Here is a 114019-nt window from a genome sequence, read left to right as displayed (position 1 = left end):
CTGGCGCTCGAGCTCTACAACGGCGACGGCGCCGTCCAGCTGCTCGACCACGACGAGGAGCTCGGCGCGTTGCTGCTGGAACGCCTCGACCAGCACTCGCTCGACGACGAGCCGATCGACCTGGCGGTCGGGGTGATCGGCGAGCTGCTGCGCCGCCACCGCGCGATCCAGGCCCCCGGTGAGATCCGGCGGTTCGCGAACACCCTCCGAAGCCATCCCGCGATCCCCGCGAAGCTGCTCGACGCCGCCCGCGAGGCCGGCACCCGGCCGATGGGCACGACGCTCGTCAACGAGGACCTGCACTACCAGAACGTGCTGCGCGGCGACCGCGAACCGTGGCTCGTGATCGACCCGAAGCCGCTGTCCGGTGATCCCGAGTACTGCATGATTCCGTTGCTGTGGAACAGGTTCGACGAACTGGACGGCCACCGGGGGCTCAACGACCGGTTCCTCGCGCTGTGCGACGCGGGCGAGCTGGACGTCGCGAAGGCGCGCGACTGGACGCTGCACCGGGCCGTCGCCAACTGGATCTGGTGTCTGGAAGAGGACATGGAGGACATCGCAGTGATCTGCGCCCACATCGCCGGGTGGGCGGCCCGCGCCTGATCTAGCCTGGTGATGTGGTGGCTGTGAACCGGGTTTTCATCGCTCAGCTGGCCGGACTTCCCGTCTTCGGCCCCGATGGTGAACCCATAGGCAAGGCCCGTGACGTCGTCATCAGCCTCCGCATCGACCGGCAACCGCCGCGCGTGCTCGGCATGGTCGTCGAACTGGTGACGCGGCGGCGGATCTTCGTGCCGATGCTGCGCGTCACCTCGATCGAGCCGAACGCCGTGACGCTCGCGACCGGATCGGTGAACCTGCGGCCGTTCCACCAGCGCGTCAACGAGGTGATGGTGATCGGCGAGCTGCTCGACGCCAAGATCACGGTCGAGGACGGCGCCACGGCCGTCGTCGTGGACGCCGCGATGGAGCTGACCCGCACCCGCGACTGGCGCATGGTCCGCGTCGCCGGCCGGGAGCGCACCGGCCGGTTCAGCCTCAAGGGCCCCGTGCAGGTGTGGCGGTGGGAGGACGTCACCGGCCTGAGCGTGAACGAGATCGCGGGCCAGCCCCAGGGCGCGCAGCAGCTCGTCGCGGTCTTCGAGGGCATGCGAGCGGCGGACGTGGCTCACTCACTGCACGAACTGCCGGCCAAGCGCCGCCACGAGGTCGCGGACGCGCTCGACGACGAACGGCTCGCGGACGTCATCGAGGAACTGTCCGAAGAGGACCAGAAGGACATCCTGTCGCACCTGGACGAGGAACGCGCCGCGGACATCCTGGAGGCGATGAACCCGGACGACGCGGCGGACCTGCTGAGCGAACTGTCCGAGGGCACCAAGGACCGCCTGCTGGAACTGATGGAACCCGAGGAGTCCGAACCGGTCCGGCGGCTGCTGGAGTACTCGTTCGACACGGCCGGTGGTCTGATGACACCCGAGCCGATCATCCTCACCCCGGACGCCACGATCGCGGAAGCGTTGGCACGAGTGCGAAATCCCGACCTCACGCCCGCGCTGGCGTCGATGGTCTTCGTCTGCCGCTCCCCCTCCGCGACACCGACCGGCCGCTACCTGGGCTGCGTGCACATCCAGCGGCTGCTGCGCGAACCACCGTTCGACCTCGTCGCCGGAGTGCTCGACACGGACCTGACGTACCTGTCGCCGAACGCCTCGCTGAGCGACGTTACGCGCTACTTCGCGACCTACAACCTGGTGTGCGCCCCGGTGCTGGACGAGACCGAGCACCTGCTCGGCGCCGTCACCGTGGACGACGTGCTGGACCACCTGCTGCCGGACAACTGGCGCGAGACGGGACTGAGCCATGCCTGAACTGCTGCCTCGGCGCAGACTCGACCAGCCGCGAGGGCCGCGGGGCTTCCGGTTCTCGATCGACCCGGACACCTTCGGCCAGTTGTCCGAACGACTCGCGCGCTTCCTCGGCACCGGCAAGTTCCTGTTCTGGCAGACGCTCATCGTGATCGCCTGGATCACGGTGAACCTCGTCGCCGTGTCCCTGCGGTGGGACCCGTACCCGTTCATCCTGCTGAACCTGGCGTTCTCGACGCAGGCCGCCTACGCCGCGCCGCTGATCCTGCTCGCGCAGAACCGGCAGGACGACCGGGACCGGGTGTCGCTGGAGGAGGACCGGACACGGGCCGCTCAGACGAAGGCGGACACCGAGTACCTGGCGCGGGAGCTGGCGGCGGTGCGGCTGGCCCTGGGTGAGGTGGCGACGCGTGACTTCATCCGGGGTGAGCTGGAGAAGCTGGTGAAGGAGCAGAACAACCTCAAGAAGGTCCGTCCTTGACCTTCCGGGACGTGGTCGCGCTGTGGCTGGTGAACGAGAAGACCGCTCACGACGTGGTGCTCGCCGCGTGTGACCTGCTGGTGGGCGACGTCGACAGCCATGCGGTCGGGCGGCTGGCCGCGTTGTCCCGCGGCGAGGCCGACATCGAGGTGCCGATCCTGCTCCCGGAGGCGTTGCGGGAACTCGGACTCGTCGCGCACGCCAGGGGTTCGGTCGCGGCGAAGGAGGAGGGCCTGCGGGCGATGGCGGTGCGCGTGGAGTCCGGCGACCTCACTCCTCGCGAGTTGGCCGCGTGGGCGCACCGGGTCTTCGGACACGAGCATGAGGGCGAACGTCTGTCAGAACTGGACGACGCCTACGACATCGGCGTCACGAGCGACACGGAAGTGGACGCCGAGGTGCTGGCGGAAGCGCGCCGGCTCACGGGCTGATCTGGCCGCTCGCGACCAGGTCGTCCAGGACCTCGTGGATCGCGGGAGCGGTCTCGGCGTGCTCGCGGTACTCGTCGCGGGTCACGTAGGTGAGTTCGGCGATCTCGCCCGCCGGCCGCGGTGTGCCTTGCAGGTCGGCCGTGAAGCAGGTCATGTCGACCATCGCGCCCTCCCCCTCGCCGTAGGCTGGAGCGACGTAGCGCTTGAGGACCTGGGGACGTCCGGCTTCGACGCCGAGCTCTTCGGAGACCTCGCGCCGCAGAGCCTCTTCGAGGGATTCGCCGGGCTCGATCTTGCCGCCGGGCAGGTAGAAGGCCTTCTTGTTGCGTGAGCGCACAACGAGGAGACGGCCAGCCTCGACGTGCACGAGTCCCACCACCGTGATCATGCGGTCACGGGAACACGTCGTCCGCGGCGAGGCGGTCGCACGTGCGGCCGAACGCTTCGAGCTCACCAGGGCCGAAGCTCTCCCCGAAGTGCTCGGCGACGCCGGCGAGGTGGGTTGCGGAGGCACTGCGGAGGCGTTCGGCGCCCAGCGGTGTGAGCACGGCCACGATGCCGCGTCCGTCACCGTCGGCGCGTTCCCGCCCGACGAGCCCAGCACGTTCCAAACGGTCCACCAGGCGGGTCACGCCAGACCGGGACAGCAGGACGGCATCGGCCAGTTCAGTCATGCGCATGCGCATGGAAGGCGTCTCGGCCAGTTGAACCAGCACGTCGTACGCCGCGAGCGATAGGCGCTGCTCAGCAATCAGTTCGGCCTCGAGGACCCTCGTGATCCGTGCATGCGCGCGGAGGAACGATCGCCACACCCCGAGCTCGACACGGGTGGGCAACCGGGAACTACCCGATTCCGGCACGGGCGTCGATGTTACGGACAGCGCCCTCTCCACTACGACCTGGCCCTGTACTGGAAAGTGACCGGCCGGTAGGACCGGCACGAACCGGACGTAGCATGGATCGGTGACCACCACACAGCCCCTCCCCACCATCGAGGACGTCCGCAAGGCGCTCGCCGGTGTGCAGGACCCCGAGATCCGCCGCCCGATCACCGAGATCGGCATGGTCAAGGACGTCGAGGTCGGCGCGGACGGTGTCGTCGTGGTCGGCATCTTCCTCACCGTCGCGGGCTGCCCGATGCGCGACAAGATCACCAAGGACGTCACCGCGGCCGTCACGGCTCTGGACGGTGTCTCGTCCGTGCGCGTCGACCTGGACGTGATGAGCGACGCCCAGCGCACCGAGCTCCGCAAAACGCTGCGCGGCGGCGCCGAGGAGCCGGTCATCCCGTTCGCCCAGCCGGGCTCGCTGACGCGCGTGTACTGCGTCGCGTCCGGCAAGGGCGGCGTCGGCAAGTCGTCCGTGACCGTGAACCTCGCCGTGGCGATGGCCGCGCGCGGGTTGTCGGTCGGCATCGTCGACGCGGACATCTACGGCCACTCGATCCCGCGCATGCTCGGCGTCGAAGGCCGCCCCACGCAGGTCGAGAAGATGATCATGCCGCCGCAGTCGCACGGCGTGAAGGTCATCTCGATCGGCATGTTCACGCCGGGCAACACCCCGGTCGTGTGGCGCGGGCCGATGCTGCACCGCGCGTTGCAGCAGTTCCTGGCCGACGTGTTCTGGGGCGACCTGGACGTGCTGCTGATCGACCTGCCGCCCGGCACCGGCGACATCGCGATCTCCGTCGCCCAGCTCGTGCCGAACGCCGAGATCCTCGTCGTGACGACACCGCAGCAGGCCGCCGCCGAGGTGGCCGAGCGCGCCGGGTCGATCGCCCTGCAGACCCGCCAGCGGGTGGCCGGGGTCATCGAGAACATGTCGTGGCTGGAGATGCCCGACGGTTCACGCATGGAGATCTTCGGAACCGGTGGCGGCGAGGCCGTCGCCGAGTCGCTGACCAAGGCCATCGGGTCCGATGTGCCGTTGCTCGGTCAGGTGCCGCTGGACCCGCGGTTGCGGGAGAACGGCGACTCCGGGACGCCGATCGTTCAGGCGGTGCCGGACTCGGCCGCTGCCAAGGTCCTGTCCGAGGTGGCGACGAAGCTCTCCGTCCGCTCCCGCGGCTTGGCCGGCCGCCTTCTGAACGTCTCCCCGGCTGGCCGCTGACCGCATTCGCCCGAACGCAAGCGGGGACCTCTCGACTCTCGAAAGGTCCCCGCTTGCGTTTCAGAACGAGCTCAGGTCGCGTCCGGGTCGTACGGCGGGCGCTCGCCCGGTGCGAGCGGGCGCTGTTCGGGCGTGGACGGGGTCGACGGTGTCGGGTAGCCGTTGGACTTCGTGGTGGGCTCGGGGTCCTCGAAGAGGTGCTTCGTGACCGCGCGCTTCGGGTCGAAGTTGCGCAGTTCGCGCAGGTCTTCGAGGGGCTTGCGGAGTGACTCGAACTCCGGGCCCATCTCCTGCTTCAGCTGTTCTCGCGCGCCGGTCGCGTACTCGCGGACCTGCCTCACCGTCTTGCCCAGCCAGGCCGCGGCCGAGGGCAGGCGTTCGGGGCCCAGGATGAAGAGACCCGCGATGACGATGATGAGGATCTCTACCCATCCGATGCTGTCGAACACGGGCCCCAGCCTACTTGTCAGTCGCTCTTGAGTGTCACGTCTAGTTTGAGCTCACGGCCCTGTCGTGCCAGCACGACCTGCACGGTTTCGCCGATCTCGTGCTCGCGGACCGCTACGACCAGTTCGGCCGCGTTGCGGACCATGCGGTTGCCCACCTTGGTGATGACGTCGCCCTCCTGGATGCCGGCGGCCGCCGCGGCACCTCCTGCGGGGACGTTCTGCACCTGGGCGCCTTCGGAGGTCTCGGCGGACACGGACTTCACGTTGATGTTCATGTCCGCGTGCTTGACCTGGCCGTTGCGGATCAGCTCCTGGCTGATCTTGCGGGCCTGGTTGCCGGAGATCGCGAAGCCGAGGCCGACGGAGCCGCCGGTCTCGGTGCGGATCGACGAGTTGATGCCGATCAGGGCGCCGCGCGAGTCGACCAGCGCGCCGCCCGAGTTGCCCGGGTTGATGGCGGCGTCGGTCTGGATCGCGTCGTAGGTGACCTGGGGGCCGCCGTTCTCGCCCGCTGCCGTGACCGGGCGGTGCAGCGCGGAGACGATGCCCTCGGTGACGGTGTTGGACAGCTGCAGCGGCGAGCCGATGGCGATGACGCTGTCGCCCACCTGGAGTTCGTCGGAGTTGCCGAACTGCAGGACGGTCGGGTTGGTGACCTCGACCTTGATGACGGCGAGGTCGGTCTTCGGGTCGCGGCCGACCACGCGGGCCTGGGCGCGGGTGCCGTCGGTGAAGACGGCGCTGAGCTTGGCCGAGGAGTCCTGCGCGGCCGGGGCGACGACGTGGTCGTTGGTCAGGATGTAGCCGCCGGCGTCGACGACGACGCCGGAGCCGACGCCCGCGACGTTCGCGCCCTTGAACTCGATCGAGACGACGCTGGGCGTCACGCGCTTGGCGATGTCCGAGATCGACCCCGCCGGGCGTTCCTTGCCCTCCGCCACCTCGGCCAGCGTGACCGTCGAGTCGGTCAGGGGGTTGCCCGCCCGGCCGATCAGCCAGCCGACGAGGCCACCGACGGCACCGAGCACGAGCGCGACCGTCAACAGCAGCGCCATGGCCGTCGGCTTCACGCGGCGGCCGAAGAGGAGTTCGGGAACGCTCAGCTGGGGGCCGGGCCCCGGCTTGCGCTCGGGTTCGCCCGGCGGGTCCTCACCGACGGCGGGCGGGCCGATCACGGCACCGGAGGCCGGGTCGCGCCACGGGTCACCGGCGGGCTTGTCGCCCCAGAACACCGGATCGATGTCCGGATCCGGGTCGGACGTGGGCTGTGGGGGCCGCTGCAACAGCTCCTGCGAGCCCTGGCGGCCGAACGCCGTCACGAGGGACTCGGGGGGCGGTGGCGCGGACTGGAGCTGGGACACGGGCACGTCACGCGAGGCGAAGGCCCCGCCGACACCGTCCGGGCGACCGAAAGCGGTGGCGTACGCGGGGTCGACCGGCGGCTGCACCAGGGGCCGTGGCCGGAGCCTGCGATGCGCTCCGTCGTCCACTCCGGAAACGGGTGTGGACGTCTGGCCGTTGGGCGACTGCTGGCTCATCTCTCCCCGAATTTTCCGCCGGGGTCTGCGTCGACGTCAGGCCCGGCTATCGCGGACTGGACTTCGACACAGGCCCAAGGAGTGCTGAACTACAGCGTGCCTGACGAACGGTGAAATGACTGTCAGGGGGTGGTCGCGAAGACCGCGCCGGCGTTCTGCGGCGCGGGCACCGCGGGGGCGGGCGCGTCGCTCTCCGGAGTGGTGAACGCGAGCGCGCTCAGCAACATGCCGCTGACGACGACTCCGGCACCCTGGCGGGCACGACGGCCGCTGAACCAGCCGTTGCTGCCCAGCGGTCTGGACGAACCCAGCACGGGCCCAGCACCGAACGCGGGCTTGTCCGTGCGCTGCACAGCGACGAACTGACCGTCTTCGGTGATCGCGAGCCCGTCCGGAGCGGACGGCAGTTCGACCTCCTGAGGGATCGCACCGAGCCTGTCCAGCAGCGACGCCGACGCCGTGGGCGCCGAAGCGGTGCGCACGGCCGCGCGCGCCTGCTGCTGTGTGAAGGTCTCGAATGCGCAGAAGCCACAGCGCTGAACATGCGCGGACGCGCGCTCGTGCGCGGTCGAGGACAGTTCCCCGTCCACGAACGCGACCACGGCATCCGGCAAGAGATGCTGCTCAGGCAGGCCCCAACCTCGGAGGTCGGTCATGCAGAGTCCTCCAGCAACGATTCTTGACGACGGCGTTCGAGCGCGACCTTCAGAGCCTGGCGGCCCCGATGGATCCTGCTCCTCACGGTACCCATCTTCACCCCGAGCGTGGCGCCGATCTCCTCGTAGGAGAGACCTTCGACGTCACAGAGCACGACCGCGGCACGGAACTCCGGCGGGAGCTCGTCCAGCGCGGCCTGCAGGTCGGGGTCGAGGTGGTTCTCGTCGTAGATTTCCTCAGGGGACAGGTCGTCACCCTCGAGGCGGTCGTTGTCCTCGGGCAGCGCCTCCATGCGCACGCGGCTGCGCCGACGAGCCATGTCGAGGAAGAGGTTGGTGGTGATGCGGTGCAGCCACCCCTCGAAGGTGCCCGGCTTGTACGACGCGAGAGAGCGGAAGACGCGGATGAACGTCTCCTGCGTGAGGTCCTCGGCGTCGTGCTGGTTGCCGGTCAGGCGGTACGCGAGCCGGTAGACCCTGTCCGCGTGCTCACGGACGATCGCGTCCCACGAGGGCGGCGTCCAGTCGGCCGTCTCGATGGGCGCGACGGCCTCCGGAGAACTCGACTGCGTGCGCATCAGGTGTTTCGGCACCTCCATGTGGGCCGCCCGGCGACCCTTATGCGGCTCAACGGGCGACGGGTCCGGCTTGTTCCCGACTAGAGCCTGGCTTCTTGCCTCTGTACCTTCTCCTGCTCCCTTTAAACGATCGTGAGAGTGGGCTGAGAGCACCCTGAGAATTTCGGTTCGGGCCACGTTCACCCGTTTTGGGCAGAGTTGGCACTAACCTGCTAGACCGTGACCACGGAATCGGCCCTGCGGGAGTACGTCGAGCAGTACCTCCCCGAGGACGACGTGCACCTGGCGGCAAGAGCACGCGGCCAGGAACTGGGCTGCGTGCCCATCGGCGCGGGCGGAGGCGCCGCCCTGCGGTTCCTCGCGACCGCACTCCAGGCCCGCGCGGTGGTCGAGATCGGCACCGGAGCGGGCACCAGCGGCCTGTACCTTCTGGCGGGCATGCCCCAATCCGGCATCCTGACCTCGATAGACGTGGCCTCCGAACACCAACGGGCAGCCCGGGAGGCCTACGCGGCGGCAGGCATCTCCCCGTCCCGCACCCGCCTGATCATGGGCAAGGCGCTGGACGTCCTCCCCCGCCTGACCGACGCGGCGTACGACCTCGTCTTCGTGGACGCCTACAAGCCCGAGTACCCGCAGTACCTGGCACACGGCGTGCGCATGCTGCGCCCGGGCGGCGTGATCGCGTTCGACAACGTCCTCTGGCACGGCGCCGTCGTGGACCACACGAAGCGGGACGACTCGACCCAGGCGATGCGGGACATCGCGCGCCTGGTGAAGGAGGACGACCGGCTCGTGCCCGTCATCCTCCCCCTGGGCGACGGCCTGCTCGTGGCGGCGCGGCGTCCATAAGAAAGCCGGTTGGCCCACCCGAGTGAAGCGGTAACAACGCTTCGCGGCTATTCGACATGCCCTCCGCAGGGTCGGGGACGGTCAATTCCCCGAAAGGGGCTCAGGTGAAACCAACAAGAGTTCTCGCCGCGCTCGCGGCTGCTTTGATACCGATCATCGGCGTCACCACGCCAGCACTGGCCGATGGCCCGTGCTGGGGAAACGGCGATGACATGGCCGGATCCACGTGCGGCAGGCAGACCTTCATCGTCGATCCGGGAATCGGCACCGAGCTGACCGCGCAGGACATCCGTCAATCCGAGTCCTACTACGTCGGACGCGGCTTCAACCGCAATTTCGTCTGGTACGCGCCCGTGGGGAACAGAGAATTCCACTCCGACGCGGAAGAATGGTCGCACTGCCTCGACAACATGGCGCAGGACGTGCTCTGCGCACCAGGCCGCGAGGACTACCACACCATCGGCCTCGCCTTCAGGGAGCGCCCGATCGTGCTGCACTCGCTGACCTACGGCGGCAGCTTCATCGCACTGCCCTGCGGCAACTTCTCCCGGGACAAGTCCGGCAAGCCCGTCCCGGTGATCAGCGGCCACAAGTACCACGACGCCAACCGCAACGACGTCCGCGACGCCGGTGAGCCCGGCATGGCAGGGTGGACGATGACCCTGCACCGCGACCGCTCCGACGCAGGTCAGGGCACCGGCGCTCTCGCCACGACCACCACCGACGGCAACGGCTACTACGAGTTCCGCCTCGACGGCCACCTGCCCGGCGACTACGCGCTGACCGAGGAGAGCCGCGGCGGCTGGACCCGCACCAGCGGCACCGAGAGGTACGGCATCCGCGTCAACCCGAACATCGGTGACGCGAGGTTCGACGGCCACGACTTCGGCAACGTCGAGACCACGGCCGACGCGGTGAAGGTCGCCTTCGACGTCGTCGACCCGCCCGCCGAGATGACCGCCGACACCGCACACACCCTGCGCGTCCGCGCGCTGCTGGAGAACCGCGGCCCCGCGCCGATCATCGACGTCCAGGACGCGATCTCCGCTTCCGGTCCGCCGGACTGCTCGTTCACCACCCCGCCGCCCGCGACCAGGCAGCTCGTGCTCGGCAGGCCGGTCGAGGTGGTCTTCGAGGTCGGCGTCACCTGCCTCGACCCGAGCTTCCACCCGTTGACGTTCCACAACGCGCTGACGGTCACCACCCCCGGCGTCACCGATCCGGACCCGGCGAGCAACCACCGGACCACGAGCGCCACGATCGCGGTGATCGACGAGGCGAACGTCGGCATCGACAGCACCCGGCTCGACTGCGTGACCCGCACCTACGTCCGCGACCAGTTCGAATGCACCGTCACCGCCGTCGCGGTCAACACGGGCGACCACGGCCCGGCGGACACCGACGTGCGGCTCGGACTCACCGGGCCGGCGGACTGCACTCTCACGCCGAACGGCCCGACGAGCCACGAGACCTCGCTGTTCGAGGATCCGGTCACCGTCTCGTCGAAGTGGGACGTGACCTGCGCGAACCGCAGCTACCACGACTTCACCGCGTCCTCGGAGGCCGTGCTCGACCACCTGCACGTCATCGACCCCGACGGCGCGAACAACAGCGGCACGGCGACCGACCGCGTCGAGGTGTTCGAGCGCACCGACCTCTCGGTGGCGGACCTGCGGCTGACCTGCACCGAACGCCAGTACCAGACTCAGGCGTTCGACTGCACGAGCACGGTCACCGTCGCGAACGCCGGCCCGGCCGACGCCGTGCACACGCTGACCACGGTCGCCTTCGGCGCTCCCGCGGACTGCACGGTCTCGCCGGACACCGGCCAGCAGCAGGCGCACGTCCTCGGTGCCGGTGCGTCCACGACGTTCACCAAGGACTGGACGGTGTCCTGCACGGATAACCGCAGGCACCTGCTGTCCACCAGCGCGGTGGTCATCGCCGACGAACCGCACCCCGAGGACACCGATCGCGCCAACGACGCCCGCTCGATCTCGTGGGTGCCGACGGACGTGAAGCCGCGCAGCTTCCCCAGCTCGATCAACGTGAAGAAGGAGGGCCTCGTCCCGGTGGCGGTCCTGTCGACGACGGAGTTCGACGCCGTCACGCGGGTCGACCAGACCAGCCTCACGTTCGGCGCCACCGGCCTGGAGCAGAGCCTCGTCCGATGCGGATCAGCCGGTGAGGACGTGAACGACGACGGACTGGCCGACCTGGTGTGCCAGTTCGACACCGCGAAGACGGGCCTCACCTGTGGCATGACGACGGCGACCCTGATGGGCCGCACGACCGACGGCCGCCGGTTCGAGGGTCAGGACGACGTCAAGCTGACCGGCTGCTGAGCCGGCACGACCGTTCGATCAGTAAGCCCTGACGCCCTTGCCGAGGACCGTGACGCCACTGGCGCTGACCGTGTAGCGCTCACGGTCCATCGGCGCGTCCACACCGATCAAAGCCCCATCGGGCACCACGACGTTCTTGTCCAAAATAGCCCGCCGGACCACGGCACCCTTGCCGATCCGAACCCCGGGCAACAACACGGACCCCTGCACGACAGACCCGACCTCAACGGTCACGTCGGACGAGATCACCGACCCGTGGATCTTCCCGGAGATGATCGACCCGGGCCCCACCATCGAGTCCTCAGCGGACCCGCCGGCGATGAACTTGGCAGGAGGCATGGGAGGAGTGGCAGTCCGGATGGGCCACAACTGGTTGTACAGGTTGAAGATCGGATGGACCGAAACCAAGTCCATGTGCGCGTCGTAGTAGGCGTCGATGGTCCCGACGTCCCGCCAGTACCCGCGATCCCGGTCGGTCGCGCCGGGCACCTCGTTGTCCTGGAAGTCGTAGACGTGCGCCTTCCCCCGGTCCACCAGCATGGGGATGATGTCGCCACCCATGTCGTGGTCCGAGTCGGGGTTCAACGCGTCCCCGCGCAGGGCGTCGAGCAACGCCTCGGTCGTGAAGACGTAGTTGCCCATCGAAGCGAAGGTCACCTCGGGGTCGTCCGGCACGTGCGGCGGCTCGGACGGCTTCTCCAGGAACCGGGTGATCTTCCCGGACGCGTCGGAGTCGATGCACCCGAAGGCCTTGGCCTCGTTGCGCGGCACGCGAATGCCGGCGACGGTCACGGCCGCGCCCGACTCGACGTGCTGCGAGATCATCTGGCCCGGGTCCATCCGGTACACGTGGTCGGCTCCGAAGATGACCACGTGGTCGGGCTTCTCGTCGTGGACGAGGTTCAGCGACTGGAAGATCGCGTCGGCCGAGCCCGTGTACCAGCGGGGGCCCAGGCGTTGCTGGGCCGGGACCGGTGTCACGTACTGACCGAGCACATTGGACAGGCGCCACGTCGTCGAGATGTGGCGGTCCAACGAGTGCGACTTGTACTGCGTCAGCACGCAGAGCTTCGCGAGCCCGGCGTTGACCAGGTTCGACAGCACGAAGTCGACCAGCCGGTAGTTGCCCCCGAAGGGCACAGCCGGTTTCGCGCGGTCGGCCGTCAGTGGCCACAGGCGCTTGCCTTCACCACCGGCAAGCACAATTCCGAGAACGTGCGGCTGCCCCTTCACGGTATGTGACCCTATCCGTGCGATCGTTCCCGAACCAGACGCAAAGCGGTTTGTCCCAACCGGTACCGCCGTGATCTACGGTGGGTGCGTGCGAGTAGCGCTGTTGACCCGGGAGTATCCGCCAGAGGTGTACGGCGGGGCTGGCGTGCACGTGGGATTCCTCGTGCCCCATCTCCGCGAACTCGTGGACGTCGACGTGCACTGCTTCGGTGCACCCCGATCGGACGCCACGGCCCACAACGCCCCGCACAGCCTGGAGCAGGCGAACGCGGCTCTCTCGACCCTCGCGGTCGACCTGGAGATGGCCTCCGCGATCTCCACGGCCACGCTGGTCCACTCGCACACCTGGTACGCCAACATGGGCGGCCACCTGGGCAAACTCCTGCACGGCATCCCGCACGTGGTGACGGCGCACTCGCTGGAACCGCGCCGGCCGTGGAAGGCCGAGCAGCTCGGCGGCGGGTACCGGATCTCGTCGTGGGCGGAGCGGACCGCCTACGAACACGCCGACGCGGTCATCGCCGTGAGCGAGGGCATGAGGACCGACGTGCTCGACGCGTACCCCGCTCTCGACCCGGCGAGGGTGCACGTCGTGCGCAACGGAATCGACAGCAACGCGTACCACCCGGTCACCGAAACGGACGCCCTGACGTCCCGTGGAATCGATCCCACCAAGCCGATCGTGGCGTTCGTGGGAAGGATCACCCGGCAAAAAGGTTTGAGCCACCTCGTGGCCGCCGCGCACCAGATCGACCCCGAAGCGCAGATCGTGCTGTGCGCCGGCGCACCGGACACTCCGGAGATCGCCGAGGAGATCAAGCAGGCGGTCAGCGAACTCTCGCGGACGCGGTCGGGTGTCTTCTGGATCCAGAAGATGCTGCAGCCGGCCGAGGTGCGCCAGATCCTGAGCCACGCGGCGGTGTTCGTGTGCCCGTCGGTCTACGAACCGCTGGGCATCGTGAACCTGGAGGCGATGGCGTGCGGCACCGCGGTCGTCGCGAGTGACGTCGGCGGCATCCCCGAGGTCGTCGTGCACGGCGAGACGGGCCTTCTCGTCCACTACGACGAGCATGATTTGTCGACATATCGACACCAGCTAGCGGAATCGATCAACGAACTGATCACAGACCCGGAGCGCGCGAAGCGCTTCGGTGCCGCCGGGCGCACACGGGCCGAGCAGGAGTTCTCGTGGTCCGCGATGGCGGAGCAAACCGTCGAGGTCTACCGCAGTGTGATTTGAGCCACACTCGACCGGGGCAACCCTGAAGAGTGAGCGCCGCCTTTAACCAGTAGTGACGTTTCGGTTTCAACTGGTGAGGGGCGCGAGGACTGTGCGTTGTGCGGTGCTGGGTCTGACGGTCCTCCTCGCAGTGACTGGATGTGCCACAGCTCCCGCCGCGCAACCGGGCGCGGTCCAGCTCACGATGGACGGCAAGAAGCTCGCCGGCGCCTCTGAACTGCAGGCGAACGCCGAGGCGCAGCTCGCCTACACGCTGGAGTACGGCTACGTGGCACGAGCGGGTGCCGCCGCGGTCACCTGCTGGTTCGCGAAGACGGGCCTGGAGTCCGAGGTGGACAAGCGGCTGTGGTGCGGACCGGTCCAGGTCCCCGGCACCGGCGCCACCACCGACTGGGTGCCCGTGCCGCTCAAGGAAGTCACCAAGACGGATGACGAGGTCCGTTACGAGGTGCAGTCGCCGCAGGTGCCCGAGAAGGGCAACCGCAGCACGCCGGGCGGGACGCTCGTGCGCACCGACGGCAAGGAGTTCGACCCGTCGAAGCAGCAGGACCTGACGGCCGGACGCGACTTCCTGGCCGTGCTGCCCGACGACGGCAAGCGCTCGAACCACGAGCTCGGGCTGGGCGACGCCGACATCAAGCTGCGCGACGACCTGCTCAGCACCGCCGTGACCGGCTGGGCGAACCCGGACATCTGGTTCACCTCGGAGGGCACGCTGCGCGCCGAGGCCGGGTCACGGCTGCGCGTGGTGAGGATGAAGGTCGACAAGCTCAACGAGACGGACAGCGGTTTCCACCGCACCAACTGGCAGGGGTTCGCCCCGCAGCCGTCCGAGCTCGCGCTGGAGGTCCCCGGCAAGCGCCAGGTCCTCCCGGCCGACCGGCTGCCGGCCACCGGCTCGGTCTTCGTCGTCTACACCGCGCCGGACCCGCAGGAGGGCGCCGAGCACCTCGCGCTCGGCACGCTCGGCGCCAAGTCGCTGGAACAGCGCGCCGAGGTCCCGTCCGGCAAGCGTTCCGACAACGCCCCTCAGGTGCTGCGGCGCACCGCCATCCCACCCCAGTTCGCGGAGCAGACGCAGAAGATCCGTTTCGGCGACCGCGAGCTCGGCATGAAGATCACCGGGATCAGGCTCGGCCGCCAGCGCCCGATCAAACTCGGGGAGAGCCAGTACGACGTGGCCACGATCTCCGCGCCGGACAAGGCGTTGCTGGAGGTGCGGGTCGAGGCGACCGGCGACCTGCCCGACACCGCGGGCGGCCTGTGGACCAAGGACCTGATCACCGTCACGCTGCCGGACGGCTCGGCCGCCCGGCAGGTCGGCGCGCGCTACGACGGCGGCCCGCTGCCGTTCGCGATCGTCGTCGAGATCCCGGCGGACACCCGCTCGGTCTCGGTCGGCATGGTCGACGGGCTGCTGGACCTGCCGCGTCTCGGCAAGACGACCATCGCGCCGGTCGACTCGCGCGCCACCCTCGCCCTGGAGTTCTGAGCTGGTGGTGTGTTCGCTAACCCTCACCGGTCCATTTCGTGTCCAGGCGGGTAGCTCGCGGTGCCGCCCCCACGCCTTCATATCGGGCATATGGGGGCGTGGGGGCGGTGCCGCGAGATGCCCCACTGGGCGCGGAATTGACCGGCGAGGATTGCGAACACACCACCAGCATCGCCGCTAGGGCCAGCCATCCCAGGAGCACCAGCACCAGTCCGCCCCAGCCCCACTCCTCGTACGCGGTGGCGCCGGACGTCCCGCCGACGCTGCTGCCCACGTAGAACCCGGCCAGGTACAGCCCGGACGCCTGGCCGCGGGCGTGTTCGGGAGCGCGCGCGGCGACCCAGCCGCTCGCCGTGGTGTGCGAGGCGAAGAACCCGGCGGTGACGATCGCCAGGCCGAGCGGGACCCACACCAGGCTCGCCAGGGCACCGAGAGCCAGCACGCCGATGCACAGCAGCAGCACCTTGCCGCGGCCGAACCGGTCGGCCAGCCTGCCCGCGAACGCCGCCGCGGTGCTGCCGAAGCCGTAGAAGAGGAACACCAGCGTCTCGAGCCACGCCGGGCCGGTGAGCTGGAAGCCCGCGACGTTGTAGAACGAGATGAACGCGCCCACGAGCAGCACGGCGACCGCGTACATCGACAGCAGCACCGGGTCCTTCAACGCGGCCTTCATGCCACTGGGCGCGCGCTTCGGCATCGCCTGGGCCCTGGGCAGGAAGAACACCACGATCAAAGCCGCGACCAGCCCGAACACACCGGCGAGCAGCACCGAGCCGCGCCACCCCAGCCAGTCGACGGTCATCCCGGTGACGAGCCGTCCCGACATGCCGCCCAGGCTGTTCCCGGCGATCATCGCGCCCATCGCGGCGCCGAGCTTCTTCTTGTCCAGCGCGTCCGCGAGGTAGGCCATCGACGCCGCGGGCACCCCGGCCGCCGCGATGCCCTGCAACACCCGCAGGCCCAGGAACACCTCGTAGTTCGGCGCGAACGGCAGCACGAGCCCGAGCAATGCCGCCACCAGCACGCTGACCACGATCACCGGGCGACGCCCCACCCGTTCGGACAGCATCGCGATCGGCACGACGACCACGGCCAGCGCGAGCGTCGCCGCGGAGAGGGCGAGCGACGCGCCGCCCGGCCCCAGCCCGTACTCGGCGGCGATCTGCGGCATGACCGGCTGCGGGGTGTACAGCAGCGCGAAGCACGCGAACCCCGAAGCGGCGATGGCCGCGGTCAACCTGTTCACCCGATCGACGCTAAGCCATACGTCCAATACGGAAATGCGCCAGAATCGATTCGTGGACGAATTGGAGCTGGCACCGAAGCTGGCGGTGCTGAAAGCGCTTGCCGCTGACGAGCACGTGACTCGCGTCGCAGAACGCCTCGGGCTCCCCCAGCCGACCGTCAGCCGCTGGATCGCCGAGCTCGGCGACCAACTCGGCGCGCCACTGCTCGTGAAGACCGGTCGCCGGGTCCGGCTGACCCGTCCCGGCCGGTTGCTGGCCGAGGCCGCGGCCCGGTCGATGGCCGCGCTGGAACCGGGTCTGCGCGAGGTGGAGGAGGAGCTCGACCCGGAGAAGGGCCGGGTCGTGCTGGGCTTCCTGCACATGCTCGGCCGCGCGATCGTGCCGGAGCTGGTCCGCGGCTATCGCGCCGAGCACCCGCACGTGCGGTTCGGCCTGGTCCAGAACGCCCGTCAGGCCGTGATCGACAAGCTCGTCAGCGGCGAGATCGACCTCGCGCTGGTCGCCCCGCCGCCGGTGGGCCCCGAGTTCGAGTCGGTGGTCGTGTTCGAGCAGCCCCTGATCGTCGTGGTGCCGGCGGGGCACCGGCTGGAGTCCAGGAGGTCCGTGCGGATCGGCGACCTGGAGGGCGAGGACCTGATCACGCTGGAGCACGGCTACGGCCTGCGCCAGATCACCGACGACATGTGCGCGGCCGCCGGGTTCACGCCCCGCTACGTCTTCGAGTGCCAGGAGATCGAGACGGTGCGCGGCCTGGTGGCGGCGGGCCTCGGCGTGGCACTGCTGACCCACGCCGAGTTCGCTCCGCCTCCCGGACTGCGCGAGCTACCGCTGACTCCGCGCACCGGCCGGATCTTCGGCCTGACGTGGCTGAGGGACCACCCGCTGCCGCCCGCCGTCCGCGCCTTCCGCGAACACGCGCTCAGGACTCACGGCGTCCAGCGCTGAGTGCCCGACCACGTCCGCAGGTACGACTCGGCGCCACCGAGCATGTCCTGGACCAGCTGGTCACCGCCGAGCTGACGGACCTTCTCGACCCAGTCCGGCAGGAGACCGATGTGCGCGCCGCCGTCGACGTTGATGTCCCAGACGCGCTCGCCGGTGCGCTGCCGGTCGACCAGCGGACCGTCCGGGTAGGTGCGGAACGGATAGGTCACGCCGGTCTGCGGTGCCGGGTGCGAGCCGACGCCGTTGTAGTCGGAGCCGAACCCGATGCCCACGTCGTACTTGCGCCGCAACGGTTCCGCGGCGGCCGCCTGCGCGACGTAGCCCTCAGGGCTGTTCTCGTAGCCCGCGATGAACCCGCCGAGCTGGTAGACCTTCTCGGTCCACTGGGCGTCCATCCAGCTGTGGCTGGAGACGATGCCGGGGTAGCGCGCCTGGGCGGCGAGGTCCAGCGTGCGACCGGCGGCCTTCACGCTCATGTGGTCGATCTCGATCATCATGTGCCGGCGCATCATGCCCTGCACCGCGTACTCGCCGAGCGACGTCAGGCCACGCACGTTGCACCGCTTCGCCGGGTCGTACGCGGGCGCGACGGCCGAAGCCGGGATCAGCGCGTTCGGGCCGACGGTGCCGATCGGGTTGTCCTGCTGCGGGCCCTTGCACTCCTCGGTCTTCCACCACTGGCCGGTGCGCAGGAACTGGCCCGCGTTGATCACGCCGCCCTGCGTGCCCGAGTCGAACCGGACGCCGCACAGCGCGTTGTCGAACTTGTGGCACAGGAACGCGCTGCGCACGCCGAGCGCGTACATCTCGTCGAGGCCCCGATCGATGTCACCCCTGTTGCACAACGGGATGTCGAGGAACGTCCGGCAGCCGAAGAGCTCGGAGGTCTCGATGCCGAGGATCACCGCGAGCTTGCCCTGGGTGATCACGTCGCGGGCCTGCTCGGCCGACGTGACGATGCGGAACCAGCCCTTGCCCGCGCCGCCGAACTGCCTGTCGATGAACGCCTGCAGCTCGTAGGTGCGCTGGGCCTGCAGCCGGACCGACTGCATCTCGTCGCAGGGCTTGTCCTTGAACGGGTGGATGACGCACAGCGTGGCGTTGCTCGTCAGGTCCTGGACCAGCACCCGCTGGCCGCCGCGCCACGCCCGTTCCAGCCAGGCGTAGTAGTTCTGCTGGTGCGAGACCGTCGTGTACGAGGGCCAGTGCTTGAACGTCGGCCAGCCCACCGGGTCGTGGCCGTCGAGGTCACCCGTCACGATCGCCTCGAAGATCGCGCCCAGACCCGCAGGGTGGTGCTCGGGGCAGTCCTTCAGCGCGTCCGCGATGCCCTGCTCGGAGAAGGGCTTGCCGCAGATCAGCTTGCCGCCGAAGCCCTCGTTGGTCATCAGGTGGTTGTGCGCGTCGACGAACCCGCGCACCCTGCCCTGCCCGTCGGTGCCCTTGAACGGCTCGCCGGTCACGTTGATCTGCGAGTCCACCGCCGGCCGCGCCACCGGTTCCCACCAGGGCGTGGCCGCGGTGGCAGGGGTCATGGCCGCTAGGACCAGCGAGACGGCGAGAGCCAGGCGGATTAACACGAGCGCTCCTCTACGACGATGTGAAGGCGCTCACATCATGCCGTGGAACGTCGCCGTCTCGTATGGGCAGATCGTAGGTTAACGCGAATATTTTTCAGCCAGCTCGACCAGCGTCCGCGCGCCGAAGCCGGTGGCTCCCGCGACGACCTCGTCGTAGACCTTCTCCGAGCGTGCCGGGCCCGCGATGTCGAGGTGCGCCCACGGCACGTCGCCCGTGAACTTCTGCAGGAACAGCGCCGCCGTGATGCCACCGGGGCCGGGCGGGCACTGCTTGTAGTCCGCGATCTCGCTGGCGACCGCGCTCACGTGCTCCTCCAGCAGCGGCATCCGCCACCACTTCTCGCCGACGCCGGCACCGGCCTCGACGACATCGGCCGCGAGCTCGTCGGACGAGCTGAACACCCCGCCCGTGCGCAGGCCGAGCGAGACCTTCATGGCACCGGTCAGCGTCGCCACGTCCACGACGAGGTCGGGCTTCAGGTTCTTCACCGCGTACGCCAGCGCGTCGGCCAGGACCATGCGGCCCTCGGCGTCGGTGTTCGACACCTCGGTGGTCGCGCCGCCGTAGTGGCGCACGACGTCGCCCGGCCGGTACGCCGACCCGCTCACGTGGTTCTCCGCGCACGGCACGAGCCCGGTGACCCTGATCGGCAGCTGCCTGCGCGCCACGGCCAGCAGCGCGGCGATCACCGCGCCACCGCCCGCCATGTCGGTGCGCATGAGGTGCATGCCGTCCGCGGGCTTCACCGAGATGCCGCCCGTGTCGAACGTGATGCCCTTGCCGACGAACACCAGGTGCGGGCCGGTGGTGCCGTACGTGAGCTCCAGGAACCGCGGCGGGCGGGCAGATCCGCCGCCGACCGCCAGCACGCCGCCGAAGCCCTGCTGTGCCAGCCACTTCTCGTCGCGCACGGTGGCGCTGAGCCCGTCGACCTTGTCCGCCAGCCTGGCGGCGGTCGTGGTGAGCCAGCGCGGGTCCTTGACGTTGGACGGCGTGTTGGCGAGGTCACGCGCCAGCGACGTCGCGGTGGCGAGGGCGTGGGCCTTCAGCGCGGCCGACGTCAGCACCTCCTCGAACCCGTCGTCGGCCGTGATCAGCCGCAACGAGCCGACTCGCTTCGGGGCTTCTTCGCCGGTGACCTTGAAGCGGTAGCCGCCGAGCGCCGCGCCCAGCACGAACGCGCGCACTTTGCTGGCGTCGAAGTCGGGAGTCAGCAGGACGTCCGCGGTCTTGGGCGCGTCCTCGCCGCTCAGCGCGCGCACGAGGCCGGCGCCTGCCGCGCGGTAGTCCGCGAGCGAGCCGGTACCGACACCGAGCGTCCAGGTCTCGTCGTGCCGCACCGCCTCGCCGGCCTTGCCGGTCAGGCCGGAGACGTCGATGCCGTCGCCGCCCGGCCCCAGCTCAGGTCCCGTGGCCGTGAGCACGACCGACGGAACGTTGCGGCGCGAGGTGGTGGCCACCTCGACGTCCACGAGCTTGGTTGGCACTGCCGGCACCGTCGACGCCACGGTTGGACCTCCCCTGTTGCATTAACGACCGTTCATTCTCACCTGGTGCGAGAACGAAGCGATGCCCCGGTCTCCACTGTGGAAACCGGGGCTCAACACTGCTTCCTCGCCGGGTGCCTCAGCCGGCGGCGGCCCTCAGCGCGTCGCCCAAGGCGCTGGCCTCGTCCGCCGACATCTCGACGACAAGGCGCCCACCACCCTCGAGCGGCACGCGCATGACGATGCCGCGTCCCTCCTTGGTGACCTCGAGGGGACCGTCGCCGGTCCGGGGCTTCATGGCCGCCATCGCGTGCTCCCTCCGTCAACATCTTCCCCGTCCGGCCAGGCCGGATCTGCTCCATTCTCCCCTATCGCGACTCAGGGGCGAAACCGAACCGATCTTTTGGCGAGTCCGGGTGACAGTTGTCGATCTTGACTTGTGCCTGATCAACACCTGTTTTCACGACAAGGCAACACTTTGGGCACCTCCGGTCGTGTCGGGCCGGTCCAGGCCTTCGGCCGGCGCCTTCGCGGCCGGACCGACACGACACGGCCTTGGTCGTGTCGTGACAGACTGGACCGGGTGCGAGCCCGTTCCGCGCTCTTCGACGTCTACGGCGGCCACCTGCGCGAGCGCGGTGGCGCCGCCACCATCGCCGCGCTCGTCCGGCTGCTCGAGCCCCTCGGTTTCGCCGCGCCGGCCGTCCGCACGGCCGTGTCCCGCACCGTCCGGCAGGGCTGGTTGCAGCCGTCCCGGTTGCCTGACGGGCCCGGATACGCCATGACACCTCGCGGGGAACGCAGGCTCGACGAGGCCGCCGCCCGCATCTACCGCACCGGGCCGTCCACGTGGGACGGTCGCTGGCACGTGGTGGTGCTGGAGGAGATGCCCGGCCGTGACTCGCGCGACCACCTGGCGTCGGAGCTGCAGCTGCTCGGTTACGGCGCGCTCGGCCCTGTGACGTGGATCGCGCCCCGGCCGTCGCCGGAGCTGGCCGACGTGCTGGCCGCCGAGGACGTCGCGGCACGAACTTTTCACGGTTCACACGACGGTGGGGACGCCGAGCTCGCGGCGAAGGCCTGGGACCTGGCAGAACTCGGCCGTGACTACGCCGCGTTCGTCGCGCACTGGCACGAGAAGGTGTCCGTTGTGGACGAAACGGACGACGCGGCGGCGTTCGCGGCCTCGCAGCAGCTGCTGCACGCGTGGCGGAAGTTCCTGTTCCGCGATCCCGGTCTTCCTGCTGAACTGTTGCCACCGGACTGGCCGGGGCACGCGGCAGCGTCGTTCTTCGACGAACAGACACTGCGGCTGGCACCGGGCACGAGTCGGTTCGTCGACGAGTGCCTGCGGCCGGTCCGCAACGTTTCCACTGCTTGATGGAGGTCCAGTGTCCGAGCTCCTCGTCGACGACGCCGATGGTGTGCGCACGCTCACGTTCAACCGCCCCGAGTCGTTCAACGCCTTCACCGTCACGCTGAAGGAGGCGTTCCTCGCCGCGCTGAAGGAGGCGGCGGCGGACGAGTCGGTGCGCGCGGTGGTGATCACGGGTGCGGGCAGGGCGTTCTGCGCGGGTCAGGACCTCAAGGAGCACATCGGCCTGCTGCAGGCCGGTGATCCGGCGCCGCTGCACACCGTCGAGAAGCACTACAACCCCATCGTGCGCGAGCTGATCGGCATGCCGAAGCCGGTGATCGCCGCGGTCAACGGCAGCGCGGCCGGCGCGGGCGCGTCGTTCGCCTACGCCGCGGACCTGCGCATCGCGGGCAAGTCCGCGAAGTTCCTGATGGCGTTCGCGAACGTCGGCCTGACGGCGGACTCCGGCGCGTCCTACACGCTGCCGCGGCTGATCGGCCACGGCCGCGCGATGGAGATGATGCTGCTCGCCCAGCCCGTCGGCGCCGAGGAGGCGCTGCGGGTCGGCATGGTCAACCAGGTCGTGCCGGACGAGGAACTGCTGTCGACCGCGCACCTGCTGGCCGCGAAGCTCGCCGCCGGGCCGACGACGGCCTACGCGAAGATCAAGGAAGCGCTGGCCGTGGCGGCGGACGGCACCCTGGAGGACGCGCTGGAGGCCGAGCGGCGCACCCAGGCCGACTGCGGCGCCACCGAGGACCACCGCGAGGCGGTCGACGCGTTCGTGAACAAGCGGGCCCCGAAGTTCATCGGCCGCTGACCGCCCTTGCGGTCGGCGCGTCTGCAAGTACCACCAACTCCAACCCTGGTGGTACTTGCAGACGCCATCAAGCAGAGGCGCGGAAGCAGGTCGCGATGTGGTCGTCGACCATGCCGGTCGCCTGCATCAGCGCGTAGCACGTGGTGGGGCCGAGGAACTTGAAGCCGCGCTTCTTCAGTTCCTTGGCCATCGCCTTGGACTCGTCCGTGATCGCCGGCACGTCCGCGAACGTGGCCGGCCGCACGTGGCCGGTGGGCGCGAACGACCACAGCAGCGCGTCCAGGTCGACGCCCTCCGAGACGATCACCCGCGCGTTGTGGATCGCGGCGTCGATCTTCAGCCGGTTCCGGACGATGCCCGCGTCGGCCATCAGCCGTTCGACGTCGGCGGGGCCGAACTCCGCGACCAGCACCGGGTCGAAGCCGCCGAACGCCGCGCGGAACGCCGGCCGCTTGCGCAGGATCGTGATCCACGACAGCCCGGACTGGAACGCCTCCAGCGACATCCGCTCGTAGAGCTCGGGCGTGCCGTGCAGCTCCACGCCCCACTCGGTGTCGTGGTACTCGGCGTAGTCCGGGGCCGAGTCGCCCCAGGGACAACGGGAGATCACCGGTACTCCTCCGCGAACCGGGCGAACCGTTGCAGCGAACGGCGCAGCATCAGCACGAAGAGCGGCTTCACCAACGGGTAGAAGAACGGCACGTCGAGGCGTTCCGTCCACACGAAACGGCTGCCGCGCACGGCGAACACGGCGGTTCCACGGACGATCTTGCCCAGGTGCAGCAGCTCGACGGCGTGCGGCGGGTCCCAGCGCGTGATCCGCATGCGGTCGCTGACGCCGAACGTCACGGCGTCGATCTCGCTGCCGACCGACTTCCCGTCACCCTCGACGACGGACACGCGCGTGCCGAACACCCACTCCGACTGACGTTCCCAGTCGGTCACGGCCCGGAAGATCGTGTCCGGCGGTGCCGCGACCTGGACGGTCAGCTCAAGCTCCGTGGTCACTGCTCTCCAGCTCCTCGAGCTCGCGCACGCGCGCCCGCAGCGTCTCGACCTCGGTCGCGAGCCGCTGCAACGCCCAGTCGACCTCGGTCATCTTGTAGCCGCGGAAGACCTGCTGGAACTTCAGCTCGCGGATGTCCTCCGCGGTGATGTCGTCGGACGGCAGCCGCGTGGGCGACGCACCGGGTGGCAGCGGCGCGAGCTCCTCGCCGCGCCCGAACACCAACGCCGCGAGCAGGAACACCACTGCCGCGACGGCGATCATCACGATCAGGTAGATCAGGGCGTTGGTCACGCGACGATCGTGGCACAGCTCAGGCAGCGGCGAGCGAGCAGACCGAGCCGAACGATCACGATCCAGGTGATCAGGCTCGCGATGGTCATCGGCAACGACTGCATGAGCCGTGACGCGTCGAAGTGCGCGGTGGCCAGGATGATCGAGAGATTGCCCAGCAGGACGGCGCCGACGGCCGCGAGCGCGATGGTCGCGCCGAGCCTGGCCAGCAGCTTCGTGTCGTACTTGCGGGCGAGAACCCGGCCGAGCACCAACGCCACCAGCGCCACACCGGACGCGATGCCGCTGGTCAGGTCGTTGGCCTTGGCGATGAACAGGTACCAGTCCGGCGGCATCGTGCCGAAGTCCCGCCACGGCCCGATGAGCAGCATCCGGCCGTACTCCCACGCCATGTGCATCAACGGCAGCACGATCGCCAGCCAGATGAGCGTGCGCGTGCCGTACGCGACGGCCAATTCCGCCTGGTACTCGTTCGCGATCTCGCGCACCGGGCCGAACTCCTCGACCGCGCGCTCCTGGGCCTCGCGCTCGCTGAGCCCGCGGTCCAGGTGCGCCTCGGTGGCGTCGGCGAGGCTGTCGCGGGTCTCCGTGAGCAACTCGCGGACCTGCTTCTTCGAGCCCCGCAACCGTGAGCCGAGCTCGGTCATGTACCGGTCGACCACGTCCACGTCCATCACGTCTGCGCCCACTTGCCCCCACCTCCCAGCACCCCGTCGATGACCGTCGTGAACTCGCGCCACGCGTCGCGTTCGGCGTTCAGCGCGCGCTGCCCCGCCTGCGTGAGCTTGTAGGTGCGGCGCTTGCGGCCGCCGACCGTGCTCCAGTCGCTGCTGACGTGCCCGGCCCGTTCGAGCCTGCGCAACGCCGGGTAGACGGTGCCCGTCGGGAGGTCCAGCGCACCCCCGCTGCCCTGCTGCAACGCTTCGATGATCGCGTAGCCGTGCAACTGCTTGCCGTCGAGCGTGGCCAGCAGCAACGCGTCGAGGTGGCCGCGTAGCGCGTCGGGCTTCATGCGTAGCGACTCTACCGATGTGCGCCCTGGAGATGGTCCCTGAAATCTTCGGTCAGGGTCAGCCCTGAGATCCCCCTGAGATGCGCTTTCGAGCCTTAATAAGTAGGCGCGCTACACATACCGTCCCCACTCATGAGCGCAGTAGACCTCGCCCGCCTCCAGTTCGCGACGACCACGTCGTTCCACTTCCTGTTCGTGCTGCTCACGCTGGGCCTCGTGACGCTGCTGGTGATCATGCAGACGAGGTTCACGATCACCGGCGCGCCCGTGCACGAGCGGATGACGCGGTTCTGGGGCCGGATCTACGTGATCAACTACGCGCTCGGGATCGTCACCGGCATCGTGATGGAGTTCCAGTTCGGGCTGAACTGGTCGGGGCTCGCGACCTACGCCGGTGACGTGTTCGGCGCGCCGCTCGCGATGGAGACGCTGATCGCGTTCTTCCTGGAGTCGACGTTCCTCGGCCTGTGGATCTTCGGCTGGGGCAAGCTCAATCGCTGGCTGCACTTGGCATTGCTGTACCTGACGGCGCTGACCGCGTTCGCGTCGGCGTTCTGGATCATGGCGGCGAACGGGTTCCTGCAGCACCCCGTCGGATACCGGATCGACGGGAACGTGTTGCGGCTGGACGACTTCGGCGCGTTGCTGACCAACCCGACCTTCACCTCGGCGCTGACGCACGTGGTGTTCGCGTCGATCACGGCCGGCGGTGTGTTCATGACCGGGGTCTCGGCGTACCACTTCATCAAGCGGACGCCCGAGGTCGACTTCTTCCGGCGCTCGCTGCGGATGGGCGTGATCACCACGGCGCTGGCCACTCCGGCGTTGATCGGTGCCGGGTTCGCCCAGTTCCCGGTGATCGCCCAGTACCAGCCGGACAAGACCGAGGCGGCGCCGTGGATCGGCGCGCCGCTCGGGTTCATGATCCTCATCGGGATGGGCCTGACGATGATCAGCTGGCTCACGCTGCCGCTGCTCATCAGGGACGCCGTGGTGCGGATGCGCTTTCCGTTGTACCTCATGGTGATCGGCATTCCGTTCCCCTTCGTCGCGGCCATCTTCGGCTGGATGTTCCGGGAGATCGGGCGGCAGCCGTGGCTCGTCTACGGCCTGTTGCGCAACGAGGACGCGGTGTCGCATGTGGACGCTTCGCGGATCCTGTTGTCGCTCATCGTGTTCACGTTCCTGTTCGTGGTGCTGGCCGTCACCGACTGGGCGTTGATCGCACGTGCGGTCCGTCGCGGTCCGGACGTGGCGCCTGCTCCTGTCTCGCCGATGGTGGTGACGCTTTGATGGAAACTCTCTGGCTGACCGTGCTCGGTGTTCTCACCGTCGGGTACTTCGCGCTCGCCGGGTTCGACTACGGCTCCGGGCTGCTGCTGCCCTTCCGAAACCGAGACGAGACGTCTCGTCTCGTCAACCCGTTCTTCCTCGGCAACGAGGTGTGGCTGGTCGCCGCGATCGGAGTCCTGTTCGCAGCGTTCCCACGCCTGGAAGGCGAACTTCTGTCCGGCGCGCACAGCACGTTCACGCTGGTCCTGGCCGGACTGGTGCTGTTCATGGCAGCCGTGCAGCTGCGGCTCTGGTGGTGGCTGGTGTTCACGGGCGCGCTGATGGTGTCGGTGGGCTGGGGGCTGTTCCTGGCGCACCTGCTGCACGCCTCGTGGCCGGTGGCGCTCGTCATGCCCGTGCTGTTCGCGGTGCACGGCTGGGTGTTCCAGACGCGGCGCTGGAAGCTGTTCCCCGTCACCGCGCTGCTCTGCGCGCTGCCGATCCCGCTGGCGTTCAGCTCGATCGACGTCACCGGACTCATGGCGCACAACGACACTCTCGGCCTGCTCGCGTGGGTCGCGATCCCGATCATCCCGCTGGTGGTGTTGGTGCAGTGGTCGATCGTCGCCATCTCCTCGCGCTGATCCCGATCCCGTTCCTGGTGCTGGCCCAGGCCGAGCTGCTGGCGTCGGTGCTGAGCGGTGGAACGGGACTTCTCCTGCTGTGCCTGGTCATCGGCGCAAGGGTGCTGGTGTGGTGGGTGCACCGCGAGTGGGCGCACCGGGCCGCCGAACGGACTCGGGCGCGGCTGCGGGAAGCGTTCCTGCGCTCGCCCGGCACCAAGGCCGGGGAGGCCGCCACGCTGGTCACGCGGGGCGTGCACGACGTGACGCCGTATGTCGTCGGGTATCTGCCGCAACAGGTTCTGGCGGTGGCCGTGCCGCTCGCGGTGGTGATCAGGCTGGCGTTCGCGGACCTCACCGCGGCTCTGACGATCCTCGTGACGCTGCCGTTGATCCCGGTCTTCGGTGCGCTGGTCGGTGCCCACACCCGTGAGCGGACGGCCCGCCAGTGGGATGCGCTGGCCACCCTCGGCGGGCACTTCCTCGACGTGGTCAAGGGAATCGGCACGCTGCGGGCGTTCGGGCGGGCCGAGGCGCAGTCCACGACCGTCCGCACGCTGGCCGCGCGGCACCTGACCGAGACGATGTCGGCGCTCAGGGTCGCGTTCCTGTCGGCGTTCGTGCTGGAACTCGTGGCGACGATGTCGGTCGCGCTCGTCGCCGTGCCGGTCGGCCTCAGGCTGCTCGCCGGCGGGGTGGCGCTGCACACCGCGCTCCTCGTGCTCTTCCTCGCACCGGAGGCGTTCCTGCCGCTCAGGGCCGCGGGAGCGCAGTACCACGCGAGCGCTCAGGGCCGGGAGGTCCTGGCCAAGGTGCCGGCGCACCGGAAGACCACTGGCCAGGCTCCGCCGGACCTCGCTCAGGCCGAGATCGTGTTCGAGGACGTGAGCGTCCGCAGCCTGAAGAACTTCTCGCTGCGCATCCGGCCCGGCGACCGCATCGCGCTGGTCGGTCCGAGCGGCGCGGGCAAGAGCACGATTCTCGGGCTGTTGCTGGGTTTCGTGCGGCCCGACCACGGTCGCGTGCTCGTCGGCGGCGTCGACCTGCGGGAGATCGACCACGGGAAGTGGCTGGCAGCGCTGTCCTGGGTGCCGCAACGCCCCACGCTCGTCCCGGCGGACCTCTCGTCCGGCGAGCAGCAGCGGGTCGCGCTGGCCCACGCCCTGGATCGGCGTCAGGCAGGGCTCTTCCTGCTCGACGAGCCGACCGCACACCTCGACGCGGAAACGGAGTTCCTTGTGCTGCAAGCAACCCGCGAGTTCACCCGAGGCCGGACCGCGGTGATCGTCGCGCACCGGCCCGCACTGCTCGGCGAGGTCGACAGGGTGGTGGAGGTGTGAAGCTCGCGATCGGAGTCGGCACACTCGCCGAACTCGCCGGCGTCGGTCTCACCGCGACCGCGACCTGGCTGATCATGCGCGCCGCCGAGCACCCGCCGATGCAGGCGCTGACCGTGGCGATCGTCGCGGTCCGCACGCTCGCGCTCGCCAAGGGCGCGCTGCGCTACCTGGAACGCCTGACCAGCCACAAGGCCGTGCTCAGCGAGGCCGTCGAACTGCGCGGCCGGGTCTACGACGACCTCGCGCACCGCAGGCACGTCCCGTCCGGCACGGCCCTGACCCGCATCGTCACGAACGTCGACCAGCAGCTCGACACCAGGCTCCGCGCCACTCTCCCGTGGATCACCGCGGCACTGACCGGTGCCGTCGTCGCGATCGCCTCGGGATTCTCGCTGCCACTGGTCGCCGGTCTGCTGATCAACCTCGCCCTGCTCCCCTGGCTCGCCGTCCGCACGCCGCGCGACCTCACCCCGTTGCGCGCCAGGCTGACCGAACAAACCACCGAACTGGTCCACAGCAAAGAAGAACTCATCGCCTACGGCCTGTTCGACGAAAGACTCCGCGCCGCCACCAGGACCGCGAAAGAACTGTCCCGCGAGGAACGCACGAGAGATCTGACCCCGCTGGCGATCGCCGTCCAGTTCGGCGCGGCACTGCTCATGCTCGCCCAGCACGAACCGGCCTGGCTGATCATGGCCGCCGTCGCCACGTTCGAGATCACCGTCCCGCTCGCGGCCCTCACCAAGCCCGTCCCGGAACCCACCGACGAGCCGGAACCGGCCCACGAGCCCGAAGCCCTCGAACTGACCGGCAGAACGGCGATCGTCGGCCCGAGCGGTTCGGGCAAGACGACGCTCCTCAACGCCGTCGCGCGGAAACTCGAACCGAGCAGGGGCGCGCTGGCCGACGCCCACGTCTTCCACACCACGGTCCGCACGAACGTCCTGCTGGCCAAACCCGATGCCACCCAGGAGGAACTCGACAGAGCAGCCGGGATCGCCGAGCTGGACCTCGACTGGGACCGGGTCGTCGGCGAACGCGGTGAGGAGATCTCGGGAGGCCAGCGACAGCGCCTGATCCTCACCAGGTCGGTGCTGGCGAACCCGGAGGTCCTGCTCCTGGACGAGCCCACCGAAGGCCTCGACCCGGAACAGGCCGACCGCGTGCTCGGCAAGGTCCTGGACGACTGCCAGGGCACCGCGCTGGTCGTCACCCACCGTGAGGAGCAGCTAGCCCTTTTCGATCACGTGCGTCATCGGGGGCCGATCGGCCACGAGCACGTCGGTCGAGTCGGGTAGCCACTCCCCGCCGACCTGGACGAACTGCGTCAGCGGACCGGATTCGGCCTCGACACCGCAGCGGGCCAGTGCCGTCCCCATGATCTGCGACGACATCGCGCCGAGCTGCAGCAACGACCGGTTCCGGTGCTTGCGCACGCCCAGGTTCACCTGGGCCAGCGCGGAAAGCCCGTGCATCCGGTGCACGTCGAGCAACAGCCCGATCTCCACGCCGTAGCCGGCCGCGAACGGCACGGACTCCAAAAAGGACCGGGTCGCCGCGTACTCACCACCGAGCGGCTGCACCACACCGGAGAGCTCGGGCCGCAACGTGTTCAGCAACGGCCGCGCCACCAGTTCGGTCACCCGTCCGCCGCCGGAGCTCTCCAGCCGCAACGGCCGCCGGTAGAACCCCTTCACCAGGTGCACGTCGCCGTCCAGCAGCAACGGCCCCAGCAACGCCGTGACGAACGCGGTCTCCGGGTCGACCAGGTCGGAGTCCAGGAAGACGATCAGGTCCCCGGTGGTCGCGGCCAGCGACCGCCACAGCACCTCGCCCTTGCCCGGCAACGGCGGAAGCCACGGCACGACGTCCTCGCGCAGCACGACCCGTGCCCCGGCGGCGGAGGCGACCTCCACCGTCCGGTCGGTCGAGCCGGAGTCCATCACGACGAGCTCGTCCACGAGCGTCCCGAGCAACGGCCGGACCACGGAGACCACGTCCCCGACGGTCTCCTCCTCGTTCAGCGCGGGCAGCACGACGGACACCGTCCGGCCGCGCTTCGACGCGACCAGCTCGGCCGGCGTCCAGGACGGCTGCTGCCAGGTGTGCGAGGCGAACCAGGCTTCGACGGAGGGCAGCATCAGGCGAGCGCCCGCATCGCCCTGGCCGGCGGACGGGTGCCCATCACGCTCGCGACCATCTCCACGACCTTCCTCGCCTGCCGTACGTCGGACGCACGAACGGCACGTGCTCCGGACATCGCAGCCACTGTGGCAGCCGCGAGCGTGAAGTCCTCGTCGCCGCCGGGGATCGTCACGACGTCCAACGTTTCGGACAGCGACGGCAGTGCCAGCTCGCCGTCGAACTCGACGACGTCAGCACCTGCCTCGACCGCCTCCTGCAGGGCGTCCGCGCTGGTCAGATGCGCAACGACCAGCACGCGGTCTTTCGGCAGCTCAGTGACGCGGAATCGGTTCACACCACCCAGCGTAGACAGTGAGCTGGCTCACAGCCCCTTGCTACTCATGAGTAGCCACCTGGTTTACTCCGCAGTAACAAACCCTGTGTGATCTACGTCATGGTCAAGGAGGACCAGAGTGCGACGATCACTTGTTTTAGTCCTGGTACTCCTTTCAACCCTGCTCGGTGCTCCGGCCGCCATCGCGGTGGTCCCCGGACACCAGATCTCGTACAGGTCGATCCCCGGCGTCGGTGGCACAGTTCTGAAGGCCCTCGTCGTCGAGCCGACCGGACAGGGCAGCGGCCCGTTCCCGTTGCTCGTCATGCCGTCCAGCTGGGCGGTTCCCAACATCGAGTACGTCGGCGCGGCCGCCAAGCTCGCCAAGCAGTCCGGGTACGTCGTGGTGAGCTACACCAGCCGCGGCTTCTGGGACTCCGGCGGCCAGATCGACGTCGCCGGGCCCGAGACCGTCGGTGACGTCAGCAAAGTCATCGACTGGGCGATCGCGAACGCGCACGCCGACGGCACCAAGGTCGGCGCGGCCGGGATCTCCTACGGTGCCGGGCAGTCCCTGCTGGCCGCGGCGAACGACCGGCGCATCAAGGCCGCGGCGGCGCTGAGCACGTGGACCGACCTGGCCCGCTCGCTCTACCCGAACAACACCGTCAACAAGCAGGCCGTCGAGGTCCTGCTCGCGGCGGGCAAGGTCACCGGACGTCCCGGACCCGTCCTCGTCGAAGCCGAGGACGCCTACCGCGACGGCAGGTTCTGGGAGGTCGTGCCGATCTCCGCCGAACGCTCGGCGGCGTCCAAGATCGCCCAGATCAACGCCAACGGCACCGCGGTCATGCTCGGCAACGCCTGGAACGACGGCATCTTCGCGCCGGGCCAGATCGCGGACTTCTACGGCGCCCTGACCGGCCCGAAGCGGCTCATGCTCTCTCCGGGCGACCACGCCACCGCCGAGCTGTTCGGCGCGGCGGGACTGCCCAACGAGATCTGGGAGTCGGTCGGCCGCTGGTTCGACCGCTACGTCAAGGGCACGGCCAACGGCATCGACGCCGAGCAGCCGGTGCAGCTCAAGCCCAACAACGGCGGCGAGTGGAAGAAGTTCGGCGCCTGGCCGAACGGCAACGCGGACACGGTGCAGCTCGACGGCAGGAAGATCGCCGCCGGCCGGGGCACCGTCGCCGACAGCGGCACGATCCTGCTCTCCGGTGCGCTGCAAGGGTTCCTGAACATCCCGACCGGGGTGTCGCTGCCGTTCGTCGACCGCAACGTCGCGGGCGTGTGGAGCGGGCCGCAGTACCCGAGGGGTGCGACGCTCGCCGGCACGCCGAAGCTCAAGCTCCAGGTCACACCGAGTGCGGAGACGACGACGTTGTTCGCGTACCTGTACGAGGTCGGGCCGCTGGGCCTCGGCGCGTTGATCACGCACAAGCCGATCAAGGTGACGGGTGCGGGCCGCACGCAGACGCTCGACGTGGAGCTGGAGCCGACGGTGTGGAACGTCGGCTGGGGCAACCGGACCGCACTGGTGATCGACACGGTGGACCCGCGTTATCTGACGGAATCGACGCGTGGCTCAACCGTCACCTTCGGACCGTCGAGCCTCACGGTTCCGAAGGCGTAAGAATGTCCGGGTGGACCTCACCCGGAAACAGGTGCTCCTCCACCGGATCCATCAGCACGAACTGGACCGGCGGATCAGCGACGCGACCGAGCTGGCGGTGTTCTCCCTGGGCGTCCAGGACAACACCTCCGGCTCGGCCCTGCTGAGTCTCGCCGCCCGGCTGGACGCACCGTCGACAGACGACTTCACCGTCACCTGGTCCGTGCGGGGCGCTCCTCACCTGCACCGGGCCGGCGAGCTGAAGGCGTTCGCCCGCGCGCTGTGGCCGTGGAGCGACGCCGACGCCCGCGCCCGCGCCGCACGTCCGAAGGTGGACGACATGCTGGCGTCGCTGCGGCACATCGCCACCGCGATGAGGTCGATCGTCACGAAGCCGATGACCAAGGGCGAGGTGAGCAAGGCGCTGACCCCGTTGGCTCCCAAGCAGACGATCGAACCGTGCCGGGGCTGCCAGACCGAGCACGTGAGCGACCCGATCTTCCGCCTCGGCGCGCTGCCCGCGGGTCTCCGGATCCTCCCGGAGGAGAAGACCGTGACGTTCGAACGCATCCACGGCTGGCCGGGCGTGCCGCGCAAGACCGCGGGCTTCGACGAGCTGGTGCACCGGTACCTGACGCTGCACGGCCCCGCCGGACCGTCCGAAGTGGCCGGTTACTTCGGCACGTCGACCCGCGAGGTCAAGAAGCGGTGGCCGAAGGAGGGCCTGGTCGAGGTGACCGTCGAGGGTGCGAAGGCGTGGCTGCCGGAGGACCTGGAGATCGCCGACGCCGAACCGCCGGAGATCAGGCTCCTGCCGCCGACCGACCCGTACCTCCAGGCGCGCGACCGGGACCTGCTGCTGCCGGACAAGGCCGCGCAGAAGGACATCTTCCGCATTCTCGGCCGGCGCGGGGCGATCCTGGTCGACGGCGAGATCGCGGGCTCCTGGCAGGGCAGGGTGGTGTCGGGCAAGCGGTTCGAGGTGACGGCAACGCCGTACCGCCCGCTGCCGGACCTCCTGCCGGAGACCCAGGTCCTGGCCCGGGCGAAGGGGCTAGACGACGCAAGCGTCAAGGGCGACTGACACGTCGTCCGTGACGATCAGCGACTTCAGCGCGGCGTGCGAGACGAAACCCTTGTCCCGCAACTCCGTCAGCCACTCGACGAGTCCCTTGTAGTGGTCGTCGACGTCGAGCAGCACGACGGGCTTGCCGTGCATGCCGAGCACGCCGGCCGTCCACACCTCGAAGAACTCCTCGGCGGTGCCGATGCCGCCCGGCAGCGTCAGGAACGCGTCCGCCTTGTCGTCCATCATCTTCTTGCGCTCGCGCATGGTGTCGACGACGTGCAGCTCGGTCGACTCGCGGTCGGCGATCTCCCTGGTGGCGAGGCCCTTCGGGATGACGCCGTAGGTGTGGGCGCCGCCGGCCCTGGCCTCCCGTGCCACCGCGCCCATCATCGACGTCTGCCCGCCGCCCCAGACGAGGTGCCAGCCGCGTGCCGCGATCTGGCGCCCGACCTCCGCGGCGAGGTCGACATAACTCCGGGGAACGGTGGCGAGGCTTCCGCAGTAAACAGCTACGTACATCGGTCTGAGATTTCCACTTCCGTGCTCGAAGGTGCCGGACGAGCTGGGCGGCGCGCACCTCGCGGCCGGGTGATGTGGCCGCGGCCCACCGCGCGGGGCAGCGGGCCGTGGCCTTGCTCGGCGCAGAACGTCAGTGCGAGTCCGCCCATGCCTTGTGCGCATCCTTGACCACGCGCACCGCGTCGTCGATGTCGTCGGTGAGGTGCAGCAGCGCGAGGTCCTTCTCGCCGACCTTGCCGCCCGGGAGCACCGAGCTCTGGATCCAGTCGTAAAGGCCCTGCCAGTACTCGGTTCCGAACAGCACGACCGGGAACTTCGTGACCTTCTTCGTCTGCACCAGGGTCAGCGCCTCGAACAGTTCGTCGAGCGTGCCGAAACCACCCGGCAGGCAGATGAACGCCTGCGAGTACTTGATGAACATCGTCTTGCGCACGAAGAAGTAGCGGAAGTTCACGCCGAGGTCGACCCACGGGTTGAGGCCCTGCTCGAACGGCAGCTCGATGCCGAGCCCGATCGAGAAACCACCGGCCTCCGAACACCCGCGGTTGACCGCCTCCATCGCGCCCGGACCGCCACCGGTGATCGCCGCGAACCCGGCCTCGGCCAGCGCCGCGCCCAGCTCGCGCCCGGTCTGGTACTCCGGGTGGTCACGGCCGGTGCGCGCGGATCCGAAGACCGTCACCGCACTCGGCACCTCGGCCAGCGCGCCGAAACCCTCGACGAACTCGGCCTGGATCCGCAGCACCCGCCACGGGTCGGTGTGCACCCAGTCCGAGGGGCCGCGGGAGTCGAGCAGGCGCTGGTCCGTGGTGGTGGTGCGGTCGTCCTTGCGGTCACGCCGCTCCACGACCGGGCCGCGACGCTTCTCCGAGGGGCGCTCATCGACGGCGCCGTTCTTCTTCTCTTCCGTCATCACTGAGATTCTAGTGATCAGTCCAGCAAAAACCGCTTAAGCACGGCGAAACACTCGGTGATCTGCCGGACCGGCACGTTCTCCTCCTGGGTGTGCGCCAGCGTCGGATCACCCGGCCCGAAGTTGACCGCGGGCATGCCCAGCGCCGCGAACCGCGCCACGTCCGTCCAGCCCAGCTTGGCCACCGGGGTGCCGCCGGCGGCCAGCACGAGTTCCTGTGCCGCAGGGGCGTTGAGACCCGGCAGCGCACCGGCCGCCTGGTCCGTGACGGTGACGTCGAAGCCCTCGAAGACCTCGCGGAGGTGCTGTTCGGCCTGTCCCACCGTGCGGTCCGGCGCGAACCGGTGGTTGACGGTGAGCACGGCCTCGTCCGGCACGACGTTGCCCGCGACGCCGCCGCTGATCTTCACGGCCTGCAGGCCCTCGTGGTAGTGGCAGCCGTCGATCTCCGGCTGGCGCGGCACGTAGGCCTCCAGCCTGCGCAGCGCCTCGCCCAGGCCGTGGATGGCGTTGCGGCCCATCCACGCCCTGGCGGTGTGGGCGCGCTTTCCGGACGTCCTGATCTCGATGCGCATCGTGCCCTGGCAGCCCGCCTCGACCGTGCCGCCGGACGGCTCGCACACGATCGCGAGATCGCCCAGCAGCCACTCCGGGAGGTCGCGCTGGATCCTGGTGAGCCCGTTGCGTTCGGCCTCGATCTCCTCGCAGTCGTAGAAGACGAACGTGAGGTCGTGGCGCGCGTTCCGGCTCAGGGCCGCGATCGCGAGCATGACCGCGTCGCCGCCCTTCATGTCGACGGTGCCGCAGCCGTGCAGGACGTCGCCCTCGCGGCGGCTCGGGAAGTTCTGGTTGATCGGCACGGTGTCCAGGTGCCCGGCGAGCACCACCCGGCGCTCCCGGCCGAGGTTCGTCCTGGCCAGCACGGAGTTCCCTGATCGGGTGATCTCCAGGTGGGGCGCGTGGAGTTCCAGCGACCGCTGCACGAGGTCCGCGATCTCCGCCTCCTCCCCGGACACGCTGCGAACATCCACGAGCGAGGTCGTCAGGTCGATCGGGTCGGCGAACAGATCAAGGGTGTCGGACACGCGGTTCACCCTACTCAGGCGGCTTGGGCGCTGGGCCGTTCAGCCGATACCGTGCTGTGCGTGATCAAGCGCACACTCCTGGTCATCTCCCTGCTGCTCACGACCACCGGCTGCGGCGAGGCTCCCGCCGCGTGCGACCGGCAGTGCGGCGAGATCCGGGCGTTGTTCACCGCGCCGTGCGGCTCGCAGCACAGCTTCACCCCGGCCGACTGCGCCGCGTGGGTGGACGACGTCAGCGCCATGACCCGGCAGCTCGACACGTCGCTGCGGGGCAAGCAGGTCCAGGAGGACGTCAGCGAGGTCCTGCCCCGGCTGATGACCGCCGTGGGCGACTTCGAGGCGCACCGGTGCGCGGAGGTGCGCGTCGACAACGTGTCCAGCACCGACGCGCGTCAGTCGAAGTGCAACGAGGCCCTCATCGCGACCCGCGGCGACCTGGGCTCGCTGTACTTCAGCGCGGAGGTTCCGGACTGATCTTCCGGCGGCCGGCCCTCCCCCGCCGGACGGTGGCCGGACCGGCCAGCGGACTAAGCTCGACACCTGTGAGCACCGCATACGGCATCGGCCTGGCCACTGTGACCCCGGACGGCACCGTCCTCGACACCTGGTACCCGTCCCCCACCCTCGGTGAGACGGCGGAGCTGGGCGTCGTCCGCGTGTCCTCCGCCGAGATCGCGGAGGTCCTGGGTGAGGCCGCCGCGAAGCTGCTCGGCGAGGACCTGGAACGCGGCGTCGAGGTCGTCGGCGTCAAGGTCGCCATCGACCTGGAAGCCGCCCCGGAGAACACCTACGACATCTGGCTGCGCCTGCACCTGCTCAGCCACCGCCTGATCAAGCCGCACGGCGCGAACCTCGACGGCATGTTCGGCCTGCTGACGAACGTCGTGTGGACGAACCACGGCCCGTGCGCGGTCGACGGCTTCGAGCAGACCCGCACCCGCCTTCGCGTGCGCGGCCCGGTGACGGTGTTCAGCATCGACAAGTTCCCGCGCATGGTCGACTACGTCGTCCCGTCCGGTGTCCGCATCGGCGACGCGGACCGGGTCCGCCTCGGCGCCCACCTCGCGTCCGGCACCACGGTCATGCACGAGGGCTTCGTGAACTTCAACGCCGGCACGCTCGGCAGCTCCATGGTCGAGGGCCGCATCTCCGGCGGCGTCGTGGTCGGCGACGGCTCGGACGTCGGTGGCGGCGCGTCGATCATGGGCACGCTGTCCGGCGGCGGCAAGCAGGTCATCAGCATCGGCGAGCGCTGCCTGCTCGGCGCGAACGCCGGTCTGGGCATCTCGCTCGGCGACGACTGCGTGATCGAGGCGGGCCTCTACGTCACCGCCGGCACGAAGGTGACGCTGCCCGACGGCGAGGTCGTCAAGGCGGTCACGTTGAGCGGACAATCGAACCTGCTGTTCATCCGGGACTCGGTGACCGGCGCGGTGAAGGTCAAGCCCCGGAAGGGCACCGGCGTCGAGCTCAACGCGGCGCTGCACGCCAACGACTGAGCGCAAGCGAAACTCGGTGTCTGGGGCCCGGTCTGCGCAGGCAGACTGGGCCCTTGCCGGCTCTAGGAGGTGCACGTGCTGAAACAGCGACTTGAGTTGAACGCTCGCGCCGCGATCGAGCGTGCCCTGGAGGGGGCGCAGTCCGAGGACTCCTTCGTGGAGTTCAAGACCCAGTGGCCGATCGACCACGGCAAGGCGGCCCGCCAGATCGCCGCGCTGTGCAACGCCGCGCGCGGGTCGGAGGCCATGTGGATCGTCGGCGTCGACGAGAAGGGCCGGTACGTCAAAGGCGCGCTGGCCGAGGAGCTGTCGAGCTGGTGGCCCCGGGTCGAGAGCCACTTCGACGGCGTGGCACCGGGTCTGACCACCGTCGCGTTCGACTGGGCGCGCGGCCGCACGGTCGTCGTCCTCAGTCTGCAGACCGACAACGCGCCGTACGTGTTCGTCACGAAGAAAGAGCCCTACAGCAGGGAAATCCCGTGGCGCTCAGGTGAGCGCACCCGGTCCGCGCGGCGCAGCGAGGTGCTGGAACTGCTGGTGCCCAAGCTGGACATGCCCGGCTGGGAGTTCGTCAGCGCCCGCGCGACGCTGAGCCAGCACTCGCCGACGCTGCGGTTCGAGGGCGACCTCTACCTGGAGACGAACCAGCCGTTGTCGTTGCCGCACCACAGATGCCACTCGTACGCGACGTACGGGCTCGACAGCGAGACGGTCGACCTGGCGTTCAGCTTCCGCACGAACACGCGGGACGTGCGAGCGGTCGAACGCGTCGTGCGCGTCGCGGAACCGGCCGTGCTGCACGTCAGCGCGGACGCCGACGTGGAGCTGGACTCGTTCGCCGACCTGTGGGACCTGCATTGGCACCTCGTGCTCGGCCTCGGCCTGAGCGGCGAGGAGATCAGCACGTCGGTGCGGCTGACCACGGACGCCGTGCCACCGAACCAGTTCACCCGCAGGGTCTGGTCGGCTCTCAAGCCCTGAGATCAGACGCCGAGGCGCTCGACCGCCGCGCCGATCCGTTCGTCGGTGGCCGTGAGCGCGACCCGCACGTGCTTCGCACCCGCCGGTCCGTAGAACGTGCCCGGAGCCGCGAGGATGCCGCGGTCGGCCAGCCAGGAGATCGTCTCCCAGGAGTCCTCACCGCGGGACGACCACAGGTAGAGCCCCGCCTCCGAGTGCGACACGGTGAACCCGGCCGCCTCCAGCGCGGGCTTCAGGACCTCGCGCCGGGCCAGGTACCGGGACCGCTGCTCGGCCACGTGCGCGTCGTCCTCCAGGGCGGCGCGCATGGCCTCCTGCACCGGCCGCGGCACGATCATGCCCGCGTGCTTGCGCAGCTCCAGCAGGCCCGCGATCAGCTCCGGGTCACCGGTGATGAACCCGGCCCGGTAGCCCGCGAGCGACGACGACTTCGACAGCGAGTGCACGGCGAGCACCCCGTCGAACGAGTCCACGACGGACGGGTGCAGCACCGACACCGGCGAGGAGTCCCACGGCAGCGCCAGGTAGCACTCGTCCGACGCCACGATCGCGCCGACCGCGCGGGCGGCGGCCACCGCGTCGCGCAGCTGTTCGGCCGACAGCACGCGCCCGGTCGGGTTCGACGGCGAGTTGAGCCACACCAGCTTCGTGCCGGCGGGCGGCAGTTCGCCGTCGGCCAGGCGGACGACCTCGGCCCCCGCCATCAGCGCGCCCACCTCGTAGGTGGGGTACGCGACGGCGGGCACGGCCACGACGTCACCCGGCCCGACGCCGAGCAGGGTGGGCAGCCACGCCACGAGCTCCTTGGAGCCGATCGTGGGCAGCACCGCCGCTTCCCGGACCCCGACGATCCCGTACCGGCGCTCCACCGCGGCGACGAAGGCCGCGCGCAGCTCAGGAGTGCCGTGGGTGGTCGGGTAGCCGGGAACGTCGGCGACCGACGACAGCGCGGACTGGATCACCGCGGGAACCGGGTCGACAGGGGTGCCGACCGACAGGTCGACCACGCCGCCGGGGTGCTTGCGCGCCTTGGCGGCGTGGCCTGCCAGCTGGTCCCACGGGAAGTCCGGCAGCGCCGGGCCCCTGCGTGAAATGATCAATGCCCCTCAGCCTGCGGTGCGAGCGCCTTCACGAACTCCGGGTCGGCGCTGACCTTGCCGACCTTCGACGCGCCACCGGGCGAGCCGAGCTCGTTGAAGAAGTCGACGTTCGCCTTGGTGTAGTCCTTCCACTCGTCGGGGACGTCGTCCTCGTAGTAGATGGCTTCCACCGGGCACACGGGTTCGCACGCGCCACAGTCCACACACTCGTCGGGGTGGATGTAGAGCATCCGGTCGCCTTCGTAGATGCAGTCGACGGGGCACTCTTCGATGCACGCCTTGTCGAGCAGATCCACGCACGGCTGGGCGATCACATAAGTCACTGCGCTCTCCAACTTCATCGGTCACACCGCGCAAGCCGGAGAGTACGCGGCACGTTCGAGTATCACCCGGTCAGGCTTGCCTTAGCTGCACGGTGTGCCACGTCACAACCCCTGCTCGGAAAATCTCTTCCCAACCTAGTCAGGATGGACGCGTGCACACCGTGGATCACCTGGAATCACTCTGCGCGCGAGCATGGCCCGCCCTGGCAGAAGTTCCGCTTGGAGACTGGTTGATGCGTGCCGCCGCGGGCTTCACCGGCCGCGCCAACAGCACGCTGACCTGCGGTGATCCCGGCATGCCCGTTCCGGACGCGTTGAGGGCCGCTCAAGGGTTCGCCCGCGAGCACGGCATCAAACCGACCGCGCATGTGGTCAACGGCTCACCGCCGGAGTCCGCGATCGAATCCGCGGGCTGGCGCATCGATCTGGATCATCCGGGTGGCGCCGAGTCGCTGGTGATGACCGGCCCGCTGGAGAAGTTCGCGGAGGGCGAAGCCGAGAGTCGTGATCTTCCCGGATGGTGGGAACTCACGGCCGGGCCCGAGGTGTCCGCCGCGCAACGACACGTGCTCGGCAGCGGGGACGGCGTCTGCTTCGCGAGCATCACCGCCGGCGACACCGTGATCGCGGCCGTGCGCGGCGCCGTGGTCGAGGACGTGCTGCACGTCGCCCGGCTCGCCGTGCGGCCGTCACATCGCCGCCAGGGCCTCGCGAGGCGGCTCATGGGCGAGCTCGCGGGCTGGGGCCTGGCACAGGGCGCCACGACGTGCGCGCTGCAGGTGGCCGAGCACAACGAGCCGGCGATCCGGCTGTACGAGGAACTCGGCTGCACCGAGCACCACCGCTACCGCTACTGGATCCCGGCGGGCTCGTAGAGGCCCGGCCGGTTCGCCGCGTTGCGCGCCATCACGGCACCCACGGCCACCGCGCCGGGGAACGCGCCGGCGGCGAGCATCAACAGCCCGCGCCAGTCCTGCAGCAGCAGGACGGGCGTGCTGGCGTTGGAGCCCGGCTCCAGGTAGCCGAACGCCATCAGCGTGAAGAACCAGACCAGCAGCGGCAGCGCGGCGGTCAGGACCCGCTGGGACAGCCCGGCCGCCCACGACACCAGCAGGGGCGTCGTGACGCCGGCCACGACGATCATGATCGGGAACGGCCAGGCACCCAGGTCCGGCAGCAACGTGCCGTCGAAGCGCAGGGGCAGGAACATCGTTTCGAGCACGGCGAGCACTGCTGCCTCGACGCACAAGAGCAGCAGGAAGACGACTCGCCAGCTACCTGTCACCCAGTCCTCCGAACAGATCCGCGGCCGCACCCTCCGGCGAGCCCTTGGCGAGCACGTAGTACTCGGCACCGACCAGCGGCTGCGCGATGTTGTTCGACAGCGCGTACCCGCCGTCCCACACACTGACCTGCGTCGAGTGTGCACGCAACGCGCGGCGCTTGGCCGTCAGGTGCTCCGACACGTCGACAACCGTTGTGATCTCTTCATCGGGCGTCACCGGGAGCTCGCCCGGCCCGGGCAGCCGGAACGCCTCGGGGACGTTCTCCAGCGCGGCCACACCGGCGTTCGTGGCGTCGCGGGACGTCACCGCGTAGAAGACCCGCTCGACCTCGGAGACCTGGGCACACGCGGCGACCGTGATCTCGTGCGCGCGGATGTGGTCGGGGTGTCCGTAACCGCCGAACGCGTCGTAGCTCACGACGACCTGCGGCTTCACCTCGCGCAGGATCTCGACCAGCTGGGCGGTCTGGTCGTCGAGCGGTCCCTGGACGAACGCGCGGGGCTTGGCGTTGGACGGCACGTCGACCATGCCGGAGTCGCGCCACCGGCCGATGCCGCCGAGGAACCTGTGGTCCGTCACCCCGAGTGCGGCGCAGGCTGATCTCAGCTCACCCACCCGGTAACCACCCAGCTGGTCGGCGGCGTCGGCGGCGAGGTTCGCCAGCGCGGGCGGGATGATCTCGCCCTCTTCGCCCAGCGTGCAGGTGACGACGGTGACGTGCGCGCCGGCCGAGGCGTAGCGCGCGATGGTGCCGCCGGTCCAGAGACTCTCGTCGTCCGGGTGGGCGTGCACGAAGAGCAACCGTGGTGGGGCAGTCAGCGTCACCGGAAAAGAGTAAAGGTTGGCCCAAGTGTGGTTCCGCCGCACCCGCGGCCAAGAACGTGCCGAGTTGGTTGTGGTCGTTTCGCGACCACAACCAACTCGACGACCAACTTCTAGACGACCACGCGTTCCTCGGCGAAGTGGCACGCGGACAACGTTCCTTCCGGCCCACCACGCCTTTCCAGCTTCGGTTCCTCGGTGGCGCAGATGTCCTGGGCCTTCCAGCACCGCGTGCGGAACCGGCACCCCGACGGCGGGTTGACCGGCGACGGCACGTCACCGGTCAGCACGATCCGCTGGCGCTTGCGCTCCGCCTTCGGGTCCGGCATCGGCACAGCGGACAGCAACGCCTGCGTGTACGGGTGCATCGGCTTGCCGTAGATGGCCTCGCGCTCGCCGATCTCGATGATCTTGCCGAGGTACATGACCGCGACCCGGTCCGAGATGTGCCGCACCACCGAGAGGTCGTGCGCGACGAACAGGTACGCGAGCCCGAGCCGTTCCTGCAGCTCCTCCAACAGGTTCACGACACCGGCCTGCACCGAGACGTCCAAAGCGGACACCGGCTCGTCCAGCACCAGGAACCGCGGGTTCAGCGCCAGCGCACGGGCGATGCCGATGCGCTGCCGCTGACCGCCGGAGAACTCGTGCGCGTAACGGCTGCGGTGCTCCGGGTTCAGGCCCACGAGCTCCATCAGCTCGTTGACCCGCCGCTGCACGCCGCCCTCGACACCGTGGATCACCAGGGGTTCCGCGATGATGTCGTTGACCTGCCACTTGGGGTTCAACGACGCGTACGGGTCCTGGAAGACGATCTGGATGTCCTTGCGCAACGGCCGCAACTGCTTGTTGCTCATGGACGTCAGCTCGCGGCCCTCGAACTTCACCGAGCCCGAGGTCGGCTTGTGCAGCTGCAGGATCGCGCGCCCGGTCGTGGACTTGCCGCAGCCGGACTCGCCGACGAGGCCGAGCGTCTCTCCGGCCTGCAGCGAGAACGACACGCCGGACACGGCCTGCACCGTGCCGGTGTTGCGCGGGATGATCCCCTTGCCCCGCACGGGGAACTCCTTGACGAGGTCGGTGACCTCCAGCAGTGGCGCGGTCACTTCGCCTCCTCGTCTTTCAGGTCGGTGATCAAAGAGCCGTGCACGGCGGTCACTTCGAGCGACTCGTCGGGGTTGGCCGCGGCGAACGCGGCCGGGTTCTCCACCGTGCCGATCTCGTCGTGCAGGAACAGCTTCTGCGGCGTCTCGATCATCGCCAGGTGCTCCCAGCGGTGGCACCGCGTCTTGTGGTTCGCGGCGCCGGCCTCCTCCAGCAGCGGTTCCCACTCGTGGCACACGTCGGCGACGAGGGGGCAGCGCGGCGAGAACGAGCAGCCACTCGGCAGGTTCACCAGAGACGGCGGCGCGCCCTTGATCGGGGTGAGCCGCTTGCCCAGGGTGGCCGGGTTCGGGACCGAACCCAGAAGTCCCACCGTGTAAGGCATCCGCGGCCGTTCGAAGACGTCGTCGACCGGGCCGGACTCGACCACGGTGCCGCCGTACATCACCTGCACGCGGTTGACCATGCCCGCGACCACGCCGAGGTCGTGCGTGATCATGACGATCGCCGCGTCGGTCTCGGCCTGCAGGCGCAGCATGGTGTCGAGGATCTGCGCCTGCACCGTCACGTCGAGCGCGGTGGTCGGCTCGTCGGCGATGATCACGCTGGGGTCGTTGATGATCGCCATCGCGATGACCACGCGCTGCCGCATACCGCCGGAGAACTCGTGCGGGTACTGCGCCGCGCGCTTGTCCGGCTGCGGGATGCCGACCAGTTCCAGTGCCTCGACCGCCTTGGCCCACGCCGCCTTCTTGGAGACGTCGTGGTGTGCGCGGTAGGTCTCGGCGAGCTGCCACCCCACGGTGTAGACGGGGTTCAGCGACGTCATCGGGTCCTGGAAGATCATCGAGATGTGCTTGCTGCGGAACGGTTGCATCTGCTTGTAGGTGCGACCGTTCAGCTCCTCGCCGCGGTAGCGGATCGAGCCTTCGACGACGGCGTTCTTGGGCAGCAGGCCCATGATCGCCATGGAGGACACGGACTTGCCGGAGCCCGACTCGCCGACGATGCCCAGCACGTCGCCGGGGTTGAGGTCGAACGAGACGTTGCGCACGGCACGGACGTCGCCGTCGTCGGTCGGGAAGGTGACCGACAGGTCCTTGACCGAGAGCAGCGGCGCGGTGGTGCCGGAGGGCAGGAAGTCCTCCGTCAGTTCGGAAACACTCATCAGGCACGCACCTTCGTCTGCCTCGGGTCGAACGCGTCGCGCAGGCCGTCACCGATGAAGTTGACGGCCAGGGAGAGCGACACGAGCACGATGAACGGGCCCCAGAACAGCCACGGCCGGTTCATGAACTGCCCGTAGTTCTCGAGCACGATCACACCGAGCGAGGTGTCCGGGGGCTGGACGCCCAGTCCCAGGAACGACAGCGCGGCCTCGGTCAGCACCGCGGCGGCGATCGCCAGCGTGGCGTTCACCGTGATGCTGCCGATCATGTTCGGCACGAGGTGCTTGAAGATGATGCGCGGCGTCGAGGCGCCACACGCCCGCGCCGCCTCGATGAACTCCCGCTGCGCCAGCGAAAGCGTCTCACCGCGGGTGATGCGCGCGATCGACATCCACGCGAACGCGGCGAGCACCAGCGCGACGACGTACCAGCTGCCGGAGAAGCCCTTGACGACGATCGCGGCGACCGCGATCTGCGGGATGATCAGCAGCAGGTCGACCAGGCGCATCAGCACCGTGTCGATGAAGCCGCGGAGATATCCCGCCAGGGCACCGAAGGTCACGCCGATCGCGGTCGCCAGCGCGGCCACGATCAACGCGATCTGCAGCGAGTAGGCCGTGCCGCGCATGAGCAGCGCGAGCATGTCCTTGCCGACCTGGGTGGTGCCGAGCGGGTGGGTGCCGCTCATCGGCTGGTAGGACTTGCTGGTCACGTCCTCGTAGTCGAACGTCCAGATGAACGGGCCGACGAACGCGAACAGCACGAGGAAGACGAAGACGCCGAGGCTCACCATCGCGAGCCGGTGGCGCAGGAAGCGCCGCAGCACGAGCTGGCCCTGCGTGCGGGTCTTGGTGGCGTCGAACTCGTGGGAACCGGACTCGGGAGCGCTGTTCACCACTCCGCCCTCGGACGCCAAGTTGATGTTAGCCAAGGCGAATCCTAGGGTCGAGGATGCCGTAAACGACGTCGGCGATCAGGTTGAACAGCACGATCAGGGTCGCCGTGACGGCGAGCCAGCCCATCAGCATCGGCGGGTCGAACTGCCGCACGGAGTTGACCAGCAGCGTGCCCATGCCGGCCCAGCCGAACACGGTCTCGGTGATGATCGCGCCGGACAGCACGGCACCGAAGTTCAGCGAGAACAGCGTGGACACCGGGATGAGCGCGTTGCGGAACGCGTGCTTGAAGATCACGCGGCTCTGCGAGATGCCCTTCGCCCGCGCGGTGCGCACGAAGTCCGAGTGCAGGATCTCCAGCATGGAGGCGCGTTCGAACCGGCTGTAGGCGGCGAAGCTGATCAGCATCAGCGCGACCGTCGGCAGCAGGAACGTGCCGGTGTACTTGAAGATCACTTCACCGAAGCTGCCGCTGAAGCCACCCGGCCGGGGGCCCGCGGTGGTGAGCCAGCGGTCCAGCCCCATCGACTCCAGGACGTTGTTGAACTGGATGCCGTAGTTCTTCACAATGACCGCGACGCAGAAGATCGGCATCGAGAACATGAGGAACGCGGTGCTGGTGGCCAGGTAGTCGAAGATCGAGTACTGGCGCACGGCGGCGAGCACGCCGACCGAGACACCCAGTGTGAGGGCCAGGAGCTCGGCGCCGATGACGAGGCGTCCGGTGGTCCACAGCGCGTCGGTGACGGCCGGGAAGACAGCGGTCTTGGCCTGACCGAGGGCGATGCTCTGGCCCCAGTCACCGGACAGGAAGTCGGCGAGCCAGTTCCAGTAGCGGACGAAGACCGGCTTGTCCAAGCCGAGGGCGACCTCGGCGGCCTTGAGGTCGGCTTCGGTGACGCCGGGCCGGAATCGCATTTCCGCCAAGGGGTTTCCGGCGGTGGCGACGAGGACGTAACAGGCGAAGCTGCCGATCAGCAGGATGGGTATGGAGATCAGCAGCCGTCGGATGATGTAGCGGATCACGGCGGGCTCCTAGGGGGCAACCCGGCTCGGGCGGGGCCGGACTCGTGGTCCGGCCCCGCCCGGTCAGGCGTTGCGCACTTCAGCTAAGACGATTTACTTGGTCTGCCACTCGTTGGCGTTCCAAAGCGCGCCGTAGTAGCTCTGGAAGTACACGCGGTCGAGCCCCTTGAAGGCCCACATGTTCGGCATCTGGAAGAGCGGGAGCGATGCGTAGGCGTTCGAGATCTCCTCGTCGGCCTTCTGGAAGTACTTGAGCGAGTCCGCGATCGACGTCTGGGACACGGCCGACTTGAAGGCGTCGTCCGCAGCCGGGACGGTCAGGTTCTGCCAGTTCTGGCCACCGCCCGTCTCGTAGATCGACTTCTTGTCGCTCTTGGTCGGGCCACCGGACCACGCGAACAGCGCGACGTCGTAGTCACCCTGGCTCACGCGCTCGTCGAGGAAGTTCGGGTCGGTGTCGTCCTTGATCTCGATACCGGCTTCCTTGCACTGACCCTGGACCAGCTCGACGGTCTGCTTGCGCCGCGGGATGTCGGTGTGGCTGATCCGGAAGGAGGCACGCACGCCGTCCTTCGCGAACACGCCGTCGGCACCCTGCGTCCAGCCCGCGTCACTGAGGATCTTCTTCGCCGCGGTCGGGTCGCCCTTGGCCTTCTCGGCGTAGAGGTCCTTGTAGCCCTCGTCCTTCGGGAAGAAGATCAGGCTGCCGAGCGGCTTCGCGTCGGCCTGCACCTCGGAGATCAGCTTGTCGATGATGTCCTGGCGCTTGACGCACATGAAGAACGCCTTGCGGATCTCTTCCTTGGAGAGAACCGGGTTCTTCATCTGGATGTCGAAGTGCTCGAACGACAGGCCGGGGCCCGCGCCGAACGTGATGCCCTGGGCGCTGAGGCCCTTCAGCTTCGTCGCGGCGTTCGCGTCGGGCTGGGCCATGGAGTTGACGGCGACCTCGCCGTTCTCCAGCGCCTGCGCCTGCGCGACGGGGTCCGGGACCGCCTTGAGGACGATCTTGGACGGGCCACCGGGCTTGCCGACCCACTTGGGGTTGCGCTCCAGCGTCACCGACTGGTTCGGCTCGAATGCCGTCAGGACGTAGGGGCCCGCACCCGGCATGAGCGCCGCGGTGAAGCCGTTCCACTTCTCGTTCCAGAAGTCGGCTGCCTTCTGGATGTCAGCGGCCGCGCTGTCCTTGTTGAGCTTGGTGATGTCGGCGATGCCGGCGTTCTTCTCCAGGATGTGCGCGGGGAGAACGTCGTTGTTGAACAGGCCGATGTAGTCCGGGTACGGGTCGGCGAACGAGCCGACGAACGTCTGGTCGTCCTTGCACTCACCGGTCATCAGGTCGTACCCGGTGCTGCCGGCCGGCTTGAAGTACTTGCTGCCGTCGGCCTTCTTGGACGAGTTGCTCTGCGTGAACCACGCCATGTAGAAGTCGTCGCAGTCCCAGGCTTCGCCGTCGGACCAGCTGACGCCCTTCTTCAGCTTCCACGTCACGACCTGCGGAGACTTCGAGGTGACCTCGACGCTCTCCATCACGTCCTTGTTGACGCTGTACTTGTTGTTGCCGTTCAGAATGTGCGCGCCGGGCTGCGTGAGAACCAGCGCGAACGTGTTGTAGGACTGGTTGGCGTCCTCAGTCGCGTTGTTGTACGCGGTGAACGCCTTGTCCGTCGACACCACGACCTGGTCGCTCTGCTTGGTTTCCGGCGCGGTGTAGCCGTCCGCGGACTCGCCGCGTGCGACAGCCATCTCCGCGATGGTGGAGTCGCCACCGTTCGCGTCGGTGCCTCCACCGCCGCCACCACCACAGGCACCCAGCACGAGAGACGCGCTGGCGACCAGCGCGATCGCCGGAAGTGCTTTGGTTCTCCTCATCGACACGTGCCCTCCTAGCACTGGGCGGCCGTGACCTGGTCGGCCAGCACGCCCATAACCGTGATGTGCCATACGCGCCCCGAACCGGCACATCGTGGGCAGCACGGTAAGAACCCGTTGAGGCGGCGGTCACTACCTGAGAGGGGGATCGTGACCCAATGGAAACAGGTTGTAGCAGGCCGCAATGGCCCGATTACCGGGCGAAAGCGTTCGTTGACCGGGCACACGAAATTCTGTCAACGACGGCGGCCGAACGTAGCAACGCGAAAAAGAACCGCGCAACCGGTTTTCGGCCCCTCGGCTACTTGTCGAGACGCCGCCATTCGGGCGCGCCGCTGAGCACGCCCGCCAGGGGTGCCCCGGTGTCGACGCCCGAAACCGTGGGAAGGACACCAAGTAGGTCCACTACCTGGAACAACGGCACCGAAACGGCCTGGGCGGCGATCAACGGCTCGACCCTGGCGAGCACGTCGGACACCAGGACCTTGCCGTTCAGCGCGGCGTCGATGTCGGCCTGGATCGCCGGGTCGCAGAAGCCGGCGGCGTTCTGCGGGCTGGGCGTCGCCCCGTCCGGAGCGTCACCGGCACACCCGAACTCGCTCGCGAGCGCCGCCGCCGTGTCCCCCGCGTCGACCCGCGGCACGACAGCGATGTCGATGTCCTTCTCCGTGAGCTGCGTGCTGAAGAGGTCCTCGGCACTCGGCGTGACGACCTCGGAGTCGATCCCGCGTTCCTTCAGCTGGACCTTGATCCGGTTCGCGATGCCGACGTACGGCTCGACCTTCTCCGGCGCGGCGATGCGGAGCTTGAGCGCCTTGCCCGCCTTCTGCCACTCGGTGCCGGCCTTCGAGTAGCCGGCCTCGGTCAGCAACCGCTCGCTCGCCGCCGCGTCGAGCGTGTTCCCGTTGATCGTCTTCACGAACCCGGCACGGCTGGGCGGCACCACGTACGAGTCGGCCCGGAACGAGGCGCTCGGCCCGCTCTGCGTCCCGGACGCGATGAGCGCGTCGCGGTCGAGCGCGGCCACGATCGCCTTGCGCGTCTTGACGTCCGCGAGCCGCTCGCTCGCCGGCCGCAACAGCACCTGCACGACCTCGTTGCGCGGCACGGGCTTCGTGGTGACCTTCTCGATCTCCTTGAGCAGGTTCACGTCCGCCGCGTCCGCACGCAGAAGCGCGGCCTGGTTGTCGCCTTTGGACAGTGACTCGGCCATCGCGCTGTGCGTGGCCCTGCGGATGACGACCCGGTCGAGCGTGGTCGGCACCTCCCAGTACCGATCGCTGCGCTCGAGCACGACCTCGCCGCGCGGCTCGTCGAGGCTGCGCACCTGGAAAGGCCCTGCGGTGGCCGGGAAGCCGGTGGCGAGCACGTTCGACCACGTGCCGGGCGCGTCCTTGAGCAGGTGCGCGGGCAACAGGTTCGAGAAGAGGCTCCGCCACCCCGGGAACGGCTTGCCGAAGGTGACCTCGACGACCTTGCCGCCCTCACGGGCGCTGATGTTGTTGACAAGCCGGTAACCCGCCGGATCCACAACACCGGGTTCGGCCCGCATACGCTGCCAGAGGTAGTAGAAGTCCTCGGCGGCGATCGGAGCGCTGTCCGACCAGCTGGCGTCCTTGCGAATCGTGTAGGTGACCGTGAACGGTTCGGCCTTGGTGACCTTCGCGCTCACCATCAGGTTCCGGTCGAGCTGCGGCGCGCCGTCGTTGCCCGGCCTGAACGGGCTCGGCAGCAGCAGCGAGCTCAACGCGGTCGTGATGGGACTCTGCGCGGCGAGGGCGTGCGGGTTGTAACCGCCGGCCACGTCGTCCACGCCGACCACGATCTCGGTGACCTTGGGCCCCGTGGTGGTGATGACAGGAGCCTCGGACTTCGGCACCAGGGGCGGAGGCGGCGCGTTCGTGCACGCCGCAGCTGTGCCGCACAGGACGGCAGCAGCAAGCACTCCCCCGAGTCGCCTCATGGTCCTCACATTGCCAGAAGGTTGGTGGTCGCGTTCGGGCAACCCAGGTTTTGTCACCCGCGCCACTTGTAGGGACGTGTGGTGGTTGTGACGGGTTGCTCGTCCGGTGAGTAGTACGGCTCACCTGGTCGAGTGGTTCGGGGGTGGGGCAGGTTGGTGCCGGGATGGGTGCGGGGATGGGCTGGGTGTTGAGCTGGGGCGCCTGGGCGGGTCGGCTTGCGTTGGCCGGTGCCGGTTCCAGCGGGGCGGTCACCTGCCGTGCGACTGGTCACCTTGCGTCGGCGGGCGGGTGGGCACCGTGCGGGTCGGCTTGCGGGCTTTTGTCGCGTTCCAGCGGGGTGGTCGCCGATGCGTTCAGGTCGCCTTGCGTGGGTGGTCGCTCGGGCAGTACCGGGCCGGTGCCGGTCATCGCCACTTCGCGACGATAGCGATTGGGGCTTGACCTTGAGCCTCTGGCGGGATGCTTTAACGGCCGGAAAAGGCCGGGCTGAAAAGCGCCCGACCGTGCCCATGAGAGGAGCATCCCGCCCACTCAAGGTCAAGCCCCAATCGCAGTGCGGTGGTTGCGTCACCACCGCTTGACCAGCACAAAGAGGTTCACACGCCTCGGCTTCGCCATTGCCGCCGACGACAGGTGACTCGGCTCCGCCATTGCCCTTCAGGTGAGGAGGGACGCCTCGGCTCCGCCATTGCCGTTAGTGGCAGGGCGGCTTGGCTTCGCCGTTGCCCTTCGCGCAAGGAGGGACGCATCGGCTCCGCCATTGCCGTGGGCGGGCGGGTGGCTCGGCTTCGCCGTTGCCCTGGGCGCACGGAGGGACGCCTCGGCTCCGCCGTTGCGTTGGGCGGCAGGGTGGCTTGCCTTCGGCGTTGCCCTTGCTTCGCGGTTTGAGTCTCGCCGCGCCACGACTGGGCCTCGCCTTCTGGGCGCTCCCTGGTTCCGCGCCACCCCGACATGACCCGACCCCGGCCTCCTGCCGGTCCCGTCATCCGCGTGGCCCCGATCTCGACCTCGCCCGCCAGACGGTCGCCTCGTCCCGCGCTGCCCCGGCCCCGGTCACTCCTTCAGCGTGCCCTGTCCCGCACCCCTGCGAGCCCCTGAGACCACTCCTCCGGCGCGCCCTGTCCCGTGCCCTGGCGGGCTTCCCCGGAGACGACGAAGGGCGGCCAGGCCATCTCGGCCCGGCCGCCCCTGTCAGGCGTTACGTCAGCGCTGGTACTAGCCGCGCTGCTTGAGGCGCGAGCGCTCGCGGCCGCGCAGGTTCGCGTCCAGGGTCACCTTGCGGACGCGGATGACGTCCGGGGCCACCTCCACGCACTCGTCGGAGGCGCAGAACTCCAGCGCCTCCTCCAGCGAGAGCTTGCGGGGGCGGGCCAGGGTCTCCATCACGTCTGCCGTGGAGGAGCGCATGTTCGTGAGCTTCTTCTCGCGGGTGATGTTGACGTCGAGGTCCTCGGCGCGCGGGTTCTCGCCCACGACCATGCCCTCGTAGGCGTCGGCACCCGGCTCCACGAAGAACGTGCCGCGGTCGGCCAGCTGGATCATCGCGTAGGCGGTGATAGAGCCGGTGCGGTCGGCGACCAGGGAGCCGTTGTGGCGGGTGCGGATCTCGCCCGCCCACGGGCCGTAGCCCTCGGAGACGGCGTTGGCGATGCCGGTGCCGCGGGTCTCGGTGAGGAACTCCGTGCGGAAGCCGATGAGGCCTCGCGACGGGACCACGTAGTCGAGCTTGATGCGGCCGGTGCCGTGGCCCGACATGTTCTCCATGCGGCCCTTGCGGTTCGCCAGCAGCTGCGTGACGGCGCCGAGGTGCTCCTCGGGGCAGTCGACGGACAGGCGCTCGAACGGCTCGTGGACCTTGCCGTCGACGGTGTGCGTGACGACCTGGGGCTTGCCCACGGTCAGCTCGAAGCCCTCGCGGCGCATCTGCTCGACCAGGATGGCCAGCGCCAGCTCGCCGCGGCCCTGCACCTCCCAGGTGTCCGGGCGCTCGGTCGGGAGCACCTTCACGGACACGTTGCCGACGAGTTCGGCGTCGAGACGCGCCTTGAGCACGCGGGCGGTGAGCTTGGTGCCGCCGTTGCGACCCGCCAGGGGCGAGGTGTTCACACCGACGGTCATCGAGATGGCCGGCTGGTCGACCGTGATCCGGGGCAGCGCCTCGGGGTTCTCGGCGTCGGCCAGCGTGTCACCGATGGTGATGTCCGAGATGCCGGCGATGGCGACCAGGTCACCCGCACGAGCGAACTCGGCCGGGACGCGGTCCAGCGCCTCGGCGATGAGGAGCTCGGTGATGCGGACCTTGACGGGCTCGCCGTCCTCACGGCACCAGGCGACGGTCTCGCCCTTGCGCAGCGTGCCCCGGTGGATGCGGCACAGCGCGATGCGGCCGAGGAACGTCGAGGCGTCGAGGTTCGTGACGAGCGCCTGCAGCGGGCCGTCGACGTCGACGTGAGGAGCGGGGATGTGGTCGAGCAGCACCTGGAACAGGACGTCCAGGTTCTCCTCGTCCGGCTGGCCGCCGTCCTCGGGCTGGTTCAGCGACGCGCGACCGGCGCGCGCCGAGGCGAAGACGACCGGCAGGTCCAGCACGGACTCGTCGGCGCCCACCTCGGTCGCGAGGTCGAGCAGCAGGTCGTGGGCTTCCTCGACGACCTCGGAGATCCGGGCGTCGGGGCGGTCGACCTTGTTGACCAGCAGGATCACCGGCAGGCCGGCCGCGAGCGTCTTGCGCAGCACGAAGCGCGTCTGGGGCAGCGGGCCCTCGGACGCGTCGACCAGCAGGACGACGCCGTCGACCATCGACAGCGCGCGCTCGACCTCACCGCCGAAGTCGGCGTGGCCGGGGGTGTCGACCACGTTGATGATCACGTCGCCGTCCGGCGTGTGCCTGCGCACAGCCGTGTTCTTGGCGAGGATCGTGATGCCCTTCTCCCGCTCGAGCTCGCCCGAGTCCATGACCCGGTCGACGAGCTCGGCACGCGCGGAGAAGGCGCCGGACTGGCGCAACATTGCATCGACCAAGGTGGTCTTACCGTGGTCGACGTGCGCGACGATCGCGACATTTCGCAGGTCAGTTCGCGTCTGAAGGACAGACGCGGTGGCCGTGGGCACGCAGAACTCCTAGAGCTTCGAAGGCGTTGGAGGGGCTCGCGCCGGACACTTCGATGCGCAGGGCCGTTGCTGATACTACCGGCTGCGTCGCCATTACCACACAAGAGTGCCAGTGAACTGAGCCTCACCTACTCTGGCGATACGTGGCGGAGTGGAGTTCAACCAGTGGGCAAGAAGCTCAAGAAGAAGTGCTGCCGGTCCAAGCCCCAGTGCAAGCGCTGCCCGGTTCCGTTCCTGCTCAAGGAGCGTGACAAGGCCAGGAAGAAGGCCGCGAAGAAGGCTGAGAAGGCGGCCAAGAAGGCCCTGAAGAAGGCGGCTTGATCAAGCGCGCGCTCCTCGCCGTCCTGCTGATGGCCACGACAGCGGGAGAACCCGTCTCCGAGGCCCGCTCGTACCTCGACACCGCCCTCGGCCTGCTCCAGCAGCACTCGATGGAGAGCGCGACGGCCGACTGGAAGGAGCTGCGTGCCGAAGCTCACCGTGACGCCGCGCACGCTCGACACGCCGCTGACGTGTACCCGGCGATCAGGCGTGTGATCACGGAGCTCGGCAACCCGCACACAGCCCTGCTCGCCTCGGCGACCGGGGGCGCGCCGGCCCCGGTCCGCACGGCCCCCGACGGCAGGATGATCGGCTCGGCCGCGTACCTGCGGTTGCCGGAGACCTCCTCGGACAACGGCGACGCGTATGCCGAGGCCGGCCTGCGGCTGGTGCGGGACCTCGCCGGAGCCGGGCCACGGGGATGGGTGGTCGACCTGCGCGGCAACGGCGGCGGCGACATGCATCCGATGCTCACGGTGGTGGCACCACTGCTGGGCGAGGGCAGGACGGGGATGTTCGTCCACCCGGACGGCAGGACGTCGGACTGGGGTGTGCGCGACGGCCACGTCCACAACGGCGACCACGTCGTGTTCCCGCAGATGGAGATGCCCGTTGTGGGACGCGGCCCGGTGGCGGTCCTGGTCGACGGCCGGACGGCCAGCTCGGGCGAGGCGGTGCTGCTGTCGTTCACCGGCGCCGCCGGCACGCACAGCTTCGGCGAGCCCACCACGGGGTTCGCCACGGGCAACGAGGTCTTCGACCTGCCCGACGGCGCCCGGCTCGCGATCACCACGATGCACATGGCCGACCGCACCGGCCGGACGTACGGCAACGCCCCGATCGCCCCGCAGACGCAGGTCAGCAACTCGCGCGGCAGCGCCGATCGCGTGCTCGACACCGCGATCGCCTGGCTGGCCGGACGGACCTAGTGGCGTGTCGCCACTAGCTCTGCAGCACGGCCTCGTTCAGCTTCAGGAGTTCGGGCGCCGTTCGTGTCGCCTCGAACTCGCAGATCTCGTACTTCACCAGTTTCTGCTCGGCCCACGGGTCCGTGGCGAGCAGCGCTTCGAGCTTGCCCCGGGGCATGGGCCGCGTGATGATCACGCCGCCCGTCCTCGGCACCTGACGCCCCGAGGCGAGGAAGAGACCTCGCTCGTACTGCTTCTCGACCCAGGCTCGATGGTCGGGGAGGGCGTAGTCGATCTGTTCCAGTGGCGCGGCGTACTTCAGCAGCACGATGAACATGCGTTGACGGTAGACCTATACTCACCATCGTGCGCACGATGAACGCCTTCTGGTGGGCCGCTTTCAGGCGGCCGGAGTAGCTGCGCGCAGACACCACCACTGACGCGTACACAGGCCGCCCGGACGGGCGGCTTTTTCGTGCGTGTCGTCCGAGGCGGTCCTTCACGAAAGGACCAACATCATGATCCGGCTCTCCGCCATCACGCCCTCCGGACAGGTTCACCTCGGCAACTACCTCGGCGCGCTGCGCACGTGGGCTCATGAGGGCACCGACGAGGACGTGTACTTCATCAGCGACCTGCACGCGATGACGTCGTCGCACAACCCGCAACGGCTGCGATCCATGACGCGGGAGCAGCTCGCGGTGCTCATCGCGTCCGGCATCGCACCGGCGAGCGTGTGCGTCCAGAGCGATCTGATCCGCGAGCTGGGGGCGCTGAACTGGGTGCTGGAGTGCACCTGCACGTACGGAGAGGCCGCGCGGATGATCCAGTTCAAGGAGAAGTCGCTCGGCCGCGAGTCGGTGCGGCTGAGCCTGCTGACCTATCCGGTGCTGATGGCCGCGGACATCCTGCTGCAGGGCACGGCGGAGGTGCCGGTCGGCGAGGACCAGCTCCAGCACGTCGAACTGGCCCGTGCACTCGCCCGGCGGTTCAACCACGCCTACGGCGACGCGTTCATCGTGCCGACCGCGGTGGTGCCGAAGGTGGGGGCGCGCATCAAGGACCTCGCTGACCCGGCACGCAAGATGGACAAGTCGGCGCAGAACTCGTCGGGTGTCGTCTTCGTGCTCGACGACCCGGACCTGGTGCGGCGCAAGGTGCGCAGGGCCGTCTCGTCCACCGAGGGCATCGCGAACCTGACCGAGATCCTCGCCTCCTGCACCGGCAAGGAGCCCGAGGACTACACGAGCAGGTTCTCCGACCTCAAGAACGTCGTGGCCGAAGCGGTGGTCGAGGAGCTCCGTCCCGTGCGCGACCGCACGCTGGAGCTCCTCGCCGACCCCGCCGAGCTGGACCGGATCAGGGAGGCCGGTGCGGAACGTGCCCGTGAGCGCGCCCAGCACCGGCTGAACGCGGCCCTGCGCCTGTCCGGGCTCAGTTGAGGAGTTCCTGAAGGGCCGGCACCAGCACGCGATCGGCGGGCAGCCAGTCCAGGCCGGGCAGTTCGCCGGCGGTGAGCCACCGGACGGCGTTGTGCTCCAACGCTTCCGGTTCACCGCCGGCGAGCTCCGCGGCGAAGATCCGCAGCACCAGGTCCTCCTTCAACGGCACGTCCGGCCCGACCTGCTCGCCGACGACAACGGAAACGCCCAGCTCCTCCACGCACTCGCGCACCAGCGCGTCTGCGGGCTTCTCGCCTGGCTCGACCCGTCCACCGGGCAGTTCCCACTGCCCCGCATGGCTTTCCGGGTAGGAACGCTGCTGCGCCAGCAACCGTCCATCCCGGACGATCGCCGCGCCCACCACGACCCTGGCCGCGCGCAGCTCCTCGCACCGCCGGGCGAGCAACGCCGAGCGCTTCTCCAGCACCCGCAACGCCATCCCGCGCCCGACCGCCACGTCCGCGAACCGCCCGACGACACCACGCACCGAGGTCCACGCGACCCGGTCGACGACCATCGTCCCGGCGCCGGTCGCCACGAGGTCCGTGTGCAGTTCCAGGAAGTCACCGGCCGCGGACACGCCGGACAGGTCAGCGCGCGTGACCGTCAGCCGCACCCCGAACGGCCCGGTGAGCACGTCTCCCAGGCACAGCAGCGGTCCCGGGACCCGCACCCCGAACCCCGTGATCAGCGAGGTGTCGAGCAGGGCACCGGCGACAACGGGAACAGGCGCGTCGACCAGCGCCGACGCTCGCAACTCTGGCACCAGAGCTTGCTACCAGGACGGCCAGCGGATCTCCAAACGCGCACCACCGGCAGGTGACTCCGCGGCACGGACCGTCCCGCCCCTCCGCAGCACGAGATGCGACACCAGGGCCAGTCCGAGACCGAACCCGCCGGACCGGCGGCCTCGGTCCTCCTCCACCCGGTAGAACCGGTCGAACACCTTCGCGCGGTGCTCGGCGGGGATGCCGTGCCCGTCGTCGTCCACGAGCAGCCGCACGTCCCGCCCGACCGGCACCAGCGTGAGCGTGATCGTCGAGTACGCGTACCGGGCGGCGTTGCGCAGCAGGTTGTCCAGCACCAGCTCGATCTCGGAGCGCGTGGCCGACACCAGGCACGCCGACGGCGGGGCGGTCAGCCGCACCAGCAGCTCCGTGTCCAGCCGGGAGATCGCCGCCTCGGCCTCCAGCACCAGGTCCACGGCCTCGGCGCGCGGCGGCGCCGCCGTGTCCGCGCGGGCCAGGATCAGCAACGACTCCACGAGCGCGCTGAGCCGGATCGACTCCTCGACCACCGACTCCAGCACCTCGATGGAGAAGTCGGGATCCGGGTGCGCCACCGCGACCTCGGCCTGCGCCCGCACGGACGCGACCGGTGACCTCAGCTCGTGCGCCGCGTCCCCGGTGAACCGCCGCAGCCGGTCCGAGGCCTCGTCGCGCCGGGCCAGCAACGCGTTCAGCGCCTCGGCCAGCGCCTGCAGCTCGTCGCGCGACGGCGGCACCGGCAACCGCTCCCCGTGCGGCAGCTCCCCCGCCGCGACCCGCATCCGTTCGACCGGCCGCAACGACGAGCGCACCGACAGCCAGGTCGCGATCCCCACCAGCCCGGCCACCAGCACCGCCGCGACGGCCAGCCAGCGCGAGCCGAGCGTGTTGGCCTTCCCGTACCCGAGCAACGTGCTGGCGTAGACCTCCAGCCGGGGTGTCCCGTCCCCGGAGAACACCACCTGCCCCCGGAACCGGAGCGCGGACTCCCCCTCCAGCCGCAGCACGGGCTCCCCGGACCGCAGGGTCCGGATGTCCTGCGCGGTCAACGGGAGCGGCGGCTTGCCGTCCACCGGCACGCCGGCCACGTCCAGCACCCGAGGCGGCGACTTCTCCAGCTCCTGGTCGACCGCCGTGATCTGGATCAGCCCGATCAACGCGGGCGCCAGGCCCGTGAACGCGAGCAGGCACAGCAACGCGACCCCGGTGGCCACGACGGTGATGCGGAAGCGCAGCGTGCGCCGCAACCACCAGCCAGGACTCACTTGTTCCCCAGCGCGTTGTCCAGGTCAGGCGTGGACGCGATATACCCGTGCCCGCGAATGGTCCGCACGACCTCACCGGCGCCCACGGCTTCCAGCTTGCGCCGGAGGTACCCCACGTAGACCTCGACGGCGTTCCTGGTGGCGGCCTGCTCGTCTCCCCAGACGGTCCGCAGCAGCTCGTCCTTGGTCACCACGGACCCCGCCCGCGACGCCAGCACGTCGAGCACCGCGTACTCGCGCGGCGACAGCGACACGTCCTGCCCGCCCCAGCTGACCTCGCGCAGCCCGCGGTCGATCACCAGGTGCCCCAGCGTCAGCCTCCGGCGAGCACCGCCACCCCGCCGCAGCAACGCCCTGACCTGGGCCACCAGCACGACGAAGCTGAACGGCTTGACCAGGTACCCGTCGGCGCCGAGGTCCAGCCCGTCCGCCTGGTCGACCTCCCCGTCCTTGGCGGACACCATCAGCACCGGCGTGCGCACCCCGTCGGCGCGCATCCGTTGCAGCACGCGGTAGCCCGACAGCCCGGGCAGCATGATGTCCAGCAGCACCACGTCGAAGGCCCCGGTCAACGCCACCCGCAACGCCGTGGGCCCGTCGGAGGCCGTGACGACCTCCATGCCCTCGGCCGAAAGGCCACGCTCCAACGCCCGGCGCACGCCGACTTCGTCGTCCACGACCAGCACTCGAGGCTTCACGGGTCACAGCATGACGCGCTCGGCTCTCAGCTGCGCGCAAGATCTCAGCCGACTCTCAGAAACCATCGGCGCGCAAGCACAAAACCGCAGGTGGGAGTAGTCTCAGCACCATCTCAGCAACCCACCACCAAGCTATGGGTACAAGCCCTTGGAGGAGGGGACCACTGATGAACAAGCGAAAGGTGACCCTGGCCGCTGCGGCGGCCGGTGTGATCACCGGTGTGGCAGGGCTCAGCCTTGCCGCCATGCCAGCGGGTGCGGGCCAGCCGCCGTCACTCCCGGACGTGTCCGCGGAGTCACTCGTCGAACAGGTGCTGACGAGCAAGCCGGGTGCGTTCGGCGGAACGGTGGAGGTCGACAACAAGCTCGGCCTGCCGTCGCTCGCCGAGATCCCGCAGCTCGCCGACGGCAAGCACAGCGCCCGGATCTGGACGGACGGCAACGGCAAGTTCCGCGCCGCCCTGCCGAACGGCCAGTCCGAGCAGACCATCGTGAACGACGGCAAGACCACGTGGTCTTGGAACTCCGCGGACAACGAGGTCACCAAGGCCGAGCACAAGGCGGACGAGCCGAAGGCCGGGAACGAGAAGGCCGAGTCGGTCGACCCGGCCACCGCGGCCAAGCAGGTCGTCGGCATGACCAAGGAGTTCAGCGACATCACCGTCGACGGCACCGCGCGAGTCGCGAACCGTGCCGCCTACGAGCTCGTGCTGACCCCCAAGGCCAGCGAGAAGACCCTGATCCGCGAGGTGCGGATCGCGGTCGACGCCGAGCTGAAGATGCCGTTGCGCGTCGCCGTTCTGACCAACGGCGCGAGCGAGCCCGCGGGCACGGTCGGCTTCCGCGAGATCAACGTGGGCGCGCAGGACCCGAAGCTCTTCGAGTTCACGCCGCCGGCCCAGGCCAAGGTCACCACGCCGGAGGCCAAGGAGCAGAAGGGCCGCGACCGCGAACCCGAGCTCGGCCTGGAGCAGGCGTTGCAGGGCAAGGACCCGCAGATCTTCGGCACGGGCTGGGACACGGTCGTCGGCGCACGCATTCCGGCCGAGGCCATGACCCAGGTTCCCGCCGAGGCCCAGGGCCTGGTCGACAAGTTCACGAAGAAGGTCAGCGGTGCCTGGGGTAGCGGCCAGATCTTCACCACGAAGGTCGCCACGATCCTGATCACGGACGACGGCCGTGTCGTCGCGGGCGCCGTGCCCGAGCAGGTCCTGTTCGACACGATCGGACAGGTGAATTGACCACCTCGACCAGCGCGCCGGTGACAGCGCCCAGCAAGACCGCTGTCGCCGCGCGGACCAGGGGTCTGCGCAAGGAGTACGGGAGCACGGTCGCCGTGGACCGCGTCGACCTCGAGCTGCCGGAAGGTGCCGTGCTCGGCATGCTCGGGCCCAACGGGTCCGGCAAGACGACCACGATCCGGATGCTGCTCGGGTTGGTCCGCCCCACGCAGGGGGAGATCGAACTGCTCGGAAGGCCGCTGCCAGAGGGAGCCGAGCAGGCGCTGCCGCACGTGGGCGCGCTGGTCGAGGGTCCGGGGTTCCACCCGTTCCTCAGCGGACGGGAGAACCTCGTCAGGTGTGCCGCGTTCGAGCCTCTGCTGCCTCGCAAGGAGATCAAGCAGGCCGTCGAGGACGCCATCGAACGCGTCGGGCTCGCCCAGGCGGCCCACCGCAGGTACCGGGGGTACTCGCTCGGCATGAAGCAACGTCTCGGCCTCGCCGCGGCGTTGCTCGTGCCGCGCAAGCTCGTCGTCCTCGACGAGCCGACCAACGGCCTCGACCCGGCCGGCACGCGGGAGATCCGCAAGATCATCGCGGATCTGCACGCGGCCGGCAGCACCGTCCTCGTCTCCAGCCACCTGCTGAGCGAGGTCGAGGCCACCTGCACGCACGTCGCGGTGCTGCACCGCGGCACCGTGGTGGCACAGGGAGAGCTGACCGAACTGCTGCAGGCGGGCGGCTCGGCGCTCCAGGTGATCACCCCGGACGTCGAGAAGGCGCTGAGCGCTCTCCGGCAGGCCAAGATCTCCGCGCGTCCGCTCGGTGAGGGCCTCCGGGTCGAGCTCGCCGGGACGAGCGCGCCGCAGGTGATCGAGACGCTCGTCCAGGGCGGCGCCCGCGTCTTCGAGGCGACGCGCTGGAAGACCGGTCTGGAGGAGCTGTTCGCACGGCTCACCGAGGCCGAGGAGGCCGAACGCGGAATGTCCGCTGTGGACACTCTGGACGGGGGACGCCGATGATCACGCGTCAGTTCGGCTCCGAGGTGCGCTGGATGCTGCGCAGGCCGCGGACCCTCATCGGGTTGTTCGGCCTGATCCTCGTCCCGATCCTCATCAGCTTCGGCATCTGGACCGCGAGCGACGAGGGTGAGGGTGGCGGCGGGCCTCCGGGGCTCGGCGCGATCCTGCAGGGCAACGGCATGGTCGTGCCGATCTTCACGTTGTTCCTGTCGCTCAACCTGTTGCTGCCGCTCGTGGCGTCCATCTGGGCGGCGGACGGGCTCGCGGGCGAGGCCCAGCACGGCACGTTGCGCGGCCTGCTGGTCGCACCGGTGTCACGCGTGCGGCTGCTGTTCGTGAAGCTCTTCGGCCTCACCGCGATGTCGCTGTTCGCCGTCACGCTGATGGCGGTCGTCGGCATCATCGCGGGCACGGCGTTCCTCGGCACCGACGGCATGATGACGCTGTCCGGCACCACGCTCTCGACCGCCGAGGGCCTGCTGCGCATCGGTTTGTTCATCCTGCTGGTGACGTTCCAGATGGTGGCGATCGGCGCGGTCGCCCTCGCCGTCTCGGCCACCACCGAGCACCCGCTCGTGGTGCAGGCGGCGACGATGACGACGATCATCGTGTTCCAGGTGCTGGGGCAGTTCTCGTCGCTGGACTGGCTGCACCCGTTCCTGATCACGACGGGCTTCCCGGGGCTGATCGACGTGATGCGCGATCCGATCCCGCTCGGGCAGATCGGCGACAGCACGCTGCTCGCCGGGTGCTACCTGCTGATCGGCACGGGCCTCGCGGCCATCCGCCTGATCACGAAGGACAGCTAGCGAAACCCGCCCTCGCTGTTGATCACCTGACCGGTGATCCACTCAGCGTCGTCGGTGCAGAGCCAGGAGATCAGCCGGGCGGCGTCGTCCGGCTGACCCCAGCGGCCGAGTGGCATGCGTTCGCGCACCCACTCCCTCGTCTCCTCGCCGGCGTAGCCGGTGTCGGTCGGGCCGGGGTTCACCGCGTTGACGGTGATCCCCTGCCTGATCAGCTGGTGCGACAGCGTCGACATGACTCCCACCAGCGCCCCCTTCGACGCCGCGTAGGCGATCTCACCCGGCATCGGCCCGAGGTTCTGCCCGGACGTCAGGAACACGACACGTCCGCCCGGTGCCCCGTCGTGCTGCCGGGCAAACGCTTGCGCCAACAGGATCGACGACCGCGTGTTCACCGCGTAGTGCGCGTCGATCTTCTCCGCGTCCAGGTCACCCAGCGCACCGTCGGGCCCGCTGCTCGCGTGGTTGCACACCAGCACGTCGACACGCCCGTAAGCCTCGACCGCGGCCGCCACCAGCTGGTCGGGCGCGTCGGGCAGAGCGAGATCGGCGCCGAGGTGCTCGACGCGACCGCCGATGCCCGCGATCACGTCCTCGATCGAATCCGCGCCCCACGGTTGCTCGGCGTCATGTGCGACGTGGTGCTGCACGAACAGGTCGGCGCCCAGGCCGGACAGCCTGGATGCGATCGCGTAGCCGATTCCCTGTCGCCTGCTCACACCGGTGACCAGTGCGACGCGCCCCTCAAGAAGTCCCATAGGACTCAATGACTACCCGACTCGCGCGACGCCGTCCAAGTCAATTGCGAGCCGCACGCGGTCTCCCACGGACACCGGTCCCACGGCCTCGTACTCCTCGCCGCCGATCTCCACGAGCAGCCGCACGTGATCGCGCCGATGGACCCGTTCCACCACCGTGCCTTCGATCAGCCCGTCGGAGTCGACCCGCAGCGCCGTGGCCCGCAACCCGACCCGCTCGACGTCCAGCCCCACGAACGAGCCGGGCACGAACTTGTTGCAGCCCAGGAACTTCGCGGTCTCCACGTCGACCGGCGAGGACCACACCTCGGCCGGCGGACCGACCTGGACGATCCGGCCCCGCGACATGATCGCCACCCGGTCGGCCAGCGTGAAGGCCTCGTCGTGGTCGTGCGTCACGACAAGAGCCGTCGTCGCGGCCTCCCGCAGCAACCGCGCCAGGTCGACCGCGAGCTGTTCGCGCAACGCCCTGTCCAGCGCCGACAACGGCTCGTCCAGCAGCAACAACCGAGGTGACGGCGCCAACGCCCGCGCGAGCGCCACCCGTTGCTGCTCGCCGCCGGACAGCTGCGTCACGCGGCGATCGGCATAGCCCTCGAGCCCGACCAGTTCCAGCAGCGACAGCACGCGCTTGTCCCGCGCCTCGCGTTCGACCTTCTTCATCCGCAGGCCGAACGCCACGTTCCCGGCCACCGTCCGGTGCGGGAACAGCTGCCCGTCCTGGAAGACCAGCCCGAACTCGCGCCGGTGCACCGGGACGCCGGCCAGATCGGTGGTGTCCCAGCAGACAGACCCCGACGTGGGCTTCTCCAGCCCGGCCACCGTGCGCAGCAACGTCGACTTGCCGCACCCCGACGGCCCGAGCAGCGCCACGACCTCGCCGTCAGCCACCGAAAGCGACACGTCCGCCACCGCGGCCGTCTGTCCATACCGGACGGTGATCGAGTCCAGTTCCAGCGCCATCAGAACTCCCCGCTGCTCGGCACGCGCAACCGCTCGATCAGCAGCACGCACCCGACCGTCACGACCATCAGCAGCGCACACGCCGCGTAGGCCATCTGGCTGTTCAACTCCCCCGGCCGCGACATCAGCCGCGCGATCACCACCGGCAACGTCGGCGCGTCCGGCCTGGCCAGGAAGCTCGTGGCCCCGAACTCCCCCAGCGCCACGACGTACCCGAACCCGGCCGCCGCCACCAGGGACCGCCCGACCAGCGGCAGGTCCACCTCGCGCCACACCCGGACCGGCGAGGCGCCCAGCGTCGCCGCCGCCTGCCGCAGCCGTTCGTCGACGGCCCTCAGCACCGGCAGCACCATCCGCACGATCAACGGCGTCACCACCAGCGCCTGCGCCAGCGGCACCAGCATCGGCGAGGTCCGGAAGTCGCCCGGCAGGGCGTCCATCGTGATCAGGTAGCCGAAGCCGACCGTCACCGCGGACACGCCGAGCGGCAGCATCAACGCGGTGTCCAGCACCTCGGCGAAGCGGGCCCCCGACCGCCGCAGCCCGACCAGCACGACGGCCGAGAACACGCCGACCACCAGCGCCACCAGGGTCGCGTCGAAGGCAGTGCGCAGCGAGTTCACCGCGGCGTCGATGCCGGTGACCGCCAGCGTGCCGCGGTCGCCACGGGTGTTCAGCGCGACGTACCCGGCGAGGCTCCAGCCATCCCTCGTGGACAGCGAGCGCGTCACCAGCCCGACGACCGGCGTCAGCAACGCCACCACGACGGCGAACGCGGCGAGGACCACGTACCACTCGCCGCCGGACGGCCGTCGCGCCAGCTCTTCCCTGTCCCGCAACGCCAGCGCGGTCTCCCGCCTGCGCCGGGCCAGCGCGCCCAGCACCAGCACCGCCAGCACGGCGGCGAACTGCAGCAACGACAACGCCGCCGCCCCGGACAGGTCGAACAGCTCGACGGTGCGCAGGTAGATCTCGGTCTCCAGGGTCCGGTACCGCGACCCGCCCAGCACCAGCACGACACCGAAACTGGTGGCGCAGAACAGGAAAACGACCGCCGCGGCAGACCCGATCGCCGGTGCCAGCGCGGGCAGCACCACCGACAGGAACGCCCGCGGCCGCGAAGCGCCCAGAGCCCGGGCCGCGTCCTCGGCGCGTCGATCCGTGTGCGCCCAAAGCCCGCCGACGGTCCGCGCGACCACGGCGACGTTGAAGAACGCGTTCGCCAGCACGATCGGCAGCACGCCGCCGTCGGGCCAGAACGTCCGGAAGGCCAGGCCCACCACCACGGTCGGCAGCACGAACGGCACCATCACGGCGGCCCTGATCAGTCCGAGGCCGCGAATCCGGCACCGCGCCAGCACGAACGCCAGCGGCATCCCGGCGAGGACCGCCACGACCGTCGACGCCAGCGCCTGTCCCAGCGTGAAGCCGACGAGTTCCCAGGTGTCGCTGTCGGCCAGCGCCGACAGCACACCGCCTTCGCGCAGCCCGAGCGAGACGATCGCCAGCACGGGCCAGGCGAAGAAGAGGGCCAGGAAAGCCAGCGGCAGCAGCGCCGCGGCCGACCAGCCCGTACGGGAACTCAGCCCTGCACGAGCTTGCGCCACTGCTCGACCCATGCCTCGCGGTTGTCCTTCACCTTGTCCGCGGGAAGCGACTGCGGCGAAGACGGCAACGGCGCGTCCTTGGCCCACGACTCGGGCAGCGCGACACCTTCACGCGACGGGTAGACGTACATCTGCTCGGCCACCTGGGCCTGGAACTTCTCGCCCAGCAGGAAGTCGAGGACCTTCTTCGCGTCCTCGGGGTTCTTGGCACCGGACAGCACGCCCGCGTACTCGACCTGGCGGTAGCAGGTGTCCAGCACGGCCTTGGTCTTGCCGCCCTCGGCCGACGGTGACGACGCGTAGGACACGACGATCGGCCGATCGCCCTTCGTGGCGGAGAACTCCTGGTTGTAGGCCTCTTCCCAGCCGCTCACGACCTTGACGCCGTTGGCCCTGAGCTTGGTCCAGTAGTCCTGCCAGCCGTTCTCGCCGTACTTGGCGATCGTGCCGAGCAGGAACGCGAGACCGGGTGAGGACGTGGCCGGGTTCTCGACGACCAGCTTGTCCTTGAACTTCGGGTCGATCAGGTCGTCGTACGACTTGGGCTCGACGCCGCCGAGCTTGGCCGGGTCGATGTTCAGGCACACGTCACCGACGTCGACGGCCTGCAGGCGGTTCGAGTCGTCGGCCTTGTAGCGCTGGGCGCCCTTCGAGGCCTCCGGCGAGGCGTACTCGGCGAACACGCCTTCCGACAGCGCCCGCGAGGCGAACGTCGAGTCGACGCCGAACGCGACGTCGCCGATCGGGTTCGCCTTGGTGAGCACCAGCTTGTTCGTCAGTTCGCCCGCGTCACCGCTCGCGACCTGCTTCACGGTGATGCCCGAGGACTTCTGGAACTCCTCCAGCACCTCCGGCTTCACCACGAACGAGTCGTGGGTCACCAGCGTGACCTCGTGCGACTGCGGCGCGGTCGACGTACCGGCCGAACAACCGGTCAGCACCAGAGCAGCGAAAACAGCACAAATCCTTCTCACAGCGATCTCTCCCTACGCCGGTATGACCCGGATCAGGTGGACGGTCGAGGGCTTGCGAGCCCTCCTCTCAGCCCGGCGCTTCACCGGACTCCCGTGGTAAACGCGCAGCCTACGTGACGTGGTGGGACGATCAGGACATGGCCGAGCTGTTGAGCGACGATCAGTTGGACCTCATCCTGCCCAAGCTGCCCGGCTGGTGCCCCCAGGACGCGGCGCTGGTCCGGACCGTGGAGCTGCCGAGCTTCTCCCACGCGATCATGGTCGTGAACCGGGTCGCGGAGATCGCGGAGAACGACAACCACCACCCGGACATCGACATCCGGTACAAGACACTGACATTTCGCCTGAGCACGCACTACAAGGGAGGAATCACCGCGCTCGACGTGTCCCTCGCCGAGGAGATCGACGGAGTTCTGGACGCGATGAGCTGATTCGGTCAAGACGTGCGCTGCTCACAGGCCTGTGGACCGCCGGGCGCGACTCGTGGCAGCCCGCGTCAGCCGGCGACTCGGCTGGGTTCGCCGTCGGCGGCTTCCTCGTCGCCGGGCAGCGGCTCGTTCCGCTCACGCCTGGCTGCCAGCCCGATCGCGACCAGAGTGAGCATGCCCGCGGCCGGATAGCCCCACCCGAGCAGCACGAAGTACCAGGGCCGCGGGAAGTCCCAGATGTTCGGCTGGGCGAGCAGCAGGAACGAGATCAGGTAACCGCCGGTCAGCAGCACCCACAGGCCGGCGGTGATCTTGCACAGCAGGTGACCGCCGGAGTAGATCAACCACAGGAGGGCGGGCACCATCCACACCCAGTGGTGACTCCACGAGATCGGCGAGACCAGCAGGCCGAGCATCTGCACGCTGACGATCAACGCCAGCACGTCCTTGGTCCTGCTGACCGCGAACCACGTGAGGGCGGCCGCGACGAGCACGGCGACGATGTAGATCGGCCCCGTCTTGACGTCGTAACCGACCGTGCGGCTCAGCGCACCGCGCAGTGACTGGTTGATCGCGCTGCCGACGGGGCCGACGCGACTCGCGTCACCGAGCAGCTGGAACCAGAACTTGTCCGACTGGGACGGTGAGATGGCCCAGCCGATGCCGTACACCACGACAAAAGCGACGAACGACCACACAGCGGCCATCCACCGCCGCTGGATCAGGAAGTAGAGCCCTGAAATCGCGGGCGTGAGCTTGATGCCGGCGGCGAAACCCACGCCGGCACCGCCGACCCAGTTGCGCGCGCTGGCAAGGGTGCCGATCAGGATCGCGACCAGCACCAGGTTGATCTGGCCGTAGTTGAGCGTGGTGCGGACCGGCTCGATCCACAGCGTCAGCGCGGTCCACATCATGGCGCGGCGCGGGTCCTGCAGCTTCAGCAGCTTCAGACTGGTGCGCACGATGAAGTAGAGGCAGCCCAGGCAGATCAGCTGCCAGATCCAGCGCGACGCCTCCCACGGCACCCAGCTCATCGGCGTGAAGATCGCGGCCGCGAACGGCGGGTAGGTGAACGGCAGCGGGAACACGTCCGCGTACTGGTCGAGCCGCCACTCGTAGAGGTCGCCGGAGAACAGGTGCGGCGACCCGTTGCGGTACACGAGCAGGTCGATCATGGTCATCTTCGCCTGGAAGGCGACCATGAACAGGTGCCCGGCGACCGACAACGCGAGCAGCCACGGTGCTACGGAGAGCACACGCGCTTCCACAGCACGGAGTTTCACCCCGAAAACGTTACCCGAGGCAACGAAACGGGGTACCCCGGCGTCATTAGGACGGGAGAGATCGCAAGAGGGAGTTTTTCTGATCATGTCTGTTGATCTTGTAGTTGCCGCTGTCGCCGCTCTGGCCATGCTGGGGGTCGCGTTCGGAGTGTTCGCCGCTGCCGCACGCGCCAAGAACAACGTGTAAAGCCGTTGTGAGACATAAAGAAGGGGCAACCTCCTATGTGGAGGTTGCCCCTTCACCGTCTCCGAGGGGGGAACGGTGTTCCGGTACGGCGTTTAGAAGTAGTGCGCCCGGCCGCCGATCGGCTTGCCGACCGCGCCCAACACGGCGAGAATCGCGCCGATCACCAGCAACACCACGCCAAGCGTCGTCAGGATGCTGATGCCAGCAAGCCATCCGACGACGAGCAGGATCAGTCCGAGGACGATCATGACACCTCCAGGTGGGGAATCCTGTTCTAGGGCTACCCCACCGAGGTCGGTACAAACCTCGCTTCATACATTCGTCACCGATGCAAGCAGCTCGCGGGCCTCGTCCGTTCCGCGGTGCCGCAGCTTCTCGTAGATCGACAAGGCTTCCGCCAGGTGTTCCCGCGCTGCGGCGACCTCCCCTACCGCTATTTGCGCCCTGGCCAACCGGACGAGCCCTTCTCCCAGGTAGTAGGTGTGGTGCATCGCCCGCAACCGGTCGACGGAGAGGCGGTAGCTGTCCACGGCCTCGGCATACCTGGCCAGTTCCATGTAGATGTCCCCCAGCGTCTCGGCGTTGTTCGCATGGGGTACGGCCAACGAGCCGGTGTCCAACTCGAACGACGCCTCCGCCTCCCGGCAGAGTTCGATCGCGTGCTCGCGCTCACCGGCCTGGTGCAGGGCCCGTGCATACGATGCGAGGTAGGAGCCTCGCTGAAACACGTCCAGCTCAGCGATCCTCGGGTACAGGCGGCTCAAGGTCTCCAGCGAGCGGTCGTGGTGCCCCATCTCCTCGTACAAGTGCGCCAGCCCGCGCGAGACGTCCGCCTGCCCGTTGACGTTGTCCATCTCCTCTTCGCAGCGCAGCGCCGCACGCAGGTGGAGCTCAGCCTCCGGAAAAGCTCGTTTCGCGATGTAGATCCCGCCGAGCGCGCGATGAAGCCGCTGTTGCCCGAAGACGTCGTTCCGCCGTTGTGCGGCAGCCAGCGCGAGCACCTCAGCTCCCTCGGCCTCGGCCAGCAGTCCTTGGCGCAACAAGGGCAGGTGGAGCGTGTAGGCCAACCGCCACACGAAGTCGTCGACGCCTGCCGCCACCATCTCGGTCAACACGCCCAGCAGCACCGACTGCTCGATCCGGAACCAGTCCTTCGCCGCCCGCACGTCCGGCACCGGCGCGATCACGGCCTTCGGCGACGGAGGTGCCAGCGGCGTCCAGACGGCCCTGCTCTCCGTCATCCGGTTCGCCTTCAGCGAGGAGTGCACGTAGTGGTCGAACATTCGCTGCTGCGCCTCGGCCTGGCGTTCCTGCGACAGCTCGCCGAAGCGTTCGGCGGCGTAGTCCCGCAACAGGTCGTGCAGCAGGTACCGGCCGGTGTTCGTCCTGGTGACGAGGCTGCACGCGGTCAGTTCGCTGAGCGCCCGCTGTGCTTCCGCTCCCGAGACGGCGGCGAGGCTTGCGGCGGCCTCGACCGTGAACTCCGGGCCGGGATGACGACCGAGCACCACGAAGACCTCGGCGGCGGGCTCGCTGACGGACCGCAGTGACCACGAGAAGACGTGGCGAACGCCGGTGGTGGGGTCGTCGATGTCGAGCGCGTCGAGCCGTTCCTGCTCCAGCTCCTCCGCGAGTGCTGCGAGCGGGTCGCCGTAGGCCGCGCGGGCGGCCACGATGCCCAGCGCCAGCGGAAGACCCGCACATCGCTCGAGCAGCCGCGCGACGGCGTCCGGCTCGGCCGTGATCCGTGCCGCGCCGATCCGTTCGGTCAGCAGATCGGTGGCGGCCTGCTCGTCCATGACGTCCAGCGCTGTCGGCTGCGCACCCTCTCGCACGACGAGCCCGCTCAGGCGGTTGCGGCTGGTGACCAGCACCAGTTTGCCGGGCCCGCCGGGCAGCAACGGGCGCACCTGGTCGACGTCACGGGCGTTGTCCAGCACCACCAGCATCCGGCGCCGTGCCAGCAACGACCTGTACTCGGCGATCACCGCCTCGCTGGACGACGGCAACTCGTTCGCGGGTGCACCGAGCGCCACGAGGAAGTCGCGGGCCACCGCGACCGGATCGAGCGGCTCGGCGCGGAGGTCGAAGCCACGCAGGTTGACGTAGAGCTGCCCGTCCGGGAAGCGGTCCGCGACCTGATGTGCCCACTGCACGGCGAGCGCTGTCTTGCCGACGCCACCGATGCCGGTGATCGCGGAGATCAACACGGGCTCGCCGGGGCGCGCCCCTGCGATCTCCGTCAGCCGTGCCAGCTCGTGCTCACGGCCTGCGAAGTGCGGATGGGCAGGTGGCAGCTGACGGGGTACGACCGGTGAGGCCGGCACTTCGCCGCTGAGGACCTGCTCGTGCGCTTCGCGGAGTCGTTGGCCGGGATCCACGCCGAGCTCGTCCGCGAGATGCTCGCGGACCTCCTGGTAGACCGTGAGCGCCTCCGCCTGCCGGCCCGCCCGGTGCAGCGCAAGCATCAGTTGCGCCCAGAACGTCTCGCGCAACGGGTGTTGCCGCACCAGCGACCACAGCTCCGGCACCAGCACGTCGGTAGAGCGGGCGAGGTCCTCGTCGATGCGACGTTCCAGCGCGACGACCTGCTCCTCCACCAGCCGCGGCACGTCGTCTCGGTGCAGCGCCTCCGACGTGACGTTGCCCAGCACCGGACCACGCCACAGCTCCAGTGCCGCGCGGTGCTCGCCCCGGGCGGTGAGCTCGCGGAACCGCGCGAGATCGAGCTGGCCGGGGCCGACCTCGGCCGAGTAGCCGCGCGACGACGTGCGAACGCAGTTGGCGGCGCCCAGCGCCTGTCGCAACCGCAGCACGACCGTCTGCAACGTCTTGTGCGCGCGACCGGGGGCAGGCGGCTCGCCGTCCCACACCCGTTCGACGAGTTCGTCCACCGGGACGAACTCATTGGCGCGCAACAACAACGTGGCAAGCAACACCCGTCCGCGCCCCGCAGGAACAGCCACGGGTTCACCGTCGAGCAGTACCTCGAGGGGCCCCAGTACCCGGTACTCAACTCTCACGGGCTGGAAGTCTAGGTGCGCGAACTGGGACGGCGAAGGCCCCTTCCCGGGCAGGAAGGGGCCTTCGCGGTGCACTGATCAGACGTTGAAGCGGAACTCCACCACGTCGCCGTCGTTCATGACGTAGTCCTTGCCCTCCATGCGGACCTTGCCCGCCGCCTTCGCGTCGGCCTTCGAGCCCGAGGCCACCAGGTCGTCGAACGACACGACCTCGGCCTTGATGAAGCCCTTCTCGAAGTCGGTGTGGATCACGCCGGCGGCCTGCGGGGCGGTGGCGCCCTGCGGGATCGTCCAGGCGCGCGCCTCCTTCGGGCCCGCCGTGAGGTAGGTCTGCAGACCGAGGGTGTGGAAGCCTGCGCGGGCCAGCGAGTGCAGGCCGGGCTCGTGCTGGCCGATGGACTCGAGCAGCTCGCGGGCCGACTCCTCGTCGAGCTCGAGCAGTTCCGACTCGACCTTGGCGTCGAGGAACACGGCGTCGGCCGGGGCGACCATCTCGCGCAGTTCCTTCACGCGTGCCTCGTCGGTCAGCACGCCCTCGTCGGCGTTGAAGACGTAGAGGAACGGCTTGGTGGTGAGCAGGGAGAGCTCACGCAGCAGTTCGCCGTCCACTTCGGACTGCGCCGCGAACAGCGTGCGGCCGGCGTCGAGGATGTCCTTGGCCTTCTTCGCGTTCTCCAGGACGGCGCGGCGGTCCTTCTGCATCCGCGCCTCCTTCTCGATCCTCGGAATGGCCTTCTCGAGGGTCTGGAGGTCGGCGAGGATCAGCTCGGTGTTGATCGTCTCGATGTCGCTGGACGGGTCGACGCGGCCGTCGACGTGCACGACGTCCGGGTCGTCGAAGACGCGGATGACCTGGCAGATCGCGTTCGCTTCGCGGATGTTCGCGAGGAACTTGTTGCCGAGGCCTTCTCCCTCCGACGCGCCCTTGACGATGCCGGCGATGTCGACGAACGACACCACGGCGGGCACCTCGCGCTCGGAACCGAAGATCTCGGCGAGCTTGGAGAGACGCGCGTCCGGCAGCGGCACGACGCCCACGTTCGGCTCGATCGTCGCGAACGGGTAGTTCGCGGCGAGCACGTCGTTGCGCGTGAGCGCGTTGAACAGGGTGGACTTGCCAACGTTGGGCAGGCCGACGATACCGAGGGTCAAACTCACGGGGAGCGAGTCTACGGCAGGGGACGGTCGTGTCCGATTTCCGCGAGCCATTGCTCGTTCCCGCTGGCAGGATCGATGGCATGGTCATTGACGAAGAACACGCGTACCGGGTGTGCTCCGCACGTGACGCCCGTTTCGACGGGTGCTTCATCCACGCGGTCCGCACGACCGGCATCTACTGCCGGCCGTCGTGCCCCGCGGTGACCCCGAAGCGCCGGAACAGCCAGTTCTTCCTCACGGCCGCCGCGGCCCAGTCGGCCGGTTTCCGCGCCTGCCGCCGCTGCCTGCCCGACGCCGTGCCCGGCTCCCCCGAGTGGAACCTCCGCGCGGACCTGGCCGGCCGGGCGATGCGCCTGATCAGCGACGGCATCGTGGAACGCGACGGCGTGACGGGCCTGGCCTCCAGGCTCGGCTACTCGGAACGCCACCTCACCCGCGTGCTGACCGCCGAACTGGGCGCCGGTCCGCTGGCCCTGGCCCGCGCCCACCGCGCCCACGCCGCCCGGCTGCTGATCGAGACGACCGAACTGCCGTTCGCCGACATCGCGTTCGCCGCGGGCTTCGCGTCGGTGCGCCAGTTCAACGACACGATCCGCATGGTGTTCGCCTCGACCCCGTCCGACATGCGAGGCCGCGGCAAGGCCCCGGTCGGCACTCCGGGCCGCATCGTCCTGCGCCTGCCGTACCGGGCGCCGTTCGACGCCACGGGCCTGCTCGCCCACTTCCGGGCGCACGCGCTGCCCGGCGTCGAAGAGGTGACCGCGGACTCCTACGCCCGGACGCTGGCGCTCCCGCACGGCGAGGCAACGGTCCGCCTGACGTTCCCGGCCGACCACGTCCTGTGCTCACTGCGCCTCGCCGACGTGCGGGACCTGGGCGCGGCCGTCTCCCGCGTCCGCCGCCTCCTGGACCTCGACGCCGACCCGATGGCCGTCGACGAGTTCCTGGGCGCGGACCCGATCATCGGTCCCCTGGTCCGCGAGGCCCCCGGCATCCGCGTGGCGGGCAGCGTCGACGGCGCCGAGACCCTGCTGCGCCTGGTGGCCCCGTTCACCGGCGTCCCGCTGCAGATCCCGGACGGCGACCTGACCCACCTCTACGCGGCCGGGGACCACCCCGTCACCGAGGCGCTGGCGAGCGGCAGACTCGTCGTGGACGTGGGCCGCTCGATCGAGGACCTGACCGAAGAACTGACCCCCTTGGCCGGCGCAGCGGTGGCCGACGAGGTGGCCATGCGAGTGCTGGGCGCACCGGACGTCCTGGTGCTCCCCCGAGCCGCACGACACCTGGCTTCCCACGGCCCCGACTGGCGGCCGTGGCGCTCCTACGCCGGAGCACACCTGACGAGGAAGGCAGCAACATCATGACCGTCGCGCACACGTCCACTGTGGACACCCCTGCGGGGCCGTTCACCGCGATCGTCGCGCCGGACGGAGCAGTGCTCGCCAGCGGCTGGACCGCCGACCTGGCCCTGCTGACGCCCCAGATCCACGCCACCCTGATGCCGTCCGAGATCACCCCGCGCCCGGACCTGGGCGACGTCACCAAGGCGACCATCGCCTACCACGAGGGCGACCTGACGGCGATCGACACGATCGAGGTCCGCCAGAAGTCGGGCCCGTTCCTCCAGCACGCCTGGGACGTCCTGCGCACGGTGAAGGCAGGCGAACCCGTCACCTACTCCGAGTACGCCGAACTCTCCGGCCGCCCGGCCGCGATCAGGGCAGCGGCCTCGGCCTGCGCCCGCAACTCAGCGGCCCTCTTCGTCCCCTGCCACCGCGTGATCCGGATCGGCGGCAACCTGGGCGGTTTCCGCTGGGGCCTCGACGTCAAGCGCTGGCTCCTCGCCCACGAGAACTAACCGACGAGGTCGATCTCCGGCACGGCCGCCGCGGACACCAGCTCGGTCCCGCACCTGGGGCACGAACTGGCCACCGGAGCCGCGCCGGACCTCAAATGGCCCTCGATGCCAAGCCACTCGCCGACCCCGTTGTCACGGCAGGTGTGGCACCCGATCCGGTAGTTGAGCTGCACCCACGGCTCCGCGGTCAGCTCCGAGGCTTGAACCTCAGGCTCCGCCAGGTCGCTGAACGGCGCCCACCACGACGTGATCCGGCACCGCAACCTCCGCTCGGCACCGTGCTCGGTGGCATCGAACGCGCTGACGCGCACCGGAGCCGGATGCTCGTTGCCGGTGCAGAGCCCGTACGGCATCCCGTGCTGCAACTGCACAACGCGCCCGACCCGTAGGCACACGAGGCAGTCGTGGACGAAGTCGAGCCGGTTCGACCACACGAAGTGGGCAGCCGGGGTGACGGTGACGCGGGCGGTGACTTCCACGTGGGACAGCACGAGCCGAGGTTAGAGCCGCCAGCCGACCCCGTCCACACAGGACACCGTGCCGGTCAGGGCAACGGCGAAGCCGAGCCACCCTGCCGCCCAACGCAACGGCGGAGCCGAGGCGTCTCTCCCTACGCGAAGGGCAACGGCGGAGCCGAGCCACCCTGCGGCCAACGGCAATGGCGAAGCCGAGGCGTGTGAACCTCTCTCTGCCGGATAAGCGGTGGTGACGCAACCGCCGCACCGCGATTGGAGCTTGACCTTGAGTGGGCGGGATGCTCCTCTCACGGCACGGCCGGGCGCTTTTCAGCCCGGCCCTTTTCCGGCCGTTTAAGCATCCCGCCAAAGGCTCAAGGTCAAGCCCCAATCGCTATCGACGCGAAGCGGCGATGACCGGCACCGGCCCGGCACTGCCCGCCCAGCCACCCACGCAAGGCGACCTGAGCGCATCGGCGACCCACCCCGCTGGAACCGGCGCCAGCCAACGCAAACCGACCCGCACGGTGCCAACCCGCCAGCCCACGCAAGCCGACCCGCACGGTGCCAACCCGCCAGCCCACGCGAGGCGACCCACACGGCACCCCGGCACCCGTCACCCCAGCGACATCTCCAACGTCGACCCGGTCCGAGCCTTCCGCACCCTCAACCGAGTGGGAATCCGCTGCCGCAACTCCTCGACGTGCGACACCAACCCCACAACCCGTCCCCCAGCCCGCAACTCGTCCAACGTGTTCATGACGATGTCCAGCGTGTCCGAGTCCAACGTCCCGAACCCCTCGTCGACGAACAGGGTGTCCAGCAACGCCCCACCGGTCTCGTTGGCCACCACGTCGGCCAGCCCCAAGGCGAGCGACAGCGAAGCGAGGAACGACTCCCCGCCGGACAACGTCTTGGCCGGCCGGGCCCGCCCCGAGTAGTCGTCCAGCACGTCGAGGTTCAGCCCACCGCGGGTCCCGCGCGCCCCGGCCGAGTCGGAGTGCACGAAGCTGTACCGCCCCTGGCTCATCCGGTGCAGCCGGGCGGAGGCGGCCACCGCTACCTCCTCCAGCCGCGCCGCCAGCACGTACGACCGCAGGGTCATCTTCTTGGAGTTCTGCCCTCGCCCGTTGATCACGTCGGTCAGCGCGTCCAGCTCGGCGTAGGTGGCCTCCAGCGGCTTCAGCGACTTCCACTCTGCGCGCAGCCGCGCTGCCAGCTCGCCGACCCGGTCCAGCGCCGCCTGGGCACGTGCCAGACCGGTGGCGGCGGAGGACGCGGCGGCACGGGCGGACGACGCCGCCGCCGTCACCTCGCCCAGGTCCACCTCGGAGTCCGGGTCCACCCCGGCCAGCTCCTCCAGCGTCGCCAGCGCGGAGGCCCGTGCCCGTTCCCAGGCCGCGATGCGCTCGTCCAGGGCCTGCAACTTGATGGCGGGACGCGCTGCGGCCAGCGCGGAGTCGACGTCAGCGAAGCCGGCCTCGGCGGCGAGCGCCGCGACGAGGGCCTGCTGTTCTTCGACCCGTGCGCTTGCGGCGTCGCGGGCGGAACGGCGATCGGCCAGCTCCACCAACGCTTTCGCCAGCTTCAGCAGGTGGTCGCGGCGGGTCAGGACGTCGTCGTGGTCGCCGCGGGCCTTGTCGAGCCGGGCACCGCGCTCCTCGACGACCCCCACCAGCGACGCGTGCTCGGTGCGCAGGCCCACCAGGTCCTGCTCCACCTGGGCCTTCTCCGCGCCCAGTTCCCGGGTCTTGGCCTCCAGGCCGACGAACTCGGTCTGCCGTTGCGAACGGGTGCGGGCCAGCTCCAGCGCCGTGCGGTACTCGGCGATGGCGGCGGCGGGTTCGTCGGAGCCCAGGGCTTCCCAGCAGGCCTGGACGCGCAGTTCGGCGGCGTGGACGGCGCGTTCGGCCTCGTTGCGGCGGTCCAGGGCGACCTGTTCCTCCTGGGCCGCGTCTTCCTCGTGGGTCGCGTCGACTCCACCCAGCATCGGCTGGGCCGGGGCCGGGTGCGAGGGCGAGCCGCAGACGGCACAGGGCTTGCCGCGTTTCAGGGCCGCCGCCAGTTCGATCGCCATGTTCTCCAGGCGCTGGTGGCGGACCTGCTGGAGGACGTCCTTCGTCTTCTGGTGGACGTCGATGGCCTCGTGCAGCGCCTTTTTGCTGCGCTCCAACGCTTCCGTGGCGTCCGGCAGCGCCAGGGCGGCGTCGGCGCGGGACTTCAGCGACTCCAGGCGCGCCGAGGCTTCGGCGGCCGCGTCCAGCTGGAGGCGGCACTGCGCCACGCGTTCCGGCAGCACCTCCAGTTCGGCGTTCAACGCCAGCAGGCGGCGTTCCACCTGGTGCGAGGAGTTCTTCAGCACCGACAACCGGCGCACGTCGGCCTGCTGGCGCTCGGCCTCGGCGGCGAGTTCGCCCAGGCCACCGGCCTCCTCGCGGTAGCGCTCGGCGTCCTCCCGCAACGAAGAACCCGTGTAACCCAAGCGCTCCAACGACTCCAACGCGCGGGCCTCGTCGCGGACGGCGAACTCGAAGGACTGCTGGAGTTTCGCGATCTCACCGAACGCCGGCACGACCGGGCTCGCACGGCGGGCGGCGTCGCGTTCGGCGAACCACGACGCCGAGTCGGCGGCCTCCACGCGGGCCAGCAACTCGCGGGCCTCGCGCACGCGGCGGATCTGGTCGGCCTGCACGCGGGCCTGGGCCAGCATCGCGTCCGCGCCGTCGGCCAGGCCCGCCGTCTCCTCCGACAGCGCACCGGCCGCAGTCACGGCGGTGGAAAGGCGCTCCAGCACGGATTCCAGCCAGCCCGGCTCGCTCGACGGCTCGCCGCCGGCGGCCTCCGCCACGCGGTGCATGAGCTCGTTCGCACCCTTGCGGCGCTCCTCCAGCACCCGGCCCGCGACGACGCGCCGGTCGCGGAACCACTTCTCCACGTCGAGGAACCGCTCGGTGCCGAAGAGCTTCTCCAGCAACACCTCGCGTTCGGCCGTGTCCGAGCGCAGGAACCGCGCGAACTCGCCCTGGGGCAGCAGCACGACCTGGAAGAACTGCTCGTACGACATGCCCAGCATGTCCTCGACCGCGCGCGCCACGTCGTCGATGCGGGTGATGCCCTCGCCATCCCAGCCCTCGAGCCAGGTCAGCGTGCACTTCGCGGGCTGTGTGGTGAAGCCTCCGCCGCGCTTCTTCGGGCGGTCGAACTCCGGCGAGCGCACGATCCGGAAGCGCCGCGACTGCACCGTGAGCTCCAGAGACACCTCCGTCGGCACCTCGGGATCGGCGTACTCGCACCGCAGCTTCTTCACGTCGCCCCGCGCACCCGGCACGCGGCCGAACAACGCGAACGCCACGGCGTCGAGCAACGTCGTCTTGCCCGCGCCCGTGTCTCCATGCAGCAGGAACAGCCCGTCCGCGCCCAGCTCGTCGAAGTCGACGGCCTCGGGCTTCGGGTAGGGCCCGAACGCCGTCAGTTCCAGGCGGTGCAGTCTCATTGCTCCTGCTCCCTCGCCACCGACGCGAACGCCTCGCGCAGCAACGCCTTCTCCGCTTCGGAAGGCTCGGAGCCGCGGGCGTCCGACACGAAGCAGCACGCCACTTCCTCGTCGGAACGGCCGCGCACCCGGTCCGCGTAGGTCATGTCGTGCTGCAGGCCCTGCGCCGGCCGCCACTCCACGTGCACCGCGTGCTCGAACCGCTTCTGCAACTGCCGCAACGCGTCCATCGGCCGCACGTGGTCCGTCAGCACGACCGACAGGAAGTGGTCCTCCAGCGGTGTGTGCGCCGGATCCTCCAGCACCTCGGCCAGCGTCCCGCTCACCACGGCCAGCTGCCGCGGCACCGGCAGATCACGCCGCTCCACCCCGACGAGCCCGCCCTCGTCCAGCTCGACCAGCCACACCGACTTGCGGTGCCGCGCCTCGGAGAACGAGTACGCCAGCGGACTTCCCGAGTACCTCAGGTTCTCCGCCAGGGTCTGCGGCCCGTGCAGATGCCCGAGGGCCACGTAGTCGACGCCCGAGAACACCTGCATCGACACGTCCTGAACGCCACCCACCGCGATGGTGCGCTCGGACTCCGACGGTGCCCCGCCCGTCACGAAGGCGTGCGCCAGCACCACGGAACGCGAGTCCCTCGATGCCAGGTCGGCGCGAATGCGCCGCATCGCCTCGCCGAGCACGGGCGCGTGCCCCTTCTCCGGCACCCCGAGCACGTGCCGCGCGGGCTCCGGCTCCAGGAACGGGATCCCGTACACCGCGACGGGCCCGTGCTCGTCCTCCAGCTCGACGGGCTTGTCCAGCAACGAGATCTGCGTGCGCAGGTACAGCCCGCCCGCCGCCGCGAACTCCCCGAACACCCCGATCCGCGCCGCCGAGTCGTGGTTGCCGGGCGTGATCACGATCTTCGCGCCGGCCGCGCGGATCCTCATCAGCACCCGCGCGCACAACGCCACCGCATCGGCGGACGGCACGGCGCGGTCGTACAGGTCGCCCGAGATGACCACGACGTCGACCTTCTCGGAAGAGACCAGGTCAGCGAGGCCGCCCAGCACCGACTCCTGCTCCACGAGCAGGTCACGGCCGTGGAAGGTGCGCCCCACGTGCCAGTCGGAGGTGTGCAGGATCCGCATGGCCCCAACCGTAGAGACGGGGTCCGACAAATCTCCGGGAGGGTTCCCGGCGTGTCACCCGATCGAGTTCAACATCTCTGGGGGAGCATCATCGGTGCCGTGACCGCAGTGATCATCACCGCCTCGCTCGTCCTGGCGCTCGTGTGCGCCGGGGCGCTGGTGTTCGTGTACCGGCTCTACCAGGACAGCGTCCGGCGCACCGACGAAGCGCTCCAGGCCATCGGCTCGGAACGCGCGCGCTACGACGCCCAGCAGCAAGCCCTGCAACGCTACGAAGTGGCGTTCTCCAGCGTCAGCGGACGCGGTGAACTGGGCGAACAGGTGCTCGTCGAAACAGCGCGCGCACTCGGCCTGAGGGAAAACCTCCACTACACGCTCCAGACGGACGTGGCAGGCGGTGGCTCGGTCCGGCCCGACATGGTGCTGAACGTCGGCGGCGGCCGCGCGGTCCCGGTCGACTCGAAGATGTCCATGGCCACCTGGGCCGAGGCCGTCGAGACGGACGATCCGCAGGAACGCCAGGACGCGCTGCGGGTGCACGTCCGCAACATCCGCTCCCGCGCCGCCGAACTGGCCGGCAAGGGCTACCAGCGCTGGGCCGACGCCATCTACGGCACGATCATGTTCGTCCCCAACGACGGCGCGGTCGTCGCGGCGCTGGACACCGATCCCGAACTGCTGCGCTGGCTGCTCGACCGCCGCGTCTTCCTGTGCGGGCCGACCGGGTTCGCCGTGATCGCGTCGAGCGCGATGTTCGCGGTCACGGAACGCGCGCTGGCCGACGACGTCGAGCAGGTCAGGCTGCAGGCCGGCCGCGCGAACCGGGCCGCCGACACCGCCATCGAGGCCGTCAACCTCTCCACCACCCACCTGCAGCGGTTCCTGAGCGCCAGGCGCAGGGAGCTCGACGCCCTGGAGGGCTTCCGGGCGAGCGTGGAGCCGCTGACGGACGCCTCCGCCACTCCTACGCCCCTGCCGCTCGTCCGAAGGGCGGACGAACAGTCCGCTTAAAACGCACGCAGTGTGCCCGCAGGTTGCTTCTGGGTGAGAAAGCAGCGGACTGACGAACACCGAATGGCCGAACGGCTACCGTGTGCGTCGTGAGTGAGTTGCGCGAGCGTTCAGCAGCTTTCGATGACGACGACGTCGAAGACTACGACGCGGTTCCGTGGAACTACCGGGCCATCTTCGGGGAGTTCAAGGGCATCCCGTGGTGGGCGGCGATCCTCGCTGCCCTGATCCCGGCGTTCATCGGGGCGTTCATCGACATCAACTCCAGCAAGACCGTCGGCTGGACGTTCTACGTCGTGTTCTTCGTCGGTGCGCTGGCCGCGATCCTGCTCGTGCAGCGCCGCAGCCTGTTCGGGCCGATGGTGCAGCCGCCGTTGGTCCTCGCCGCCACGGTGCCCACGCTCGTGCTGCTCACCGGCGAGCCCAACAAGGGCGGGCTGTCCGCCATGGCGCTCGGCCTGGGCAAGCCGCTGATCGACAGCTTCCCGGTCATGGCGCTCACCACCGCCGTCACCGTCGGCCTGGGCATCCTGCGGATCGTGCTGCAGAAGAACCCGAACCGGCCGACCAAGGACGAGGTCCGCGAGGCCAAGGCGGAGATCAAGGAACGCTCCAAGCCCGTCCGCAGGCCCCGCGAGGAGCCCGAGGAGGACGAGCGTCCGCGCCGTCCCCGCCCGGAACGCGCCGAGGGCACCCCGGCCCGCCGCCCGCGTCCCGAGGGCGCTCCGGCCCGCCGTCCGCGCCCGGAAGGTGCCCGGGCCGAACGTCCCGCGGGCCAGCGCAAGCCCCGTCCGCCGCGCGACGACCGCTAGATCGTTGTTCGCGATCGCCCCCTAGAACGTCGTACGACGGATCACGGACAACAACCCCCTGACCAGCACGCACTCTGCCGGCATGAGTTCGATGCCCAGGGGAGAACGTCCACTGGACGAGGGTGACAGCCCGCTGCTGCGGTTCGCCGCGGACTTGCGGCAGCTGCGCACCAACGCGGGGAAACCGAGCTACCGGGGAGCTGTCCCGGCGCGCGCACTTCTCGGCGAGCACGCTGTCCGACGCGGCGGGCGGCCGGAAGCTGCCGGGTCTCGACGCCACGCTCGCGTACGTCCGCGCGTGCCACGGCGACGAGGCCGCGTGGGAACGGCGGTGGCACGACCTCGCCGTCGTGATGGCGCAGAGCAAGGTCAGCGACGGGCCTTCGCCGTGCGTCAGCCTCAACCCGTTCACGGCCCTGGACGCCGACCGCTTCTTCGGCCGTGAGGCGCTCACGCACACGTTGCTCGACAGGCTCCAGCGGCAGCCGTTCCTCGCGGTGTTCGGCGCTTCCGGCGAGGGCAAGTCGTCGCTGCTCAAGGCGGGCATCGCGGCGAAGTTCCCGGACGCGGTGGTGTGCACGCCCGGCCCCGACCCGGACGCGGCCCTCGCCGACGCCCTCGCGCACGGTCCGGACCTGCTGGTCGTCGACCAGTTCGAGGAGCTCTTCACGCTCTGCGAGGACGAGGTGCAGCGGACGGCGTTCCTCGACGCGCTGCTGGCCGCCGACTGCCGGCGGGTCATCGCCGTGAGGTCCGACTTCTACCCGCAGTGCGCTCAGTACCCGAAGCTCGCGGAAGCGCTCACGGACGCACAGGTGCTCCTCGGCACGATGACGCCGGACGAGCTGCGTCGCGCGATCACCCAGCCGGCCGCGTCTGTCGGTTGCACGGTCGAAACAGCCCTGTTGACCACTCTCGTGGCCGAGGCTGCGGGTCGCAGCGGCGTGCTCCCCCTCGTGTCGCACGCGCTGCTCGAAACGTGGCACCGCAGGCGTGGCAACACCCTCACGCTCAGCGGTTACCAGGCCGCGGGAGGCATCCAGGGCGCGCTGGCGCAGAGCGCCGAGGCCGCGTTCGCCACGCTGGACGACGAGCAGCAGCGCCTCGCCAAGCACCTCCTGCTCCGGCTCGGCGCCGACGGGACGAGACGTCTCGTCCCGCGTCAGGACGTCGTCGGCGAGGAGGTGCTGGACGTCCTCGCCGACACCCGGCTGATCACCGTCGACGAGCACACCGTCGCGGTCACCCACGAGGCGCTGTTCCAGGCCTGGCCGCGGCTGCGGGCGTGGCTCGACGAGGACCACGAGGGCCTCCGCACGCACCGCAGGCTCACCGACGCCGCCCGCACGTGGCAGGAGCTGGGCCGCGACGCCGGCTCGCTCTACCGGGCCACCAGGCTCGCGGAGACGACCGAGTGGCTCACCCGCGCCCGGCCGGAGCTGACCGGCACCGAACGCGAGTTCATCGGCGCCTCCAGGACCCTCGAACGCCGCCGCTCCCGCCGCCTGCGCTGGGTCGCCGCGGGGCTGTCCGCCCTGCTGCTGGCCACCTCGGCGACCGCGGTCGTCGCCGTGCAGCAACGCCGCGAGGTCGACCGCCTCGAACTCGTGCGCAGGTCGCAGGAGCTGGCCGAGACGTCCGAGGCTCTCGCGGGAAGCGACCCCGAGCGTGCCGCGCGGACGGCCGCAGAGGCGTACCGCACGTATCCGACCGTCAAGGCCCGTGGCCGGGTGCTCAGCGCGGTCGCCGCCGCCTCGCGCGGCCGTGAGATCACCGCGGACGGCGCCGGCCTGGGCCGCGTGCTGAAGCACAACGGCGCGTGGAGCATGGGGTTCGTCGGCGAGAAGATCGCGCTGATGGGCCCCACGGCCTCGACCTCTACGACGCCGCGAGCCTGGGCCACACCCGGCAGGTCCGGATCGGTGACAGCTCCAGCTACGTGTTCGGCTGGGACATCGCCGAGGACGGCCGCATGGCCGTGTCCGAGGGCAACGGACTGATCACCGTGCGGTCCAGCCCGGACGCCGAGCCGGTGGTGCTGACGCAGACCGCTCAGTCGGTGGGCGTCGCGTTCGCGGAGGACGGCCGCTCGCTCCTCGTCGGCGGCGCGATGTACGACCTCGCGACCCGCCAGAAGCGGTTCGAGCTGCCCGTGGGCCAGATCACGGGTGCGTTCGCCTTCGAGGGCGACCGGACGCTCGCGCTCGCCACCAGTGGCTCGGTCGAGGTGTGGGACCTCGGCACGCGGCAGCGGACCGGCGGTTTCACGATCGGCACCGGGACCGTCCAGCGGATCGTCCTCATGCCGGACGGCGGGTCGGCCGCGTTGGCCACTGCGGACGGCCTCGTCCAGATCAGGGACATCACGACCGGCGCACATGTGGGATGTAGCGCGCAGCACCCTCCTCGCCACGCTCGCGGTCGGCGAAGCGGTGTACAGCACAAGGTTCGCCCCCGACGGCTCCCTCGCCATCCTCACCCGCGGCGCGATCAGGTTCTGGCCGCCCGGCAGCATCCCCAGGCCGGCCGATCAGACGGTGCGTGCCCTGACGGTCGACGCGGACGGGAGCGTGCTCACGCTCGACTCCTCCGGTGTGATCGAGCGCCGGGACAGCATCCTGCGCACGGTCCACCAGGTGGAGACGGGTGCCGTCCAGGGCTGGGCCGGCCAGTTCAGCCCCGACCGCAAGTTCGTCGTGACGAGCGGGCCGCTCTCGGTGCGGGAGGTGGAGACGGGCAGGCCGGTCGCGAACCTGTCCACGCTCGGCTTCTCCGAGCAGGGTCGCCGCCCGGTGGCCCTGGAGTTCGACGGTCGCTCGGTGCTCGCGGTCGGCGGCGAGGTCCCCGACGGCGTGTGGCCGGTCGGCGACGGCGCGCGGCCGACGCTCATCGGCGGACTGCCCTGGGGTCAACGCTCGTCCGCGGTCTTCGGCCGGTCCGACCGGGAAATCGTGCTCGGCCGTGAGGACGGCGGTGTGAGCGTGCTCGACATCTCGACGTGGAACCAGTTCGCGCTGCGCACCGAGCACGACCGCCCGGTGCGCGCGATGGTGCTCTCACCGGACCGCAAGCTGCTCGCGACCGGCGACGACAACGGCGTGATCGCGTTGTGGGACACCACGACGTGGCAACGGATCGGCGAGTTGCGCGGGCACACCCAGGCAGTGACGGCACTGGAGTTCAGCCCCGACTCGTCACGCCTCGCGAGCGGCGGCAGGGACAGCGACGTGATCGTGTGGGACGTCGGCGGCAGAGCGCTGTGGGCGACGTTGGACGGCCACACCCAGCCGATCACGCCCCTGGCGTGGCGGCCGGACGGCACCGCTGTGGTGTCCGCGGGCGCGGACGCGATGACCGTCTGGCCGCTCGACGCCCGAAAGGCCTTGGCGGGCCTGGACTAGCGGCAAGGCTGTGTAGTCAGGCGGTCGTCACGTCGAATCGGTCGCCTGGCCTGGGTTCAATGACGGGCCGCAGAAGCACGAACGGCTGAGGTGACTCCCAGGGTGCCCCGTCGCCGAAGTCTGCGGCGCGGGGCACCCCGGAAGGTCTCAGACGAGGCTGGTCAACAGCTCGGCGAAGACCTGCGGCCGGCTGAAGTAGCCGACGTGCGAGGCGGCCAGGGTGTGTACCTGGAAGGGGTTGTGCGGGGTCAGCGCATCCGCTTTGCCGATCATGTAGTCCTGGACGGCCGGAGTGATGCTGCGGTCCTCGGAGAGGCGGACGTAGGTGTGCGGGACACGTCCCCATCCATCGACCCGGACCAGCGCCGCCGGCTCCAGCATCGAGTAGTTCTCGTCCGGGTCCAGGGAGTCCAGCAGCAGCCGGAACTGGTGGTCGGTGCCGTCGGCCATGATCGCGGTCTTCAACTCAGCGAACACCGCCGGGTCGGCGTGGGCACTTCGGTAGTTCAGCCGGGCCACACCGGCATCACGCACGTCCGGCACGGCGATCCGCGCCGCCGCTGCGTCCAGCAGGTTGTCGTCTTCCACGTCCCACGGCTCGGTGAGCATGGCCTGGTCGCTCAGGCACAGCGCGGAGAGGTAGACGACACGGTCGAGCAAGTCCGGTGCGGCGTTGGCGACGGCGCTGATCGTCAGACCGCCGAAACTGTTGCCGACCAGGACCACCGGACCCCACTCGGCGAGCCGACGCAGCGTGTCCACCACGTGCGTCACGTTGTCCTGCAACGTGATGCGGCGCAGTGGAGACGGCGCTGCGGCCAGTGCCGCGACGTCCTGGGGTTGCCGGTAGTAGGCTGCGGGGCTGTCGGCACGGTCGCCGTGGCCGGGAAGGTCGACCGCGTGCGAACGGAACCCGAGCAGTGCCAGTTCGTTCTGCAACGGGCCCCAGGCCCGGGCGTTGCTGGAAGCGCCGTGAACAAATACGAAAGTGGTGCGCGAAGGTGTGCGCATGGTGAAGATCCTCGTCATCCTGAGGCGAACGGTGGACGCGGGACCTGGTACCGACCAGAGCCGGCACCAAGGTCAGAACGTCGACCGGGTGCGGATCGCCTGCCAGTTGTGGATGACGGAACACATGGCGACGACCATAACAGGCGTGTCCGTATCCAGTCGCACCAGTTAATCGACAGAGCGCATGTCCCGATCAGCGGACGGCGAGAGAGCGTGCCGGTAGGACTCGCGGGCGCCCAGGGCTCACCCGTTGACTACACGCCTTGAGACTGGTGTGCCGCGCCGGAAGTTCGCGGGCTAAGTCGCTCGACACGCCGCGCGGCGTGTCGAGCCTCGCCACGCCGTTGCCCAGTGCACGCGGGGAACCTACGTACGCTGTGAGCGCACGCAAGGCCCCCGCGTGCCAGCAGTGGCGAGGCAGGACTTCTATCGCGGATTTCGGGCGCGGCTGGCTTAGCGGACCAGGTCCTTGCGGAGCTCACGAGGCAGCGAGAACGTGATGCGCTCGTTCGCCGTGGTGATCTCCTCGACCTCGCCGTAGCCGTGGGACTCGAGGAACTTCAGCAGCTCCATCACCAGCAGGTCCGGCACCGACGCGCCCGACGTGACGCCGACGGTCTCGACACCCTCGAGCCACGCCAGGTCGACCTCCTTGGCGTAGTCGATCAGGTAGGAGGCCTTGGCGCCGTGCTGCAGCGCGACCTCGACCAGCCGGACCGAGTTGGAGGAGTTCTTCGAGCCCACGACGAGCACCAGGTCGCACGACGGCGCCATCGTCTTCACCGCGGTCTGGCGGTTCGAGGTGGCGTAGCAGATGTCGTCGGACGGCGGGTCCTGCAGATCCGGGAAGCGGTCCTTGAGCTGGCGGACGCGCACCATGGTCTCGTCGACCGAGAGCGTCGTCTGCGACAGCCAGATCACCTTGGACGGGTCGCGCACCTCGACGGTCGCGGCGTCCTCGGCGGTGTCGACGAGCTGGACGTGGTCCGGCGCCTCACCGGCGGTGCCCTCGACCTCCTCGTGGCCCTCGTGGCCGATCAGGAGGATGTCGTAGTCCTCCTTGGCGAACCGCACCGCTTCTTTGTGGACCTTCGTCACGAGCGGGCAGGTGGCGTCGATCGTCCGCAACGAGCGCTGCTCGGCCTCCGCGTGCACGGCGGGCGACACGCCGTGCGCTGAGAACACGACGAGTGCGCCCTCAGGAACCTCGTCCGTCTCGTTGACGAAGATGGCACCGCGGTCGGACAGCGTCTCCACGACGTACTTGTTGTGGACGATCTCCTTGCGCACGTAGACGGGAGCGCCGTACTTCTCGAGGGCGAGCTCGACCGTCTCCACGGCACGATCAACCCCCGCGCAGTAACCACGCGGCTTCGCCAACAGGACTCGCTTGGGCATGACCCCAGGGTACCCAGGCCCGGTCCTAGGCATTTCAGACGCGGTTGCGGCAGGCTAGTACGCATGAAGCCACTGCCACTGGGTGTCCGCATCGCCGCTGGGCTAGCGGTGACCGCCCTCGAACAGGCCCGCAAGCTGCCCCAGCAGCTCGCCGGACTCCCGTTGACGGTGGTCAGCGAGGCGATGCAGTTGTCCATGCGCGTGCAGCAGCATGTGACCGAACTCGCCATCAAGGGCGACGACGTCCTCTCCGGACTGCGGCCGGTGGAAGAGGAACCGGAGTGGGCGACCTTCGACGAGGAGGAGACGCCCGTCACGACTTCTCAGGAAACTCCCGCGGACGACCCGTGGGAGGAGGAAGTGCGCGCGATCGCCGAGGTGCCGGAGTTCCTCCCGATGTACGACGAGCTGTCGATCGCCCAGCTACGCGCCCGTCTGCGCAACCTCGACGCCGAGCAGCTCGACGAGTTGCTGCGCTACGAGAAGGCCCACGAGTCGCGGCCGGAGTTCGTGGGGATGCTCAATCGCCGGATCGCGACGGTGAAATCGCAGTCGTGAGTGAAGCGAAATCCACGCCGGAGAACCCGTGGCCGGTGCGGACGGTCGCCCGCAAGCTGCTCGACTGGATCAACCGGCTCGGCGAGGTGTGGGTCGAGGGTCAGGTCACGCAGCTCAACGCGCGAAGCTCCACGGCGTTCCTGACGTTGCGCGACCCGAGCGTCGACATGTCCATGTCGATCACCTGCAACGCCTCGATGATCCGCGAGCTGCAGCTCACCGAGGGCAGCAGGGTCATCGCGCACGGGAGGATCAGCTTCTACCCGAACCGCGGCACGCTCAGCCTCAGGGCGGACGACATCCGCGCCGTCGGCATCGGCGAGTTGCTGGCGCGGATGGAACGGCTGCGCAAGCTGCTGCACGCCGAGGGCCTGTTCGACCCGCGCCGCAAGCGCCGCCCCCCGTTCCTGCCGAACAAGATCGGCCTCATCACGGGCCGGGCGTCGGCGGCGGAGCGCGACGTGCTCACCAACGCGCGAAACCGTTGGCCCGGCGCGCACTTCCGCGTCGTCAACGTCGCCGTGCAGGGCCCGACCGCCGTCACGCAGGTGATGACCGCACTGTCCACTCTGGAACGCGACCCCGAGTGCGATGTGATCATCATCGCCCGCGGCGGCGGCAGCGTGGAGGACCTGCTGCCGTTCTCCGACGAGGCGCTGTGCCGCGCGGTCTCCTCGTGCCGCACGCCGGTCATGTCGGCGATCGGCCACGAACCGGACACCCCGCTGCTCGACCACGTCGCTGACGTGCGTTGTTCGACGCCGACCGACGCTGGCAAACGGGTGGTTCCCGATGTCGCTGAAGAGAGTGAACGCGTCCGGCAGATGCGCGACCGGGGCCGCCGCGCGCTGCACGGCTGGGTCGACCGGGAACGCAAACTGCTCGACTCGTTGCGCTCCAGACCAGTACTTTCGGACCCTTACGGCCCGCTGGAGCGCCGTTCCGAGGAAGTGAAGCGTTTTCGCGACCAAGGTCGCCGGGCCGTCACGCAACGACTCGATCGGGAAGACGTCCACCTCTCCGGGACGAAAGCGCGCTTGACGACCCTCGGACCAGCCGCCACGCTGGCCCGCGGATACGCCGTTGTGCAACTCGTCACACCTGACGGACCCGATGGCGTGCTGCGTTCTGTCTCGGATGCGCCGAGCGGAACACAGCTGCGGGTACGCGTCGTTGACGGAGCAGTGCGGGCCGTGGTCAGCGGTCCGGAAACCGACCGGGAAGGGGGAGGTACCGATGATGCGTGATGCCGTGTTCCTGCCCCTCACCATGGAGGCGGCCGGTTCCTGCGGCTCGGGCCTGCGGACGAAGGCGGAGGCGGCGAACCGCGCCGCAGCGGACTGCTGGACGGCCATGGTGGGCGATTGCGACACCACGGGCCGCCGCACGCTGATCCTGACGTTGCACGACCTGAGCGAGGCCACCGCCGGCACCGTGCAGTACCGGCGCGTCGCGGAGGCCGAGGCGCTCATCGACGAGGCGGTGCGAGAAGGTGACGGCGAGGAGTTCGCGGAGGCCCTGGTCGGCTACGACCTGGCCGTCGCTACCGTGCTGAGCCGTTTGAGGAGCCAATCCGCGTGAGTTCGGAAACCACTCAGAACGACACTTCACCGGGTTACGAAGCCGCCCGCGACGAACTGGTCGACGTGGTCCGCAAGCTGGAGGCCGGTGGCCTGTCGCTGGAGGACTCACTGGCGCTGTGGGAACGCGGTGAGGCTCTCGCCAAGACGTGTGAGCAGCATCTCGCCGGTGCGCGCGAGCGAATCGATGCAGCTCTCGCTGTGGTCGAGGAGGACGTTTCGGACGCGTGATCCCGTGCAAGGATTCAGCTGCCGATCACAAAATCCGGCACGCTGAGTAGTCGCATGGAGGCGCGCAATGGTGAACACCCCCGCGGAACGACGTCGCGAAGCCCCCGACCGGAACCTGGCATTGGAGCTCGTGCGCGTCACCGAGGCAGCGGCGATGGCCGCGGGCCGGTGGGTGGGACGCGGCGACAAGAACGGCGGTGACGGCGCGGCCGTCGACGCGATGCGCAAGCTCATCCACACCGTCTCGATGAGAGGCGTCGTGGTGATCGGCGAGGGCGAGAAGGACGAGGCGCCCATGCTGTTCAACGGTGAGGAAGTGGGCAACGGCGAGGGCCCCGACTGCGACGTCGCGGTCGACCCGATCGACGGCACCACGCTGATGGCCAAGGGCATGCCGAACGCGCTGGCCGTGCTGGCGGTGGCCGAGCGCGGGGCGATGTTCGACCCGTCCGCCGTGTTCTACATGGAGAAGCTCGCCGTGGGCCCGGAGGCGGCCGACGTCATCGACATCACCGCGCCGCTCGCGGAGAACATCCGCCGCGTCGCGAAGGCCAAGCACAGCGACGTGTCCGACGTGAACGTCTGCATCCTCGACCGGCCCCGGCACGAGAAGATCGTGCACGAGGTTCGTCAGGCCGGCGCCCGCATCCACTTCATCTCCGACGGTGACGTGGCCGGTGCGATCGCGGCCGCGCGCCCCACATCGGGCGTGGACATGCTCGTCGGCATCGGCGGCACCCCCGAGGGCATCATCGCCGCGGCGGCCCTCAAGTGCGTCGGTGGCGCCATCCAGGGCCGGTTGTGGCCGAAGGACGACGAGGAGCGCGAGAAGGCGATCGGCGCGGGCCACGACCTGTCCCGCGTGCTCACCACGAACGATCTCGTCAGTGGCGACAACGTCTTCTTCTGCGCCACGGGCGTGACCGACGGCGACCTCCTGCGCGGCGTGCACTACCGCGCGGGCGGCTGCACGACCCAGTCGATCGTCATGCGGTCCAAGTCCGGCACCGTGCGCATGATCGACGGCTTCCACAGCCTGCACAAGCTGCGCGAATACGCCTCGGTGGACTTCGACCTGCCGGAGGACGTGCAGCAGCCGCTGCCGTAGTCGCTGTGAATCTGTGAACCGTCAACGGACAGTCACCCTCCGAGTGACCCTAGTGACGGAGTCACTTTCGTCCTTAGTTTCCGACCTGACCCCGGCAACCCTGCGCCGGGTTCAGGAAAGGAACTCAACGATGAGGGCACGTTCGTTGTTCTCCGCAGTCGTCGTGGCCGCGGGCGCTCTGCTCGCCTCGGTCACCGCGGCCACCGCGGCTCCGGCTCCCACCGCTGACGGCGAGGTCTCGCCGATGATCGTCGGCGGCACCAACGCCACGCAGGTCTACTCCTGGATGGTCTCCCTGCAGAGCACCTCCGGCAGCCACTTCTGCGGCGGCACGCTGATCAAGGCCAACTGGGTCGTGACGGCGAAGCACTGCGTCCAGGGCTCGTCCGCGGCCTCGATCCGCACCCGGATCGGCACGACCAACCGCACCAGCGGCGGCACCACCACCGGCGCGTCCCGGATCATCAACCACCCGTCCGCCGACCTGGCGCTGGTGCAGCTCAACACCTCGGTGAGCCAGGCCCCCGCGGCCGTGTCGGCCACGTCCGGCCCGGTCGGCACCGCCACCCGCATCATCGGCTGGGGCCAGACCTGCCCGACCCGCGGCTGCGGCTCCGCTCCGATCACCCTGCAGGAGCTCAACACCTCGATCGTGACGGACAGCCGTTGCGCCGGCATCAGCGCCGCTTCGGAGATCTGCACCAACAACACCGGTGGCAACAAGGGCGCCTGCTACGGCGACTCGGGTGGCCCGCAGGTGAAGTCCGTGAACGGCCGCTGGGAGCTCATCGGCGCGACCAGCCGCTCCGGTGGCGGCGCGACCTGCGCGACCGCTCCGTCGATCTACGTGGACGTCCCGTACTACCGCTCGTGGATCAGCCAGTACGCCGGCACCGTGTGAACTGACCCGGTAGATCGGTAAACGCATTCCGAAGGTCCGTCTCCCAACCGTTACGGGAGGCGGACCTTCGCGTTGCAACCTGGGCACACCTCCCGTCGTCTACTTCGGCAAGGGATGGAACAACCAGGGGGTACGCGATGCGGATGCTGCTCGTGGCGGTCGCGTTGGTGTCAGTGGCGGGATGCGCGCAGGGGGCCGTGAGGGCCGAGACTCCCGCGGCGCCACCGCATTCGTCGTCTTCTTCGGCGTCTGCGGCGCCTTCTTCCGAGGCACCGCCCTCCACGCCCTCGTCGACGCCTGCCCCGCCGCCGCCTCCTCCCGTCGTGAAGCCGACGCCGTGCACCATCAGCGACGGCGCGTGCATCCAGCTCTCCACGAACCAGACGTGGGTGGTCCGGGGCGACAAGATCGTCTACGGCCCGACGCCGATCACCCACGGCCGCAAGGGCTTCGAGACGCCGCTCGGCAACTTCCCGGTGCTGCGCAAGGTGAAGGACGAGTGGAGCCGGCCGTACAACGCGGCGATGCCGTGGTCGACGTACTTCACCGAAAGCGGCATCGCGTTCCACGAGGGTTCGCTGACCGTGCCGTCGCACGGCTGCATCCACCTGGACCCGCCGTCGGCCAAGTACTACTTCAACAACCTTTCGATTGGCGACACCGTCCAGGTGGTCTCATGATCATCAACCATGAGAGCCCTGGCCGTCACGGCCCTGTTCCTGCTTAGCTTCGCGTTGCCCGCACAGGCTTCCGGCTGCACCATCCACAACGGAGCGTGCGTCCAGAAGCACACGAACCTGGCGTGGCTCGTCACCAACGGCGTGACGAGCTACGGCCCGGTCCGGATCAGCCACGGCAAGCCCGGCTTCGGCACACCCGTCGGCAACTTCCCGGTGCTGCGCAAGGTGAAGAACGACTGGAGCGTCCCCTACAACGGCCCGATGCCCAACGCCGTCTACTTCACCACCGACGGCGTCGCGTTCCACCAGGGCGACCTGAACACCCAGTCGCACGGCTGCGTGCGCCTCACCTGGGCCGACTCCGAGGTCTTCTACGACAACCTGTTCCCCGGCGAGCGGGTCCAGGTACTTCCATAAGGTGATGATTGAGATCACCCCGTAGTGGTTACTCCACCACAGAGGGGTGATGCGAGATGCGAGTTCTGATCGCGACGGTGCTCCTGATCCTCGGCTTCGCTGTTCCCGCACAGGCTCAGGCGGGATGCACCGTCTACAACGGAGCATGCCTGGAGAAGCACACGAACCAGGCGTGGCTGGTCTTCAACGGCAAAACGAGCTACGGGCCGGTGACCGTCAGCCACGGCAAACCGGGGTACGAGACCCCGGTGGGCACGTTCTCGGTGCTGCGCAAGGTGAAGAACGACTGGAGCGTCCCCTACAACGGCCCGATGCCGAACGCGGTGTACTTCACCGCCGACGGCATCGCGTTCCACCAGGGTGACACTGCCGTCCAGTCCCACGGCTGCATCCGGATGACCATGGATGCGTCGCTCGTCTTCTACGACAACCTGATGATCGGCGAGCAGGTGCAGGTTCTGCCGTAACTCGCCCGTTGGAAGGCCTGACCGGCTGCCGGTCGGGCCTTCTAGCAGGCCGCGCGCTTCTTCGCGAAGTCGTCCGCGGTGAGGTACTCGCCGTCGTAGCTGACCTTGCCGTCCTTCAGGCCGTCGAGCGTGAACTCCACGACGGGCGTGGCGCCGTCGTCGTGTCGCACGGACAGCTGCAGCGGCTCGTCACCGTTCGGCTGCTGCCAGGCGACCTTCTCCTCGGCACCGGCGGGTTTCTGCCCGACGGTGAGCTCGCGGACCTCGGCGGGCCGGGTGAACCGGATCCGCCAGATCTCCCTCTCACCCGCCTGCACCCACATGTCCGTGACGCCCAGCCCACCGCAGGCGGTGTCGACGAACTGCGGCAACCCGGTCGGCGTGAGTTTCGCGGCCCAGGTCTGCTTCGGGGAGCAGCCCCCGAGCACGGTGACCGCGGCGAGCACCGCGATCGTCTTCCACCGGGTCATTCCGCTCTCCTCAACCGATAGCCGCCCACCAGCACCCATCATCGCGTCCCATCACCGAGACGCGAGCGGCGAGACCGTTCGGCAACCACCCCGTGAGCCGTTCGAGTTCCTTGCCGACCACGACCAGGGCCGTTGCGGGGTCGGCGGACAGGTCGTCCAGCAGCACGGGCACGTCCACCGCGCTGAAGTCCACATCGGACACGGGCCGCCCGGCGGGTTCGTCGTTCGCCCGCACGATCCGCCACCCCTCGTACCCCTCCCACTCGACCTCGGCCGCGTTCAGCGTCGCCACGAACTCCTCCAGCCGCGAGTGCGGCGCCACGAGTGCGATCGTCCCACCGAACCGCCCGGCCAGCGCGCTCAGCCGCAACGGGTGCTCCAGGCGCACGGGCTCGGCGTTCGTCCGCGCGTACGGCGCCCCGAGCCGCCGCGAGACCCGCTCGACCGTCGCGTGCACCCCGTCCTCCAGCGCCGCGACGACGAGTTCGACGTCCCGCGACCGGTTGAGCGCCTCCGGCAACGCGAGCTGCGCGACGGCGAAGCCGGGCAGCACCGCGACGTCGGGGCTCAGCAGGTCCGGCACCGTCAGCTCGACCAGCACGTCGGAACCCCAGCCCGACGTGTCGACCGAGGCGTTGACCCGCCGCTCGACGAGGTCGGACAGCGGCTGCCAGTACACCGCGCGCGGCTGACGCGTGACGGGCCCGGCCCACCACGGCAGGCCCGGCACCATGTCGGCCCAGTAAACGTGAATCACGAGGTCCCCCGGGGTTGCTTCGGTGCGCGTCCCCCTGACACGCGCAACCCAGTGCGTCTAGATGCCCATGTTAACGACGGGTACCGACGTCCTGCTGTCGTCTCGCTGACGCGCGAGCAGCCTCTCGACGGTCGCCTCGATGCCGTCGACCCTCTTCAGCGCGGTCTCGTGGTCCACCCCGTCGTCCTCCCTGGCCAGCGTGTAGATCACCCCTCCGGCGCTCGCCACGTGGTCGGGCACCCACACGATGCCGCGTTCCTCCAGCAACGCGGCCACGCCGTCGTCGGTGAGCTGGTTGTTGGCCGGCCCCACGACCAGCCGGACGTCGAGCCGCGCCACCGTCTCCGGGCTCAGCACCCCGCCCACCGCGGCCGGCACGAGCACGTCGGCCTTGACCTCGTACGCCTCGTCCGGGTGCACCCAGCCGAACTCGTCCGTCCGCCTGCTCTCGTCCAGGTCGGACACCGTGATGTCGGCGCCGTCGAGGCCCCTCGCGATCAGCTCCCCCACCGACCCGAACCCGCTGATCACGACCTTCCTGCCGGTTAGGTCCGGCGTGCCGAAGGTGTGGCGCGCGGCCGCTTTCAACGCCGCCAGCACGCCCCGCGCCGTGGGCCCGCTCGACGACCCCGTGCCGCCGTGCTCCTCGGGCAGGCAGTAGGCGTGCGGCGTGAGTTCCCTGAGCACCAGCATGTCGGCCGGCCCCGTCCCGACGTCGGGCCCGGCGCGGTAGGCACCACCGAACTCGTTGATCAGGTCGGCGTGGTCGAGCAGCACCGCGCGCCTGCGTTCCGGCGTGAGCTCGCGGTCGGCCACGATCACGCTCTTGGCTCCCCCGTGCGGAATCCCGGCTGCCTCGCACTTCTGGGTCATCGCCTTGGACAGCCGCAGCACGTCCGTGATGGCGTCGCCGATCTGCGCGTAAGGCTTCATCCGGCACCCGCCGACCGCCGGCCCCGCCTCGGTCGAGTGCAGGGCGACCATGGTGGTCATCCCCGACCGCCTGCCGGTTCGAACCGCGACATCGCTCGCAAGGTCGGCGTCGCGCCGTCGACGTGCCTGGAGCGCACCCGCCTGCTGCGCGAGCGGGGCGTGATCCGCGGCTACCACGCGGACATCGCGCCGTCCGCGCTGAACCGGGGCGTGCAGGCGCTGGTGTCGGTGCAGGTCCGCCCGCTGAGCCGTACCGTGATCGACGCGTTCAAGGCGTTCGCCGCGGGCCTTCCCGAGGTGACGGCGGTGTTCGTGATGGCGGGCAGTGACGACTTCGTGATCCACGCGAGCGCCCAGGACAACGACCGGCTGCACGCGTTCCTGGTCGACAGGCTGAGTCAGCGCAAGGAGATCGTCGGCTTCCGCACGTCGATCATCTTCCAGCACCTGGCGAAGCACGACCCGGCGCCGCTGCCGGGGGCCTGACAGACCCCCGGCGCACGCGTCAGCTGCCGTCGCTCGAATGCCCGGGGAACAGGTGCGCCGAGGGGTTGAGGGCCACCGCGATGTTGTTGACCGCGGTCGCCGCCTCGCCGAACCCGGTCGCGATGAGCTTGACCTTGCCGGGGTACTGCGCGACGTCGCCCGCCGCGTAGATCCTGTCGAGCTTGGTCTTCATCGTGGAGTCGACGAGCACCGCGCGGTGGTCGAGCTCGAGCCCCCACGACTCGATCGGCCCGAGGTCCGCGGTGAACCCGAGGGCCGCCACGACCGTCTGCGCGGGCAACGTCCGCGCGTCGCCACCCTTGACCTTGACGTCCACTTCGGACAGTGGCTCGCCGCGCAACGCCAGCACCTCGGCGTCGGTGATGATCTCCACGCCGAGCTCCCGCACCTGCCGCACGGTGGCCGCGTGCGCGCGGAAGTTGGCCCTGCGGTGCACGATCTTGACGCTCGCGGCGATCGGGTGCAGCGCCAGCGCCCAGTCGAACGCCGAGTCGCCACCGCCCACGATCACCACGTGCTGCCCGGCGTGCTCGGCCAGCACCGGCACGAAGTGGACCATGCCGCGCCCCAGCCAGCCGTCACCGGCGGGCAGCGGACGCGGGTTGAACTCGCCCATGCCCGCCGTGATCAGCACGGCCTTGGTGTTGATGGAGGAACCGTCCGCGAGCCCGACCCGCAGACCGTCCTCAATGGACTCGCAGGTGCGTGCCTGCTGGCCGAGCAGGTAGGTCGGCTTGAACTGCGCGGCCTGTTCCACCAGCCCGTTGACGAGGTCACGTCCCCGCACGGCGGGGAACCCGGCCGCGTCGAAAATCATCTTCTCCGGATACATCGCCGTGACCTGGCCACCCGGTTCTGGCAGAGCGTCGACCACTGCGACGTTCATTTCCCGGAAGCCTGCGTAGTAAGCGGCGAACAACCCCGTGGGACCAGCTCCCACGATGAGGAGGTCGACGTCACGCTCCATGAGTGGTGCCCTTCTGCCAGTGGTGGGTGGCAGTGCTGTGATCGACGATAGAGACTCGGAGGTATGTCTGAACAGGAGTACCGCGTCGAGCACGACACGATGGGTGAGGTCCGCGTGCCGATCGACGCATTGTGGCGCGCCCAAACACAACGCGCGGTCGAGAACTTCCCGATTTCCGGTCGAGGCCTGGAACGCGCCCAGATCAGAGCACTGGGCCTGCTCAAGGCAGCGGCGGCCAGGGTCAACGCCCGGCTCGGCGTTCTCGACGCGGACGTGGCCTCCGCCATCGCCGCGGCAGCCGACGAGGTGGCCGCCGGCCAGTGGGACGCCCACTTCCCGGTCGACGTCTTCCAGACGGGTTCCGGCACGTCCTCGAACATGAACGCCAACGAGGTCATCGCCACCCTCGCCACCCGCGCACTGGGCCGCGACGTGCACCCGAACGACCACGTCAACGCCTCGCAGTCGTCCAACGACACGTTCCCGACGACCCTGCGCGTGGCCGCCACCGAGGCCGTGGCGACCGACGTGATCCCGTCGCTCGAACACCTCCTGGGCGTTCTGGAGTCACGCGCCCTTGAATGGGCTGACCTGGTCAAGTCCGGCCGCACGCACCTCATGGACGCCGTCCCGATCACCCTGGGCCAGGAAACCGGCGCCTGGGCGGCCCAGGTCCGCTACTCCGTGGAGCGCCTGCGCTCCTCCATCCCGCGCCTGGCGGAACTGCCGATCGGCGGCACCGCGGTGGGCAGCGGCCTGAACGCCCCCGAGGGCTTCGGCGCGGCCGTGGCGGCCGAACTGGCCAAGGCCACCGACCTGCCACTGGTGGAGGCCCGCGACCACTTCGAAGCCCAGGCCACCCAGGACGGCGTCGTCGAGATCTCCGGCCAGCTCCGCACGTCGGCCGTGGCGCTGTTCAAGATCGCCAACGACCTCCGCTGGCTGGGCTCGGGCCCCCGCACCGGCCTCGGCGAACTGGCGCTGCCCGACCTCCAGCCAGGCAGCTCGATCATGCCGGGCAAGGTCAACCCGGTGATCTCCGAAGCCACGATGATGGTGGTCGCACAGGTCATCGGCAACGACGCCACCGTCGCGTTCGCCGGCTCGCAGGGCAACTTCCAGCTGAACGTGATGCTGCCGGTCATCGCCCGCAACGTCCTGGAGTCGTCCCGCCTGCTCGCCGCCGTGGCAAGGCTCTTGGCGGACAAGGTTCTGGCGGGCACCGAACCGCAGGTGGCGCAGATGAGCGAGTACGCGGAGTCGTCCCCGTCCATCGTCACGCCGCTGAACCGCTACATCGGCTACGAGGAGGCGGCGTCGATCGCCAAGCAGTCGTTGAAGGAGCGCAAGACCATCCGCGAGGTGGTGCTGGAGCGCGGGCACGTGCCGGGCAAGCTCACCGAGGAACAGCTGGACGCGGCGCTCGACGTGCTGCACATGGCCCGCGGCGGCCGCTGAACGCCAGGTTCCGGTCGCCGGCCTACCTCTCGGCGACCGGAGCCGCCTGTTCCTCGGCCATCCACGGGTGACGCGAGCTGCTGATCTCCGAGACCTCGTCGTCGGTCATCGGCGAGCAGGTCGGTAGCCCAGGCCAGCGGGATCACGACGGTGACGAGCCCGCCGCCCGTGCTCACGACCTCGCAGGCGACCTCGACGTCGAACGGGACTCGGTGTCACGAGTCAGCCACTTGTCGCTCAGGACAGCGGCCTTGTCGAGCAGGCTTGACACCGTGCCGCTCGTGTCGGTGAGCGGAGTACGTCGGGAGCCGAACAATGCGGAGTTCCGGAACTCGGCGTGGACGAAGGAGAGGGAATGCAGGTCCTGCGAGACGATCCGACCCGCGAGATCGAACTGCGGGGTACCGCCGCCGAACTGACCGGCCTGGCCGGTCTGCTGATCTCCGGCCGCGGGTCCGCGGATCTGGATCATGTTGCCGATCCTTCGCCCTACGGTCGGTGCCTGTCGCGAGTCAACGTCCTTCGAACGTCAGGCCCGATCGCGGTGACGTGTGCCGCGGGTTCTGACGAGCTGGACGTCCGAGGCGGTTCGGCTCAGCTCGCTCTACTCGCTGAGATCGTGCGGGGGTTCGCGGAAGACGCAGATGACGCGGACGCCATGGCCCATCTGCACATCGACCACTTCCCCGGGCACGACTACCTGGACGAGTGCTCAGAGCCGTTGGTCATCGCACTCGCCCACTGAAACGCCGGGTCAGGAGTACATCGCGAGCCAGATCGCGATGTAGTGGCAGATCGCCGCCACCACGGTCGCCGCGTGGAAGAACTCGTGATACCCGAACACCTGCGGCCACGGGTTGGGCCACCGGGTCGCGTAGAACACCGCGCCCACCGTGTAAAGCGCCCCGCCCACCAGCAACAGCACCAGGGCAGCGACCCCGGCGTGGTGCAGCAGCTCGGGCAGCACGAACACGGCCACCCACCCGAGGGCGATGTAGATGGGCACCCCGAGCCAGCGCGGCGCGTGCGGCCAGGCCAGCTTCAACGTGACACCGAGGATCGCGCCGATCCACACCACGGTGAGCACGATGCGCCCGGTGCCGGGATTCATGGCCAGCAGCGCGAACGGTGTGTAGGTACCGGCGATGAACACGAAGATCATCGAGTGGTCCATGCGCTTCATCCACGTGCGCACGCGGTCTGATTTCCACGTCACGCGGTGGTACAGCGCCGAAACGCCGAAGAGGCCCACGACTGTCAGGCCGTAGACGGAGGTTGCCAGGGCAGCGCGCGCGGACACGGTGGACGCCGCGAGAGCGATCAACGTCGCGCCTGTCGCCACCGAGGCGATGAACGACCAGAAGTGCAGCCATCCACGCAGGCGCGGCCGCAGTCCGGGCTGGGGAGGAACGGTCGCAGTGGTCACAGGTCCCTAGGTTACGCGACCGTAGGTTTCCGACCAGTACTCAGTGATGAACCTTGCACGGCGTACGCTGTTCGGACGTGGCACTCCGCACCCGTGTGAAAGACGTCGCTATCCACCTCTACGAGTGGATTCTCCGCCGCGAGCTGAGCACGACGCCACAGGCGCCCAAACACGTCGGCGTGGTTCTCGACGGCAACCGCAGGTGGGCCAGGGAAGCCGGGTTCACCGATGTCGCGCACGGCCACAGGGCCGGCGCGCGCAAGATCCTCGAACTGCTCGACTGGTGCGGTGACGCCGACGTGGAGGTCGTCACCCTTTGGATGCTGAGCACCGACAACCTCAACCGCGACAACGACGAGCTCGCTCCGTTGCTCGACATCATCGCGGACATCACCGACGAGCTGGCCGGGGACGGCAAGCCGTGGCGCGTCCGGCACGTCGGCGCCATCGACATGCTGCCCAAGGAGCACGCCGAGCGCCTCACGAACGCCGCGGCGCGCACCAAGAACCGCACGGGCATCCAGGTCAACGTCGCCGTCGCGTACGGCGGGCGGCAGGAGATCGCGGACGCCGTCCGCAAGCTCCTGCAGGCGCACGCCGAGCGCGGCGGCACCATCGAGGAGCTCGCCGAGGTGCTCGACGTCGACCACATCGCGGAGCACCTCTACACGTCCGGGCAGCCCGACCCCGACCTGATCATCCGCACGTCCGGTGAGCAGCGGCTCTCCGGCTTCATGCTCTGGCAGTCGGCGCACTCGGAGTTCTGGTTCTGCGAGGCCTACTGGCCCGGTTTCCGGCGCACCGACTTCCTGCGGGCCATGCGCGAGTACGCCAAGCGCCACCGCCGTTACGGGAGCTGAGAACAGCGAAAGGGGCGCCCACCGCGAAGGTGGGCGCCCCTTTCAGCCTGATGACGATCAGCCGTGGTAGTGGCCGAAGTCGTCGCCGTCCTCGATGCCACCGGCGGCGCAGGTCTCCGTGATGGACGGCGAGTTCACCGGAACCGCCGCGCCGAGCACACCGACGTTGTTGCCACACGCACCGACAACACCGTTCAGGTTGTTGGCGTTGCCGACGATCAGCAGCGGCTCGTTGACCCAGTGGTGGCCGGGAGCGGCCATCGCGGGGGAACCGATGACGACGAACGCAGCAGCGACACCGAGAGCGGCGGCAGCCTTCTTCAGCACGATTTTTCTCCTCATGAAGGTTTAAACGGGGAAAAAGCGTCTGGGGGCGCCAGAAATGACGCCCCCAGACGTATGACCAAAGGGAGATCAGCCCTCGTCGACGATGCCGCCGGCGGCGCAGGTCTCGGTGATCGACGGCGAGTTGATCGGCACAGCGCCGCCCAGCACACCGACGTTGTTGCCGCAGGCGCCGATGGTGCCGTTGAGGTTGTTGCCGTTGAGCAGAACCAGCAGAGGGCCGTTCTTCCAGTGGTGTCCGTAACCGTGTCCACCGTGGCCGTGGCCCTCGCCGGCCATGGCGGCCGGAGCGAACGCGAGCGACAGCGCGGCTGCAGCGGCAACCACGGCACAAGCCTTCTTCATGTGATTCTCCTTCATGTCGGGTCATCCCCGTCATTTCCGGAGTCTTCGGGGATCTCCGGAGCGGTGGGGTCTCCGGGCGGAAACGCTATAGGCATTGATCTCGAATGGCGGCCTGCGTGACCCCATTGTGTGACGTCAAGATCAACAACATTCCCCGATCAGGTGGTCGTCGTTTCACGATTCGGTCGCGAGTAAGACGCTGTGGTAGACGCCTTAAGCTCTCCGACTCATGGACGCCAACGAGCTGGTGCGCGGATACCTGGTGCTGGGGCTGCGGCTCGGGCGCCTCGTGTCCGGGTTCGTCGACTCGTTCACCGGCGACCCGGCGTTGAGCCGCGCCGTCGACAACGAGCCGCGCCTGCACCCGAGGGCGCTCGGCGACCACGCGCGCCTGCTGCTCGGGGAGATCCCCGGCAGCGACCTCCCCGAGCAGCGCAAACAGTTCCTCGACGCGCACCTGCGGGCGTTGGAGTGCACGGCACGCAGGCTCGACGGCGAGCGCATCTCGTTCGTCGACGAGGTCGAGCAGTACTTCCAGGTGCGCATCCGCCCCGGTGACGAGGACGCGTACGCGCAGGCCCACCGCAAGCTCGACGTGGCGCTCGCCGGGCCGGGTTCGCTCACCGACCGCCTCACCGCCTTCCGTGCGGCCGACGAGGTGCCCGCACGCAGGCTCCAGGGCGCCGTACAGGCCCTGTCGAGCGCGCTGAGGGACCGGGTGCGCCAGAAGTACGCGCTGCCCGAGCAGGAGATCGTGGAGTACCGGATCGTCACGAACAAGCCGTGGAGCGGCTTCAACTACTACCTCGGCGGCTACCGCAGCAGGGTCGCGATCAACGCCGACCTGGGCCACCGCATGGCGAACCTGCCGCACCTGGTCGCGCACGAGTCCTACCCCGGCCACCACACCGAGCACTGCCGCAAGGAGTCGGGCCTGGTCGCCAAGCGCGGCCACGCGGAGCAGTCGATCTTCCTGATCAACACTCCGCAGTGCCTGATGGCCGAGGGCATGGCAGACCTCGGTCTGCACGCCGCGGTCGGACCGGGCTGGGGCGTGTGGACGGAGCAGATCTTCCGCGACCTGGGGTTGCGAATGGACGGCGAACTGTCCGAAGAGGTGGAGTCGGCGGCATCGGGCCTGCTCACGGTGCGGCAGGACGCCGCCCTGCTGCTACACGACCGTGGTGCGGATCAGGATGACGTGGTTGCGTACCTGCGCAGGTGGCTGCTAGTCCCCGAGCGTCGCGCACGGCAGATGGTCCGCTTTCTGGCCGATCCGCTGTGGCGCGCGTACACCACGACCTACGTCGAAGGCGTGCGCCTCGTGCGGGCCTGGCTCGACGTCCGGGCCCCCGGCGAATCGCTCGACTCCCGCTATCTGAGACTTCTCGACGAGCCTCTGGTGCCGAAATCGCTCGAATCCCAGGTCAGGGACGGATTGTCGTGGCTGGCGCGCAACACGCACGAGAACAGCATGTGACCAGCGGAAACACGGAAGCGGTCACGTTTCGGGATGTTTTCGGGCAGATGACAAATCGGGATTCACCTGTGTGGCTTCGTGCAGATGGGGCACTCCCACAGGTAACTTCGAAAGCGGCGGGACGCGACCACTGCGGACCGCGCAGGGAGGCTCTGATCGTGGCAGACGACGTCGCGAGGGGGCCGGCACCCGGCCCTCGTGGTCGACCTGCCTGACGCCACACCGGCGGAAGGCAAGACGATCAATCAGGGTGGTGCCTGGCCCAGCGAGGAGCGGACGCGGGTGCCGCGTTCGTGAGGGAGTTGCCGTGAACGCACGACGTCCCGCGAGCCGTTCCTCAGGCTCATCGCGCAGTTCTTCCTCCCGGCGCAAGTCCGCCGCCCCAGCCATCACGACATATGTGCTGGACACGTCGGTACTGCTGTCCGATCCACTCGCCGCCACCCGGTTCGCGGAGCACGAGGTCGTGCTCCCGCTCGTGGTGATCAGCGAGCTGGAGGGCAAGCGCCACCACCCCGAACTGGGATGGTTCGCGAGGGAAGCCCTGCGACTGCTCGACGACCTGCGCTTGCGGCATGGTCGCCTCGATTCGCCGATCCCCATCGGGGATCTGGGAGGCACCTTGCACGTCGAGCTCAACCACTCCGACCCGGAGGTGTTGCCATCAGGTTTCCGAACGGACTCCAACGACGCCCGAATCCTCGCCTGCTCCCTCAACCTCGCTGCTGAGGGACGCAACGTCACCCTGGTGACCAAGGACATGCCCCTGCGGGTCAAGGCCGGATCGGTCGGCCTGCAGGCGGAGGAGTACCGGGCACACGACGTCACCCTGTCAGGCTGGACGGGAATGTCCGATCTGGACGTTCCCCAGTCCCTGGTGGACAACCTGTTCAAGGACAACGTCGTCGACCCCACCCAGTACGAGGACCTGGAGCACATCGCGGAACTGCCCTGCCACACCGGAATCCGGTTGCTGGCGGGCACCTCGAGCGCTCTGGGCCGGGTGACCGCGGACAAGCAGATCAAGCTGGTGCGCGGAGATCGGGAGGCGTTCGGACTGCACGGGAGGTCCGCCGAACAGCGGATCGCCCTGGACCTGTTGCTGGACTCGGAGGTCGGCATCGTCTCGCTGGGCGGACGTGCCGGCACCGGAAAATCGGCACTGGCGCTGTGCGCCGGTCTCGAAGCGGTGATGGAACGCAGGCAGCACCGCAAGGTCGTGGTGTTCCGGCCGTTGTACGCGGTCGGTGGCCAGGAGCTCGGCTACCTGCCGGGTAGCGAGAACGAGAAGATGGGGCCGTGGGCGCAGGCGGTGTTCGACACCCTCGGCGCGCTGGTGAGCCAGGCGGTCGTGGAAGAGGTGATGGACAGAGGCATGCTCGAGGTCCTGCCCCTCACCCACATCCGCGGCCGCTCGCTGCACGACTCCTTCGTGATCGTGGACGAGGCGCAGTCGTTGGAGCGCAACGTGTTGCTGACCGTGCTGTCGCGACTGGGCAGCAACTCGCGGGTGGTGCTGACGCACGACGTGGCGCAGCGCGACAACCTGCGGGTCGGCCGGCACGACGGCGTGGCGGCGGTGATCGAGAAGCTGAAGGGCCACCCGCTCTTCGCCCACGTCACCCTGACGCGCTCGGAGCGTTCGCCGATCGCGGCTCTCGTCACGGAGATGCTGGAGGACTACGCCTCGTAGTGTCGTGAACGAGCACCGGCCCCGCGCGGCTTTCGTTGCGCGGGGCCGGTTTCGTTCTGCACAGGCCCTAGTCCAGGGCGCGTTTCATGAAGCCGCGCAGGCCGAGCCCGCCGAAGCCCGCGATCGCGACGACGAGCACCACCAGCACGACCGGCAACGGCATGTGCGGCACGTCCGGCACCAGCTCCGCGCGCATGCCCTCGCTCACGTACGTCAGCGGGTTGAGCGCGCAGACCACCTTGAACCACAGCAGGTCGTCGCTCAGCGACCGCCACGGGAACTGCGCGGACCCCGTGAACAGCAACGGCGTCAGGATCACCGCGAACATCACGTTGACCCGGCGCGCGGGCACCGACGTGCCGATGACCATGCCGACACTGCCGCCGGCGAGGCACCCGAGGACGATCACCAGCAGGGCGCCGGGGATGCCCGACCAGTCCCACGACACGTCGAGCATCACGAACCCGACGGGCACCATCAGCACGGCCGCGAAGAACCCGCGGATCGCGCCGAACACGATCTTCTCCACCGCGACGAGCGGGATGGAGATCGGCGCGAGCAGCCGGTCCTCGATCTCGCGCGTCCAGGAGAAGTCCAGCACCAGCGGGAGCGTCGTGTTCTGCAACGCGCCCAAGAACCCGTTCATCGCGATGATGCCGGGTAACAACACCTGGGCGAAGTCGTCCTGCACGTACCCGATGTCCCCCAGCACCTTCGCGAAGATGAAGAGGATGAAGAACGGCTGGATGATCACCTGCGCGAGGAAGCTCGGCAGTTCGCGGCCCGTGACGAAGACGTCGCGCCACAGGATGGCCTGGAACGTCCTGAGTTGGCTCACCGGAGCTCCCTGCCGGTCAGGTGGATGAAGACGTCTTCCAGGCTGGGCTTGCCGATCGCGACGTCGCTGACCGTGACGTCGAGGTCCCGCAGGACGTTCAGCACCGCGGGCAGCGTGGTCGCGGTGTCGGAGTCGGTGTAGACGCGGAACACGTCGTTCAGGTCCTCGACCCGCTGCACCCCGTCCACTTCGGACAGCGCCTTGGTGATCTTGGCGGCTTCGTGGCCGTTCGGGCTCACCGTGACGCTGACCGTGTTGCTGCCGGGCAGGCTCTTCGTGAGCTCGTCCGGTGCGTCCAGCGTGAGCAGCTTGCCGTGGTCGACGATGCCGACGCGGTCGCACAGCTTGGTGGCCTCGTCCATGTCGTGCGTGGTGAGCACGACCGTGACGCCGTCCGCGTGCAGTGCGGCGACGCGCTCGTGGACGAAGAGCCTGGCCTGCGGGTCGAGGCCGGTGCTCGGTTCGTCGAGGAACAGCACCCTGGGCCGGTGCATCAGGGCGCGGGCGATCATCAGCCGTTGCGCCTGACCGCCGGACAACGTGTCGACGAGCGCGTTCTGATGGTCCTTGAGGCCCATCCGCTCGATGATGTCGTCGGCGAGCTTCTGCCGTTCCTTCGGCCCGATGCCGTGATAAGCCGCGTGGAACAACAGGTTCTGCCGCGCGTTGAGCGACCGGTCGAGGTTGTTGCGCTGCGGCACGACGGCGAGCAACTGCCGTGCGCGCTTGGAGTCGGCCACCACGTCGACGCCCTCCACGAGCGCCTGCCCCGAGGTGGGGCGGACGCGCGTGGTGAGGACGCCGACCGTGGTCGTCTTGCCCGCGCCGTTGGGCCCGAGCAGTCCGAAGACCTCACCCCGGCGGACGTCGAAACTCAATCCGTCCACCGCAGGCTTTTGTCCCGTTTTATAGACTTTGCGGAGATCTCTTACCGAGACCGCTTCGTCCACTTGTTCACCATCCCCCTGGCAACGGCCTTCCCTCCGCGAATCCAGCGGCGGACTGGATGCCGAGCACAGCCTTGTCGTGGAATTCCTCCAGCGAGTTCGCACCGGCATACGTGCAGGCCGAGCGAACGCCGGACGTTATCGCATCGAGCAGGTCCTCCACGCTCGGGCGCACCGGGTCCAACCTCATCTTCGAAGTGGAGATGCCCTCTTCGAACAGCCCCTTCTTGGCCCGGTCGAACGCGTTGTCACTGCGCGTCCGCGCCGTCACAGCGCGCTTCGACGCCATTCCGAAGGATTCTTTGTAGAGGTTGCCGCGCTCGTCCCGCTGCAGATCCCCAGGCGACTCGTACGTCCCCGCGAACCAACTGCCGACCATCACGCTGCTGGCCCCGGCGGCCAGCGCCAGCGCCACGTCCCGCGGATGCCGCACGCCACCGTCGGCCCACACGTGCTTGCCGAGCTTCCGCGCCTCCGCGGCGCACTCGGCGACGGCGCTGAACTGCGGCCGCCCCACGCCGGTCATCATCCGCGTGGTGCACATGGCGCCGGGCCCGACACCGACCTTGATGATGTCCGCGCCGGCCTCGCCCAGATCCCGGACACCCTCCGCGGTGACGACGTTGCCCGCCGCGACCGGCACGCTCGGGTTCGCTTCCTTCACGGCCCGCAGCGCCGCGATCATCTTCTCCTGGTGCCCGTGTGCCGTGTCCACGACCAGCACGTCCACCCCGGCCTTGATCAACGCCTCGGCCTTGGCCCGCACGTCCCCGTTGACCCCGACCGCCGCCGCGACCCGCAACTTGCCGTCGTCGTCGGTAGCCGGCTTGTAGACCTCGGCCCGGAGCGCGGTCAGCTCCGTCAACACGCCACGAAGCCTCATCGTCTCGTCCACGCCCAACGCGATCTTGTGCGCGCTGTGGTGAAGCTCGTCGAACACGTCCTGGGGCCGCGAGTCGAGCGACAGCTTCAACACGTCGGTGTTCATCACGTCGCCAAGCCGCGCAAACCGGTCAACCCCCGTGAGCGCCGCCTCGTCGACAACGCCAAGAGGCCGCCCACCGTCGTCCACGACGACGACCGCCCCGTGCGCCCGCTTGTGCAAGAGGTTCCACGCGTCCGCCACCGCATCGCCCGTGGTGAGCGTCAACGGGGTGTCCCAGACGGGATGCCGCTCCTTGACCCACGCGATGATCTCCGCGACGGCCTCGGTGGGCACGTCCTGCGGGATGACGACGAGCCCGCCACGCCGCGCGATGGTCTCCGCCATCCGCCGCCCGGCCACGGCCGTCATGTTGGCGACGACGATCGGGATCGTGGCCCCGGTGCCGTCCGAAGTGGAGAGGTCGACGCCGAACCGCGACTCCACGGCGCTACGGCCGGGGACGAGGAACACGTCGTCGTAGGTCAGGTCGTAAGAGGGTCGATGCCCTTCGATGAACCGCACGTGCTTCCACGATACCCGCAGCGTCTCACCAGGGCATGCGGCTCGGCTCCCAGACGTAGCCGGTGGTCGTGGTCACCACCACGAACCCGAGGCGTTCCAGGATCGGCCTGCTGTCCTCCGACGCGTCGACCTGCAGGTACTTCACACCTCGTTCGATCGCGACGCGCGCACGGTGTGCCACGAGCGCGCGGTAGATGCCCTTGCCCCGCCACGCGGCGAGCGTGCCGCCGCCCCAGAGCCCGCCGAACTCCGTGCCCGGCACGATCTCGAGCCGCGCCGACGACACGACCTGGCCGTCCGCCTCGGCGACCACGACGACCGTGTTCGGGTCGTCCTGCTTCTCCAGCAGGTAGTCGACGAGCCAGCTGCTGTTCCTGCCGAACACCTCCGTGGCCGTGGCGGCGAGCCGATGCAGGTCGGCTTCCTCCTTGGTCTCGCGCAGGACGATCCCGTCTTCGAGCTGGACCGGCCCCGCCATCTCCTCGGCGAGCCCGACGAGCACGGTCTCGCGACCCTCGGAGACGAAACCGGCCGCCTCCAGCCGTTCCGGCAGGTCAGCGGGCCTGTCGTGACCCCAGGTCTTCCATTCGACGGCCTGCCCGCGCGCGGCGAAGAAGTCGCGCTGGCGTGCGATCACCGCGTCCAGCTCGGCGCCGTCGAGACGGAGGTCGGGCGGGCCTGCGACGAAGCCGCGGCGGTGTGCCCAGGCGACGCGGAACACCTCCGAGTCCTGGACCGCGTCGGGATACACCTCCCACTCGGCGGAGCGGGCCTGGGTGTCGAATGCGCTGAGCAGCGCGGATGCGTCGGTCACCGGCTTGACGCTATTGCCGGGCGCGGACGGCCGCACCCGATTTTCGAACCAGAACCGCCCGAGCGCGAGCACGCTGACCGGCCATTTCTCGGTGAGCACGCGGCGCAGGACGGGCTGCTCGGAGCCGGTGATGCGGGGTAGCCACTCACCTGGTCTCCCGGCGAACGTCACCGGGGCGCCGTAGACCTCTGGCCAGGGCTCGACCACGTTGAGCAGCAGGCCCTTGGCCGTCGCTCCGCTCCAGCCGCCTGCCTCGAGCTCCGCGCCGAGCTCGCTCCCTTCGTCGAAGTCGACGACGACCCAGACCTCGAACAGGACCGTGTGCCCGGTGTCGAGGCTGATCGGCAGGACGACGCGAATCGTCGTGCCGAAGTCCTGCACGGCGAGGACACGCCCGTCGTACCAGGTCGCCGTCGCGTAGCGGTCCAACTCCGTCCACTGCGCGAAGTCGTCCGGCTCGGCGTAGACGCGGCTGAACTCCTCGTTCTCCCCCACGCCACCACGCTAGCGGCGGTCAGCTCTCGGGATTCGGTCGTGCGGTGGGCAGGAGTGCCCTCACCTCCTCGATCGTGGTCGCTTCCGACGGGTCCTTGTCCGGGCGGTAGCGGACGACGCGGGCGAACCGCAGCGCCACGCCGCCGGGGTAGCGCGGCGAGACCTGCACGCCGTCCAGCTCGATCTCGATCACCAGTTCCGGGCGGACCATGACGACCCAGTCGTTCTGCTCGGTGGCGATCTCCTGCAGGGCTTTCGTCTGCCACTTCAGCAGCTCGTCGGTGAGCCCCTTGAAGGTCTTGCCGACCATGACCGGCGGGCCGCCGTCCGGGTCGCGGGCGCCCAGGTGCAGGTTCGACAGCCAGCCGCGGCGGCGGCCGCTGCCCCACTCGACGCCGAGCACGACCAGGTCGAGCGTGTGCACCGGCTTCACCTTCTGCCAGGCGCTGCCTCGGCGGCCTGCCGCGTAGGGCGAGGCCAGCGACTTCACCATCACGCCCTCGTGGCCCGCGGAGAGCGCCGCCGTGACGACGTTCGCCGCTTCCTCCGGCGACGGGTCCAGCACGCCTGGGATGACGTGCTCGCCCGCCACCTGCCGCAGTGCGGCCAGGCGGTCGCGCAACGGCTCGTCGAGCAGGTCCTTGCCGTCGAGGTGCAGGCAGTCGAAGAAGTACGGGTGCAGCAGCAGCTCACGTTCGTCCTGCGCGCCGAACCTGCTCATCGTCTCCTGGAACGGCCGAGGTCTCCCCTCGTCGGTCAGCGCCAGCGTCTCGCCGTCGAGCACCACCGAGGTGCACGGCAGGCCGCGCACGAGCTCGACGAGCTCCGGCACCGTCTTGGTGATCTCGCGCAACGTGCGCGTGTAGACGTGGACCTCGTCGCCGGAGCGGTGCACCTGGATGCGGGCGCCGTCGAGCTTGTGCTCCACCACGCAGCTGCCGAGCTCGGCCAGGGCCTCGTCCAGCGACTCCGCCGGCGAGGCCAGCATGGGCCGCAGGGGGCGCCCGACCTCCAGCCGGAACGCCTCCAGCACGCGCGCGCCGCCGTCGAGCGCGGCCACCGCGGTCTCCGGTAACCGGCCGGACAGCATGAACGCCCGCCGCACCGTCTCGCCCGGCACGTCCGCGGCCGAGGCGATCGCGTCCAGCATCACGCCCTCCAGCGCGCCCTGGCGGAGCTCGCCGGTGAGCAACCGGCGTAAGAAGTCCTGCTCCGCCTCGGTCGACCGCGCGAACAGCGCCGTCAGCAGGCCGACCCGGCGCTGCGCCGAGCCCTTGCCGGACGTCGCGGCCACCTCGGCGAGCGCGGCGTCGACCTCGGCGATCGTCAGTTCGGCGCGGGCGGCGGGCGGCACGGACAGGTCGACGACCGTCCGCCAGCCCGCGCCGATGCGACCCTGCCGCGGCGTGCCTATGAGGAACGACACCACCGCGACCACCACGTCCGCCGTCGCCGCCCGCAGCAACGCGGACAACGCCTTGACCTTGGCCAGGCGTGACCGGGTCGCCGCCACCGCGGCTGACGTGTCGACCACTTCGGAGAGGAGCACGGTTCAATGGTGCACCCGAGCACTGACAATTTCTGGAGGCTCGGGCTAGGCTGACCGGGTCAACCGTTCTACCTGGGGGTTTACCGCACCATGCGTGCTTTCATCGCTGCCGCCCTGCTCTTCGCGGCCGTCGCCGTCACGTCCTTCGCCGGTCCCGGCACCGGAGACCGCGAGCACATCCTCGGCACTGACGCCGACGCCAGCGCCCTGCGGGAGCACATCCTCTAGTAGAGCGTCGCAGCCATCTTTTGGATGGTGACGGGTGGGAGTGATGCCGACAGTGGCCGCGCTTCGATCGTGAAAATCGCGCTCTCGTGGCTGCCACCTGCAGAGTTGGCGGTAGTTGGAGTGATCGGCAAACGCTTGCGCCAGTACTTTTCTACCGCCAACTCAGCGGCGACCTAACGTGAGAGCGCGGCCAGACCGCCTCGTACCCTGCCCGCCCGACTCAGCGGAGCACAACTGAGCCGCGACGCTCTACTAGTGGTGTGGCCCGGAACGTTGCCGGGGGAATTCGCGGTCAGACGGGTGCATCGTGGTGCCGCGAGGCGCCCTGCTGAGCGTGAATTCGCTCGCCAACGAGCCGGGTCACGCCACTAGGCCACGGCGACGTCGGCGATCTCCCTGACCGCCTCGCGGAGGCGGTCAGGGGTCAGCGACGCGTAACCGAGCACCAGACCGGGCCACATGGGCGTGCGCGTGTACTGCGCCAACGCCCAGACGTGCACGCCACGCTCCGCAAGCCTGCTCTTCAACGCGAGGTCGTCCGTCCCGTCAGGCATGCGCAGCACGACGTGCAACCCTGCCGCGACGCCGATGGGCTGCCATGCGGGCAGATGCTCCGCAACGGCCTCGAGCAGCGCGTCCCGCCTCTTCCGGTAGAGCGCGCGCGTACGGCGCAGATGCCGGTCGTAGCCGCCGGTCCGCAGCAGATGCGCGAACGCGGCCTGCGGGATCGTGCCGGTGCCCATGTCGTTGTACTGCTTGCGTTGCACGATGCCTTCGCGCAGACGTTCCGGCACCACAAGCCATCCGAGGCGCAACGCGGGCGCCAGCACCTTGCTCGTCGTGCCCTGGTACACCACGTGGTCGGGTGCGAGGGCCTGCAACGCGCCCAGGGCCGGCCGGTCGTAGCGGTGCTCGGCGTCGTAGTCGTCCTCGATGATCAACGCGTCCCGCTCGCGCGCCCACTCGACGAGCGCCCGCCGCCGTTCCGGGTGCAGCACCATGCCTAGCGGGAACTGGTGCGCCGCCGTGACCAGTACCGCCTTGCAGTCCGTTTTGGACAGAAGATCGACCCGGATTCCCTTGTCGTCCACCGGAACCGCCACGGTCTCAAGGCCGTGCGAGCGCAGCATGTTCTCGCCGCCGAAGTGGCTGGGCTCCTCGATCGCGATGCTGCCGTTCACGATCCGCGCGGTGAGCTGCAACCCGTCCGCCGCGCCGTTGGTGATCACCGCGTCCTTGGCGACCACCGCCCGGACGCGGGCCAGGTAGTCGACGATCTCCTTGCGCAGTCCCAGGAAACCGGCCGGATCGGGGTAGGCGAGGTCGTCGTCGGGCAGCTCGGCGAGCGCCGAGCGATGAGCCGCCACCCACTCGGCGCGGGGGAACGCGCCCAGCGCGGGCAGGCCGGGCCGCAGGTTGTACCGCCACCGCTGCGGCGGCGCGGGCACGCCGCACGCGCCGGCCGGCCCGAGGCTCGCGACCGTCGTCCCCGAGCCGCGCCGCGTCGTGAGGTACCCCTCCGCGACGAGCTGCGTGTACGCCGACGTCACCGTGCCGCGCGCCACCCCGAGCTGCGTGGCCAGGTCGCGGCTCGACGGCAGCCGCGTGCCGGGCGGGAGCCTGCCGTCCCGGATCCCCCGGCGCAGTTCGGCCTCCACCCCGCGACGCCGCTGGTGCCCCGGCAACAGCAGCTCGCGAAAAGTGGTCCAGTTCGTGGTCATTGAAGTGGAGCTTAAACCTGGACCAGTTCAGCGCAAGGCTCTGAGGCATGAAACTCGGGGTGGCCGCAGGAGCGACAGCGGCAACGATCGTCGGCGCGTCGGTGCCGATCACGGGCATGCTGGACGGCTACCCGGTCCTGACCGGCCAGGCCATGCGCTACGCCCTCGGCGCGGCCGTGTTGCTGCTGGTGGCGCGCCGTTTGCCCATGCCTTCGTGGCGTGACATCCCGCCGTTGCTCGGGGTGGTCGTCACGGGCATGCTCGGCTTCAACGCCGTGCTCATCGCCGCCCAGCAGTACGCGGAACCGGGCTTCGTCGCCGCCGTCATGGGCGGCGCACCCATCGCACTGGCGCTGCTGTCACGCCAACGAACCGCATCGGCCGTGGTGGGCGCCGTGGTGGTGGCAGCGGGCATCGTGCTGTTGTCCGGCGGCGGCTCGTGGCACGGTCCTGGCCTTGCGCTGGCGTTGATCACGATGGCCGGCGAGGTCTGCTTCACCTTGTTCGCCGTGGGAGTCGTACGGCGCCTTGGCGTGCTCGGTGTGGCGACCTGGACGTGCATCTTGGCGACGGTGATCGGTGCCGTGCTCGGCACGTTCTTCGGCGGCTGGCAGATGCCGAACGCCCGGCAGGGCTTCTCGCTCGTGCTGCTGGCCGTGGTGGTGACCGCGCTGGCCTTCGGACTCTGGTACTTCGCCGTGAACCGCCTGGGCTCCGACCGCGCGGGCGTGCTCATCGGCCTGATGCCGGTGTCCGGCCTCGCGACCTCCGTGCTGCTGGGCGCGCAGGAGCTCACGCTCGTGTCCGTCGCCGGCGTCACCACGGTTGCACTCGGGTGCGTCATCGGGCTCCGGCGAGGGACACACGAACCAGAGGGAACACACCACACACACGACGCGGGCCGGGTACCCCCAAAATCAACAATAGCGAACGGGTCTGACACCGCCGCGGAAGTTGTTGCGCCGTAAAGGTGTCAGGAGTTGGCGACCACGACCGCCATCTGCCGGATGATCGCCCACGAATCGCCAGGCTCGGCACGCACCCGGTCGAAGATCTCCCGCTGCTCCGCCGTGAACCGTCCGCGCTCCAGCAGCGCAACGGCAAGGCTGTGCACATCTACATCAGCAGAGGCGCCCTTCGAGTACCAGAACCACACGGCGTGAAGGGCGGCCTCGCGCGGTGCGCCGTACCAGTGCGAAGGCTTGTTCGGGTTGGGTGCGGAAGGGTGCGGCACCCGGTAACCCAAGCGCTTGGCATGCCGCCGGAGAACGCCGTAGGCGCGAAGGTCAGCCTGCCAAGCGGCGTGACTCGCGGTCAGCAGTTCCAGCGCCGCGGGCAGCAAGGCCGGGTCGCGGGTGAAGTCGCCGGCCACGGACTGGAGAAAGCTGAACGACGCCTCGAAACCAAGCGGCCGGTAGCGCCACAGGCACAGGAGCAGGGCGCTGACGCGATGGCCCAGCGGCAGCGAGGTGTCGACAACTTTCCTCGCAGAACCGGCGAAACTCACGAACTGACCTTCGCGAGCCACGAAGCGGCCTCATCAGCGGGCAGCACGCGAGCAACGTCGACGAGAGGCGTCATCATCGGGTAGACGCGGCCCGCGTTCCACGACCGCAGGTACGGCGGCGGGTCCAGCACGACGACCCGGCGGCCCTCGAACAACGGGATGTCGGACGGGCGGCCCTCGTTCCAGATCGTGTCGCCGAACCCGTCGGAAAGCTGGAACTGGCCCCGGATTCCGCCCTCGGGTTCGAGGTCCGGGCCCACGGACGCCGCCTCCACCCACGACTGCAACGGCGGTTCGCCAGGCACGTGCTCTGGAACCAGTCGGTAGGCGAGCAGCGTGTGGAGCTGGAAGTTGTCGCCGATGCCGCCGATCGTCACCTCGAAACCGGTGCCACTAGGGCGATGCAGCACCAGCAACGGTTCGAGGTCCACCACCATCAACAGGCCGTACAACCATGAATCAGCAGGCACGGCAGCCAGAAGGCGCTCGCGATGCGGCAGGCCGGCGCGGATGTCCTCGTCCTGCATGGGCAGCAGGAGAGAACGCTCCCAAGCGTCACCATCGCCGCGTTCGAAGGCTTCGGCCACGCGCAGGACCAACGGCTCCAACGCGTCGCACATGCCGATGTAGAACAGCAGGTTGCCGAGCAGCTCGTTGACCTGGACGTCCGGTGACGAAGAAAGGACCAGGGCCGCCGCCGACATCTCGTCGGGCGAACGGCCCTGGGCCTCGTTGATGAACGTTTCGAACGCGCCCGGCTCGCCCCGGACGACCGCTGCCGCGACCGACGTCAGATCCACGCGCAGGA

Annotated in this window: 118 protein-coding genes (1 of these 118 cut by a window edge); 53 read left to right on the top strand and 65 right to left on the bottom strand. The window is 69.3% G+C overall.

The window, feature by feature from the left end; all coding sequences use genetic code 11:
• The 4 genes in view from SK571_RS35150 to SK571_RS35135 are tightly spaced (at most 14 nt apart) and all read left to right on the top strand, a layout consistent with a single transcriptional unit that may run on beyond the window.
• Window positions 1–606, top strand: the 3' portion of a protein-coding gene (locus SK571_RS35150) for an aminoglycoside phosphotransferase family protein (protein WP_319988412.1). 228 nt of this gene lie to the left of the window's left edge; the window shows 606 of its 834 coding nt (coding positions 229–834); its start codon lies beyond the left edge, outside the window; the stop codon is at window positions 604–606.
• Window positions 607–620: 14 nt separating this feature from the next.
• Window positions 621–1874 carry a magnesium transporter MgtE N-terminal domain-containing protein gene (locus tag SK571_RS35145; RefSeq protein WP_319988411.1) on the top strand — a complete coding sequence of 418 codons (1254 nt, stop codon included), beginning with the start codon at window positions 621–623 and terminating at the stop codon, window positions 1872–1874.
• Entirely contained in the window at window positions 1867–2352 is a 486-nt protein-coding gene (locus SK571_RS35140) for a DUF1003 domain-containing protein (protein ID WP_266040910.1), read from the top strand. The genes SK571_RS35145 and SK571_RS35140 overlap by 8 nt, the downstream gene beginning before the upstream one ends.
• Window positions 2349–2783, top strand: coding sequence for a hypothetical protein (locus tag SK571_RS35135; protein WP_319988410.1), 435 nt, complete (start codon window positions 2349–2351; stop codon window positions 2781–2783). Before SK571_RS35140 ends, SK571_RS35135 begins: the two co-directional genes overlap by 4 nt.
• Here SK571_RS35135 and SK571_RS35130 read toward each other — a convergent pair.
• Window positions 2773–3171 (bottom strand): NUDIX hydrolase, encoded by a 399-nt coding sequence (locus SK571_RS35130; protein ID WP_319988409.1) that lies wholly within the window; start codon window positions 3169–3171, stop codon window positions 2773–2775. The two genes, SK571_RS35135 and SK571_RS35130, sit on opposite strands and share 11 nt — an antisense overlap.
• A 4-nt stretch (window positions 3172–3175) precedes the next feature.
• Window positions 3176–3643, bottom strand: a complete 468-nt coding sequence (locus tag SK571_RS35125; protein WP_089909775.1) for a MarR family winged helix-turn-helix transcriptional regulator — start codon at window positions 3641–3643, stop codon at window positions 3176–3178.
• A gap of 103 nt (window positions 3644–3746) precedes the next feature.
• On the opposite strand from SK571_RS35125, the gene SK571_RS35120 reads away from it, so the two are divergent.
• Window positions 3747–4892: an Mrp/NBP35 family ATP-binding protein gene (locus SK571_RS35120; RefSeq protein ID WP_319988408.1), complete on the top strand. Its 1146-nt coding sequence runs from the start codon at window positions 3747–3749 to the stop codon at window positions 4890–4892.
• 71 nt (window positions 4893–4963) lie between these two features.
• Here the strand turns inward: SK571_RS35120 and tatB are convergent, their stop codons facing one another.
• The 4 genes from tatB to sigE form a co-directional block, all read right to left on the bottom strand.
• The gene (gene tatB, locus SK571_RS35115; RefSeq protein ID WP_319988407.1) at window positions 4964–5341 is read right to left on the bottom strand and encodes a Sec-independent protein translocase protein TatB; all 378 of its coding nucleotides are present in this window, start codon (window positions 5339–5341) and stop codon (window positions 4964–4966) included.
• A gap of 17 nt (window positions 5342–5358) precedes the next feature.
• Window positions 5359–6879, bottom strand: coding sequence for a trypsin-like peptidase domain-containing protein (locus SK571_RS35110; RefSeq protein WP_319988406.1), 1521 nt, complete (start codon window positions 6877–6879; stop codon window positions 5359–5361).
• A 122-nt stretch (window positions 6880–7001) separates the two neighbouring features.
• A complete protein-coding gene (locus SK571_RS35105) occupies window positions 7002–7535 on the bottom strand; it encodes an anti-sigma factor (RefSeq protein WP_319988405.1) in 534 nt (177 codons plus the stop codon).
• Window positions 7532–8113: an RNA polymerase sigma factor SigE gene (gene sigE / locus SK571_RS35100; protein ID WP_082374044.1), complete on the bottom strand. Its 582-nt coding sequence runs from the start codon at window positions 8111–8113 to the stop codon at window positions 7532–7534. Before sigE ends, SK571_RS35105 begins: the two co-directional genes overlap by 4 nt.
• 219 nt (window positions 8114–8332) lie before the next feature.
• On the opposite strand from sigE, the gene SK571_RS35095 reads away from it, so the two are divergent.
• On the top strand, window positions 8333–8965 hold the full coding sequence (locus SK571_RS35095) for an O-methyltransferase (protein WP_319988404.1): 633 nt from the start codon (window positions 8333–8335) through the stop codon (window positions 8963–8965).
• A gap of 212 nt (window positions 8966–9177) precedes the next feature.
• Window positions 9178–11310, top strand: a complete 2133-nt coding sequence (locus tag SK571_RS35090) for an SdrD B-like domain-containing protein (protein ID WP_319988403.1) — start codon at window positions 9178–9180, stop codon at window positions 11308–11310.
• An 18-nt stretch (window positions 11311–11328) separates the two neighbouring features.
• Here the strand turns inward: SK571_RS35090 and glgC are convergent, their stop codons facing one another.
• A complete protein-coding gene (gene glgC, locus SK571_RS35085) occupies window positions 11329–12543 on the bottom strand; it encodes a glucose-1-phosphate adenylyltransferase (RefSeq protein WP_266040903.1) in 1215 nt (404 codons plus the stop codon).
• 88 nt (window positions 12544–12631) lie between these two features.
• Between glgC and glgA the strand changes: the two genes are divergently transcribed.
• Window positions 12632–13783 (top strand): glycogen synthase, encoded by a 1152-nt coding sequence (gene glgA, locus SK571_RS35080; protein WP_319988402.1) that lies wholly within the window; start codon window positions 12632–12634, stop codon window positions 13781–13783.
• A gap of 130 nt (window positions 13784–13913) precedes the next feature.
• Window positions 13914–15275: a hypothetical protein gene (locus SK571_RS35075; RefSeq protein WP_319988401.1), complete on the top strand. Its 1362-nt coding sequence runs from the start codon at window positions 13914–13916 to the stop codon at window positions 15273–15275.
• Between the two features lie 16 nt (window positions 15276–15291).
• Here the strand turns inward: SK571_RS35075 and SK571_RS35070 are convergent, their stop codons facing one another.
• Window positions 15292–16521 carry an MFS transporter gene (locus SK571_RS35070; protein ID WP_319988400.1) on the bottom strand — a complete coding sequence of 410 codons (1230 nt, stop codon included), beginning with the start codon at window positions 16519–16521 and terminating at the stop codon, window positions 15292–15294.
• 52 nt (window positions 16522–16573) lie between these two features.
• Here SK571_RS35070 and SK571_RS35065 point away from each other — a divergent pair, with 52 nt between their 5' ends.
• On the top strand, window positions 16574–17467 hold the full coding sequence (locus SK571_RS35065; protein WP_319988399.1) for a LysR family transcriptional regulator: 894 nt from the start codon (window positions 16574–16576) through the stop codon (window positions 17465–17467).
• On the opposite strand, the gene SK571_RS35060 is transcribed toward SK571_RS35065, so the two are convergent.
• The 3 genes from SK571_RS35060 to SK571_RS35050 form a co-directional block, all read right to left on the bottom strand.
• On the bottom strand, window positions 17449–19047 hold the full coding sequence (locus tag SK571_RS35060; RefSeq protein WP_319988398.1) for an amidohydrolase family protein: 1599 nt from the start codon (window positions 19045–19047) through the stop codon (window positions 17449–17451). The genes SK571_RS35065 and SK571_RS35060 overlap by 19 nt on opposite strands.
• 78 nt (window positions 19048–19125) lie before the next feature.
• The gene (locus SK571_RS35055; RefSeq protein ID WP_319988397.1) at window positions 19126–20535 is read right to left on the bottom strand and encodes a leucyl aminopeptidase family protein; all 1410 of its coding nucleotides are present in this window, start codon (window positions 20533–20535) and stop codon (window positions 19126–19128) included.
• A 139-nt stretch (window positions 20536–20674) separates the two neighbouring features.
• Window positions 20675–20842 carry a DUF3117 domain-containing protein gene (locus tag SK571_RS35050; protein WP_084402065.1) on the bottom strand — a complete coding sequence of 56 codons (168 nt, stop codon included), beginning with the start codon at window positions 20840–20842 and terminating at the stop codon, window positions 20675–20677.
• A gap of 276 nt (window positions 20843–21118) precedes the next feature.
• Between SK571_RS35050 and SK571_RS35045 the strand changes: the two genes are divergently transcribed.
• Together SK571_RS35045 and SK571_RS35040 are read left to right on the top strand one after the other, a co-directional pair.
• Window positions 21119–21916, top strand: a complete 798-nt coding sequence (locus tag SK571_RS35045) for a PaaX family transcriptional regulator (protein WP_319988396.1) — start codon at window positions 21119–21121, stop codon at window positions 21914–21916.
• Between the two features lie 10 nt (window positions 21917–21926).
• Window positions 21927–22712, top strand: a complete 786-nt coding sequence (locus tag SK571_RS35040) for an enoyl-CoA hydratase-related protein (protein ID WP_319988395.1) — start codon at window positions 21927–21929, stop codon at window positions 22710–22712.
• A 67-nt stretch (window positions 22713–22779) separates the two neighbouring features.
• On the opposite strand, the gene SK571_RS35035 is transcribed toward SK571_RS35040, so the two are convergent.
• Genes SK571_RS35035 through SK571_RS35015 form a run of 5 tightly spaced genes read right to left on the bottom strand, consistent with a single transcriptional unit; the run spans window position 22780 to window position 25024 of the window.
• On the bottom strand, window positions 22780–23319 hold the full coding sequence (locus tag SK571_RS35035) for a DNA-3-methyladenine glycosylase I (protein ID WP_319988457.1): 540 nt from the start codon (window positions 23317–23319) through the stop codon (window positions 22780–22782).
• Window positions 23319–23720 carry an SRPBCC family protein gene (locus tag SK571_RS35030; protein WP_319988394.1) on the bottom strand — a complete coding sequence of 134 codons (402 nt, stop codon included), beginning with the start codon at window positions 23718–23720 and terminating at the stop codon, window positions 23319–23321. The genes SK571_RS35035 and SK571_RS35030 overlap by 1 nt, the downstream gene beginning before the upstream one ends.
• Window positions 23704–24012, bottom strand: a complete 309-nt coding sequence (locus SK571_RS35025; RefSeq protein WP_319988393.1) for a DivIVA domain-containing protein — start codon at window positions 24010–24012, stop codon at window positions 23704–23706. The genes SK571_RS35030 and SK571_RS35025 overlap by 17 nt, the downstream gene beginning before the upstream one ends.
• Window positions 24009–24701, bottom strand: a complete 693-nt coding sequence (locus tag SK571_RS35020) for a permease prefix domain 1-containing protein (protein WP_319988392.1) — start codon at window positions 24699–24701, stop codon at window positions 24009–24011. The genes SK571_RS35025 and SK571_RS35020 overlap by 4 nt, the downstream gene beginning before the upstream one ends.
• Entirely contained in the window at window positions 24686–25024 is a 339-nt protein-coding gene (locus SK571_RS35015) for a PadR family transcriptional regulator (protein WP_266040891.1), read from the bottom strand. Before SK571_RS35015 ends, SK571_RS35020 begins: the two co-directional genes overlap by 16 nt.
• Window positions 25025–25156: 132 nt before the next feature.
• Between SK571_RS35015 and SK571_RS35010 the strand changes: the two genes are divergently transcribed.
• The 4 genes from SK571_RS35010 to SK571_RS34995 are packed head-to-tail and all read left to right on the top strand — an operon-like array spanning window position 25157 to window position 29557.
• The gene (locus tag SK571_RS35010) at window positions 25157–26317 is read left to right on the top strand and encodes a cytochrome ubiquinol oxidase subunit I (protein WP_319988391.1); all 1161 of its coding nucleotides are present in this window, start codon (window positions 25157–25159) and stop codon (window positions 26315–26317) included.
• Window positions 26317–26940 carry a cytochrome d ubiquinol oxidase subunit II gene (locus SK571_RS35005; protein WP_319988390.1) on the top strand — a complete coding sequence of 208 codons (624 nt, stop codon included), beginning with the start codon at window positions 26317–26319 and terminating at the stop codon, window positions 26938–26940. The genes SK571_RS35010 and SK571_RS35005 overlap by 1 nt, the downstream gene beginning before the upstream one ends.
• A complete protein-coding gene (locus SK571_RS35000; RefSeq protein ID WP_319988389.1) occupies window positions 26910–28259 on the top strand; it encodes an ABC transporter ATP-binding protein/permease in 1350 nt (449 codons plus the stop codon). The genes SK571_RS35005 and SK571_RS35000 overlap by 31 nt, the downstream gene beginning before the upstream one ends.
• On the top strand, window positions 28256–29557 hold the full coding sequence (locus SK571_RS34995; RefSeq protein ID WP_319988388.1) for an amino acid ABC transporter ATP-binding/permease protein: 1302 nt from the start codon (window positions 28256–28258) through the stop codon (window positions 29555–29557). The genes SK571_RS35000 and SK571_RS34995 overlap by 4 nt, the downstream gene beginning before the upstream one ends.
• Here SK571_RS34995 and SK571_RS34990 read toward each other — a convergent pair.
• Both SK571_RS34990 and SK571_RS34985 read right to left on the bottom strand, forming a co-directional pair.
• Window positions 29489–30400 (bottom strand): glucosyl-3-phosphoglycerate synthase, encoded by a 912-nt coding sequence (locus tag SK571_RS34990; protein WP_319988387.1) that lies wholly within the window; start codon window positions 30398–30400, stop codon window positions 29489–29491. The genes SK571_RS34995 and SK571_RS34990 overlap by 69 nt on opposite strands.
• A complete protein-coding gene (locus SK571_RS34985) occupies window positions 30400–30738 on the bottom strand; it encodes a hypothetical protein (protein WP_319988386.1) in 339 nt (112 codons plus the stop codon). Before SK571_RS34985 ends, SK571_RS34990 begins: the two co-directional genes overlap by 1 nt.
• A gap of 118 nt (window positions 30739–30856) precedes the next feature.
• On the opposite strand from SK571_RS34985, the gene SK571_RS34980 reads away from it, so the two are divergent.
• Window positions 30857–32353 (top strand): CocE/NonD family hydrolase, encoded by a 1497-nt coding sequence (locus SK571_RS34980; protein WP_319988385.1) that lies wholly within the window; start codon window positions 30857–30859, stop codon window positions 32351–32353.
• A gap of 10 nt (window positions 32354–32363) precedes the next feature.
• A complete protein-coding gene (locus SK571_RS34975; protein ID WP_319988384.1) occupies window positions 32364–33416 on the top strand; it encodes a winged helix DNA-binding domain-containing protein in 1053 nt (350 codons plus the stop codon).
• On the opposite strand, the gene SK571_RS34970 is transcribed toward SK571_RS34975, so the two are convergent.
• The 3 genes from SK571_RS34970 to dapE all read right to left on the bottom strand — a co-directional run bounded on the left by SK571_RS34970 (window position 33387) and on the right by dapE (window position 35918).
• Window positions 33387–33920 (bottom strand): LOG family protein, encoded by a 534-nt coding sequence (locus SK571_RS34970; protein WP_319988383.1) that lies wholly within the window; start codon window positions 33918–33920, stop codon window positions 33387–33389. The genes SK571_RS34975 and SK571_RS34970 overlap by 30 nt on opposite strands.
• Window positions 33921–34050: 130 nt before the next feature.
• The gene (locus tag SK571_RS34965) at window positions 34051–34833 is read right to left on the bottom strand and encodes an LOG family protein (RefSeq protein ID WP_319988382.1); all 783 of its coding nucleotides are present in this window, start codon (window positions 34831–34833) and stop codon (window positions 34051–34053) included.
• A 17-nt stretch (window positions 34834–34850) separates the two neighbouring features.
• On the bottom strand, window positions 34851–35918 hold the full coding sequence (dapE, locus tag SK571_RS34960) for a succinyl-diaminopimelate desuccinylase (protein ID WP_319988381.1): 1068 nt from the start codon (window positions 35916–35918) through the stop codon (window positions 34851–34853).
• 60 nt (window positions 35919–35978) lie between these two features.
• Here dapE and SK571_RS34955 point away from each other — a divergent pair, with 60 nt between their 5' ends.
• The 3 genes from SK571_RS34955 to SK571_RS34945 all read left to right on the top strand — a co-directional run bounded on the left by SK571_RS34955 (window position 35979) and on the right by SK571_RS34945 (window position 38398).
• Entirely contained in the window at window positions 35979–36392 is a 414-nt protein-coding gene (locus SK571_RS34955) for a hypothetical protein (protein ID WP_319988380.1), read from the top strand.
• A gap of 68 nt (window positions 36393–36460) precedes the next feature.
• Window positions 36461–37417 (top strand): 2,3,4,5-tetrahydropyridine-2,6-dicarboxylate N-succinyltransferase, encoded by a 957-nt coding sequence (dapD, locus tag SK571_RS34950; protein WP_319988379.1) that lies wholly within the window; start codon window positions 36461–36463, stop codon window positions 37415–37417.
• 75 nt (window positions 37418–37492) lie between these two features.
• Window positions 37493–38398 carry a hypothetical protein gene (locus SK571_RS34945; protein WP_090065641.1) on the top strand — a complete coding sequence of 302 codons (906 nt, stop codon included), beginning with the start codon at window positions 37493–37495 and terminating at the stop codon, window positions 38396–38398.
• A 2-nt stretch (window positions 38399–38400) separates the two neighbouring features.
• On the opposite strand, the gene dapC is transcribed toward SK571_RS34945, so the two are convergent.
• Window positions 38401–39492, bottom strand: coding sequence for a succinyldiaminopimelate transaminase (gene dapC, locus SK571_RS34940; RefSeq protein WP_319988456.1), 1092 nt, complete (start codon window positions 39490–39492; stop codon window positions 38401–38403).
• Between the two features lie 2 nt (window positions 39493–39494).
• Window positions 39495–39821, bottom strand: coding sequence for a ferredoxin (fdxA, locus tag SK571_RS34935; RefSeq protein ID WP_319988455.1), 327 nt, complete (start codon window positions 39819–39821; stop codon window positions 39495–39497).
• A 92-nt stretch (window positions 39822–39913) separates the two neighbouring features.
• Here fdxA and SK571_RS34930 point away from each other — a divergent pair, with 92 nt between their 5' ends.
• Entirely contained in the window at window positions 39914–40696 is a 783-nt protein-coding gene (locus SK571_RS34930) for a GNAT family N-acetyltransferase (protein WP_454780190.1), read from the top strand.
• Here the strand turns inward: SK571_RS34930 and SK571_RS34925 are convergent.
• The 9 genes from SK571_RS34925 to typA form a co-directional block, all read right to left on the bottom strand.
• On the bottom strand, window positions 40672–41106 hold the full coding sequence (locus SK571_RS34925; protein ID WP_319988377.1) for a hypothetical protein: 435 nt from the start codon (window positions 41104–41106) through the stop codon (window positions 40672–40674). The genes SK571_RS34930 and SK571_RS34925 overlap by 25 nt on opposite strands.
• Window positions 41096–41932: an N-acetyl-1-D-myo-inositol-2-amino-2-deoxy-alpha-D-glucopyranoside deacetylase gene (mshB, locus tag SK571_RS34920; protein ID WP_319988376.1), complete on the bottom strand. Its 837-nt coding sequence runs from the start codon at window positions 41930–41932 to the stop codon at window positions 41096–41098. Before mshB ends, SK571_RS34925 begins: the two co-directional genes overlap by 11 nt.
• A 110-nt stretch (window positions 41933–42042) precedes the next feature.
• Window positions 42043–43035, bottom strand: coding sequence for an ABC transporter ATP-binding protein (locus SK571_RS34915; protein ID WP_319988375.1), 993 nt, complete (start codon window positions 43033–43035; stop codon window positions 42043–42045).
• Window positions 43032–44201 carry an ABC transporter ATP-binding protein gene (locus SK571_RS34910; protein ID WP_319988374.1) on the bottom strand — a complete coding sequence of 390 codons (1170 nt, stop codon included), beginning with the start codon at window positions 44199–44201 and terminating at the stop codon, window positions 43032–43034. Before SK571_RS34910 ends, SK571_RS34915 begins: the two co-directional genes overlap by 4 nt.
• Window positions 44201–45133 carry an ABC transporter permease gene (locus SK571_RS34905; protein WP_406602077.1) on the bottom strand — a complete coding sequence of 311 codons (933 nt, stop codon included), beginning with the start codon at window positions 45131–45133 and terminating at the stop codon, window positions 44201–44203. The genes SK571_RS34910 and SK571_RS34905 overlap by 1 nt, the downstream gene beginning before the upstream one ends.
• A complete protein-coding gene (locus tag SK571_RS34900; protein WP_319988373.1) occupies window positions 45126–46124 on the bottom strand; it encodes an ABC transporter permease in 999 nt (332 codons plus the stop codon). Before SK571_RS34900 ends, SK571_RS34905 begins: the two co-directional genes overlap by 8 nt.
• Before the next feature lie 93 nt (window positions 46125–46217).
• Window positions 46218–47999, bottom strand: a complete 1782-nt coding sequence (locus tag SK571_RS34895) for an ABC transporter family substrate-binding protein (RefSeq protein WP_319988372.1) — start codon at window positions 47997–47999, stop codon at window positions 46218–46220.
• A 301-nt stretch (window positions 48000–48300) separates the two neighbouring features.
• The gene (locus tag SK571_RS34890; protein WP_319988371.1) at window positions 48301–49962 is read right to left on the bottom strand and encodes an ABC transporter family substrate-binding protein; all 1662 of its coding nucleotides are present in this window, start codon (window positions 49960–49962) and stop codon (window positions 48301–48303) included.
• A 1216-nt stretch (window positions 49963–51178) separates the two neighbouring features.
• Window positions 51179–53074 carry a translational GTPase TypA gene (gene typA, locus SK571_RS34885; protein WP_319988370.1) on the bottom strand — a complete coding sequence of 632 codons (1896 nt, stop codon included), beginning with the start codon at window positions 53072–53074 and terminating at the stop codon, window positions 51179–51181.
• Between the two features lie 165 nt (window positions 53075–53239).
• Between typA and SK571_RS34880 the strand changes: the two genes are divergently transcribed.
• The gene (locus tag SK571_RS34880) at window positions 53240–53395 is read left to right on the top strand and encodes a hypothetical protein (protein ID WP_167974072.1); all 156 of its coding nucleotides are present in this window, start codon (window positions 53240–53242) and stop codon (window positions 53393–53395) included.
• Window positions 53392–54324: a S41 family peptidase gene (locus SK571_RS34875; RefSeq protein ID WP_319988369.1), complete on the top strand. Its 933-nt coding sequence runs from the start codon at window positions 53392–53394 to the stop codon at window positions 54322–54324. Before SK571_RS34880 ends, SK571_RS34875 begins: the two co-directional genes overlap by 4 nt.
• Window positions 54325–54337: 13 nt before the next feature.
• On the opposite strand, the gene SK571_RS34870 is transcribed toward SK571_RS34875, so the two are convergent.
• Window positions 54338–54640 carry a YciI family protein gene (locus SK571_RS34870; RefSeq protein ID WP_030482187.1) on the bottom strand — a complete coding sequence of 101 codons (303 nt, stop codon included), beginning with the start codon at window positions 54638–54640 and terminating at the stop codon, window positions 54338–54340.
• Between the two features lie 181 nt (window positions 54641–54821).
• Here SK571_RS34870 and trpS point away from each other — a divergent pair, with 181 nt between their 5' ends.
• Window positions 54822–55745, top strand: a complete 924-nt coding sequence (gene trpS, locus SK571_RS34865; protein WP_319988368.1) for a tryptophan--tRNA ligase — start codon at window positions 54822–54824, stop codon at window positions 55743–55745.
• Here trpS and SK571_RS34860 read toward each other — a convergent pair.
• From SK571_RS34860 to SK571_RS34850, 3 genes are read right to left on the bottom strand one after another with little or no spacing between them, the layout of a single operon-like run.
• Window positions 55738–56511: a (deoxy)nucleoside triphosphate pyrophosphohydrolase gene (locus tag SK571_RS34860; RefSeq protein WP_319988367.1), complete on the bottom strand. Its 774-nt coding sequence runs from the start codon at window positions 56509–56511 to the stop codon at window positions 55738–55740. The genes trpS and SK571_RS34860 overlap by 8 nt on opposite strands.
• 9 nt (window positions 56512–56520) lie before the next feature.
• Window positions 56521–57777 carry a sensor histidine kinase gene (locus tag SK571_RS34855; protein WP_319988366.1) on the bottom strand — a complete coding sequence of 419 codons (1257 nt, stop codon included), beginning with the start codon at window positions 57775–57777 and terminating at the stop codon, window positions 56521–56523.
• Window positions 57774–58475 carry a response regulator transcription factor gene (locus SK571_RS34850; RefSeq protein WP_319988365.1) on the bottom strand — a complete coding sequence of 234 codons (702 nt, stop codon included), beginning with the start codon at window positions 58473–58475 and terminating at the stop codon, window positions 57774–57776. The genes SK571_RS34855 and SK571_RS34850 overlap by 4 nt, the downstream gene beginning before the upstream one ends.
• 167 nt (window positions 58476–58642) lie before the next feature.
• Here SK571_RS34850 and SK571_RS34845 point away from each other — a divergent pair, with 167 nt between their 5' ends.
• From SK571_RS34845 to SK571_RS34835, 3 genes are read left to right on the top strand one after another with little or no spacing between them, the layout of a single operon-like run.
• Complete coding sequence (locus SK571_RS34845; RefSeq protein ID WP_319988364.1) at window positions 58643–59716, top strand: LolA family protein; 1074 nt, start codon at window positions 58643–58645, stop codon at window positions 59714–59716.
• Entirely contained in the window at window positions 59713–60717 is a 1005-nt protein-coding gene (locus SK571_RS34840; protein ID WP_319988363.1) for an ABC transporter ATP-binding protein, read from the top strand. The genes SK571_RS34845 and SK571_RS34840 overlap by 4 nt, the downstream gene beginning before the upstream one ends.
• Window positions 60714–61526, top strand: a complete 813-nt coding sequence (locus SK571_RS34835) for an ABC transporter permease (RefSeq protein ID WP_319988362.1) — start codon at window positions 60714–60716, stop codon at window positions 61524–61526. The genes SK571_RS34840 and SK571_RS34835 overlap by 4 nt, the downstream gene beginning before the upstream one ends.
• On the opposite strand, the gene SK571_RS34830 is transcribed toward SK571_RS34835, so the two are convergent.
• Genes SK571_RS34830 through SK571_RS34815 form a run of 4 tightly spaced genes read right to left on the bottom strand, consistent with a single transcriptional unit; the run spans window position 61523 to window position 65831 of the window.
• Window positions 61523–62281, bottom strand: a complete 759-nt coding sequence (locus SK571_RS34830) for an SDR family oxidoreductase (RefSeq protein ID WP_319988361.1) — start codon at window positions 62279–62281, stop codon at window positions 61523–61525. The genes SK571_RS34835 and SK571_RS34830 overlap by 4 nt on opposite strands.
• A gap of 12 nt (window positions 62282–62293) precedes the next feature.
• Window positions 62294–63244, bottom strand: coding sequence for an ABC transporter ATP-binding protein (locus SK571_RS34825; protein WP_319988360.1), 951 nt, complete (start codon window positions 63242–63244; stop codon window positions 62294–62296).
• Window positions 63244–64863, bottom strand: a complete 1620-nt coding sequence (locus SK571_RS34820; protein WP_319988359.1) for an ABC transporter permease — start codon at window positions 64861–64863, stop codon at window positions 63244–63246. The genes SK571_RS34825 and SK571_RS34820 overlap by 1 nt, the downstream gene beginning before the upstream one ends.
• Window positions 64827–65831, bottom strand: coding sequence for a thiamine ABC transporter substrate-binding protein (locus tag SK571_RS34815; RefSeq protein WP_406602082.1), 1005 nt, complete (start codon window positions 65829–65831; stop codon window positions 64827–64829). The genes SK571_RS34820 and SK571_RS34815 overlap by 37 nt, the downstream gene beginning before the upstream one ends.
• A 131-nt stretch (window positions 65832–65962) precedes the next feature.
• Between SK571_RS34815 and SK571_RS34810 the strand changes: the two genes are divergently transcribed.
• The gene (locus tag SK571_RS34810; RefSeq protein WP_319988358.1) at window positions 65963–66256 is read left to right on the top strand and encodes a 4a-hydroxytetrahydrobiopterin dehydratase; all 294 of its coding nucleotides are present in this window, start codon (window positions 65963–65965) and stop codon (window positions 66254–66256) included.
• 65 nt (window positions 66257–66321) lie between these two features.
• Here SK571_RS34810 and SK571_RS34805 read toward each other — a convergent pair whose 3' ends face one another.
• From SK571_RS34805 to ychF, 4 genes are all read right to left on the bottom strand, one after another.
• Window positions 66322–67536, bottom strand: a complete 1215-nt coding sequence (locus SK571_RS34805; RefSeq protein ID WP_319988357.1) for a mannosyltransferase — start codon at window positions 67534–67536, stop codon at window positions 66322–66324.
• A gap of 279 nt (window positions 67537–67815) precedes the next feature.
• The gene (locus SK571_RS34800; RefSeq protein WP_090007203.1) at window positions 67816–67971 is read right to left on the bottom strand and encodes a DUF6131 family protein; all 156 of its coding nucleotides are present in this window, start codon (window positions 67969–67971) and stop codon (window positions 67816–67818) included.
• A gap of 63 nt (window positions 67972–68034) precedes the next feature.
• Complete coding sequence (locus SK571_RS34795; RefSeq protein WP_319988356.1) at window positions 68035–70689, bottom strand: AfsR/SARP family transcriptional regulator; 2655 nt, start codon at window positions 70687–70689, stop codon at window positions 68035–68037.
• Between the two features lie 135 nt (window positions 70690–70824).
• Window positions 70825–71904, bottom strand: coding sequence for a redox-regulated ATPase YchF (ychF, locus tag SK571_RS34790; protein WP_319988355.1), 1080 nt, complete (start codon window positions 71902–71904; stop codon window positions 70825–70827).
• A gap of 80 nt (window positions 71905–71984) precedes the next feature.
• On the opposite strand from ychF, the gene SK571_RS34785 reads away from it, so the two are divergent.
• Window positions 71985–73271: a bifunctional transcriptional activator/DNA repair enzyme AdaA gene (locus tag SK571_RS34785; protein ID WP_319988354.1), complete on the top strand. Its 1287-nt coding sequence runs from the start codon at window positions 71985–71987 to the stop codon at window positions 73269–73271.
• On the top strand, window positions 73268–73765 hold the full coding sequence (locus tag SK571_RS34780) for a methylated-DNA--[protein]-cysteine S-methyltransferase (protein WP_266040852.1): 498 nt from the start codon (window positions 73268–73270) through the stop codon (window positions 73763–73765). Before SK571_RS34785 ends, SK571_RS34780 begins: the two co-directional genes overlap by 4 nt.
• Here SK571_RS34780 and SK571_RS34775 read toward each other — a convergent pair.
• The 3 genes from SK571_RS34775 to SK571_RS34765 form a co-directional block, all read right to left on the bottom strand.
• On the bottom strand, window positions 73762–74256 hold the full coding sequence (locus SK571_RS34775) for a hypothetical protein (RefSeq protein WP_319988353.1): 495 nt from the start codon (window positions 74254–74256) through the stop codon (window positions 73762–73764). The two genes, SK571_RS34780 and SK571_RS34775, sit on opposite strands and share 4 nt — an antisense overlap.
• A gap of 580 nt (window positions 74257–74836) precedes the next feature.
• On the bottom strand, window positions 74837–77713 hold the full coding sequence (locus tag SK571_RS34770; RefSeq protein WP_319988352.1) for an SMC family ATPase: 2877 nt from the start codon (window positions 77711–77713) through the stop codon (window positions 74837–74839).
• Window positions 77710–78849 (bottom strand): exonuclease SbcCD subunit D, encoded by a 1140-nt coding sequence (locus SK571_RS34765; RefSeq protein ID WP_319988351.1) that lies wholly within the window; start codon window positions 78847–78849, stop codon window positions 77710–77712. Before SK571_RS34765 ends, SK571_RS34770 begins: the two co-directional genes overlap by 4 nt.
• 99 nt (window positions 78850–78948) lie before the next feature.
• Here SK571_RS34765 and SK571_RS34760 point away from each other — a divergent pair, with 99 nt between their 5' ends.
• The 3 genes from SK571_RS34760 to SK571_RS34750 all read left to right on the top strand — a co-directional run bounded on the left by SK571_RS34760 (window position 78949) and on the right by SK571_RS34750 (window position 82672).
• Window positions 78949–79860 carry a DNA recombination protein RmuC gene (locus SK571_RS34760; protein ID WP_319988350.1) on the top strand — a complete coding sequence of 304 codons (912 nt, stop codon included), beginning with the start codon at window positions 78949–78951 and terminating at the stop codon, window positions 79858–79860.
• A gap of 89 nt (window positions 79861–79949) precedes the next feature.
• The gene (locus SK571_RS34755) at window positions 79950–80672 is read left to right on the top strand and encodes a DUF6542 domain-containing protein (RefSeq protein WP_319988349.1); all 723 of its coding nucleotides are present in this window, start codon (window positions 79950–79952) and stop codon (window positions 80670–80672) included.
• Between the two features lie 122 nt (window positions 80673–80794).
• Window positions 80795–82672 (top strand): nSTAND1 domain-containing NTPase, encoded by a 1878-nt coding sequence (locus tag SK571_RS34750; protein ID WP_319988348.1) that lies wholly within the window; start codon window positions 80795–80797, stop codon window positions 82670–82672.
• Between the two features lie 52 nt (window positions 82673–82724).
• Here SK571_RS34750 and SK571_RS34745 read toward each other — a convergent pair whose 3' ends face one another.
• Window positions 82725–83036 (bottom strand): hypothetical protein, encoded by a 312-nt coding sequence (locus SK571_RS34745; protein ID WP_319988347.1) that lies wholly within the window; start codon window positions 83034–83036, stop codon window positions 82725–82727.
• A 14-nt stretch (window positions 83037–83050) separates the two neighbouring features.
• Here SK571_RS34745 and SK571_RS34740 point away from each other — a divergent pair, with 14 nt between their 5' ends.
• Window positions 83051–84073: a WD40 repeat domain-containing protein gene (locus tag SK571_RS34740; RefSeq protein ID WP_319988346.1), complete on the top strand. Its 1023-nt coding sequence runs from the start codon at window positions 83051–83053 to the stop codon at window positions 84071–84073.
• Window positions 84074–84220: 147 nt separating this feature from the next.
• Here SK571_RS34740 and SK571_RS34735 read toward each other — a convergent pair whose 3' ends face one another.
• Window positions 84221–85084: an alpha/beta fold hydrolase gene (locus tag SK571_RS34735; protein WP_319988345.1), complete on the bottom strand. Its 864-nt coding sequence runs from the start codon at window positions 85082–85084 to the stop codon at window positions 84221–84223.
• Here SK571_RS34735 and SK571_RS34730 point away from each other — a divergent pair.
• Window positions 85083–85256 carry a hypothetical protein gene (locus tag SK571_RS34730; protein ID WP_319988344.1) on the top strand — a complete coding sequence of 58 codons (174 nt, stop codon included), beginning with the start codon at window positions 85083–85085 and terminating at the stop codon, window positions 85254–85256. The genes SK571_RS34735 and SK571_RS34730 overlap by 2 nt on opposite strands.
• A gap of 281 nt (window positions 85257–85537) precedes the next feature.
• Here the strand turns inward: SK571_RS34730 and SK571_RS34725 are convergent, their stop codons facing one another.
• Window positions 85538–86482 (bottom strand): 4-hydroxy-3-methylbut-2-enyl diphosphate reductase, encoded by a 945-nt coding sequence (locus SK571_RS34725; protein ID WP_266043076.1) that lies wholly within the window; start codon window positions 86480–86482, stop codon window positions 85538–85540.
• A gap of 63 nt (window positions 86483–86545) precedes the next feature.
• Between SK571_RS34725 and SK571_RS34720 the strand changes: the two genes are divergently transcribed.
• From SK571_RS34720 to SK571_RS34680, 9 genes are all read left to right on the top strand, one after another.
• On the top strand, window positions 86546–87040 hold the full coding sequence (locus SK571_RS34720; protein ID WP_319988343.1) for a lipid droplet-associated protein: 495 nt from the start codon (window positions 86546–86548) through the stop codon (window positions 87038–87040).
• Window positions 87037–88287, top strand: coding sequence for an exodeoxyribonuclease VII large subunit (gene xseA, locus SK571_RS34715; RefSeq protein ID WP_319988342.1), 1251 nt, complete (start codon window positions 87037–87039; stop codon window positions 88285–88287). Before SK571_RS34720 ends, xseA begins: the two co-directional genes overlap by 4 nt.
• On the top strand, window positions 88280–88621 hold the full coding sequence (locus SK571_RS34710) for a sugar ABC transporter substrate-binding protein (RefSeq protein ID WP_319988341.1): 342 nt from the start codon (window positions 88280–88282) through the stop codon (window positions 88619–88621). Before xseA ends, SK571_RS34710 begins: the two co-directional genes overlap by 8 nt.
• On the top strand, window positions 88618–88851 hold the full coding sequence (locus SK571_RS34705; RefSeq protein ID WP_319988340.1) for an exodeoxyribonuclease VII small subunit: 234 nt from the start codon (window positions 88618–88620) through the stop codon (window positions 88849–88851). Before SK571_RS34710 ends, SK571_RS34705 begins: the two co-directional genes overlap by 4 nt.
• Before the next feature lie 67 nt (window positions 88852–88918).
• Window positions 88919–89959, top strand: coding sequence for a class II fructose-bisphosphatase (gene glpX / locus SK571_RS34700; RefSeq protein ID WP_319988339.1), 1041 nt, complete (start codon window positions 88919–88921; stop codon window positions 89957–89959).
• A gap of 130 nt (window positions 89960–90089) precedes the next feature.
• Window positions 90090–90860 carry a S1 family peptidase gene (locus tag SK571_RS34695; protein WP_319988338.1) on the top strand — a complete coding sequence of 257 codons (771 nt, stop codon included), beginning with the start codon at window positions 90090–90092 and terminating at the stop codon, window positions 90858–90860.
• Window positions 90861–91183: 323 nt separating this feature from the next.
• Window positions 91184–91540 carry a L,D-transpeptidase gene (locus tag SK571_RS34690; RefSeq protein WP_319988337.1) on the top strand — a complete coding sequence of 119 codons (357 nt, stop codon included), beginning with the start codon at window positions 91184–91186 and terminating at the stop codon, window positions 91538–91540.
• 9 nt (window positions 91541–91549) lie between these two features.
• Window positions 91550–91957, top strand: coding sequence for a L,D-transpeptidase (locus SK571_RS34685; RefSeq protein ID WP_319988336.1), 408 nt, complete (start codon window positions 91550–91552; stop codon window positions 91955–91957).
• A gap of 56 nt (window positions 91958–92013) precedes the next feature.
• A complete protein-coding gene (locus SK571_RS34680) occupies window positions 92014–92424 on the top strand; it encodes a L,D-transpeptidase (RefSeq protein WP_319988335.1) in 411 nt (136 codons plus the stop codon).
• Window positions 92425–92465: 41 nt separating this feature from the next.
• Here SK571_RS34680 and SK571_RS34675 read toward each other — a convergent pair whose 3' ends face one another.
• The 3 genes from SK571_RS34675 to SK571_RS34665 are packed head-to-tail and all read right to left on the bottom strand — an operon-like array spanning window position 92466 to window position 94644.
• Window positions 92466–92894, bottom strand: coding sequence for a hypothetical protein (locus tag SK571_RS34675; protein ID WP_319988334.1), 429 nt, complete (start codon window positions 92892–92894; stop codon window positions 92466–92468).
• Window positions 92895–92904: 10 nt separating this feature from the next.
• Window positions 92905–93651, bottom strand: coding sequence for a hypothetical protein (locus SK571_RS34670; protein WP_319988333.1), 747 nt, complete (start codon window positions 93649–93651; stop codon window positions 92905–92907).
• 57 nt (window positions 93652–93708) lie between these two features.
• Complete coding sequence (locus SK571_RS34665; protein ID WP_319988332.1) at window positions 93709–94644, bottom strand: Glu/Leu/Phe/Val dehydrogenase dimerization domain-containing protein; 936 nt, start codon at window positions 94642–94644, stop codon at window positions 93709–93711.
• Here SK571_RS34665 and SK571_RS34660 point away from each other — a divergent pair.
• The gene (locus SK571_RS34660; protein ID WP_319988331.1) at window positions 94621–95070 is read left to right on the top strand and encodes an Lrp/AsnC family transcriptional regulator; all 450 of its coding nucleotides are present in this window, start codon (window positions 94621–94623) and stop codon (window positions 95068–95070) included. The two genes, SK571_RS34665 and SK571_RS34660, sit on opposite strands and share 24 nt — an antisense overlap.
• A gap of 19 nt (window positions 95071–95089) precedes the next feature.
• On the opposite strand, the gene SK571_RS34655 is transcribed toward SK571_RS34660, so the two are convergent.
• A complete protein-coding gene (locus SK571_RS34655) occupies window positions 95090–96058 on the bottom strand; it encodes an NAD(P)/FAD-dependent oxidoreductase (protein ID WP_319988330.1) in 969 nt (322 codons plus the stop codon).
• Between the two features lie 63 nt (window positions 96059–96121).
• On the opposite strand from SK571_RS34655, the gene SK571_RS34650 reads away from it, so the two are divergent.
• Window positions 96122–97516 (top strand): class II fumarate hydratase, encoded by a 1395-nt coding sequence (locus SK571_RS34650; RefSeq protein ID WP_319988329.1) that lies wholly within the window; start codon window positions 96122–96124, stop codon window positions 97514–97516.
• Window positions 97517–97871: 355 nt separating this feature from the next.
• On the top strand, window positions 97872–98261 hold the full coding sequence (locus tag SK571_RS34645) for an Imm32 family immunity protein (protein ID WP_319988328.1): 390 nt from the start codon (window positions 97872–97874) through the stop codon (window positions 98259–98261).
• Window positions 98262–98270: 9 nt separating this feature from the next.
• Here the strand turns inward: SK571_RS34645 and trhA are convergent, their stop codons facing one another.
• On the bottom strand, window positions 98271–98942 hold the full coding sequence (trhA, locus tag SK571_RS34640; protein WP_319988327.1) for a PAQR family membrane homeostasis protein TrhA: 672 nt from the start codon (window positions 98940–98942) through the stop codon (window positions 98271–98273).
• A gap of 77 nt (window positions 98943–99019) precedes the next feature.
• Here trhA and SK571_RS34635 point away from each other — a divergent pair, with 77 nt between their 5' ends.
• Window positions 99020–99802, top strand: coding sequence for an isoprenyl transferase (locus tag SK571_RS34635; RefSeq protein ID WP_266043093.1), 783 nt, complete (start codon window positions 99020–99022; stop codon window positions 99800–99802).
• 57 nt (window positions 99803–99859) lie between these two features.
• Here the strand turns inward: SK571_RS34635 and SK571_RS34630 are convergent, their stop codons facing one another.
• Together SK571_RS34630 and SK571_RS34625 are read right to left on the bottom strand one after the other, a co-directional pair.
• Window positions 99860–100129: a hypothetical protein gene (locus SK571_RS34630; RefSeq protein WP_319988326.1), complete on the bottom strand. Its 270-nt coding sequence runs from the start codon at window positions 100127–100129 to the stop codon at window positions 99860–99862.
• Window positions 100130–100216: 87 nt separating this feature from the next.
• Window positions 100217–100492, bottom strand: a complete 276-nt coding sequence (locus SK571_RS34625; RefSeq protein WP_319988325.1) for a hypothetical protein — start codon at window positions 100490–100492, stop codon at window positions 100217–100219.
• A 229-nt stretch (window positions 100493–100721) separates the two neighbouring features.
• Between SK571_RS34625 and SK571_RS34620 the strand changes: the two genes are divergently transcribed.
• Together SK571_RS34620 and SK571_RS34615 are read left to right on the top strand one after the other, a co-directional pair.
• Window positions 100722–101972: a DUF885 domain-containing protein gene (locus SK571_RS34620; protein ID WP_319988324.1), complete on the top strand. Its 1251-nt coding sequence runs from the start codon at window positions 100722–100724 to the stop codon at window positions 101970–101972.
• 388 nt (window positions 101973–102360) lie between these two features.
• Window positions 102361–103665, top strand: coding sequence for a PhoH family protein (locus SK571_RS34615; protein WP_406602081.1), 1305 nt, complete (start codon window positions 102361–102363; stop codon window positions 103663–103665).
• Window positions 103666–103732: 67 nt separating this feature from the next.
• On the opposite strand, the gene SK571_RS34610 is transcribed toward SK571_RS34615, so the two are convergent.
• Genes SK571_RS34610 through SK571_RS34590 form a run of 5 tightly spaced genes read right to left on the bottom strand, consistent with a single transcriptional unit; the run spans window position 103733 to window position 109755 of the window.
• Complete coding sequence (locus SK571_RS34610; protein ID WP_319988322.1) at window positions 103733–104503, bottom strand: ABC transporter permease; 771 nt, start codon at window positions 104501–104503, stop codon at window positions 103733–103735.
• On the bottom strand, window positions 104500–105453 hold the full coding sequence (locus tag SK571_RS34605; protein ID WP_319988321.1) for an ABC transporter ATP-binding protein: 954 nt from the start codon (window positions 105451–105453) through the stop codon (window positions 104500–104502). The genes SK571_RS34610 and SK571_RS34605 overlap by 4 nt, the downstream gene beginning before the upstream one ends.
• A gap of 4 nt (window positions 105454–105457) precedes the next feature.
• On the bottom strand, window positions 105458–106897 hold the full coding sequence (locus SK571_RS34600) for a GuaB1 family IMP dehydrogenase-related protein (protein WP_319988320.1): 1440 nt from the start codon (window positions 106895–106897) through the stop codon (window positions 105458–105460).
• Window positions 106898–106922: 25 nt separating this feature from the next.
• Window positions 106923–108206, bottom strand: coding sequence for a GNAT family N-acetyltransferase (locus SK571_RS34595; RefSeq protein WP_319988319.1), 1284 nt, complete (start codon window positions 108204–108206; stop codon window positions 106923–106925).
• Between the two features lie 19 nt (window positions 108207–108225).
• Window positions 108226–109755, bottom strand: a complete 1530-nt coding sequence (locus tag SK571_RS34590) for an ATP-dependent DNA ligase (RefSeq protein ID WP_319988318.1) — start codon at window positions 109753–109755, stop codon at window positions 108226–108228.
• Window positions 109756–109845: 90 nt separating this feature from the next.
• On the opposite strand from SK571_RS34590, the gene SK571_RS34585 reads away from it, so the two are divergent.
• Window positions 109846–109983 carry a hypothetical protein gene (locus tag SK571_RS34585; protein WP_319988317.1) on the top strand — a complete coding sequence of 46 codons (138 nt, stop codon included), beginning with the start codon at window positions 109846–109848 and terminating at the stop codon, window positions 109981–109983.
• Window positions 109984–110351: 368 nt separating this feature from the next.
• Here SK571_RS34585 and pdxR read toward each other — a convergent pair whose 3' ends face one another.
• A complete protein-coding gene (pdxR, locus tag SK571_RS34580; protein ID WP_319988316.1) occupies window positions 110352–111704 on the bottom strand; it encodes a MocR-like pyridoxine biosynthesis transcription factor PdxR in 1353 nt (450 codons plus the stop codon).
• 47 nt (window positions 111705–111751) lie between these two features.
• Between pdxR and SK571_RS34575 the strand changes: the two genes are divergently transcribed.
• Window positions 111752–112672 (top strand): DMT family transporter, encoded by a 921-nt coding sequence (locus tag SK571_RS34575; protein ID WP_319988315.1) that lies wholly within the window; start codon window positions 111752–111754, stop codon window positions 112670–112672.
• Between the two features lie 5 nt (window positions 112673–112677).
• Here the strand turns inward: SK571_RS34575 and SK571_RS34570 are convergent, their stop codons facing one another.
• Window positions 112678–113211, bottom strand: coding sequence for a hypothetical protein (locus SK571_RS34570; RefSeq protein WP_319988314.1), 534 nt, complete (start codon window positions 113209–113211; stop codon window positions 112678–112680).
• The coding region (locus SK571_RS34565; protein WP_319988313.1) for a hypothetical protein at window positions 113208–114019 on the bottom strand (812 nt) is incomplete at its 5' end. The genes SK571_RS34565 and SK571_RS34570, both read right to left, overlap by 4 nt.

Origin of the sequence: Lentzea kristufekii (genome assembly GCF_033949925.1) — a bacterium.
Lineage (GTDB): Bacteria > Actinomycetota > Actinomycetes > Mycobacteriales > Pseudonocardiaceae > Lentzea > Lentzea kristufekii.
This window is presented reverse-complemented; position numbering and strand designations above follow the sequence as displayed.

Excerpts from the sequence above, each read along its gene's own strand:
- SK571_RS35140 (WP_266040910.1), top strand. The coding sequence starts at position 1,867 with ATGCCTGAACTGCTGCCTCGGCGCAGACTCGACCAGCCGCGAGGGCCG.
- SK571_RS35130 (WP_319988409.1), bottom strand. The coding sequence starts at position 3,171 with ATGATCACGGTGGTGGGACTCGTGCACGTCGAGGCTGGCCGTCTCCTC.
- SK571_RS35110 (WP_319988406.1), bottom strand. The coding sequence starts at position 6,879 with ATGAGCCAGCAGTCGCCCAACGGCCAGACGTCCACACCCGTTTCCGGA.
- SK571_RS35105 (WP_319988405.1), bottom strand. The coding sequence starts at position 7,535 with ATGACCGACCTCCGAGGTTGGGGCCTGCCTGAGCAGCATCTCTTGCCG.
- sigE (WP_082374044.1), bottom strand. The coding sequence starts at position 8,113 with ATGCGCACGCAGTCGAGTTCTCCGGAGGCCGTCGCGCCCATCGAGACG.
- SK571_RS35090 (WP_319988403.1), top strand. The coding sequence starts at position 9,178 with ATGGCCGGATCCACGTGCGGCAGGCAGACCTTCATCGTCGATCCGGGA.
- SK571_RS35050 (WP_084402065.1), bottom strand. The coding sequence starts at position 20,842 with ATGGCGGCCATGAAGCCCCGGACCGGCGACGGTCCCCTCGAGGTCACC.
- SK571_RS35015 (WP_266040891.1), bottom strand. The coding sequence starts at position 25,024 with ATGAAGCCCGACGCGCTACGCGGCCACCTCGACGCGTTGCTGCTGGCC.
- SK571_RS35010 (WP_319988391.1), top strand. The coding sequence starts at position 25,157 with ATGAGCGCAGTAGACCTCGCCCGCCTCCAGTTCGCGACGACCACGTCG.
- SK571_RS35005 (WP_319988390.1), top strand. The coding sequence starts at position 26,317 with ATGGAAACTCTCTGGCTGACCGTGCTCGGTGTTCTCACCGTCGGGTAC.
- SK571_RS34990 (WP_319988387.1), bottom strand. The coding sequence starts at position 30,400 with ATGCTGCCCTCCGTCGAAGCCTGGTTCGCCTCGCACACCTGGCAGCAG.
- SK571_RS34970 (WP_319988383.1), bottom strand. The coding sequence starts at position 33,920 with ATGTACGTAGCTGTTTACTGCGGAAGCCTCGCCACCGTTCCCCGGAGT.
- SK571_RS34965 (WP_319988382.1), bottom strand. The coding sequence starts at position 34,833 with ATGACGGAAGAGAAGAAGAACGGCGCCGTCGATGAGCGCCCCTCGGAG.
- SK571_RS34910 (WP_319988374.1), bottom strand. The coding sequence starts at position 44,201 with ATGAGTGTTTCCGAACTGACGGAGGACTTCCTGCCCTCCGGCACCACC.
- SK571_RS34895 (WP_319988372.1), bottom strand. The coding sequence starts at position 47,999 with ATGAGGAGAACCAAAGCACTTCCGGCGATCGCGCTGGTCGCCAGCGCG.
- SK571_RS34890 (WP_319988371.1), bottom strand. The coding sequence starts at position 49,962 with ATGAGGCGACTCGGGGGAGTGCTTGCTGCTGCCGTCCTGTGCGGCACA.
- SK571_RS34870 (WP_030482187.1), bottom strand. The coding sequence starts at position 54,640 with ATGTTCATCGTGCTGCTGAAGTACGCCGCGCCACTGGAACAGATCGAC.
- trpS (WP_319988368.1), top strand. The coding sequence starts at position 54,822 with ATGATCCGGCTCTCCGCCATCACGCCCTCCGGACAGGTTCACCTCGGC.
- SK571_RS34845 (WP_319988364.1), top strand. The coding sequence starts at position 58,643 with ATGAACAAGCGAAAGGTGACCCTGGCCGCTGCGGCGGCCGGTGTGATC.
- SK571_RS34835 (WP_319988362.1), top strand. The coding sequence starts at position 60,714 with ATGATCACGCGTCAGTTCGGCTCCGAGGTGCGCTGGATGCTGCGCAGG.
- SK571_RS34830 (WP_319988361.1), bottom strand. The coding sequence starts at position 62,281 with ATGGGACTTCTTGAGGGGCGCGTCGCACTGGTCACCGGTGTGAGCAGG.
- SK571_RS34825 (WP_319988360.1), bottom strand. The coding sequence starts at position 63,244 with ATGGCGCTGGAACTGGACTCGATCACCGTCCGGTATGGACAGACGGCC.
- SK571_RS34820 (WP_319988359.1), bottom strand. The coding sequence starts at position 64,863 with ATGGGTCGAGCAGTGGCGCAAGCTCGTGCAGGGCTGAGTTCCCGTACG.
- SK571_RS34810 (WP_319988358.1), top strand. The coding sequence starts at position 65,963 with ATGGCCGAGCTGTTGAGCGACGATCAGTTGGACCTCATCCTGCCCAAG.
- SK571_RS34800 (WP_090007203.1), bottom strand. The coding sequence starts at position 67,971 with ATGATCGTCCTCGGACTGATCCTGCTCGTCGTCGGATGGCTTGCTGGC.
- SK571_RS34785 (WP_319988354.1), top strand. The coding sequence starts at position 71,985 with ATGGTCATTGACGAAGAACACGCGTACCGGGTGTGCTCCGCACGTGAC.
- SK571_RS34780 (WP_266040852.1), top strand. The coding sequence starts at position 73,268 with ATGACCGTCGCGCACACGTCCACTGTGGACACCCCTGCGGGGCCGTTC.
- SK571_RS34770 (WP_319988352.1), bottom strand. The coding sequence starts at position 77,713 with ATGAGACTGCACCGCCTGGAACTGACGGCGTTCGGGCCCTACCCGAAG.
- SK571_RS34765 (WP_319988351.1), bottom strand. The coding sequence starts at position 78,849 with ATGCGGATCCTGCACACCTCCGACTGGCACGTGGGGCGCACCTTCCAC.
- SK571_RS34745 (WP_319988347.1), bottom strand. The coding sequence starts at position 83,036 with ATGTCCCTGATCTGGACGAGGCCGTCCGCAGTGGCCAACGCGGCCGAC.
- SK571_RS34740 (WP_319988346.1), top strand. The coding sequence starts at position 83,051 with ATGTGGGATGTAGCGCGCAGCACCCTCCTCGCCACGCTCGCGGTCGGC.
- SK571_RS34730 (WP_319988344.1), top strand. The coding sequence starts at position 85,083 with ATGGTGAAGATCCTCGTCATCCTGAGGCGAACGGTGGACGCGGGACCT.
- SK571_RS34735 (WP_319988345.1), bottom strand. The coding sequence starts at position 85,084 with ATGCGCACACCTTCGCGCACCACTTTCGTATTTGTTCACGGCGCTTCC.
- SK571_RS34725 (WP_266043076.1), bottom strand. The coding sequence starts at position 86,482 with ATGCCCAAGCGAGTCCTGTTGGCGAAGCCGCGTGGTTACTGCGCGGGG.
- SK571_RS34720 (WP_319988343.1), top strand. The coding sequence starts at position 86,546 with ATGAAGCCACTGCCACTGGGTGTCCGCATCGCCGCTGGGCTAGCGGTG.
- SK571_RS34710 (WP_319988341.1), top strand. The coding sequence starts at position 88,280 with ATGCGTGATGCCGTGTTCCTGCCCCTCACCATGGAGGCGGCCGGTTCC.
- glpX (WP_319988339.1), top strand. The coding sequence starts at position 88,919 with ATGGTGAACACCCCCGCGGAACGACGTCGCGAAGCCCCCGACCGGAAC.
- SK571_RS34695 (WP_319988338.1), top strand. The coding sequence starts at position 90,090 with ATGAGGGCACGTTCGTTGTTCTCCGCAGTCGTCGTGGCCGCGGGCGCT.
- SK571_RS34685 (WP_319988336.1), top strand. The coding sequence starts at position 91,550 with ATGAGAGCCCTGGCCGTCACGGCCCTGTTCCTGCTTAGCTTCGCGTTG.
- SK571_RS34680 (WP_319988335.1), top strand. The coding sequence starts at position 92,014 with ATGCGAGTTCTGATCGCGACGGTGCTCCTGATCCTCGGCTTCGCTGTT.
- SK571_RS34675 (WP_319988334.1), bottom strand. The coding sequence starts at position 92,894 with ATGACCCGGTGGAAGACGATCGCGGTGCTCGCCGCGGTCACCGTGCTC.
- SK571_RS34665 (WP_319988332.1), bottom strand. The coding sequence starts at position 94,644 with ATGACCACCATGGTCGCCCTGCACTCGACCGAGGCGGGGCCGGCGGTC.
- SK571_RS34655 (WP_319988330.1), bottom strand. The coding sequence starts at position 96,058 with ATGGAGCGTGACGTCGACCTCCTCATCGTGGGAGCTGGTCCCACGGGG.
- SK571_RS34650 (WP_319988329.1), top strand. The coding sequence starts at position 96,122 with ATGTCTGAACAGGAGTACCGCGTCGAGCACGACACGATGGGTGAGGTC.
- SK571_RS34645 (WP_319988328.1), top strand. The coding sequence starts at position 97,872 with ATGCAGGTCCTGCGAGACGATCCGACCCGCGAGATCGAACTGCGGGGT.
- SK571_RS34625 (WP_319988325.1), bottom strand. The coding sequence starts at position 100,492 with ATGAAGAAGGCTTGTGCCGTGGTTGCCGCTGCAGCCGCGCTGTCGCTC.
- SK571_RS34620 (WP_319988324.1), top strand. The coding sequence starts at position 100,722 with ATGGACGCCAACGAGCTGGTGCGCGGATACCTGGTGCTGGGGCTGCGG.
- SK571_RS34585 (WP_319988317.1), top strand. The coding sequence starts at position 109,846 with ATGCGTGCTTTCATCGCTGCCGCCCTGCTCTTCGCGGCCGTCGCCGTC.
- pdxR (WP_319988316.1), bottom strand. The coding sequence starts at position 111,704 with ATGACCACGAACTGGACCACTTTTCGCGAGCTGCTGTTGCCGGGGCAC.
- SK571_RS34575 (WP_319988315.1), top strand. The coding sequence starts at position 111,752 with ATGAAACTCGGGGTGGCCGCAGGAGCGACAGCGGCAACGATCGTCGGC.